At 44.2% G+C, this 115,343-nt stretch carries 118 protein-coding genes, 1 other RNA gene and 3 other annotated features (2 of these 122 cut by a window edge); of the genes, 17 read left to right on the top strand and 102 right to left on the bottom strand.

What is annotated here, in order from left to right; translation table 11 throughout:
• The 7 genes in view from rsfS to ACQCT5_RS08390 are tightly spaced (at most 25 nt apart) and all read right to left on the bottom strand, a layout consistent with a single transcriptional unit that may run on beyond the window.
• Positions 1-115: the beginning of a ribosome silencing factor gene (gene rsfS / locus ACQCT5_RS08420; RefSeq protein ID WP_204415961.1), read on the bottom strand. It extends 236 nt beyond the left edge of the window; the window shows 115 of its 351 coding nt (coding positions 1-115); it begins with the start codon at positions 113-115; its stop codon lies beyond the left edge, outside the window.
• On the bottom strand, positions 115-693 hold the full coding sequence (gene yqeK / locus ACQCT5_RS08415; RefSeq protein WP_499640860.1) for a bis(5'-nucleosyl)-tetraphosphatase (symmetrical) YqeK: 579 nt from the start codon (positions 691-693) through the stop codon (positions 115-117). Before yqeK ends, rsfS begins: the two co-directional genes overlap by 1 nt.
• Positions 686-1,252 carry a nicotinate-nucleotide adenylyltransferase gene (locus tag ACQCT5_RS08410; protein ID WP_499641176.1) on the bottom strand — a complete coding sequence of 189 codons (567 nt, stop codon included), beginning with the start codon at positions 1,250-1,252 and terminating at the stop codon, positions 686-688. The genes yqeK and ACQCT5_RS08410 overlap by 8 nt, the downstream gene beginning before the upstream one ends.
• A gap of 18 nt (positions 1,253-1,270) precedes the next feature.
• Positions 1,271-1,570, bottom strand: coding sequence for a ribosome assembly RNA-binding protein YhbY (yhbY, locus tag ACQCT5_RS08405; protein WP_499640858.1), 300 nt, complete (start codon positions 1,568-1,570; stop codon positions 1,271-1,273).
• Positions 1,564-2,400, bottom strand: a complete 837-nt coding sequence (gene aroE / locus ACQCT5_RS08400) for a shikimate dehydrogenase (RefSeq protein WP_499640856.1) — start codon at positions 2,398-2,400, stop codon at positions 1,564-1,566. The genes yhbY and aroE overlap by 7 nt, the downstream gene beginning before the upstream one ends.
• Before the next feature lie 25 nt (positions 2,401-2,425).
• Complete coding sequence (gene yqeH, locus ACQCT5_RS08395) at positions 2,426-3,529, bottom strand: ribosome biogenesis GTPase YqeH (RefSeq protein WP_499640854.1); 1,104 nt, start codon at positions 3,527-3,529, stop codon at positions 2,426-2,428.
• Positions 3,530-3,534: 5 nt separating this feature from the next.
• On the bottom strand, positions 3,535-4,053 hold the full coding sequence (locus tag ACQCT5_RS08390) for a YqeG family HAD IIIA-type phosphatase (RefSeq protein WP_417900819.1): 519 nt from the start codon (positions 4,051-4,053) through the stop codon (positions 3,535-3,537).
• A gap of 467 nt (positions 4,054-4,520) precedes the next feature.
• Here ACQCT5_RS08390 and ACQCT5_RS08385 point away from each other — a divergent pair, with 467 nt between their 5' ends.
• On the top strand, positions 4,521-4,661 hold the full coding sequence (locus tag ACQCT5_RS08385; RefSeq protein ID WP_499640852.1) for a sporulation histidine kinase inhibitor Sda: 141 nt from the start codon (positions 4,521-4,523) through the stop codon (positions 4,659-4,661).
• 125 nt (positions 4,662-4,786) lie between these two features.
• Here the strand turns inward: ACQCT5_RS08385 and ACQCT5_RS08380 are convergent, their stop codons facing one another.
• A complete protein-coding gene (locus ACQCT5_RS08380; RefSeq protein WP_499640850.1) occupies positions 4,787-5,569 on the bottom strand; it encodes a phosphatidylserine decarboxylase in 783 nt (260 codons plus the stop codon).
• A 328-nt stretch (positions 5,570-5,897) separates the two neighbouring features.
• On the opposite strand from ACQCT5_RS08380, the gene ACQCT5_RS08375 reads away from it, so the two are divergent.
• The 3 genes from ACQCT5_RS08375 to ACQCT5_RS08365 all read left to right on the top strand — a co-directional run bounded on the left by ACQCT5_RS08375 (position 5,898) and on the right by ACQCT5_RS08365 (position 7,495).
• Positions 5,898-6,050 carry a hypothetical protein gene (locus ACQCT5_RS08375; protein ID WP_499640848.1) on the top strand — a complete coding sequence of 51 codons (153 nt, stop codon included), beginning with the start codon at positions 5,898-5,900 and terminating at the stop codon, positions 6,048-6,050.
• Between the two features lie 39 nt (positions 6,051-6,089).
• Positions 6,090-6,473, top strand: coding sequence for a VOC family protein (locus tag ACQCT5_RS08370; protein ID WP_499640846.1), 384 nt, complete (start codon positions 6,090-6,092; stop codon positions 6,471-6,473).
• A 77-nt stretch (positions 6,474-6,550) separates the two neighbouring features.
• The gene (locus ACQCT5_RS08365; protein ID WP_499640844.1) at positions 6,551-7,495 is read left to right on the top strand and encodes a sigma-70 family RNA polymerase sigma factor; all 945 of its coding nucleotides are present in this window, start codon (positions 6,551-6,553) and stop codon (positions 7,493-7,495) included.
• A 41-nt stretch (positions 7,496-7,536) separates the two neighbouring features.
• Here ACQCT5_RS08365 and ACQCT5_RS08360 read toward each other — a convergent pair whose 3' ends face one another.
• The 3 genes from ACQCT5_RS08360 to ACQCT5_RS08350 all read right to left on the bottom strand — a co-directional run bounded on the left by ACQCT5_RS08360 (position 7,537) and on the right by ACQCT5_RS08350 (position 11,062).
• Positions 7,537-9,312: a M3 family oligoendopeptidase gene (locus ACQCT5_RS08360; RefSeq protein WP_499640842.1), complete on the bottom strand. Its 1,776-nt coding sequence runs from the start codon at positions 9,310-9,312 to the stop codon at positions 7,537-7,539.
• Between the two features lie 533 nt (positions 9,313-9,845).
• Entirely contained in the window at positions 9,846-10,559 is a 714-nt protein-coding gene (sigK, locus tag ACQCT5_RS08355) for an RNA polymerase sporulation sigma factor SigK (protein WP_224838429.1), read from the bottom strand.
• A 266-nt stretch (positions 10,560-10,825) separates the two neighbouring features.
• On the bottom strand, positions 10,826-11,062 hold the full coding sequence (locus tag ACQCT5_RS08350; protein ID WP_204415978.1) for a hypothetical protein: 237 nt from the start codon (positions 11,060-11,062) through the stop codon (positions 10,826-10,828).
• A 352-nt stretch (positions 11,063-11,414) separates the two neighbouring features.
• Between ACQCT5_RS08350 and ACQCT5_RS08345 the strand changes: the two genes are divergently transcribed.
• Positions 11,415-12,311, top strand: a complete 897-nt coding sequence (locus ACQCT5_RS08345) for a helix-turn-helix domain-containing protein (protein ID WP_499640839.1) — start codon at positions 11,415-11,417, stop codon at positions 12,309-12,311.
• 38 nt (positions 12,312-12,349) lie between these two features.
• Here the strand turns inward: ACQCT5_RS08345 and ACQCT5_RS08340 are convergent, their stop codons facing one another.
• From ACQCT5_RS08340 to ACQCT5_RS08325, 4 genes are all read right to left on the bottom strand, one after another.
• Positions 12,350-13,876, bottom strand: coding sequence for an ABC transporter permease/substrate-binding protein (locus ACQCT5_RS08340; RefSeq protein WP_499640836.1), 1,527 nt, complete (start codon positions 13,874-13,876; stop codon positions 12,350-12,352).
• Complete coding sequence (locus ACQCT5_RS08335; protein WP_499640834.1) at positions 13,873-14,829, bottom strand: ABC transporter ATP-binding protein; 957 nt, start codon at positions 14,827-14,829, stop codon at positions 13,873-13,875. Before ACQCT5_RS08335 ends, ACQCT5_RS08340 begins: the two co-directional genes overlap by 4 nt.
• Before the next feature lie 360 nt (positions 14,830-15,189).
• Positions 15,190-15,330 carry a YrzI family small protein gene (locus ACQCT5_RS08330; protein ID WP_386640339.1) on the bottom strand — a complete coding sequence of 47 codons (141 nt, stop codon included), beginning with the start codon at positions 15,328-15,330 and terminating at the stop codon, positions 15,190-15,192.
• A gap of 558 nt (positions 15,331-15,888) precedes the next feature.
• On the bottom strand, positions 15,889-16,125 hold the full coding sequence (locus ACQCT5_RS08325; RefSeq protein WP_499640832.1) for a YrhC family protein: 237 nt from the start codon (positions 16,123-16,125) through the stop codon (positions 15,889-15,891).
• Positions 16,126-16,373: 248 nt separating this feature from the next.
• Here ACQCT5_RS08325 and ACQCT5_RS08320 point away from each other — a divergent pair, with 248 nt between their 5' ends.
• Complete coding sequence (locus ACQCT5_RS08320) at positions 16,374-16,586, top strand: hypothetical protein (protein WP_499640830.1); 213 nt, start codon at positions 16,374-16,376, stop codon at positions 16,584-16,586.
• A gap of 51 nt (positions 16,587-16,637) precedes the next feature.
• Here the strand turns inward: ACQCT5_RS08320 and ACQCT5_RS08315 are convergent, their stop codons facing one another.
• The 5 genes from ACQCT5_RS08315 to ACQCT5_RS08295 form a co-directional block, all read right to left on the bottom strand.
• Positions 16,638-18,176 (bottom strand): carboxypeptidase M32, encoded by a 1,539-nt coding sequence (locus ACQCT5_RS08315; RefSeq protein ID WP_499640828.1) that lies wholly within the window; start codon positions 18,174-18,176, stop codon positions 16,638-16,640.
• Between the two features lie 133 nt (positions 18,177-18,309).
• Entirely contained in the window at positions 18,310-19,446 is a 1,137-nt protein-coding gene (locus ACQCT5_RS08310; RefSeq protein WP_499640826.1) for a bifunctional cystathionine gamma-lyase/homocysteine desulfhydrase, read from the bottom strand.
• A gap of 1 nt (position 19,447) precedes the next feature.
• On the bottom strand, positions 19,448-20,371 hold the full coding sequence (locus ACQCT5_RS08305; RefSeq protein ID WP_499640824.1) for a PLP-dependent cysteine synthase family protein: 924 nt from the start codon (positions 20,369-20,371) through the stop codon (positions 19,448-19,450).
• 28 nt (positions 20,372-20,399) lie between these two features.
• Positions 20,400-21,101, bottom strand: a complete 702-nt coding sequence (gene mtnN / locus ACQCT5_RS08300; RefSeq protein ID WP_499641173.1) for a 5'-methylthioadenosine/S-adenosylhomocysteine nucleosidase — start codon at positions 21,099-21,101, stop codon at positions 20,400-20,402.
• 93 nt (positions 21,102-21,194) lie between these two features.
• On the bottom strand, positions 21,195-21,836 hold the full coding sequence (locus ACQCT5_RS08295; RefSeq protein WP_499640822.1) for a class I SAM-dependent DNA methyltransferase: 642 nt from the start codon (positions 21,834-21,836) through the stop codon (positions 21,195-21,197).
• Positions 21,837-22,005: 169 nt separating this feature from the next.
• On the opposite strand from ACQCT5_RS08295, the gene ACQCT5_RS08290 reads away from it, so the two are divergent.
• Positions 22,006-22,215 (top strand): DUF2536 family protein, encoded by a 210-nt coding sequence (locus ACQCT5_RS08290; RefSeq protein ID WP_499640820.1) that lies wholly within the window; start codon positions 22,006-22,008, stop codon positions 22,213-22,215.
• A gap of 38 nt (positions 22,216-22,253) precedes the next feature.
• Here ACQCT5_RS08290 and ACQCT5_RS08285 read toward each other — a convergent pair whose 3' ends face one another.
• From ACQCT5_RS08285 to mltG, 9 genes are all read right to left on the bottom strand, one after another.
• A complete protein-coding gene (locus tag ACQCT5_RS08285; protein WP_499640818.1) occupies positions 22,254-23,231 on the bottom strand; it encodes a nuclease-related domain-containing protein in 978 nt (325 codons plus the stop codon).
• A gap of 322 nt (positions 23,232-23,553) precedes the next feature.
• Positions 23,554-24,276 carry a YrrS family protein gene (locus ACQCT5_RS08280; RefSeq protein ID WP_499640816.1) on the bottom strand — a complete coding sequence of 241 codons (723 nt, stop codon included), beginning with the start codon at positions 24,274-24,276 and terminating at the stop codon, positions 23,554-23,556.
• A 94-nt stretch (positions 24,277-24,370) separates the two neighbouring features.
• Positions 24,371-26,164, bottom strand: coding sequence for a peptidoglycan D,D-transpeptidase FtsI family protein (locus ACQCT5_RS08275; RefSeq protein ID WP_499640814.1), 1,794 nt, complete (start codon positions 26,162-26,164; stop codon positions 24,371-24,373).
• A 60-nt stretch (positions 26,165-26,224) separates the two neighbouring features.
• The gene (greA, locus tag ACQCT5_RS08270) at positions 26,225-26,698 is read right to left on the bottom strand and encodes a transcription elongation factor GreA (RefSeq protein WP_499640812.1); all 474 of its coding nucleotides are present in this window, start codon (positions 26,696-26,698) and stop codon (positions 26,225-26,227) included.
• A gap of 132 nt (positions 26,699-26,830) precedes the next feature.
• A complete protein-coding gene (gene udk, locus ACQCT5_RS08265) occupies positions 26,831-27,466 on the bottom strand; it encodes a uridine kinase (RefSeq protein ID WP_499640810.1) in 636 nt (211 codons plus the stop codon).
• 4 nt (positions 27,467-27,470) lie between these two features.
• Positions 27,471-28,742, bottom strand: coding sequence for a peptidase U32 family protein (locus tag ACQCT5_RS08260; RefSeq protein ID WP_499640808.1), 1,272 nt, complete (start codon positions 28,740-28,742; stop codon positions 27,471-27,473).
• Between the two features lie 213 nt (positions 28,743-28,955).
• A complete protein-coding gene (locus ACQCT5_RS08255; RefSeq protein ID WP_499640806.1) occupies positions 28,956-29,882 on the bottom strand; it encodes a peptidase U32 family protein in 927 nt (308 codons plus the stop codon).
• A complete protein-coding gene (locus tag ACQCT5_RS08250; RefSeq protein ID WP_499641171.1) occupies positions 29,879-30,583 on the bottom strand; it encodes an O-methyltransferase in 705 nt (234 codons plus the stop codon). The genes ACQCT5_RS08255 and ACQCT5_RS08250 overlap by 4 nt, the downstream gene beginning before the upstream one ends.
• Positions 30,584-30,729: 146 nt before the next feature.
• Complete coding sequence (gene mltG, locus ACQCT5_RS08245) at positions 30,730-31,854, bottom strand: endolytic transglycosylase MltG (protein WP_499640804.1); 1,125 nt, start codon at positions 31,852-31,854, stop codon at positions 30,730-30,732.
• A gap of 314 nt (positions 31,855-32,168) precedes the next feature.
• On the opposite strand from mltG, the gene ACQCT5_RS08240 reads away from it, so the two are divergent.
• Positions 32,169-32,621, top strand: a complete 453-nt coding sequence (locus ACQCT5_RS08240; RefSeq protein ID WP_499640802.1) for an Rrf2 family transcriptional regulator — start codon at positions 32,169-32,171, stop codon at positions 32,619-32,621.
• A 54-nt stretch (positions 32,622-32,675) separates the two neighbouring features.
• Here ACQCT5_RS08240 and ACQCT5_RS08235 read toward each other — a convergent pair whose 3' ends face one another.
• The 18 genes from ACQCT5_RS08235 to ACQCT5_RS08150 form a co-directional block, all read right to left on the bottom strand.
• Entirely contained in the window at positions 32,676-32,960 is a 285-nt protein-coding gene (locus ACQCT5_RS08235; protein ID WP_499640800.1) for a DUF1292 domain-containing protein, read from the bottom strand.
• Positions 32,961-32,976: 16 nt separating this feature from the next.
• Positions 32,977-33,393 carry a Holliday junction resolvase RuvX gene (gene ruvX, locus ACQCT5_RS08230; RefSeq protein ID WP_499640798.1) on the bottom strand — a complete coding sequence of 139 codons (417 nt, stop codon included), beginning with the start codon at positions 33,391-33,393 and terminating at the stop codon, positions 32,977-32,979.
• A gap of 3 nt (positions 33,394-33,396) precedes the next feature.
• Positions 33,397-33,663: an IreB family regulatory phosphoprotein gene (locus ACQCT5_RS08225; protein ID WP_499640796.1), complete on the bottom strand. Its 267-nt coding sequence runs from the start codon at positions 33,661-33,663 to the stop codon at positions 33,397-33,399.
• Positions 33,664-33,739: 76 nt separating this feature from the next.
• Positions 33,740-36,373, bottom strand: coding sequence for an alanine--tRNA ligase (gene alaS, locus ACQCT5_RS08220; RefSeq protein ID WP_499640794.1), 2,634 nt, complete (start codon positions 36,371-36,373; stop codon positions 33,740-33,742).
• Positions 36,374-36,427: 54 nt separating this feature from the next.
• Positions 36,428-36,640: a binding site (T-box leader), on the bottom strand.
• 42 nt (positions 36,641-36,682) lie between these two features.
• Positions 36,683-37,741, bottom strand: a complete 1,059-nt coding sequence (locus ACQCT5_RS08215; RefSeq protein ID WP_499640792.1) for an AI-2E family transporter — start codon at positions 37,739-37,741, stop codon at positions 36,683-36,685.
• Between the two features lie 57 nt (positions 37,742-37,798).
• Positions 37,799-39,151 (bottom strand): aspartate aminotransferase family protein, encoded by a 1,353-nt coding sequence (locus tag ACQCT5_RS08210; RefSeq protein ID WP_499641169.1) that lies wholly within the window; start codon positions 39,149-39,151, stop codon positions 37,799-37,801.
• A 68-nt stretch (positions 39,152-39,219) separates the two neighbouring features.
• Positions 39,220-40,686 (bottom strand): CoA-acylating methylmalonate-semialdehyde dehydrogenase, encoded by a 1,467-nt coding sequence (locus ACQCT5_RS08205; protein ID WP_499640790.1) that lies wholly within the window; start codon positions 40,684-40,686, stop codon positions 39,220-39,222.
• A 456-nt stretch (positions 40,687-41,142) separates the two neighbouring features.
• Positions 41,143-42,756 carry a PucR family transcriptional regulator gene (locus ACQCT5_RS08200; RefSeq protein WP_499640788.1) on the bottom strand — a complete coding sequence of 538 codons (1,614 nt, stop codon included), beginning with the start codon at positions 42,754-42,756 and terminating at the stop codon, positions 41,143-41,145.
• A 129-nt stretch (positions 42,757-42,885) separates the two neighbouring features.
• The gene (locus tag ACQCT5_RS08195; RefSeq protein WP_204416023.1) at positions 42,886-43,119 is read right to left on the bottom strand and encodes a hypothetical protein; all 234 of its coding nucleotides are present in this window, start codon (positions 43,117-43,119) and stop codon (positions 42,886-42,888) included.
• A gap of 71 nt (positions 43,120-43,190) precedes the next feature.
• Positions 43,191-43,415: a hypothetical protein gene (locus ACQCT5_RS08190; protein ID WP_499640785.1), complete on the bottom strand. Its 225-nt coding sequence runs from the start codon at positions 43,413-43,415 to the stop codon at positions 43,191-43,193.
• 15 nt (positions 43,416-43,430) lie between these two features.
• Positions 43,431-44,897 (bottom strand): NCS1 family transporter, encoded by a 1,467-nt coding sequence (locus tag ACQCT5_RS08185; protein ID WP_499640783.1) that lies wholly within the window; start codon positions 44,895-44,897, stop codon positions 43,431-43,433.
• Between the two features lie 131 nt (positions 44,898-45,028).
• Positions 45,029-46,453, bottom strand: a complete 1,425-nt coding sequence (hydA, locus tag ACQCT5_RS08180) for a dihydropyrimidinase (RefSeq protein WP_499640780.1) — start codon at positions 46,451-46,453, stop codon at positions 45,029-45,031.
• Between the two features lie 16 nt (positions 46,454-46,469).
• Positions 46,470-47,756 (bottom strand): NAD-dependent dihydropyrimidine dehydrogenase subunit PreA, encoded by a 1,287-nt coding sequence (gene preA / locus ACQCT5_RS08175; protein WP_499640778.1) that lies wholly within the window; start codon positions 47,754-47,756, stop codon positions 46,470-46,472.
• A 33-nt stretch (positions 47,757-47,789) separates the two neighbouring features.
• Positions 47,790-49,109 carry an NAD(P)-dependent oxidoreductase gene (locus tag ACQCT5_RS08170; RefSeq protein WP_499641167.1) on the bottom strand — a complete coding sequence of 440 codons (1,320 nt, stop codon included), beginning with the start codon at positions 49,107-49,109 and terminating at the stop codon, positions 47,790-47,792.
• 172 nt (positions 49,110-49,281) lie between these two features.
• Complete coding sequence (locus ACQCT5_RS08165; protein ID WP_386640416.1) at positions 49,282-50,172, bottom strand: nitrilase-related carbon-nitrogen hydrolase; 891 nt, start codon at positions 50,170-50,172, stop codon at positions 49,282-49,284.
• Positions 50,173-50,578: 406 nt separating this feature from the next.
• Complete coding sequence (locus tag ACQCT5_RS08160; RefSeq protein WP_386640419.1) at positions 50,579-50,734, bottom strand: YrzQ family protein; 156 nt, start codon at positions 50,732-50,734, stop codon at positions 50,579-50,581.
• A gap of 22 nt (positions 50,735-50,756) precedes the next feature.
• Entirely contained in the window at positions 50,757-50,954 is a 198-nt protein-coding gene (locus tag ACQCT5_RS08155; RefSeq protein ID WP_204416035.1) for a YrzR-like zinc ribbon domain, read from the bottom strand.
• A 13-nt stretch (positions 50,955-50,967) separates the two neighbouring features.
• Positions 50,968-51,441, bottom strand: coding sequence for a PRC-barrel domain-containing protein (locus tag ACQCT5_RS08150; RefSeq protein WP_499640775.1), 474 nt, complete (start codon positions 51,439-51,441; stop codon positions 50,968-50,970).
• 186 nt (positions 51,442-51,627) lie between these two features.
• On the opposite strand from ACQCT5_RS08150, the gene ACQCT5_RS08145 reads away from it, so the two are divergent.
• Positions 51,628-52,185 carry a hypothetical protein gene (locus tag ACQCT5_RS08145; protein WP_499640773.1) on the top strand — a complete coding sequence of 186 codons (558 nt, stop codon included), beginning with the start codon at positions 51,628-51,630 and terminating at the stop codon, positions 52,183-52,185.
• A gap of 48 nt (positions 52,186-52,233) precedes the next feature.
• Here the strand turns inward: ACQCT5_RS08145 and recD2 are convergent, their stop codons facing one another.
• The 6 genes from recD2 to ACQCT5_RS08115 form a co-directional block, all read right to left on the bottom strand.
• Entirely contained in the window at positions 52,234-54,636 is a 2,403-nt protein-coding gene (gene recD2 / locus ACQCT5_RS08140; protein WP_499640771.1) for an SF1B family DNA helicase RecD2, read from the bottom strand.
• A gap of 18 nt (positions 54,637-54,654) precedes the next feature.
• On the bottom strand, positions 54,655-55,308 hold the full coding sequence (locus ACQCT5_RS08135; protein ID WP_499640769.1) for a tetratricopeptide repeat protein: 654 nt from the start codon (positions 55,306-55,308) through the stop codon (positions 54,655-54,657).
• A 90-nt stretch (positions 55,309-55,398) separates the two neighbouring features.
• Positions 55,399-56,514, bottom strand: a complete 1,116-nt coding sequence (gene mnmA, locus ACQCT5_RS08130) for a tRNA 2-thiouridine(34) synthase MnmA (protein WP_499640768.1) — start codon at positions 56,512-56,514, stop codon at positions 55,399-55,401.
• Positions 56,515-56,749: 235 nt separating this feature from the next.
• Entirely contained in the window at positions 56,750-57,898 is a 1,149-nt protein-coding gene (locus ACQCT5_RS08125) for a cysteine desulfurase family protein (protein ID WP_499640766.1), read from the bottom strand.
• A gap of 35 nt (positions 57,899-57,933) precedes the next feature.
• The gene (cymR, locus tag ACQCT5_RS08120; protein ID WP_204416044.1) at positions 57,934-58,350 is read right to left on the bottom strand and encodes a cysteine metabolism transcriptional regulator CymR; all 417 of its coding nucleotides are present in this window, start codon (positions 58,348-58,350) and stop codon (positions 57,934-57,936) included.
• Between the two features lie 32 nt (positions 58,351-58,382).
• Positions 58,383-59,057 carry a YczE/YyaS/YitT family protein gene (locus tag ACQCT5_RS08115; protein WP_499640763.1) on the bottom strand — a complete coding sequence of 225 codons (675 nt, stop codon included), beginning with the start codon at positions 59,055-59,057 and terminating at the stop codon, positions 58,383-58,385.
• A 314-nt stretch (positions 59,058-59,371) separates the two neighbouring features.
• On the opposite strand from ACQCT5_RS08115, the gene ACQCT5_RS08110 reads away from it, so the two are divergent.
• Positions 59,372-60,643, top strand: a complete 1,272-nt coding sequence (locus ACQCT5_RS08110; RefSeq protein WP_499640761.1) for a replication-associated recombination protein A — start codon at positions 59,372-59,374, stop codon at positions 60,641-60,643.
• 40 nt (positions 60,644-60,683) lie between these two features.
• Here ACQCT5_RS08110 and ACQCT5_RS08105 read toward each other — a convergent pair whose 3' ends face one another.
• Positions 60,684-61,031 (bottom strand): VOC family protein, encoded by a 348-nt coding sequence (locus ACQCT5_RS08105; protein ID WP_499640759.1) that lies wholly within the window; start codon positions 61,029-61,031, stop codon positions 60,684-60,686.
• A 196-nt stretch (positions 61,032-61,227) separates the two neighbouring features.
• Between ACQCT5_RS08105 and ACQCT5_RS08100 the strand changes: the two genes are divergently transcribed.
• A complete protein-coding gene (locus ACQCT5_RS08100) occupies positions 61,228-61,905 on the top strand; it encodes an RsfA family transcriptional regulator (RefSeq protein WP_499640757.1) in 678 nt (225 codons plus the stop codon).
• 58 nt (positions 61,906-61,963) lie between these two features.
• Here ACQCT5_RS08100 and ACQCT5_RS08095 read toward each other — a convergent pair whose 3' ends face one another.
• Positions 61,964-62,731: a tRNA threonylcarbamoyladenosine dehydratase gene (locus ACQCT5_RS08095; RefSeq protein WP_499640755.1), complete on the bottom strand. Its 768-nt coding sequence runs from the start codon at positions 62,729-62,731 to the stop codon at positions 61,964-61,966.
• A 214-nt stretch (positions 62,732-62,945) separates the two neighbouring features.
• On the opposite strand from ACQCT5_RS08095, the gene ACQCT5_RS08090 reads away from it, so the two are divergent.
• Complete coding sequence (locus ACQCT5_RS08090; protein WP_499640753.1) at positions 62,946-63,296, top strand: sunset domain-containing protein; 351 nt, start codon at positions 62,946-62,948, stop codon at positions 63,294-63,296.
• A 105-nt stretch (positions 63,297-63,401) separates the two neighbouring features.
• Here ACQCT5_RS08090 and ssrS read toward each other — a convergent pair.
• The 4 genes from ssrS to ACQCT5_RS08070 form a co-directional block, all read right to left on the bottom strand.
• Positions 63,402-63,591: non-coding RNA, 6S RNA (gene ssrS, locus ACQCT5_RS08085), on the bottom strand.
• Positions 63,592-63,656: 65 nt separating this feature from the next.
• Positions 63,657-65,429, bottom strand: a complete 1,773-nt coding sequence (gene aspS, locus ACQCT5_RS08080; RefSeq protein ID WP_499641165.1) for an aspartate--tRNA ligase — start codon at positions 65,427-65,429, stop codon at positions 63,657-63,659.
• A gap of 3 nt (positions 65,430-65,432) precedes the next feature.
• Positions 65,433-66,713: a histidine--tRNA ligase gene (hisS, locus tag ACQCT5_RS08075; RefSeq protein ID WP_499640751.1), complete on the bottom strand. Its 1,281-nt coding sequence runs from the start codon at positions 66,711-66,713 to the stop codon at positions 65,433-65,435.
• Positions 66,714-66,994: 281 nt separating this feature from the next.
• Positions 66,995-67,260: a binding site (T-box leader), on the bottom strand.
• A gap of 119 nt (positions 67,261-67,379) precedes the next feature.
• On the bottom strand, positions 67,380-67,556 hold the full coding sequence (locus ACQCT5_RS08070) for an RNA polymerase subunit sigma-70 (RefSeq protein ID WP_386640457.1): 177 nt from the start codon (positions 67,554-67,556) through the stop codon (positions 67,380-67,382).
• 134 nt (positions 67,557-67,690) lie between these two features.
• Between ACQCT5_RS08070 and ACQCT5_RS08065 the strand changes: the two genes are divergently transcribed.
• Positions 67,691-69,460, top strand: a complete 1,770-nt coding sequence (locus ACQCT5_RS08065; protein ID WP_499640749.1) for an N-acetylmuramoyl-L-alanine amidase family protein — start codon at positions 67,691-67,693, stop codon at positions 69,458-69,460.
• Between the two features lie 127 nt (positions 69,461-69,587).
• Here ACQCT5_RS08065 and dtd read toward each other — a convergent pair whose 3' ends face one another.
• From dtd to ACQCT5_RS08025, 8 genes are all read right to left on the bottom strand, one after another.
• The gene (gene dtd / locus ACQCT5_RS08060; protein WP_499640747.1) at positions 69,588-70,028 is read right to left on the bottom strand and encodes a D-aminoacyl-tRNA deacylase; all 441 of its coding nucleotides are present in this window, start codon (positions 70,026-70,028) and stop codon (positions 69,588-69,590) included.
• A 16-nt stretch (positions 70,029-70,044) separates the two neighbouring features.
• Positions 70,045-72,243, bottom strand: coding sequence for a RelA/SpoT family protein (locus ACQCT5_RS08055; RefSeq protein WP_499640745.1), 2,199 nt, complete (start codon positions 72,241-72,243; stop codon positions 70,045-70,047).
• Between the two features lie 333 nt (positions 72,244-72,576).
• Complete coding sequence (locus ACQCT5_RS08050; protein WP_499640743.1) at positions 72,577-73,089, bottom strand: adenine phosphoribosyltransferase; 513 nt, start codon at positions 73,087-73,089, stop codon at positions 72,577-72,579.
• Positions 73,090-73,103: 14 nt separating this feature from the next.
• Positions 73,104-75,449 (bottom strand): single-stranded-DNA-specific exonuclease RecJ, encoded by a 2,346-nt coding sequence (recJ, locus tag ACQCT5_RS08045; protein ID WP_499640741.1) that lies wholly within the window; start codon positions 75,447-75,449, stop codon positions 73,104-73,106.
• 424 nt (positions 75,450-75,873) lie between these two features.
• On the bottom strand, positions 75,874-76,173 hold the full coding sequence (locus ACQCT5_RS08040; protein ID WP_499640739.1) for a LapA family protein: 300 nt from the start codon (positions 76,171-76,173) through the stop codon (positions 75,874-75,876).
• 28 nt (positions 76,174-76,201) lie between these two features.
• Complete coding sequence (locus ACQCT5_RS08035; RefSeq protein ID WP_499640737.1) at positions 76,202-77,095, bottom strand: cation diffusion facilitator family transporter; 894 nt, start codon at positions 77,093-77,095, stop codon at positions 76,202-76,204.
• Positions 77,096-77,207: 112 nt separating this feature from the next.
• Positions 77,208-79,460, bottom strand: a complete 2,253-nt coding sequence (gene secDF, locus ACQCT5_RS08030; RefSeq protein WP_499640735.1) for a protein translocase subunit SecDF — start codon at positions 79,458-79,460, stop codon at positions 77,208-77,210.
• A 200-nt stretch (positions 79,461-79,660) separates the two neighbouring features.
• On the bottom strand, positions 79,661-79,942 hold the full coding sequence (locus ACQCT5_RS08025) for a post-transcriptional regulator (RefSeq protein ID WP_499640733.1): 282 nt from the start codon (positions 79,940-79,942) through the stop codon (positions 79,661-79,663).
• A gap of 156 nt (positions 79,943-80,098) precedes the next feature.
• On the opposite strand from ACQCT5_RS08025, the gene spoVB reads away from it, so the two are divergent.
• Complete coding sequence (gene spoVB / locus ACQCT5_RS08020) at positions 80,099-81,655, top strand: stage V sporulation protein B (protein WP_499640731.1); 1,557 nt, start codon at positions 80,099-80,101, stop codon at positions 81,653-81,655.
• A 32-nt stretch (positions 81,656-81,687) separates the two neighbouring features.
• Here the strand turns inward: spoVB and ACQCT5_RS08015 are convergent, their stop codons facing one another.
• On the bottom strand, positions 81,688-82,344 hold the full coding sequence (locus tag ACQCT5_RS08015) for a DUF421 domain-containing protein (RefSeq protein WP_499640729.1): 657 nt from the start codon (positions 82,342-82,344) through the stop codon (positions 81,688-81,690).
• A gap of 125 nt (positions 82,345-82,469) precedes the next feature.
• The gene (locus tag ACQCT5_RS08010; protein WP_499640727.1) at positions 82,470-83,750 is read right to left on the bottom strand and encodes an ArsB/NhaD family transporter; all 1,281 of its coding nucleotides are present in this window, start codon (positions 83,748-83,750) and stop codon (positions 82,470-82,472) included.
• 142 nt (positions 83,751-83,892) lie between these two features.
• On the opposite strand from ACQCT5_RS08010, the gene ACQCT5_RS08005 reads away from it, so the two are divergent.
• Positions 83,893-84,282 (top strand): TIGR04086 family membrane protein, encoded by a 390-nt coding sequence (locus ACQCT5_RS08005; RefSeq protein WP_499640725.1) that lies wholly within the window; start codon positions 83,893-83,895, stop codon positions 84,280-84,282.
• A gap of 100 nt (positions 84,283-84,382) precedes the next feature.
• Here ACQCT5_RS08005 and yajC read toward each other — a convergent pair whose 3' ends face one another.
• The 14 genes from yajC to nadB all read right to left on the bottom strand — a co-directional run bounded on the left by yajC (position 84,383) and on the right by nadB (position 98,086).
• A complete protein-coding gene (gene yajC, locus ACQCT5_RS08000; protein WP_386640496.1) occupies positions 84,383-84,646 on the bottom strand; it encodes a preprotein translocase subunit YajC in 264 nt (87 codons plus the stop codon).
• 42 nt (positions 84,647-84,688) lie between these two features.
• The gene (gene tgt, locus ACQCT5_RS07995; RefSeq protein ID WP_204416078.1) at positions 84,689-85,828 is read right to left on the bottom strand and encodes a tRNA guanosine(34) transglycosylase Tgt; all 1,140 of its coding nucleotides are present in this window, start codon (positions 85,826-85,828) and stop codon (positions 84,689-84,691) included.
• Positions 85,829-86,036: 208 nt separating this feature from the next.
• A complete protein-coding gene (gene queA, locus ACQCT5_RS07990) occupies positions 86,037-87,065 on the bottom strand; it encodes a tRNA preQ1(34) S-adenosylmethionine ribosyltransferase-isomerase QueA (protein ID WP_499640722.1) in 1,029 nt (342 codons plus the stop codon).
• Positions 87,066-87,102: 37 nt separating this feature from the next.
• Complete coding sequence (locus ACQCT5_RS07985) at positions 87,103-87,303, bottom strand: DUF2905 domain-containing protein (protein ID WP_499641163.1); 201 nt, start codon at positions 87,301-87,303, stop codon at positions 87,103-87,105.
• The gene (ruvB, locus tag ACQCT5_RS07980; RefSeq protein ID WP_499641161.1) at positions 87,300-88,301 is read right to left on the bottom strand and encodes a Holliday junction branch migration DNA helicase RuvB; all 1,002 of its coding nucleotides are present in this window, start codon (positions 88,299-88,301) and stop codon (positions 87,300-87,302) included. The genes ACQCT5_RS07985 and ruvB overlap by 4 nt, the downstream gene beginning before the upstream one ends.
• Before the next feature lie 18 nt (positions 88,302-88,319).
• The gene (ruvA, locus tag ACQCT5_RS07975; protein WP_499640720.1) at positions 88,320-88,934 is read right to left on the bottom strand and encodes a Holliday junction branch migration protein RuvA; all 615 of its coding nucleotides are present in this window, start codon (positions 88,932-88,934) and stop codon (positions 88,320-88,322) included.
• A gap of 137 nt (positions 88,935-89,071) precedes the next feature.
• Positions 89,072-89,638, bottom strand: coding sequence for a BofC C-terminal domain-containing protein (locus ACQCT5_RS07970; protein ID WP_499640718.1), 567 nt, complete (start codon positions 89,636-89,638; stop codon positions 89,072-89,074).
• 726 nt (positions 89,639-90,364) lie between these two features.
• Positions 90,365-91,108, bottom strand: a complete 744-nt coding sequence (locus ACQCT5_RS07965) for a YhcN/YlaJ family sporulation lipoprotein (protein ID WP_499640716.1) — start codon at positions 91,106-91,108, stop codon at positions 90,365-90,367.
• Between the two features lie 97 nt (positions 91,109-91,205).
• A complete protein-coding gene (nadE, locus tag ACQCT5_RS07960; RefSeq protein WP_499640714.1) occupies positions 91,206-91,946 on the bottom strand; it encodes an NAD(+) synthase in 741 nt (246 codons plus the stop codon).
• A gap of 32 nt (positions 91,947-91,978) precedes the next feature.
• The gene (locus ACQCT5_RS07955) at positions 91,979-92,989 is read right to left on the bottom strand and encodes a hypothetical protein (RefSeq protein ID WP_499640712.1); all 1,011 of its coding nucleotides are present in this window, start codon (positions 92,987-92,989) and stop codon (positions 91,979-91,981) included.
• Positions 92,943-94,349 carry a SafA/ExsA family spore coat assembly protein gene (gene safA, locus ACQCT5_RS07950; protein WP_499640710.1) on the bottom strand — a complete coding sequence of 469 codons (1,407 nt, stop codon included), beginning with the start codon at positions 94,347-94,349 and terminating at the stop codon, positions 92,943-92,945. Before safA ends, ACQCT5_RS07955 begins: the two co-directional genes overlap by 47 nt.
• A gap of 149 nt (positions 94,350-94,498) precedes the next feature.
• The gene (nadA, locus tag ACQCT5_RS07945; RefSeq protein WP_499640708.1) at positions 94,499-95,602 is read right to left on the bottom strand and encodes a quinolinate synthase NadA; all 1,104 of its coding nucleotides are present in this window, start codon (positions 95,600-95,602) and stop codon (positions 94,499-94,501) included.
• Positions 95,603-95,669: 67 nt separating this feature from the next.
• Positions 95,670-96,509 carry a carboxylating nicotinate-nucleotide diphosphorylase gene (gene nadC, locus ACQCT5_RS07940; protein ID WP_499640706.1) on the bottom strand — a complete coding sequence of 280 codons (840 nt, stop codon included), beginning with the start codon at positions 96,507-96,509 and terminating at the stop codon, positions 95,670-95,672.
• A gap of 14 nt (positions 96,510-96,523) precedes the next feature.
• A complete protein-coding gene (gene nadB, locus ACQCT5_RS07935) occupies positions 96,524-98,086 on the bottom strand; it encodes an L-aspartate oxidase (protein ID WP_499640704.1) in 1,563 nt (520 codons plus the stop codon).
• A 149-nt stretch (positions 98,087-98,235) separates the two neighbouring features.
• Between nadB and ACQCT5_RS07930 the strand changes: the two genes are divergently transcribed.
• Entirely contained in the window at positions 98,236-99,369 is a 1,134-nt protein-coding gene (locus tag ACQCT5_RS07930) for an IscS subfamily cysteine desulfurase (RefSeq protein ID WP_499640702.1), read from the top strand.
• A gap of 16 nt (positions 99,370-99,385) precedes the next feature.
• A complete protein-coding gene (locus ACQCT5_RS07925; RefSeq protein WP_499641160.1) occupies positions 99,386-99,922 on the top strand; it encodes a transcription repressor NadR in 537 nt (178 codons plus the stop codon).
• Between the two features lie 52 nt (positions 99,923-99,974).
• On the opposite strand, the gene pheA is transcribed toward ACQCT5_RS07925, so the two are convergent.
• The 19 genes from pheA to ACQCT5_RS07830 all read right to left on the bottom strand — a co-directional run.
• On the bottom strand, positions 99,975-100,838 hold the full coding sequence (gene pheA, locus ACQCT5_RS07920; protein ID WP_499640700.1) for a prephenate dehydratase: 864 nt from the start codon (positions 100,836-100,838) through the stop codon (positions 99,975-99,977).
• Positions 100,839-101,106: 268 nt separating this feature from the next.
• Positions 101,107-101,550 (bottom strand): transcriptional regulator ThrR, encoded by a 444-nt coding sequence (locus tag ACQCT5_RS07915; protein WP_204416106.1) that lies wholly within the window; start codon positions 101,548-101,550, stop codon positions 101,107-101,109.
• Between the two features lie 79 nt (positions 101,551-101,629).
• Positions 101,630-102,913, bottom strand: a complete 1,284-nt coding sequence (obgE, locus tag ACQCT5_RS07910; protein WP_499640698.1) for a GTPase ObgE — start codon at positions 102,911-102,913, stop codon at positions 101,630-101,632.
• A gap of 131 nt (positions 102,914-103,044) precedes the next feature.
• Complete coding sequence (locus ACQCT5_RS07905) at positions 103,045-103,584, bottom strand: Spo0B C-terminal domain-containing protein (RefSeq protein ID WP_499640696.1); 540 nt, start codon at positions 103,582-103,584, stop codon at positions 103,045-103,047.
• A 233-nt stretch (positions 103,585-103,817) separates the two neighbouring features.
• Positions 103,818-104,108, bottom strand: coding sequence for a 50S ribosomal protein L27 (gene rpmA / locus ACQCT5_RS07900; protein WP_204416109.1), 291 nt, complete (start codon positions 104,106-104,108; stop codon positions 103,818-103,820).
• A gap of 12 nt (positions 104,109-104,120) precedes the next feature.
• Positions 104,121-104,447 (bottom strand): ribosomal-processing cysteine protease Prp, encoded by a 327-nt coding sequence (locus tag ACQCT5_RS07895; RefSeq protein WP_499640693.1) that lies wholly within the window; start codon positions 104,445-104,447, stop codon positions 104,121-104,123.
• 15 nt (positions 104,448-104,462) lie between these two features.
• On the bottom strand, positions 104,463-104,771 hold the full coding sequence (gene rplU / locus ACQCT5_RS07890; RefSeq protein ID WP_204416111.1) for a 50S ribosomal protein L21: 309 nt from the start codon (positions 104,769-104,771) through the stop codon (positions 104,463-104,465).
• 15 nt (positions 104,772-104,786) lie between these two features.
• Positions 104,787-104,875, bottom strand: a sequence feature (ribosomal protein L21 leader region).
• Positions 104,876-104,922: 47 nt separating this feature from the next.
• Positions 104,923-106,380, bottom strand: a complete 1,458-nt coding sequence (locus ACQCT5_RS07885; RefSeq protein ID WP_499640690.1) for an Rne/Rng family ribonuclease — start codon at positions 106,378-106,380, stop codon at positions 104,923-104,925.
• Between the two features lie 24 nt (positions 106,381-106,404).
• Positions 106,405-107,274: a M50 family metallopeptidase gene (locus tag ACQCT5_RS07880; protein WP_499640688.1), complete on the bottom strand. Its 870-nt coding sequence runs from the start codon at positions 107,272-107,274 to the stop codon at positions 106,405-106,407.
• Entirely contained in the window at positions 107,267-108,040 is a 774-nt protein-coding gene (locus tag ACQCT5_RS07875) for a peptidoglycan DD-metalloendopeptidase family protein (RefSeq protein WP_499640686.1), read from the bottom strand. Before ACQCT5_RS07875 ends, ACQCT5_RS07880 begins: the two co-directional genes overlap by 8 nt.
• A 132-nt stretch (positions 108,041-108,172) precedes the next feature.
• Positions 108,173-109,153, bottom strand: a complete 981-nt coding sequence (locus tag ACQCT5_RS07870; protein WP_499640685.1) for a glycerophosphodiester phosphodiesterase family protein — start codon at positions 109,151-109,153, stop codon at positions 108,173-108,175.
• A 126-nt stretch (positions 109,154-109,279) separates the two neighbouring features.
• Positions 109,280-110,077: a septum site-determining protein MinD gene (minD, locus tag ACQCT5_RS07865; RefSeq protein ID WP_499640683.1), complete on the bottom strand. Its 798-nt coding sequence runs from the start codon at positions 110,075-110,077 to the stop codon at positions 109,280-109,282.
• A gap of 3 nt (positions 110,078-110,080) precedes the next feature.
• A complete protein-coding gene (gene minC / locus ACQCT5_RS07860) occupies positions 110,081-110,800 on the bottom strand; it encodes a septum site-determining protein MinC (RefSeq protein WP_499640681.1) in 720 nt (239 codons plus the stop codon).
• A gap of 97 nt (positions 110,801-110,897) precedes the next feature.
• The gene (mreD, locus tag ACQCT5_RS07855; RefSeq protein WP_499640679.1) at positions 110,898-111,419 is read right to left on the bottom strand and encodes a rod shape-determining protein MreD; all 522 of its coding nucleotides are present in this window, start codon (positions 111,417-111,419) and stop codon (positions 110,898-110,900) included.
• Entirely contained in the window at positions 111,416-112,318 is a 903-nt protein-coding gene (gene mreC, locus ACQCT5_RS07850; RefSeq protein ID WP_499640677.1) for a rod shape-determining protein MreC, read from the bottom strand. Before mreC ends, mreD begins: the two co-directional genes overlap by 4 nt.
• 17 nt (positions 112,319-112,335) lie before the next feature.
• On the bottom strand, positions 112,336-113,352 hold the full coding sequence (locus tag ACQCT5_RS07845) for a rod shape-determining protein (RefSeq protein ID WP_499640675.1): 1,017 nt from the start codon (positions 113,350-113,352) through the stop codon (positions 112,336-112,338).
• A gap of 191 nt (positions 113,353-113,543) precedes the next feature.
• Positions 113,544-114,239, bottom strand: a complete 696-nt coding sequence (radC, locus tag ACQCT5_RS07840) for a RadC family protein (RefSeq protein WP_499640673.1) — start codon at positions 114,237-114,239, stop codon at positions 113,544-113,546.
• Between the two features lie 55 nt (positions 114,240-114,294).
• Entirely contained in the window at positions 114,295-114,852 is a 558-nt protein-coding gene (locus ACQCT5_RS07835) for a Maf family protein (RefSeq protein WP_499640672.1), read from the bottom strand.
• A 176-nt stretch (positions 114,853-115,028) separates the two neighbouring features.
• Positions 115,029-115,343: the final stretch of a hypothetical protein gene (locus ACQCT5_RS07830; protein WP_499640670.1), read on the bottom strand. 819 nt of this gene lie beyond the right edge of the window; 315 of the gene's 1,134 nt are visible here — the last part of the coding sequence; its start codon lies off the right edge, out of view; the stop codon is at positions 115,029-115,031.

Here is a 115,343-nt window from a genome sequence, read left to right as displayed (position 1 = left end):
AAATCAAGAAATAATCCGAAACAAGGGAAATCCCCTTCATATTCAATGCTACCAATTCTTCTGCTCTTTTATCATCTGCCGCTTGTGCAGCAAGTTGTAATAATTCTTTTGACATTAACTTAACTTCCTTCCTTTTACTTTCATAGTCATATCATTATAAGCGTGAAATGTATCCGGGTATACAGGCTGATTCCGCTTCAACAGATAGGAGATCGTATTTTTCATCGCTTGTATCATTGCTATATCAAGGCTTACTTTGGCAGTTTCCCGTACCTCTTCCACTCCTGGAAAGTCACGGCCAGGCTCAATATAATCCGCTACATAGAGGACTTTATCAAGCGTAGTCATATTTATTTTTCCAGATGTATGGCATTTTATTGCCTCTAAAACATCTTTATCTGTTATGCCCACTTCTTTTTCCACCAAAAAGGCACCAACTGGAGCGTGCCAAAGTTCATCATGGTGTAGAAGGAGATCCTGCGGCATATTTTGCTCAAGGATGATATTCCGCATTTCTTCCTTATCACGAAACTTGGCATAGTCATGGAAAATCGCCGCAAGCTCCGCCTTATTTTCGTCCACACCATATTTTTTTGCTAGCTCGATGCTTGTATCCATCACGCCGATGGTATGGATATAGCGGCGTTCCGTTAGTTTTTCCCGTACAATTCTCAGCGCCTTGTCCCTATTCATATAGCTTTTTCTCCTCTATAATTCGTCGGACCTGCTCCGGCACCAAATAGTGGGAGGACCTGCCCTCCTTGACACGCTGTCTGATTAGCGTAGAGGAAACCTCAAACTGCGGTGTTTCCACTTCGATGACAGGAAAGGCGGTTTCAATGGAATAGCCCGGCCTTTTTACACCTACGAATTTCACCAGCTTAACCAGTTCCTTTATTTTATGCCATTTTGGCAGGTATTCCACCATATCGGCTCCAATGATGAAATGAAAATCAATTGTCGGATGTTTTTCTTTCAACAATAAAATGGTGTCATAAGTATAGGATGGTCCCTCTCTCTCCAGTTCAATCGTTTGCAACAGAAAAGTGGGCCTATCATCAATTGCAGCCTTTATCATTTCGATACGATGCTCGGTGCTTGTGATGGAATCCGACTGTTTATGCGGGGGGATATGGTTAGGCATGAACCACACTTCATTCAAGCTTAAACAATGCTGTACATCATTTGCTATTAAAAGATGACCAAGATGGGGAGGATCAAAGGTGCCTCCCATAATGCCTACTTTTTTCACCATATTCCCTCCCATATATTATCTGGATTTTGGCAACTCAATCTGTTTGTTTTCTCTGGACTCCTTGTAGAGGACAACAGTATTACCGATTACCTGAACAAGCTCTGCCTTTGTTCCTTCTACAAGCTCACTCGCTACTGTATTTCTGTCGTCATCACAGTTTTGGAGAATGCTTACCTTTAATAGCTCTCTTACTTCAAGGGCTTCTGAGATTTGTTTGGTCATATTTTCATTTACTCCACCTTTTCCTACTTGGAAAATTGGATCAAGATGATGTGCTGCAGCACGTAAAAATCTTTTTTGTTTACCTGTTAACATGATGTTCCTCCTAGTCGTTCTGTTACTAATGTTTCCATCCTCTCCACATCCGGTACATTTCCTGTCCAGTGCTGAAAGGCTAGAGCAGCTTGATACACAAACATTTGCACACCGTTTTGGACAACTGCTCCTTTTAATCGTGCTTCCTTTAAAAGTTTCGTTTCTAAAGGATTATAAATAATGTCACTAACCACTGCATTATCTTTCATTGTCGTAAGTGCAATCGGCGTTTCCTCCACATGAGGATGCATTCCTACAGATGTGGTCTGGACAATGACATCATACATCGGAAGACTCCGGACAGCTTCTTCCATCTTTACAGCGCGGCATCTGTCATGGAAGGAAAATTCCTGGATTAGACTGATCGCTTTGCTTGGAGTGCGGTTCAATATATCCGCCGTGACCCCGGGCTCCTGAACAAGTGAATAAATAATAGCCCTTGCCGCGCCACCCGCACCGATGATGAGGATTCGCTTACCATTAGTTGGCGTTACTCTCTTTAACGCTTCCACGAACCCCGGGCCATCCGTGTTATACCCTTTCAATATCCCGTTCCTATGGACTACCGTATTGACAGCCCCTATCCTCAGGGCATGTCCGTCCACTTCGTCAAGCATTGGAATAATGGCTTCCTTATGTGGAATCGTCACATTGAAGCCGGATACTCCGAGGGCTTTCATCCCTCTTACTGCATCTTCGAGGTCATTTGGTTCCACATGGAAGGCATGATAATTCGCATCCATTCCAAGATGAAGAAATGCATCATTATGAATAAGTGGAGACATGGTTTGCTGTATCGGACAGCCTATCACCCCGTAAAGCTTCTTCATCAGGACCACCCCCAACCGCTTCGAATTATATTAATGACTTCCTTATCATTACACCAACACCTTTTGGTACATGTGCAACAACCTTGATTCCCGCTTCTTTGATCGTGATCCAGCCAAGACCGGAGAATACGATATCCGTTTTCTCTTCTTTAATGGTGAATTCATGGGGAATGAGTTCCGGGAAGTTTTCAGCATAATCATCCCCAGGGGGCTGCAATAGTTCGCCAAGATGCTCTTTATACATATTGTCTGCATTTGCAAGCTTCGTCCGATGAATGTAGAGAGCGTTGGAAAAATAACAGGTGAAGGAATTACGTCCACCCTTCACATAATCGAATCTGGCCAAACCACCAAAGAATAATGTCTGCTCTTCGTTTAATTGAAAGACCATTGGCTTGATTTCTTTTTTCGGAGAAATGACCTTGAGATCTTTTTTGTCCACATAATGAGCCATCTGGTGACGGTTGATGATGCCTGGCGTGTCATAAAGGGAGGCGCCATTATCCAGCGGAATATCAATCAGATCCAAAGTCGTACCCGGGAACTGGGAGGTCGTAATGACATCCTCCTCTCCGGAGAACTCGCGGATGATACGGTTGATGAACGTGGACTTACCGACGTTCGTACATCCAACTACATAAACATCCTTACCGTTACGGTATTCGTCCATTGCTGCTGCAAGCTCCTTGACTCCAGTCCCTTTATCCGCACTGATCAAAAATACATCTTCAGGCTTCAATCCCAATTCCTTGGCAGCCAGCTTCATCCAGTTGATCACTTTGTTTGGCTTGACCGATTTTGGAAGAAGGTCCACTTTATTTCCGACAAGCAGAATCTTATTGTTTCCTACAAACCGGTGCAATCCAGGCAGCCAGCTTCCATCAAAATCAAATATGTCCACGATTTTCACTACGAGACCTTCCGATTGACCGATGGAATGAAGAATTTTTATAAAATCATCATCTGTCAAGGATACATCCTGAATTTCGTTATAGTTCTTCAATCTGAAGCAACGCTGACAAATGATTGTCTCTTTGTTCAATGAAGATGCTGGAGCATAGCCCAATCCTTCTTTATCCTCGGTTTGGATGTCCACTCCACAACCTACACATACTACTTGTTCTTCCATATTCCTTAATCCTCCCAAGAAATCATGCCTCTTCGCTTCATCCATGATAATATTCTACGCTCGACCTGTCGGTTGAACTTGGTGACAAAACCATCCGATTTGGCTACCGGCACCACAAGGATGGTATGCAGCCCAAGACGGTTCCCCCCTAGTACATCTGTCAGAAGTTGGTCACCAACAACAACCACTTCCTCCGCCCTGATATTCATCTCGCGCAAGGCACGTTTGAAGGCCCTTCTGAATGGTTTTCGCGCTTCATAGATGTAAGGGATCCCTAATGGATCTGAAAATAACTTCACTCGTTTTAGCTTATTATTGGAAACGATGGTGACAAGGATTCCTGCAGCCTGCATTTCCTTGAACCATTCAATCAAAGCCGGCGTCGCTTCTGGTCTGTCCCATTCCACCAAGGTATTATCAAGGTCTGTAATGATACCTTTGATGCCTTTTTCCTTTAATGTTGCTGGCTTAATTTCGAACACACTTTTTACATGTTCAGCCGGCAGAAAATATTTTAGCACGATGCTCACCCTCTATATATTTCTAAATTCGTATACAATTTTCATGAAGCCGCTTTTCCGAAACAAAATTATACTTTACCATCTTACCCAAATTCCTTCAATGTTCCAAGTAAATTGTCGATAATAGTAGTGTTTACTAATGATTCAAGAGTTAAAAATAAACGGAAAATAAAAATTTTTCGACAAATTACAGTTGCATTCAACACTTGTGGATAACCTTATCTACATTATACAACCCAGCAGATAACGTTTAATGGTAATTATAAACAGATTACCCACAAGTTATCCACCTTTTCCTGTGGATAACAGAACGGTTGTTCTAAAAAATATTACGTGGTAGAGTAATGATACAAACTAGTTAAACTAATCAATATATGACCTTACCGGATGATATAGAACAGAATTTCACACATTTGGAGTCGACTATACATAAAGACCACACTAGGAGGTGTAGGGCAGAGGCCAACCTGATGAGAAAACTTTCTGATGAACTTTTACTTGAATCCTATTACAAAGCAAAGGAACTAAAATTGAGCACGGATTTTATCCAACTGATCGAGCTTGAAATTCAACGCCGCTCCTTAAATTATAAAATAAAGGCAACATCCTAAAAGAGCCAGATTATGGCTCTTTTTTCATGCCCAAATACTCCAAATAAAAGAAAAGCTAGAGTTTGTGGACACTAGCTTTTGTCTGTGTTCTTCCCAATCTAACGTGTCGCAAAAGATATCCGCTACTAGCTGAGCCACTTCCCTATTCTTTGACCGACCTTCACTTCCTGTTTTTCCTTAATGGAAGGATCTATCATAAACGAATCCTTTTCAAACAGGAGGATGACAGTAGATCCAAAGGAGAAATAGGCCATTTCCTCACCCTTTGTGAGTTTACTTGATTCATGTGTAAGCTCAATACTGTTCACAAACATGGCGCCAACCTTCACTACCGTAACATGCTTATTGTTATGCTTCATTTCGGTAAGGCGGCGATAATTCTTGGCAAGCGGCTCTTTGCCATATTTCAGCCCAAGCTGGTTAACAGGATAGGATTTCCCGCCCAAAGTCCATTGCTTGGTAACCTCGCCTGTGAGCGGGCTATGAATTTTATGATAATGACTGGGACTTAAATACAGCACCATGTATGTTCCGCCCATATATTTCGGCGCGAGCATCTCATCAGAAAGCATTTCTTCTATTGAATAGTCAATACCCTTTGCTGTCATTTGTAAATCATTTGTAATGGCACCCATCTTCTCCACTACCGCATCAACCGGACTGACAACAGAATCTGCAGCTACATCAATCGGCCGTACACTCGGTTTCAGGCTGCGGATAAAAAATTGCTGCAGCGTTGGAAACGTAGAGATATCATCCTTCATCTCATCCAGATTTATTTTATAGACATTGGCAAAGGACTGGATAAACCGTTTGCTCATTTTAGATGAAGCGAAGCGTTTCACAGCCATGGAAGAGTACTTATGATTCGTCAGCTCTATCGATAGCCTGTACAAGTTTTTTAACAATTTATTTCCCTCCAACAGAATCTTTTTGATGAAGCATATATAAAAACATCAAATGTTTGTCGTCATTACACTGTTTCCTGGCAAATCGCCAGACTCCATGAGTGATATTATAACATTTGGCGCAGGTCCTGCACTATTTATTTATAAAGTTGTGTTAAACACCACTGTTGATTTCCGCACAAGTCTCCGCTTTCCGCGGGCGGGTAGGAAGCCTCCTCGGCATCGCCTGCGGGGTCTCCCTGACTCCGCTTCTCCCGCAGGACAAGGAAGGCTCCGGCAGCGATACATCGCACGAAGAAAATGCTTGCATTTTCGAGGAGTCTCCGACTTGTACTACAATCAACAGCTGGAGACGGTATATCAACAGTGTCTTTATCAAGCCCTAAATGAAATAGTGGTGGATTGTACGTGGTATCGGAAATTATCGTTGGAAATCCACTCCAAATATATGGAGGTATTCTCTCAGTTATCTAGAAAATAAATTAATGGGATAATTCTTATTTGAAAGGCGGAATCGATAATGAAGATGATTGAAAGCCCGATTAAGAACAGGATACATACCATATTTGTTCATGTGGGGGATCTAAGACGCTCTGTTAAATGGTACTGCGACCTTTTGGGTCAGGATTATGATGAAAGCATGGTAGTCGAACCTGTATATAACCTTCCCATGAATGACTATACCGGTCTCACTCTTGACTCCGGACCATCAGATTTAGAAAAAGCTATAGTACCTTCTCCACACCCTCTTTTCAATTTCCATACGGAGGACATCCAAAGATCTTATAGCTTTGTCAGGGAGATGGGCTATGAAATTTGTTCTCCAATTATTGATTTTGACGAGTTCTCTTTCTTTCATATCAAAGATCCTGATGGAAATATAGTTATGGTGTGCACAGGATAAATAAATACAGGTATAGCGTCTAATTTCCCCGCGTCCAATCGTTATATCATTTGAATAGGACAGGAGGAGGAAAAAAGATGACTAAGAAATCTGCTATAGATCAGCAACTGATTCATGATATTCGAAAAGTAAGAGAGGATTTTGACAAGGCGGTTTCGGAGTTTACTAGTGACTTATGGAATTATTGCCGTTATTTGACGGGGTCACCTTGGGATGGGGAAGACCTTTTTCAAGACACGATGCTAAAAGCCATGGGGCTGCTTTCCCATCGTTGGAGTGAAATCACTGACCGAAAAAACTATCTTTTCCGGATTGCCACAAACACGTGGTTTGATCATTGCAGAAGGGAAAAACGGATGGTTGGGTCGTTGGATGAAAAGACCAGTCCGGGAGACGGGATAGAATTGATTGATCATCTAATGTTGGAGGACGCGCTCCATTTGATAGAATCACATTTACCACCTAAGCAAGTGGCAACACTACTGTTGTTTGACGTTTTTCAGTTTACCGCAGAGGAAGTTTCCGGAATGGTCAAGAGCACCACAGGCGGCGTCTTCGCTTCGGTACAGCGCGCAAGGAAGAAGCTGGCAACCATTGATATCGGAAAGAAACTGGAACCCTCTGCAAAACGTGCAAACGATAAAATCATTCAAGCATACTTGGCGGCATTCAACAATGGAGACTTTGAAGAGATGCTCTCCTTGTTCAGTGAGCAGGCAGAGAATGAAGCATATCTTGGATTCCAGGAGTTTTCAAAGGACGAAATGCGAAAAGGCTCGCTTCGATTCGGTTTGCCGGGTTATTCTGCTCGGGAAGTCATTCTTTGGGAAAGACCTGTCATTATTGTTCTAAGCACTGGCAGCCATGGTACAGAACTGCATGACATTCAATTGCAAGAAGTGGAGAATAATACCATCGTCAGCCACCGAAGCTATTTTTTCCGGAAAGAATTTATCCTCGCGGCTGCTAAGGAACTTGGTTTGAAGCCACAGCTGCAAAAGCCTCCAGTTGATTGGAGTTAAAAAAAAGCAGCCGCGCATCATTTTGCGTGGCTGCCTATACTTTATTTATTCGTCAATTCCAGAAACTCCTCTACATCCTCCAGGGATTTTTTCACTGCTTTTTCCCAGAAATCACGTTGAGTCAAGTCCACGCCAAGATGTTTCATGGCAAGATCCTCTACGGTCATGGATGCAGTATCCTTCAATAAGGAGATGTATTTATCTTCATAGTTTGTTCCCTCTTCCAGCGCTTGGCTGTAGATTCCCAATGAGAAAAGGTAGCCGAACGTGTACGGGAAGTTATAGAACGGAACTTGCGTGATAAAGAAATGCATTTTTGAAGCCCAGAACGTAGAATCATATTCATCCAACGCTCCACAATATGCTTCTTTTTGCGCTTCTACCATTAGTTCGTTCAGCTTCTCCACACTGACAAGCCCGTTCTTGCGCTCCTCATAGAATCTTGTTTCGAAAAGGAAGCGTGCATGAATGTTCATATAGAACGCAACACTGCGCTGGATTTTATCTTCCAGTAAAGAGATCTTTTCTTGTTCATCCTTTGCATACTTGACAGCCGCATCAGCCACGATCATTTCAGCGAAAGTGGAGGCAGTTTCCGCCACATTGCTTGCATAAAAGCGGTTCAATGTCGGTACTCCGTGCATGGCATGCTGATGGAAAGCATGGCCAAGTTCATGAGCAAGTGTACTGACATTGGAAAGCGTACCGGAATAGGTCATGAAAATACGGGACTGTGCAGATACCGGGAAGCTTGTGCAGAAACCGCCCGGGCGCTTTCCTGCGCGGTCTTCCGCTTCGATCCAGCGATCTTCAAATGCTTTTTTCGTAAACTCTGTCAGTTCAGGACCAAACTTGGAAAATTGCTCGATGATGAAATCTGCGCCCTCCTGATAGGACAGTTTGGTTTCTTCTGCCGTCAGGGGAGCGGAAACATCATACATGCTCAACTTCTCCAGTCCAAGCAATTCAGCCTTACGGTTCAGATATTTAGTAAGTGTCCCTTTATGGTCTGTAATTACCTGCCACATTGTATCTAACGTTTCCTGCTTCATCCGGTTGTTATCAAGCGGCTCCTTCAGTACGGAATCCCATCCTCTTTGCTCATATACCTGCAGACGGAAGCCAGCCAAATGATTCAATGCTGCTGCAATCGTATCCGCTTGGTTTTCCCAAGCCTCTTTCCACGCTTTTGCCACCTCTTTACGGACTTCACGGCTGCCATCGGAAAATCTGTTGTGCGCCTGACCGACCGAAAGCTCTTTGACCTCTCCATTCTCTTTCACTTTCACTTTGATGGTTCCGACAAGGGAGTTGTACAACTTGCCCCATGCATGGTATCCATCTACAGCAAGTGAGGTAACCAGCTTTTCCTGATCTGCGGACAGTTTATCATTCGCTCTTCGTCTGCGTTCATTCAGCACATATTCCAATACCTTGAATTCTTCCTTTTCCAAAAGAGAATTCCAAGTCTCTTCGTCAATGGTGACCAGCTTATCATCCAAAGCACCAAGAAGAACCTGCAGTTTTGCATGAATTTGGGCAACCTGCCCCTGCAGTTGTGCTGCACCCTTATCCGTCACATCCGCAGCAAGCAGACAGTTGACGAATGCAGAAGACTGGACAACCTTTTTCACGACAGTTTCATAGTCTCCTAGCACCTTTTCAAGTTCTTCCACATCAAATGCAGCGATATGTTTTTCGAACGCTTTTAGGTCCTCTTTGATTTCTGATAGGTATGTATGAAAGCTTTCTGAACCGCTTCCGCCATTGAAGAATACATCAAGGTCCCATGTTTCTTGAAATGTTTTTGTTGTCATAGTAGTTGAATCCCCCTTTTTGTTTCATAGGATTAATTATACCGTAAAAATTATAATATTTCCATAATTCCAAACCATTAGACTTACAAAATATTCGATTGGCGAAATTTTATGTGATAGGGAGGCACGAAAAAGCTTATGCCTAAAAAGCATAAGCTTATCTGACAAGATAATTTCTATAATAGTGGCCCCCACCCAGTAACAGGAGGATAAACAGCACCACTACAATGCCATACAGCCAGCCTCCGAAAAAACCATATGGTCTATATGGGGGATAAGGGCATGGCGGCGGACACGGCGGAGGGCAACATGGTCCATAAGGGTACATACCATAACACCTCCTTCAAGGAATAGGTATCTATACCACTAAGATATGCAAATCCCAAAAAAGAGACAGGGCAAAAGCGGAGAAAAATCCAACTTTCTAAACTTTTGTCACAAAACCATGTCAGGAATATTAAATTTTGATGAGGGGCCAGACCCCGGCAGGAATAACAGAAAACCTTGGACACTAAGATGTCCAAGGTTTTCTGTTATTGTTTTTTCTTTTCTTTTTCGGCCCGGTAGAATTCGTGGAACATTTTCATGAGGGCGCGCTTTTCGATGCGGGATACGTAGCTTCTTGATATGCCGAGCTCTTTGGCGATTTCCCGCTGCGTTTTTTCATCCTTGAGATCCAGTCCAAATCGACCGACAATCACTTCCCGCTCCCGGTCGTCCAGTACATCGATGTATTCCTTGATCTTTTCGAGTTCCATATTCAACTGGATGGTATCAATCACATCCTCGGATTCCGATTTAAGGACATCAATGAGGCTGATCTCATTCCCCTCTTTATCCTGACCGATCGGATCGTGCAGGGAAACATCCTTTTTCGTTTTTTTCAAAGCTCTCAAATGCATCAAAATTTCGTTCTCAATACAACGAGCCGCATAGGTCGCGAGCTTCGTCCCTTTTCCGGAGTGGAAGCTCTCAATGGCTTTAATCAGTCCGATGGTTCCTATGGAGATAAGGTCCTCGGAATCTTCGCCAGTATTTTCGAATTTTTTCACTATATGTGCCACGAGACGCAAATTATGTTCAATCAACATGTTTCTTGCATGTTCATTGCCCTCTGCCATGAGCTTTAAGTATTTTGCTTCGTCCGCTGATGATAATGGTTGTGGAAATGCATTGTTTTTGACATAGGAAACTAGAAAGATAAGTTCTTTGATTAAGTACCCTACCGATGCTAATATACTTGACACACTTTCACCTCCATAAGAATCGTTAGGCAAGAGCCTAGTAGTAATTCTTATGTCAGAAGTGGTCTAACTGTGCAAGTACACCTGAAAATAAATAAATGAAACTCTCTTGTCCAGACAAATCCTTTTGTTGAATAAAGAGAAATTAATTTTATTCTACCAATTCCTTCGAATAATGGTACAATTTGAATAAGAACGGATGTTCATTAAATAAAGGCTAATCTCCTTTATAACAATAAAAAAAATCTTCCTATTATAATAGGAAGACGTTAGTACTGAATATAAGGTAGCTTTTTAAGCTTGGAAGGAATCGTTCCTCTGCCGACTTTTATGACGCTGTACTCTTGAAACAGGGTTTCAAACCACTTAGAAACTTCAGCATATGTTTTATTTTTGTAATCCACAAGCTGGGCAACCCGGTACCGATTACGTTCCTTTTGCTCACGATCCACAACGATAAACCAGAAGCATGTCAGCTCAAAAGTGCTAGTACTTGTCATTGACATAGTAAGAACTCTCCTTTAGCTAGAAATTAATGTCTTGTTGGTAGTTCAGTTGGTGTATAATTATCAGTTGCACTTACTGAAGAACCGAATACGTTAGCACCGAAAAGAGTGATGGAAACAACTAGGACCGTAACAAAGAATTTTTTCATTTAAATTCTACCTCCAAAGTTTTTTTGTTTGAAATTTTTCTAACATTTAATAAACTATCTATAATAGGAATAATACACTATATTTAATAGTTGCATATTTTTGATTATAGGCGATTAGAGCCACATAGCATACAGTTTTCTAAGAAATACTCCATTTCTCGTGAAAATTATAATTATAGGAATATTTTAAAGGGGGGACAAACATGGATTTCTCTTTAATCGGGAAGGAAATAAAGGTTTTGAGGTCTGCATTGAACTTGTCACAGGCAGAACTTAGTGAAGGTATATGTACCCAGTCGCAAATCAGCAAGATAGAGAAAGGCGAGGTTTTCCCTCTAGCAAATACACTATACTACATCTCTGAAAGACTTGGAGTAGATATCAACTACTTTTACGACCTGGCAGCCAATCCAAGGCTATCCTATGTGAAAGAGGTTTTTACAGAAGTCCGCGAACTGCTGAACAAGTGCAAATATGAAGAAGTTTATAAAATTGTCGAGGCAGAAAAAAAGAATAATCTTTTTATTAATAATAGAAAATACGCCCAATTCCTGATCTGGAATGAAGGAATCTGCATCTATCATCTTCACCAGAATAAAAATGGCGCGCTCCGTCTCCTTCATGAAGCTTTGGATATGACGAAAATGACCTCCAAGCTCTTAGGGGAAAGAGAAATTGAAATTATTAATAGTGTAGCCATTATATATTTTGAAGTCGGAGAATACAATAATTCTTTGGAAACATTTAATAATGGACTTAACCATTATAAAAAGATTCCTTATATCCATGATTGTACCATAAAAACGAAGCTTCTTTATAATAAGGCAAAAGCACTAACCCGACTCAATAGAATAGTTGAATCGAATGATACTTGCATGGAAGCCATCAAATGGTGCGTGAAGCACGATAGCATGTATCTACTGGGAGATATTTATTACCATATCGGCTATAACTTTAGTCTGATTGACGAAAATAAAAATGCAATCGATAATCTGGAGCGATCAATTGAAATTTTCAATCTACAGGATAACAAGATCTTTGTAGCCCATATAAAAAACAAAATCAAAGAACTGAGAACAAAAGACATAATAAAAAACTAGGCAGAGTACCTAACTCTCTGCCTAGTTTTCATTTACAATCATTCTTTTCCCAATAACCCCTTGCTCATCAAAAATTCCTTTGCCACCTCATAGCTTGTCTTCCCTTCAACGCTGACCTGATAATTCATGTTACGCATCTCTTCATCATTAATCTGGTTGGCAAGCTTGTTTAAAATCCCTTCCAGTTCAGGGTGTTCATCCAAGGTTTCCTTCCTTAGTAGAGCTGCCCCCTGGTATGGCGGAAACAAGTTTTTATCATCCTCGAGAACACGTAGATTGTATTGTTTAATTTCGGCGTCCGTCGAGTAGGCATCTACCAGATTGACATCCCCGGTTTCAATGGCTCGATAGCGTAGTTTAGGCTCCATTGTTGTCAGGTTTGGTAGAGTCAGGTCATAGACATCCTGTATCCCCACATAGCCGTCTTCCCGATCGGTGAATTCTAGGGTGAATCCAGCTTTTATCTCATTTTTTGCTCCATTCAGATCAGAGATTGCCGTTATTTCATTTTCTGCTGCAAAATCCTCTGGAATGGCAAGTGCATACGTATTATTAAAGCCCATCGGCTCGAGATAGACTAGGTTATCCTGCTCAAGCAGCCCTTCCTTCGCCTGCTCAAACACCTCCCTCTGATCAAGGCTGACCGGTTCCTCTTCAAGGAGTGTTACGATTACAGTACCGGAATACTCCGGATAGATATCGATCTCCTCATTTTTCAATGCTCGATAGACAAAAGTTGTTTTCCCCAGAGAAGGACGAAGCTCCACTGTTAAATCCGTCTCCTCTTCAATCAGAAGCTTGTACATATTGATGATAATATCAGGTTCTGCACCAATTTTTCCGCTTAACACCAGATCTGCCTCTGTTGCACGCATCACGGCAAATGGGGAAAGAAAAAGGAGAATGACGATTAAACCGATAATCAGTGCCTTTTTTCCGGCTCCTTTACGTGCTGCGGTCTCGATCGCCCTCAATACAAGATCAAATAGAATAGCAAGCAGCGCAGCAGGTATTGCACCTAAAAGTATCAGGGCATTGTCGTTACGGTCGATACCCAGAAGGATCAGACTACCCAGTCCACCTGCCCCGATCAGCGCCACTATTGTTGCCGTTCCTATAATAAGTACCATGGCTGTTCTGATCCCCGCCATGATCACCGGAAGCGCCAGTGGCAATTCCACTTTAAAAAGCCTCTTTAACGAAGTCATCCCCATGGCTCTTGCCGCTTCATTCAGTGAGGGATCGACTTCTTTTATTCCCGTATAGGTATTCCGTAAAATTGGAAGGAGTGCATATAAAAATAATGCAATAACCGCCGGGACAAACCCGATTCCCACCAAGGGGATCAAAAGTCCCAACAAGGCCAGTGACGGTATGGTCTGTAGTACTGCCGTTACACCTATAATAGACTCGGCTATCCTTTCTTTTCTCGTGAGATAGATACCAAGAGGAACGGAGATGACAACCGCAATGGCAAGTGCGATGACGGATATTTGAATATGTTCAAGCAAAGCCGTCCAAAGCTGATCTCCCCTTGCTTCATACAAATCCTGAAGGAACGTCATGCTACAGTCCCTCCTTCCAGATTACGTTTATAGATGAACTGGAGTACATTTTGCCTCGTCAGTATACCAATCGTCCCGCTTGCCCCTGTCACCGTGACTGCTTCATGAACTTGCAGCAATTCAAGTGCGTCCGCAAGGGTGGCTTGCCCATCGATGGCAACGGCGGATTCGATGCCTTCCACCCATGTTATTTCTTGGACTACATCCTCCAGCATAAGATGAAAAACATTTTGCTTCCTTCCGATGAATGATTTTACAAAATCGTTCTTCGGATGCTTTAAAAATTCTTCAGGTGTCCCCACCTGCACCATCTCGCCGTCCTTCATTAGACAGATACGATCTCCCAGGGTCAGGGCCTCATTCATATCGTGCGTGACAAAAACAATCGTTTTCTGTATCTTTTCCTTCAGCTTGAGAACATCCTGCTGCAGCTGCTCTCTGCTCAACGGATCGAGCGCACTGAAAGGTTCATCCATCAAAATGATCGGCGGGTCTGCCGCAAGCGCTCTTGCAACCCCTACACGCTGCTGTTGCCCACCTGAAAGTTCAGAAGGCTTTCTTTTTTTATAGACGGTTGGATCCAGCCCGACAAGCTCTAGCAGTTCATCCACACGCTTATTGATGTCTTCCTTCTTCCAGGCTTTCAGCTCGGGTACGATGGCAATATTTTCTTCAATCGTCATATGAGGAAATAGTGCAATCTGCTGCAGCACATAACCGATGTTCCAGCGCAGTTCATGAATATTATGTTCGTTGATGCTTTTTCCGTCTATAAGTATGTCGCCATCTGATACGTTATGCAGGCGGTTGATCATCTTCAGCGTCGTGGTTTTTCCACATCCGCTTGGACCAATCAACACAAAAAATTCTCCTTTATGTATATCCAATGAAAAATCCTGGACTGCTGTAGTCCCATCCTCATAGGTTTTCGTTACTTCCCTAAAGGTTATCAATCTTCGCACTCCCTGTTCCTATTGGTCTTTTCCTTACCCTACTTCTAGTCTCTCTCAAAAGTACAAACTATACATACCCTTCTTGCAATAGTTTAAACACAATTTTGCAATTCATAGGAAAGGAATGCAAAAAAAGAGACTGGCACACCCTTTTTAGGGGGAGGCACCAGTCTCTTTATATTTTTCCCTTCCGTTTCATTCTCGTGACAAAGCGGAAGGGCAATAACGTCAGTTTTAAAAACATACTCAGACTCCTCTCACTATTAACTAGGTGAAGTCTTCCTCCACGCTTTTCCATGTTAGACCTGATTGCATTTGTTTCATCTTCAACCTCTCCTTTCTAAATTTTTATAAGTAGTATTAGTAAAATCGCACATCGCTGTACATACGGTCCTTCAGGCTGTTAAGCGTTTCAACAACTCTTTCTTCATGTAATCGTTCTTCGATGGACTGTTCTCTTTTCTTCACTGTAATTGTTACAAATAGTAAATGTAGGGTCATGGTGTATCACCTCCTTTTTATTTTTGGCTCCGTTAATACCGCTGTTGATTTCCGCACTAGACTTCGCTTTCCGCGGGGCTTGCGAGAGCCTCCTCGGCGTTGCCTGCGGGGTCTCCTCTAACCGCTATCTCCCGCAGGAGTCTTCGTCTATTGCTCCAATCAACAGCTAGCGAACCATAAGAATTAACACATTCCTTCACATAGCCTTCTTTTAAGCACACAAAAAACCACAGGGGGATTCCTGCGGGCATTTTTAGGCATATGAAGACATAAAAAGCCGCAGGGAATCTATTCTCCTGCGGCTGGATCAGTTAACGGAATGTTAAAATTTAAGCGTGCGAATGCTTTGCTCCAGATAGGTCGAATAGACATAACGTATTCAATTGTGATTTGTTGTTCCACTTTTTCATCATCATTGTGTTCGACCTCCTTTGCATAATTTTACTTACAGAGGTAAGTATATCCAATTACCTTGCATTTGTAAACACCATTTTTATAAAAATTTGAAAATAAATAATAAACGCAAAAAAAACCTCCCGAAAAGGGAGGTTCGCCTGCTTATTCATCTTGTTCCTGTTCCTGCAGAAGTTTTTTCAATTTTCTCGTTTTCAGCACAAAAAATACAGATCCACCGAGAAACAATACTGTCGCTCCCATCATGCTGTAGATCTGAAGGGCTTCTTTACCGGCATGCTGAAAAGCTACACCTATATATAAAAACACACTTACTGTCGTTAAGATCATTGCATATCTTGTGTAATCCTTGATTTTCAATTGAAGCTCTTTATTATTCATATGTCATCACCTCATACGTACTACTTTAACATAGATTAGTAGGATCACGCCCTTGTAAATTTCTCCAAATTCAAGCAACCCCGGCCGTTCTCCCTAGTCTTTACTACCTTTATTTATGAAAGAAATACCCTATCTATTCTTTAAATCTAGTGATTTTTCCTCATTCTTCTTTTTTTCCTTCTCAGAATGTAGAAAAAGGTCGATTTTCTGTATAATAGGCAATAAGTTTCCAAAAGGAGGTCGGCCATATGAAACGTCTACTACTATGCAGTTGCACCTTCATCCTGCTTTCCGCCTGCTCTACTGAAAGTAATACCACCGAAGAAGTCATTGTGGTAAACCAGCCTAATCCGAGCAACCAACAGAAGAACCAATCCACTAATGAAAGCTCTCTCTACATCAAGGATCACAAAGAGAATGACGATAAAAAAGAAGAAAAGAATGATGATGAGTCTAAATAAGATGAGGAATAAAAAAGAGGAGCCGGCTCTAAGCAGCAGGCTCCTTTCCTATTATGACAACTGATAGATCTCGGAATACTTTTCTTCCAAGTATTGAATGAGGTATTTTGCATCCAGCTCTTCTCCCGTAACTTTGACAATCAGCTCGTTCGGAGAGTAGAGTTTACCGTGTTGATGGATGTTCTCCTTTAACCATTCACGAATGGCCATGAATTCCCCTTGCTCGATCTTGTCATAGAAATCTGGCATTTCCTTCAGGAACGTATAAAGGATTTGTGCTGCGTACAGGTTACCTAATGAGTAGGACGGGAAGTATCCGAAGCCACCAAAGGACCAGTGGATATCCTGCAGCACACCAAGCGTATCAGTAGGTGGTGTAATCCCAAGGTAATCTTCAATCTTCTGATTCCACACTTTCGGCAGGTCCTTGACTTCGATCTCTCCGCCAAACAGCGCTTTTTCAATTTCGTATCTGATCATGATATGCAGATTATAGGTTAATTCATCCGCTTCCACCCGGATTAATGATGCATCCACACGGTTGGTTGCACGGTAGAAGTCTTCAAGTGAAACATCGTTCAGCTGATTCGGGAAATGATTTTGCAGATCTTTATAGAAATAGGTCCAGAACTCTTTCGAGCGTCCTACCATGTTCTCAAGAAAGCGTGATTGGGACTCATGAATACCGAATGAAGTTCCACGTCGAATCACCGTACCCTCGTATTCCGCGTTAACACCTTGCTCATACATGCCATGTCCTGCCTCATGGATCGTACCAAAAATGGCAGAACGTACATTATTCTTCTGATAGCGAGTTGTAATACGAACATCCCCTGTATTCACACTCTGTGCAAAAGGATGGACCGTCTCGTCAAGGCGCCCGCCGTCCATGTCAAAGCCGATCAGCGGCAATAGATAGGCATTGAACTTCTTCTGAGCTTCCACATCATAATCAGCCGCAAAGATATCCTCACGTGGCTGCGCTTCTGAAGCTTTAATCCTATTCAAAAGCTCAACACTCTTCTCACGAAGCTCCTTGAATAATGGATCCAGCTTTTCCACTGTCAAGCCTGGCTCATATTCATTTAATAGTGCGTTGTATGGATGACCTTCGTAGCCATAGTACTCTGCAAACTTCTTCTTGAATGCAAGCACCTTTTCCAGCACTGGTGCAAAGGAAGCGAAATCATTATTCTCTCGTGCTTCTTCCCACACCTGGTTTGCATTGTTCACCAGGATTACATATTCCTGGTACTCATCAGCTGGAATGGTTTTGGACTTTTCATAGTTTTTCTTACGCTCTTTTACACAAGCTTGTGTCACTTCATCCAATTGAGCCCAAACATCCTCAGCTGTCAGGAATTCCAATACTTCGCCCATTTCCTCAGAGATGGAAAGCTTGAAGGATTCAGTAGAAAGTGTTCCAATTGCTTTTGCAAAAAGGGCACGTCCCTTTTTTGGTGCTTTCGTTTTTGAATCCCAGCCTAGAAGACCGAGTACATCGCTATAATGACAAAGCTTTTCATCGAGCTTTTTGAACTGCTCCACCTTCAGTTGAACCTTTTCCTCTAAAACAGGTACAGTTGACATATTACTCCCCCTAATTGATTATTAAGAAAATTATGTACATTCTCACTTATTATAACAGATTTGTTTCGGATAGCGAATAAAAAATTCGGACAAAAAAAACTCCAAAAGCACAAGGCTTCAGGAGGTTTACTCGTTAATATTCAATTGCTTGTTTCAAGTCCGCAATCAGATCATCCACATCTTCAATACCAACGGAGATGCGCACCAATCCATCCGTAATACCAAGTTCTGCACGACGGTCAGCCGGAATGGATGCATGCGTCATACGAGCAGGCACGGAAATCAGACTTTCAACCGCACCTAAGCTTTCAGCAAGCGTGAAGTATTTTATTTTCGCCAATAGTTGATCCGCTTTTTCTGCACTTCCGATATCAAATGATACCATACCGCCGAATCCGCCAGCCTGCTGCTTGGCAATGTCATGGTTCGGATGGTCATCAAGTCCTGGATAGTAAACTTTTCCTACTAACGGATGACTCTCAAGGAAGTCCACGATGCGGCGCGTATTCTTCTCTGTTGCTTCCATACGCAAGCCAAGTGTCTTGATTCCACGCATCAGTAGCCAGGAATCCTGCGGCCCAAGCACTCCACCTGTAGAGTTCTGTACAAAGTGAAGTTCCACGGCAAGCTTTTCGGAATTCACGACAACTAGCCCTGCCACTACATCACTGTGTCCGCCGATATACTTTGTCGCACTGTGCAACACAATGTCAGCTCCAAGATTGATCGGATTCTGCCAATAAGGCGTACTGAAAGTATTGTCCACAATCGTTAAAAGGTTATGTCTCTTAGCAAGCAGACTCGCTTTTTGGATATCCGTGATTTTCAGAAGCGGATTCGTTGGCGTCTCAATGAAAATAGCTTTAGTATTTTCCTGGATCGCCGCTTCGATGGTTTCCATTTTGCTTGTATCTACAAAGGTCGACTCTATTCCCACACGGTTCAATACCTTTGTCATGACGCGGTAGGTTCCACCGTAAACATCATCTGTCAGTACAACGTGATCGCCGCTGTTGAACAGCATCATCACAGCCGTAATCGCAGCCATACCAGATCCGAAAGCAAAACCTGCTTTTCCGTTCTCCAGGTCCTTGATCAGCTCCTCCAATGCAAAGCGGGTAGGGTTTCCAGTTCTCGAATATTCGTACCCTTTGAACACACCAACACTTTCTTGCTTGTATGTGCTCACTTGATAGATAGGTGTTGAAACAGCCCCTGTATGCGGGTCACCAAAAATTCCGCCATGTATAAGCTTTGTTTTCTTATTCAAGTCAAATTCCTCCTTCATAAATCTTCTTGCTTAAGTACCGCTCGCTGCTGTCAGCAAAAATTATGACGATATTTGTACCGGATTTCGCTAACTTCGCTTCTTCCAATGCAGCATGAAGCGCTGCACCTGACGAACTTCCCACTAACAGCCCCTCTTTTACCGCTAGCTCCTTCACACGATCAAAGGCATCTACATCCAAAATCGTATGAATCCCATCAAAATACGTTTCATCCATATATCCAGGCAAGAATTCCATACCGATTCCTTCCGTCTTATGCGGACCGGATTCGCCACCATTCAGGATCGATCCCTCCGGTTCCACAATCACCGTTTTCACAGCAGGATTCTTTTCTTTTAAAAATTTTGCGGTACCCATAAAGGTACCTCCTGTCCCGGCACCTGCCACAAAAACATCGACCTTGCCAGCCAACTGCTCCCAAAGCTCAGGACCAAGCGTCTTGTAATAGGTGTCAGGATTGGCAGGATTTCCGAACTGCTGAGGACAATAGGAATTGGGAATCTGCTCATTCAATTCCTTCGCTTTTGCAATGGCGCCCTTCATTCCAAGCTCTGTCGGAGTGTTGATCACTTCCGCTCCAAGCGCCCTCATCAGGTCCTGCTTTTCCATGCTGAACTTTTCAGGAACACAGACCTTCACTTTAAAACTGGTCCCTACAGCCGCAAGAGCCAATCCGATTCCTGTATTCCCGGCGGTAGGTTCAATGATCGTACCGCCTTCCTTCAGCTTCCCCTTTTTAACCGCATCATCAATCAATTCTATTCCAAGCCGATCCTTGATGCTTCCTCCTGGATTGTAGAACTCCAATTTGGCAAAAAGACGGACACCCTCCGGCAATGAGAAGCTGGTAAGTTCAACCACCGGGGTGTTCCCAATTAGTTCTTGCACATTTTTATAGACGTTCATATAAGTTTTCCCCTTCACGTAATGCTGATTATGCTTTTTTCAGCTCGTTCAGCATATTCTCAATCAGCATGGATGAATGCAGCGCAGCTTTGCTCAAAAACTGGTCAAAGCTGATATTGGATTCTTTACCTGCAATATCAGATAATGCACGAATGACCACAAACGGAACCTTAAATGAATGACATACCTGTGCAATCGCAGCTGCTTCCATTTCCGCAGCCTGCAAGTCAGGCATCTTTTCACGTACTGCCTCTACTCTGACTGGATCGTTCATAAAAGAATCCCCAGTTGCAATCAGGCCTTCCACTACCTGCATACCTGACACATGAACCGCTGCAGACTTCGCCACCTCAATCAGCTTGGCATCCGCTTCAAACGCAGCCGGCAGACCCGGAACCTGACCATATTCATATCCGAATGCTGTCACGTCCACGTCATGATGACGAACCTCTGTGGAGATTACAACATCACCTACGTTCAGTTGTGGCGAAAAACCTCCAGCGGATCCTGTATTGATGACAATTTCAGGTTGAAATCTTTCCAGTAGCAATGCCGTACTTAAAGCAGCATTCACTTTACCGATTCCAGATTTGGAAAGCACAACGTCTACCGCATTCAATGTCCCGCTGTAGTACTCACAACCCGCCACCGTCGTTGTTTCCATTCCTTCTATTTTTTCACGCATGATGGTTACTTCTTCTTCCATTGCTCCGATGATTGCCACTTTCATTGCTGTTTCCCTCTTTTCATAGAAATTAGCCATTTCCGAGCCGTCTGCACCTACTTCTATGAAAAGAAAGAAGCTGTCGCCGGTCGTCCATTGCTATTGCTTGATTGCTTCCATTACCCAGACAAAATGGTTAAAACGCTGAAACTCCACAGTAAATCCGTGTTTATTGAAGATTTCCTGCAACACTTCCACCGTTGTATAATACTCTGATTTCAAATCTTTCGCCAAGTTTAAAAACTCATGCTTTTCTGCCTGATCAATCGTTGCATTGTAAGCGTCCTTATTTTCGAACACTGTATCAGCAAATACTATTTTACCACCTTTATCAAGTAAGTTTCCATAGTGCTGTACCGCTTCTTCTTTTTCAACATCTGTAAGATGATGAAATGCATAAGTGCTGACAATTGACTGAATCTTCTCAGGTGGAGCAGGGAAGTTCAAAAAGTCCCCATCCTGGAGTTTTATACCAGCCGGCAGCTTCTCAGCAGCCTTTTCACGCATCGTCTCTGACGGTTCCACTCCATATACGGTGAAGCCTTTATTTAGAAGTGCATTCGTCAAGTTTCCAGTCCCTACACCGAATTCCAGGACCGGACCTATCGCTTTGGAAGCTACATCCTCCAAAATATCCTCATACCCTCTGAAAACCTCTGCATATTCCTTATCCGTTCCACTGACCGTTGCATCATAATAACTTGCCCAATCATTAAACAACTCAACAAATTCTCTACCCATGATCTCATCACTCCGCATAAATTTATATATTATATAATTCCTATAAGTATAGTATGAATTAAAAAAATTACTGTTCTTAATCTAACATATTTCCCTATTTTCATCAACGGAATTGTTTGGTACGATGGGAGGACAAAACAGTTATTTTACATAAGGTGGATGATATATCATGAATTTGGAATTTAAACTGATTGAAGATAAAGTGGAGTTTTTTGAAGCGCTTGACATCAAGGAATTGGAAAAAAAGATCAATGAAAAGATCGATCAGAACCGAGCTATCATGCTTGGCGTCCATTCTGTATCACATCAAATGCATGTGGATGGGGATGGCAGGCGTTTTTATAGTGCCGTTGTGCATTTTCGTATGGTCGGGAAGTAAATGGGAGCTGTTTGTTTGGGCATTGCAGGATGGGATGCTTAGATGAGCAGCTTGTTGTTTTTTATTAGGAGGTATCTTCTGTTTCTTGTCGTCCCCGAAATCGGGAAATTCTGAGAGGAAAGTATCTTCGCAGCCACAGAGCGGGAGTTCAGTTGAAGAAAAGACCTTAATTCCTTGTTGGAGATTGTATCACCCATTAAAAGAGCATAGTCATGGATTGCATGTAAATGTGCTGTAGCACTGGAAAATTGACATTGCGTGCAGAACCAGTATTTACGTGCTTTTTTCATAGGGATCCTTTTACAAGAAGGACACTGAACACCTTTTTCGATCTCAAAAGGTTCAATTTTCAGTTGGATTAATGGTGAGGTTGATAGGGGTGTATCTTGTTTTAGGATAAGTTTAGACAGTCTTTTTAAATCTTTGTCCGTGAAGACCTTGCCTGAGTACTTTTTTTCAAATGAGCTTGTCAAGTTGGGGATATTAGAATGTCTGGAAACTTTCTCATACACATATTTATCTGCGTTAATCAATCTGGCATGATTATTCGCGATTATTACTTGATATTCTATTGGCATTGTCGGGAAGTTATGTTTGGAAAGCCAATCATGTAATTGCGCCCTCTGTCTCTTCGCCTGTGTTATTGGGCATTCCATTCTATCCACTTTGTTTTCATAGGACCGGATCAATTGGTTTTGCTTATAGGAGAACTCCAAATCGCCGATAATGTTTTTAATTTCGAGAATCAAATAGTACCATGGAGTGACCAACAGCGTGTCGATTTGAAAAAATCTACCTAATGAATCTTTCAACCGTATACCATTAAAAATATGATATTCATTCATTGATAAAAAGCTTAAATAATAATCAACTGCCACTTCCCCACGATATCCTGCCTGATGTTTCAGAAATTCACTTGATGCCAATCGATATTTAGGATTATTCTCAGATAGACGAGCCATCATTCTCTCTAATTTTAATAGATACAATGATTTTTCGCGTTTTTTATATATCATACATTCCCTCCTTTTCTGGTTACCAATAATTTCGACAAGCATAGACAAATTCCTCCCTATTTAGATTCGATTTTTTTGGAATGCTGATATGAATTATTTTGTTATCGGTCCAAAATGTAACTTTATCGATCCGTTTTGATGGGTTATCGAGCGGAAACAGGGACTAAACGGTCCAAAATCAATAGTTTACGATCCAAAACACCATATTAAAGGTCCAATTACCTTTTTATACCAAAAAATACTTTATAAATGACCTATTTCACAAACCAAAAAAACAGACCCACCCATATCAGGCAGATCTGCTCTTTCAAACATATTCAACTTACAACGACTTTACCTGTTCCACTTTCGTCGGCTTCCATCCTTTGCCGGTTACCCATTCCAGGTAGACCTTGAAGTTTTCGCCTGAGGCTTTGTTTTTGATGGATGCGACGGAGTGGTGTTCACTACCGCCGTTCCCTAAAAAGTATAGGGTATAGTCGCCACTTGCAAGGCCTGTTGCTGCAGAGACGGCTTTAAGCTTTTCATCCCAGTCCACATGACCTTCCTGATAAACAGATGTGTGCGGTTCTGATTGGGATGTTCCGACAGGCCCCCAGCCAGGGTTTGTCATCGTTTTGATGACATTCGGATCATCGGAGTTCTCAGAAACCTCTGTTTCACTATCTTCATTTTCCTTATTTTCATCTGAGTCTTCTTCAGACTCTTCTTCGTCTGCTGGTTTTTCATCTTCTGCCGGTTTTTCTTCGTCTTCAGGCTTGGAATCGGATTCCTCTTCATTCTCTACTGCTGCATCCTCTTCCTCTTCAGAAGTGGATTTTTCTTCTCCCTCAGCAGCCTTTTCATCATTCTTCTCAGCAGTATCATTCAGTTCTTGTTCGTTTGTGCTTACCTGCTTGTCGTCAGATTTTCCAAAGAACAACTGAGTGCCCAGGAAGATAATGAAAATGAATACAAGACCAATCAGCACATTTAATACGAGATTGCTTTTTTTGCGCTTTGTCGTTCGGCCATAACGTGAGCCATCTCTATGATTTAAAGACAATCCAAGTCCCTCCTATGCAAAGCAGTTATTAGTATAATTACAATAGTTAATTGTAACACCATTGGGCCTGCTTGCACAGTGAAAAGGATTGGCATTATCTTTCTAGCATTTCCCAGTCGTGTATGCCTTTGACGACATCATAGTAGACACTTGATACATTGTTTTCGTATACCACATCAAGTTCCACCACAACCATTGCATACTTTGGATTTTGAAAAGGGAAGTATCCTGCAAACCAACGATTCAGGAGTTCATCGCCGCTTTCCAACTTCTTGCCTGTTTGCGCAGTACCGCTTTTGCCGGCAACTTCGTATGGAAGATCCCGAAAACGCCAGCCTGTCCCTTTTTCATTCACAACCACTTCCCTAAGTAAGTGCTGCAGCTGCATGACGGTGTATTTGGAAAGCCGCTCCTCCTGATCCATGTCCTGATCAGGAAAGGAATAGAGTGTGGCACCATTTTTATAGACAATATCACTGACCAGCATCACTTCTTCTGCCCGGCCGCCTCTAGCGATGGTTGCCATCATGTTGGCTACAGCAAGGGGTGTGACACGGACTTCCTTCTGTCCGATGGAGGTTTGGGCGACTGCCAGACTCACATTCTTGTCTTTTTCGTCATGCCACACCACACCCTTCTCTTCGGCCGGAATCTGTAAGAAGCTATCGAAATGGAACACATCACCGCTCCATCCAACTTTGGAGGACAGTCCGAGCATTTTGGCGTAGGCATCGATGGAATCGGGATTTCCCTCCACCAACTGCTTCCCAATCTCGCCAAATGTATGGTTACAGCTTGAAGCAAAGCTGTCCTCAAAATTCAACACACCTTTTCGCTCTTTCTCTTCCACTAAAAGCTTGCCTTGGATATCCAAATCGCAGTTAAAGGTGGACTGGTCATTCACGATGTTCTCCTCAATAGCCCCTGCAGCAATGACAGTTTTAAAAACTGAACCTGGAAAATGGCGTTCGAGCATCACATTTTTCGCACCTTCATCATCGAAAGGGGCACCGGGATTTAAGGCTGGCCGTGAAGCCATGGCAAGGATTTCATTCTTTTCAATGTCCAATAGGACGAGCCCGCCTTTTTTCACCTGATGGTCATTCAGGATCCGTTCCGCCATCTGCTGAAGGTCCTTGTCTAACGTTGTTTTGACGGAAACAGGGTGATATGGGTTCGATGGTCCCGTATAACGGACATCTATTCCAAACAGCGGTCCACCGAAACGATCCACATGGTACAAAAGCTTCGTTTCCCCTTCTGGTAACAGAAACTCATCAAATGCGTGTTCCAGTCCTGTAATACCGATTGGCGTCGTCGGAGAGTAATTCTCTTTCGCCACTTTCTCCTTATACCGCTTCAAAAATTCATCCTCATTTTCTCCCGTCATCCCGATCACCTGCTGCGCGACCTGGTCCTCCAGCTTGAACTGGCGATATAGCGCGACAACTCCTGGATAGTCTAGGTCATTGATTTTTTTCATCTGCTCCTCGTCTAGCTTGATGGGACCTTGGAATTCAGATACGACAACTGGCTTTTCCGCTCCTTCCAATAGTCTATCAAGGCCCGATACTGACATCCCAAGAATGGAGGCGAGCTCCTCCTTCGGCCAATCCAGCCCATTTAAAAACGGAAAAAGAATCAGGCTTGGATAGTAGTCATGGGTGAGGGGATTGCCGTGACGGTCAATGAACCGGCCTCGCCCTTCATCTATGATCATGGATTGTGTGCGCTGTTTGACGCTTGCCTCTATCAGATTGATCCGGGAGTCGGAGAATGATTCCGTGCTGACCAGCTGTATCTGTACAAGCCTCCCGACAAGTCCTATAAAAATCAGTATAATTGCAATTCCGAGCTTTCCTATTCGCCCTCTGATTAAACGTTGCATATAAAAACACCTCGTCAACAGTTTGGACGAGGTGTTCATTATTTAACCTTATACAGGTTATTATTTTATCGTTACGATTTTCACGTTCATTTCTCCGCCTGGAGTTTGGATCGCTACTTCGTCCCCGACTCTTTTGCCCATAAGTGAGCTTCCCATTGGAGATTCGTTGGAGATGTTTCCTTCGAAAGGATCTGCTTCTGCACTACCTACGATGGTGTAAGTTTCTTCATCACCATTAGGGAGCTCCTTGAATGTCACTGTTTTACCCAGGGCGACTGCATCAGTATGTTTGTCTTCCTGGATGATTTTTGCATTACGGACCATTTGCTCTAAAAGTGTGATACGACCTTCCACAAATGCTTGCTCTTCTTTTGCGGAATCATACTCGGAGTTCTCGGATAGGTCTCCGAAGCTGCGCGCGATCTTGATGCGCTCTACCACTTCTTTGCGTCGTACGCTTTTCAGATTATCGAGTTCCTGCTCAAGCTTCTCTTTCCCTGCTTGAGTCATTGGATATATTTTCTCTTTTGCCATGACTAATCACTCCTTCTAGTAATTGCATTCCCCAATTCCTTTTATGTAAATGTGGAAAAAGATGTACCCATCAAATGGAATACATCGACGTTCTATCCACAATTGGAAAATTCTCTAACTTCTCATATGTTATTACAAAATGTCCTTTTGTTCAAGAATTGTTTGAATTTTTGTTACCATTAAATCGATGGCAACATGATTTTGGCCGCCTTCAGGGATGATAATGTCGGCATATCGCTTCGTCGGTTCAATGAATTGATTATGCATCGGGCGCACAACGGTCACATACTGCTCAATGACCGAATCAATCGTGCGTCCTCTCTCCTTTATGTCCCGGAGCATTCGGCGGATGATGCGGATATCGGCATCCGTATCCACAAAAAGCTTGATATCCATTAAGTTACGCAAACGCTCGTCTTCTAATACCAAAATTCCTTCTACAATGATAACTTCCTTCGGCTCGACCTCGACCACCTGGGAGGATCTTGTGTGAAGGGTATAATCATAGACCGGCTTGTTGACTGAATCGTAGCTTAATAAACTCTGTATATGCTGAATCAGCAGATCATTATCAAACGCAAGCGGGTGATCGTAGTTCGTTTTTAATCGTTCTTCAAAAGCTACATCAGCCTGATCCTTGTAATAGTAATCCTGTTCGAGCATTAAGATTGATTTCTCTGTAAAATGATCAAATATTGCTTTAGTAACACTCGTCTTACCCGAGCCTGATCCACCAGCTACACCGATCACGATTGGTCTTTTACCCATCCTGTTACTGCCCCTTTCGCATCATGTTGTTTGGATAGATCGGCTTTTCGACTTTGAATTTCACAATTTGCAATGGATGGCGTGCAGCATCGAGCTCCCTACCGTCCTCGTCCCAAATCTTCTCTATCTTTTGTTTGAAGTTTTCAATTTCAGGTCCAAAGAATTCCACTTCTTCCCCTGGCTTGAAAAAGTTTCGTTGCTGCAAGGTAACCATCTGTGTAACTGCATCATAATCAAGCACTAATCCTACGAAATCAAAGGTTGTCTTCTTGCTATGGTTACCAAACATCTGCTCCTTATACCCGGGCACGCCTTCAAAAAATGCTGTAGCCGTTTCACGGTTCGCACACTTATCGAGCTCTTCTAGCCATTCTGGTTGAATCACAAAGTTTTCAGGATCCGCACAGTATGCATCAATGACTTTGCGGTATACACTTACTACTGTTGCAACGTAATGGATGGATTTCATACGGCCTTCGATTTTCAAGCTGTCAATGCCAAGCTCGATCATCTTTGGAATCGATTCAATTAGCTTCAGATCTTTTGGACTCATGGCAAATGCTGCATCATTTTCCGCAAAAAGTGCCTGTTCCTTACCATCATTCAATTCATATAGGTCATAGTCCCAACGACAGGACTGACAGCAGCCCCCACGGTTGGAGTCACGCGCGGTCATATGGTTACTTAGCGTACAGCGACCCGAATAGGCGATACACATCGCACCATGTATGAAAGACTCGATCTCGATGTCCACCTTTTCTTTCATTTCACGGATTTCCTCTGCACTTGTTTCACGTGCAAGTACGACACGCTCCAGCCCCTCTTCCTTCCAGAACTGGACTGCCTTCCAGTTTGACAAGGATTGCTGCGTACTTAAATGCACCTCAAGCTTAGGTGCCACACGACGGCAGGTTTCAATGATCAATGGGTCTGCAACGATGATTCCGTGAACCCCTGCGTTCTCCAGACCGATTAAATACTCATCCAGTCCATCAATATTTTCATTGTGTGCGAAAATATTGGTTGTTACATAGATTCTAGCGCCATATTTTTCTGCGAATTGAACACCTTCCGCCATCTCTTCGTGTGAAAAGTTACCTGCATTGGAACGCAGGCCGTATTCCTGGCCACCGATAAACACTGCATCTGCGCCATAATGCACTGCAATTTTAAGCTTTTCCAGATTGCCGGCAGGAGCAAGAAGCTCAGGCTTTCTCACAATCACACGTTTGCCGTCTACGATTTTTGAAATCTTATCATTCACATAAGTTGTCATCCTGTTGCCTCCTTTTCTGCTTAATGGCTGTTTTCGCATGAATAGTTGCTTTTGACGTATCCAACTTAAACACGTAATATTATTCACTTTCGTGCTCTTTTCCCGTGTAGTAGATTATTTTCTCTTTGAATTATATGGTGGATAAGTGCTGTAAAAAATCCAAAAGCCGATTTTTCACGGACATAAGCAACAAACTTTACGAAAAGAGCCTTCTTAATAAACCGTCTCTTTAAAGAAAAAGCCTGTATCTAATGGACGATGTTCCTGCTGTTGTTCTTCCAGCTCGGCAAGAAGTTCCTCTTTTACATTTTCATATTCTTCACGGTCATCCACACAAAGATCGATTGCCTTGCGGTAGCGCTTTGTCGCCTCCACGATATACTCCGGAGTCTGCAATACACCATCAATCTTGAAGCTATCAACCTCGGCATCAATCATTTCTTCAAGCTCATCGATGATGCACATGTCATTCGGACTCATGATGTGCGTGCCATTTTCATCTTCAAAAATAGGATACTTATTGTTTCGTTCATTATCATGCAGGATCATCGCTTTATCTTGCGCCTTTTCAACTTCCATGGATTTCCCTTGGTATTCGAAATAGTGGCCGATCAGCGAACGTTTTGATTGGAACATACAGGTCATACCATGCACCTGTACTTCTATTTCCACTTCAGCATTCTCCTTCATTTCTACAATGGCATCCATATTTAGTTCCCTTGCCAACACTGCCCGTTTTGCACCTTTTCGGCCCCAGTAGTTGCAGGTGTAGTAGTTGGTTGCAGTCGTTTCGGTGTTCCAGTGCAGCTTCAAGGACGGTGCTGCTTCCCTTGCAGCCATCAGTACAGCCGGGTCACCAAAAATGACAGCATCTGCTTTTGCTTGCTCAAGGAAGGATAAATAGTCGGATAACTCGTCCACCTTTTCATTATGAAAAAGTGCGTTCATCGCCACATAAACCTTTTTGTTCTGTGCATGAGCCAGTTCAATGGCCAGAGCAACCTGGGAACGGTCAAACTCTCCTGCAAGTCGCAGACCATATCGTTGTTCACCGATGACGAAAGCATCCGCTCCCGCTTCCAGTAGGTCACGCATGTTCTCAATGTCTTTTGGAGTTACTAACAGTTCAGGTTTTTTCATCGTTTTTCACCTCTTCGTTTACTAATGGCAATTCCGTCTCCAACAGGCAGAATCGATGTCACATAGTCGGGATGATTCATCAGCCATTTATTGAAATGATCAATTTTTTTCACCAGATTCCTAATGCGCTTCGGCTCGACCGTATCATACGCTTCTGCAACCAGACCTTTAAATAAAACATTGTCTGTAATGATGACCCCGTTTTCGGCTAACAGAGGCTCATACATCGTAAAGAACTTCTCATACTGGCCTTTGGCAGCATCAATAAAAATGAAGTCATACGGACCTTCTTTTTCGATAAGTTCAAAAACTTCCAGTGCGTCCCCGAAAACAAGCTGAATGTTTTCTGTAAGACCTGTTTCTTTTATATGTTCCTCTGCTTGCTTGTATCTGACTTCATCTCGTTCAATGGTTACAACCTTTGCGTCTGGCAGGGCTGTGGCCATTCGAATGGAGGAATATCCAATTGCTGCCCCTATTTCTAGAATTCTTTTTGGGCTTGAGAGTCTCAGAAGCTGCAATAATGTTTCCATACCTACCAAATCCATAATCGGAACATTCTCTTTTTCTGCTAGCTTTTCCATTTTTGTAATGGCTTCATCTCTAGGTGGGATAAGTGAATCCAGATAGGAGACAATTTTATCATGATTAATTCCCAAGTGTGGTCCTCCCTTCACTTGATCATATATAGTCAATAGCATTTCTGACACAAGAAAATAGAGTTCACCCCTGTTTGAGGAACTCTTGTGTGTGAGAAAGCTTCTTCTTTTAAACAACTCGATATATTTTATCATAAAAATAATGGGAATGCGAATTAATTTCGCATTCCCATCACTTTCATATACAGTTAGTTATTCGTGATATATTTGGCTTTATCGATGTTATGTTCTTCCAATGTTTCATTGAACAGCACTTCGCCATCAGGTGTTGCCAGGAAGTAGAAGAACTCGGATTCGGCCGGCTTCAATGCGGCATCAATGGATGAGGCACCTGCATTGGCAATCGGTCCAGGTGGCATCCCTGTATTCAGATAAGTGTTATAAGGTGAATCCACTTCCAAATGTTCATATAGGGTCCGATCCTTATGCTCCCCAAGGGCATATAGGACGGTGGGATCCGTTTGAAGAGCCATATCGATCTCCAGACGATTGTAGAACACACTGGCAATAAATTCACGATCTTTCTGATTGGTTGCCTCCGCTTCAATCATGCTTGCCATTGTAAGCAGCTGATGCGGTGTATATTCCTTTTGACGCATAAGATCTTGATATTCAGCGACCACTTCGACTGTTTTTTGCAGCATCGTTTCAATGATCTCCTCTACAGTCGGATCTTCCACATAAAATGGATAGGTAGCCGGGAACAAGTACCCTTCCAGAGGATACTTCACTTCCTCGTTCAAGACTTCCTCGGTCAGGATGGATGGATACTTATCGATCATCTTCTGAACAAACTCAGGATCATTGACGACCTCAAGGAATTCCACTTCTTCAATATTTGTTCTACTTGCAAGGATCGTGGCAATCTGGGTAAGCTGTCGTCCTTCCGGAATGGTAACTTGGAAAACAACCTCCTGCATGACCCTGCCCTGTTTCAACTGACCGATAATTTCATCCAGGGACATGGCTGGACTGAAGGCGTACTCGCCAGCCTGGAATCCTGATTCACTTTTAAATTTTACATAATAGCGAAAAATCTTCGCGTTATGAACAATTCCATTTTCTTCCAGGATTTTCCCGATGGTTGTCGGGGAGGACCCGATTGGTATTTCTATTTGCTTTGTTTCTTTATTTTGTTCATCAACTGGTTTCAAGGCATTTTTTATGTAAAAATATCCGCCGCCAATTACACCGGTTAGGACTAGCATTAGAATGACAAATACGGTAAATACGATGCGGCGAACAATTTTCGCCTCATGGTGCTTCTCTTTTAACTTCTCTTCGATATAGTCTTTACTCTTTTTCTCAGACAAAAAAAGACCCCCTCTCGCACAATTATTAATTATACAACAATTTCATTTAAATTTTGACAAAAATATTTATTCTTTTGGATTTCCGACACTTTTATCGTGCATATTTACCTATTTCATTCGACGGAAACTAGGTCTTTAGAGACAGAAATGCTATTTTTTTTATAGGAGAATCACCTTTAGATTACTGGCAGTCTTCATCCTCTTATCGTTTACTGCACCATTCGCTTTCATACAACAGAGCCCAGCTTTGGGATATACGTTTAACTTTTTATGATAACAGAAAATTTGTGGTAAAATGAAGGTGGAGGGAGATTATGAAATTAACCATGTATACCGACTACTCCTTGCGAGTATTAATATATTTAGCGAGTGTGCCATCTCCGGAAAAACTCGTCCAAATCAAGGATATTGCGGATTCCTACGGCATTTCCAAAAACCATTTGATGAAAGTCATTTTCCATCTGGGGAAATTAGGATACATAGAAACGATCAGGGGCCGAAACGGAGGCCTGAAGCTTGCTACGTCCCCAAAAAGCATCAAAATTGGGGATGTGGTGAGAAATACAGAAGAGGACTTTCATATAGTGGAATGCTTTCAGGAACAGCAAACCTGCATATTGTCACCTGCCTGCAAACTTAAGGGTGCCCTTCATCAGGCCACCCTGGCATTCTTGTCGGTACTGGATCAATATAGTCTAGAGGATCTTGCTTCAAATAAGGAACAGCTGTCCTCCTTGTTATTTGAGCGTCCAGAACCATCCACGTAAAAAAGAGCAAGCCCGGATATCCGGTGCTTGCTCTTTTTAGGTGGTGAGTACGGATTATTCCTCGTCCTCAGCCATGAATGTATTTAGCATTTCTTCAATCATATCCCACTCTTCATCCGTTTCAACCGGTTGAAGTTCGCCTTCTTGGTTTTCTTCGTTTGGCACGAAGCTTGAAGCGTGGATTTCGATATCGTCCTCATCGTCATTTTCCGCTCCAACTGGATAGTAAAGCACGTAAGACTTTCCGAATTCCTCTGATTCAAAAGTAAATAATACCTCACAAAGCTGTTCGTTGCCGTCTTCGTCTACTACTGTAATTTGCTTTTCACCGTGTTCCATTCTATTCACCTCAGGTTTATTGTTGGCTATCCAGGTATCCTTGCAGAATCACTACTGCAGCCATTTTGTCTATTACTTGTTTTCTTTTTTTTCTACTTACGTCAGCAGAGAGCAGTATCCTCTCTGCTGCTACAGTAGAAAGCCTTTCGTCCCAGTAGATGACAGGGAGTCCGGTTTTTGCAGTCAGCATGTCACCATAATGCCGGCTTGCTTCCCCTCGAGGGCCAATGGAACCGTTCATGTTCTTCGGAAGCCCAATGACCACTTTTTCAGGCTTGTATTCAGCAATTATCTGCTTCAACCGCTTAAAGCCGAGGTTCTTTACCGCTTCATCAATTTTTATCGTTTCCAATCCTTGAGCAGTCCATCCCATTTCATCACTGATGGCAACTCCTACCGTTTTGGAACCTACGTCTAAGCCTAAAATGCGCATTTACTACTCCTTGCGATGCTGGTTTAGATAAGACTTCACTAACTCTTCGATTAGCTCGTCCCTCTCAATTTTCCGTATTAATGATCTTGCATCCTTGTGACGTGGAATGTAAGCAGGGTCACCAGAAAGAAGGTAGCCGACAATTTGGTTGATCGGGTTGTACCCTTTCTCTTGTAATGCATCATGTACTGTCGTTAATACTTCATTTACATTTGCTTCCATTGTGTCATCCTGGAAGTTGAACTTCATAGTTTTGTCAAAGGAGCTCATGGTATGCACCTCTCTTTTAGACTTCTTTAATCTGCTTGAAATTGTTACCTTTATTGTACACCAATTTTCTACAATGTTAAACGGATTTTATACATTCTTCCACAGATTGTAGCGCATGGTCGACTTGTTCCGGGTTTTTTCCCCCAGCTTGAGCCATATCAGGACGGCCGCCACCGCCTCCGCCGCAACGGGTAGCCACTTCTTTTACGATTTTCCCGGCATGGTGGCCTTTTTCAATTAAGTCTTTAGTTACACCAGCAGAAATGTTCACTTTTCCATCCTGTACACTTGCAAGTACTATGATAGCAGAACCAAGCTTGGTTTTTAAGTCATCCACCATTGTACGGAGATTGTTCATATCCGTTCCTGCCACTTTACTTACTAGCATGGTCACTCCGTTTACTTGCTTCACTTTGTCAGAAAGACTGGATGCTTCAATGTTTCCAAGCTTAGCAGCAAGGGATTGGTTTTCTCTTTGAAGCTCCTTCATATCAGAAAGAAGGACGTCGATTCTGCTTCCCACTTCTTGAGGCTTCGTTTTCAGTTTGGCCGCAGCATCCTTTAATAGCTGTACCTGATCATTCAATAGACGGTACGCTCCTTCACCTGTCACTGCCTCCATACGGCGTGTTCCTGCACCGATACCGGATTCAGAGACGATTTTGAATAGGCCGATCACAGAGGTGTTCTGTACATGGCATCCACCACAAAGCTCAAGGCTGTAGTCATCCACCTGCACCACACGTACGATGTCCCCATATTTCTCGCCGAATAATGCCATTGCTCCCATCGCTTTTGCTTCTGTAATGGATTTGTTTTCAATGACAACATCCAGATTCGCCCAGATTTTTTCGTTGACGATTCCTTCAATTTTTTCGATTTCCTCCTGCGTTACCTGTCCGAAGTGGGAGAAGTCGAATCGCAGTCGATCTGCCGTTACTTGAGATCCTGCCTGATTGACATGAGTACCCAAAACATCCTTCAGAGCCTGATGCAGGATATGTGTAGCTGTATGGTTTTTGATGATTTGCGCACGGTTGGATGCATGAACTTCCGCTTTTACAGTCTGCTCCCTGTACAGTACACCTTCTTCAACAAGGATAGTGTGTAGGTTCTGGCCGTTTGGAGCTTTTTGAACATCCTTTACAAAGCCTCTTCCACTTTCTCCGGCAATATAACCGTGATCCGCGACCTGTCCACCGCTTTCTGCATAGAACGGCGTTTCTGAAAGGATGATCTGCACTTCATCACCAGCTTCAGCAGAGTCAACAAGCTCCCCATTTTTAACGATAACGGAAATGGTGGATGTAATGGATAACTGATCGTACCCAACAAACGTACTTTGAGAGCGGATTTCACCTAGTACTCCTGATTGAACCTGCATGGAATCCACATCCTGGCGAGCAGAACGGGCACGTTCACGCTGCATTTCCATTTCCTTTTCAAAGCCTGCATGATCCAAGGTCATTCCCTGTTCTTCTACATACTCTTCTGTCAGTTCCACCGGGAATCCGTACGTATCATAAAGACGGAATGCATCTGCTCCGGAAATGACGTTAATGCCTTCTTCCTTCGCCTTTGCAATAACTGTGGAAAGAATAGCAAGACCATCATTCAATGTTTCATGAAAACGCTCTTCCTCCGTCTTGATCACTCGTTGGATAAATTCCTTCTTTTCTTTTACTTCCGGGTAGAAGTCGACCATGATTTCTGCCACAACAGGTACAAGGTCATGCATGAATGGACGGTTGATTCCAAGCTGTTTTGCATAGCGGACCGCTCTTCTTAATAGACGGCGTAATACATAGCCGCGACCCTCATTGGATGGAAGGGCTCCGTCTCCTACAGCGAAAGTTACAGTACGGACATGATCAGCGATTACTTTGAATGCCACATCTTTATCATTCTCGATTCCGTATTTCTCACCTGATACGCTTTCTGTTGCCTGGATGATCGGGATGAACAGGTCAGTATCGAAGTTTGTCGGTACGTCCTGAATAACAGAAACCATACGCTCCAAGCCCATACCTGTATCAATGTTTTTCTTCGGCAGTGGCGTGTAGGTGCCATCAGGATTATGGTTGAACTCGGAGAATACAAGATTCCATATTTCCAGATAACGCTCATTTTCCCCACCAGGATAAAGCTCAGGGTCGTTCTCGTCATTTCCGTAGGATTCCCCGCGGTCATAGAAGATCTCTGTGTTCGGACCACTTGGACCTTCCCCGATATCCCAGAAGTTCCCCTCAAGACGGATGATTCTCTCTGCTGGAATCTCGATTACTTCATTCCAATATCGGTATGCTTCCTCGTCCTCCGGATGGATGGTCACAGAAAGCTTTTCAGGGTCAAAGCCGATCCATTCCTTGCTTGTAAGGAACTCCCATGCCCAGTCGATTGCTTCTTTTTTGAAGTATTCTCCAATGGAAAAGTTCCCTAGCATTTCAAAGAATGTGTGATGGCGAGCTGTTTTCCCTACATTTTCAATATCGTTTGTACGGATTGATTTTTGCGCGTTGCATATGCGTGGGTTTTGCGGAATCACTCTTCCGTCAAAATACTTTTTAAGTGTTGCCACCCCGCTGTTGATCCATAAAAGGGAAGGATCTTCATGGGGAACAAGTGATGCACTTGGCTCTACAGAGTGTCCTTTTTCTTTAAAGAAATCTAAAAACATTTGTCTGACTTGCGCAGAAGTTAAGTGTTTCATTTCGATATATCCTCCTTTTTCTTTTGAAAAAAAACAAAAAACTCCCGTCCCCAAAACAGGGACGAGAGTGTATTCTCGCGGTACCACCCTGATTATGACAGGACTGGCCCATCATCTCTCAGATGCTTTAACGGTGCAAACCGGCAGGATTTTACCCCGCACTCCGGATTAGCTTTCTGCAACTCTTCTTCCTGGAATTCTTTCAGCCTGGGGAATTCCTCTCTACTAGGAAGGGCTTTAGCATACTCTATCCTTCTTTGAATTAAAATATGTAGATGTAAAGATTATATGCAACCTTCTCCCTGTTTGTCAATGCTTGATAAAATGACTGCTGATATGAGTGATGGTCACTTTTAAAACAGCAAAAATAGGAACAGCCAAAATCAATCCGACAACACCGGCAATTTCACCGCCGATCAAAAGGGCAAGGATGATCAGAACAGGGTGGATATGCAGGCTCTTCCCCACTATCAGCGGGGAAAGGATATTACCTTCTATGAACTGCAATCCGAAGATAATGATAATGACAAGGAACACCATCTTCACTGATATGGTAGCAGCGATAATGATAGCTGGAAATGCACCGATCACCGGTCCAAAGTAGGGGATGATATTGGTTATCCCGATAATCACACCAAGAACCAAGGGATATCGCATGCCGGTAAGCCACAGACTGACCGTTGCAAATAGGCCTATTATGATACATACAGTCAATTGGCCCCTGATATAGCTGCCAAGTGATTGGTCGACGTCATGAAGAAAGGCCATTCCTGGTTTCCGCCATTTTCTTGGAGTCAGATACCAGACAGTCTTTTTCACCTGGTCATAATCCTTTAGAAGGTAGAAAACGATGAACGGGATGACAATGAGTATAAAAAAAGAATTCAGTAGCCCCTTTAATCCCGCAATCACTTTAACTAGGAGGCTGGAGAGCATAGCTTCAAATTCCGAAAATGTTTGATCCACCTTTTCGTGAATACCGTCAGGCCAACTGGATGTACTGGTGTGGATCTGCTTGATCCAGTCGCTGTATGTCTGCGTTAGCCTAGGGAAGTTTTCGGACAGCTCCCATAATTGATCAATGATGACCGGGATGCCTTTGTACCCTAGCAACCCGATTCCGCCGAAAAACAACAGGTAAATGATCAGGATGGCAACCGGCCTCGGCAAGCCTCGGTTATGCGTATATTCGACCACCGGATGCAGCAGATATGTAATAAAAACACTGATAAAGAATGGAATGCTTACAGTCAGAATGATTCGTAGTATCGGAGTCCAGAACGGGCTAAGCTTCATCCAAACATACAAAATGATCATAACGAGTAGAAGTGTACCTAGGCGTAAAAGCCATTTCCACTGATTGTTCAAGCGAAACGCCTCCTACTCGTTATTGTCTATTAAGTTTTCAATTATTATGCAGTCGTTTTAATCAAGAGCCAGAATAGATTCCGAGACTGTCTTAATAATAAAATGCAGATCCTCATCCTCAATGGAAAGAGGTGGCGCCAAAGTCAGGACATTATTGTAGCCTGCAACAGTCGCACCGTTCTTTCCGATGATGAGACCTTTTTGTTTGCAGTTTGCAATGACACAATTGATCTTATCGAGGGAGATCGGTTCTTTCGTGTCTCGATTGGAAACCAGTTCAATTCCTACAAGCAGACCCTTCCCTCGTACATCTCCAACAAACGGGTGGGTAGAGAGTCTGGATTTCAGCTCACCAAGCAGGACTTTCCCTTTTTCAGCTGAGCGTTCAATCAATTTCTCGTTTTCCATGATCTCCAGATTCTTCAGTGCAAGAGCGCAGGATGCAGGACTTCCCCCAAAGGTATTTACATGACGGAAATAGTCGTATTCCTCCGACCCTTTGAACTTCTCGTAGATTTCCTTTTTGACGGCTGTTGCGGATAATGGAAGGTACGCACTTGTTATCCCCTTTGCCATGGTGATGATATCCGGTTTCACGTCATAGTTCATGAAGCCGAATGGCTTGCCTGTCCGGCCAAAACCGCAGATCACTTCATCCACAATGAGAAGGGCACCATGTTTTTTGCAAACCTCACTGACAGCTTTCATGTAGCCATCAGGTGGCGTCAGGATCCCCCCACCCGTAATGATCGGCTCCATAATCATGGCGGCAATCGTCTCACTCAGTTCCCATGTCATAGCCTGGTCGACATCCTTTACACTCCTGAGCTGCATCGGAACTGATGATACCGGCTCCTCCATGCGATAGGTGTCAGGTGGCGGAACGTGGACAAATCCGGGTGCAAGCGGTTCGTATTTGTATTTTCTCTGTGCCTGCCCTGTGGCCGCAAGGGAACCCAACGTATTACCATGATAGGACCTGTACCTAGACACAATTTTATAGCGGCTGTGGTCGCCGCATTGCAGATGATACTGCCTTGCAATCTTGAAGGCGGTCTCGTTCGCTTCCGAACCACTATTTGAGAAGAAAATAACATATTCATCATTGAGCCATTCATTCAGTTTCTCAGCTAGCCTGATGGCTGAAACGTGACTCTGTGTCAAAGGGAAGTAGGCAAGCTCCTTCAACTGCTCGTAAGCCGCTTCAGCAAGCTCGGTTCGGCCGTATCCAACATTTACACACCATAGGCCCGACATGCCGTCCAGATACCTTTTCCCATCCACATCCGTCACCCATGCACCCTTCGCCTCTTTCACCACCATCGTCCCCTGTGGACTATAAGGCTTCATGGAATGCCATACATATCGCTCATCTCTAGCCTGCAAATCCTGATCATGCGCCTGATCCATCCGAACCAAAGCAACCACACCTTTCTGAAGGGGCCTGACCCCTTTTTACATTTATTGGTTCCTCACCTTTAAAAGTCGAATCTGGAAGTAATCATTTTTTTGCGAGTATAGAAGTTCAGCCCATCTTTTCCGTTGACATGAAGGTCGCCATAGAAGGAATCTTTCCATCCGGAAAATGGGAAGAACGCCATTGTTGCAGGAACCCCGACATTGACCCCGATCATTCCGGCATCTGCCTCTTCCCTGAATTGTCGCACAGCCTTTGCATCCTTTGTATAGATAGTGGCTCCGTTGCCAAAACGGGACTTTTCTATGTGTGCAAGAGCCTCATCAAGATCAGTAGCTCGCAGCAAACTCAGTACTGGGGCAAAGATTTCCTCTTTTGCAATCGTCATGTCAGGTGATACATGATCAAAAATGGTAGGTCCCAGATAGTTTCCTTCTGTCAGATTTTCCATCTCCTTTCTGCCATCTCGCAAAAGGGTAGCACCTTCTGCCACTCCCTGTTTAATGTAGCCGATCACTTTTTCCCTGTGACTATCGCGAATAACCGGAGTTAACAACACTTCCTCATCCATCCCATTTCCGATCGATAAAGCATCCGCCTTCACTCTCAACTCCTCGACAAACTTATCATTTTCACCCACCACGACAACCGCACTGCAGGCCATGCATCGCTGTCCTGCACTACCGAATGCTGATGTTAATATATGCTGTGCTGCCTTTTCGATATCACAATCTGGCATGACCACATGGTGATTTTTTGCTCCCGATAGTGCCTGAACCCGCTTCCCGTTTGCCGCTGATCTTTCATACACATATTTTGCAACCGGCTGCGATCCTACAAATGAAATGGCTTTCACATCCTCATGATCAAGCAGCCCATTGACCACATCATGAGCCCCATGGACAATATTCAACACCCCATCCGGTGCACCGGCCTGGGTGAACAGCTCCACTAAACGATTAGCCAGTAGCGGCGTCCTTTCAGAAGGTTTCAGTACAAAAGTATTCCCGCAGGCAATGGCAAGAGGGAACATCCACAAAGGTACCATCATCGGGAAATTGAATGGTGTAATCCCTCCGACCACTCCCAGCGGATAACGATACATGCTAGAATCTATTTCTTCAGCGATATTTGCCAGAGTTTCCCCCATCATCAAGGTTGGCGTTCCTGAGGCAAATTCAACACACTCCAAGCCCCGCTGCACTTCTCCATATGCCTCTTTATAGGCCTTTCCGTTCTCTGAAACAATCAGCTTGGCGAGCTCTTCGTGACGTTCCGTTAAGAGGTGATGGTATTCATACATAATGCGTGCCCGTTTCGGAACAGGGACATTCCTCCAGGTTTGATAAGCGGCTTTGGCAGCATTGACTGCTTCCTCTACATCCTCTTTTGTCGAGATTGGTACCTTTGCCAGACATTCCTTCGTTGCCGGGTTCTCGACATCAAAGGTTTCCAAGCCTCTGGAGTCCACCCACTTCCCGTTAATGTAATTTTGTAGTACGATTGTATCCTTTGACGTTGTTGTCATTAAACAACCTCCCGTTTTTTGAATTTTTAGAACTTATGCCTATTATCTGATAAAATTGCAGGGCTTTCATTAGACAAAGTGTAAAACTTATTGAAGGATTGTTTCCACATTTTGAATACAGTGGAGATGTCTTGAGCAAAGGTAATTGGGAAAGCTTTATAACTAGTGTGATGACGGGTTTGGGATGCGAAAGTGGGTTGAAAAGCTTTTCACGGGGATCCGGTAGTCGAAAAGCTCATCATCGACGGTATGACGAGCTTTTCAGTGGGATTCTTGGGGCAAAAAGCTCGTCATCGATGGCATGACGAGCTTTTCAGTGGGATTCGTGGTCTAATAAGCTCTTCATTGACGGTATGACGAGCTTTTCAAAAGTATTCAACATGCTAAAAGCTCTTCATTCAAAGAATAAAGAGCTCAACCAATTAATTGTTATACAAAAGCCTCTCTACTTAACCCTTACAGATTCAAGGTCGATCTATTTGCATCTTCAAAATAATCATTCGTCGAGTTAAGATACTCATACACCATGATCATGAATTCGATAACCAGCCTCTTCTCCGCAAGCATGAAGTCCTCGCCAAGCAGGGTCTCCAATTTTTGAATCCGATGGTATAGGGTTTGCCGCACAATAAACAGCTGGTTGGCCGTCTCCTTTTTCGAACCATTGCACGAAAGATAGACCTTCAGCGTTTCGAGCAGCTTACCATTGTGTTTCTGATCATGAACAATAACCGGTTCAAGATACTCCATCACGAACTCCCTCAGATCCTGCTGCTTTTGCATATAGGAAATGAGCCGATAGATATGTAAGTCTTCAAAAAAGGAGGAATTCACACCTTGAAGGAGCTGCTCCTGTATTTTCATCGCTTCCCAGGCGGTCCAATAACTCTTGGACATCTGTTCAAGTCCATGAACATACTTTCCAACACTCAATCTGAGAAACGTCCTTCCATTCTTATCACATTGCTTGGAGATCAGGTTGGATATCCCCTCCTTCACCCGCTCCTTCCATCTACCCGGATCTCTGCGATTAAGGATGATGACAGTGAGGGTATTTTTCATTTCCGTAACAAATACCGAGAATCCCTGCTGCTCAAATATGGAACGGAACAACAGTGTTAAATAGGTTTTATCTAGAGTAGGAGAGTCCTGGCCATTCTTTTTGCATAGGAGAACCACGCCGTTTTTCACAAAAATGGAGTCATGCCGCGACAAGAACTCTCTGATGGATTCGAGGGATTGGCCGCCATCCAACCAGCTTCGAAGCCACTCGCTTTCTTCCAGTCTTCTTTTTTCCTCCACATATAGACCTCGCAACAGATGCTGTGCAAGTGCTGTTACCGTTCTGTCGAGCATGAGCAGATCAAATTCACTTAATGGACGATTCTTGGAATAGAGGTGAATCATCCCATATTGCTTGTCCAATACTTGTATCGGCTGCTGTAAATGGAGATTTTCATCGTTATTGCTATTGGAAAGAGCTGTTATTAGTTCTTTACGTTTATGAATTGGAACACTTGGTATAAAATATATATCCTGATTCTCTTTTTCATAGATAATCTGGGTGCCAATATGTTCATGGAGGTAGGAAAGAATTTCTTCTTCATGGGAGATTGTGAGAAGTTTTTTATTAAGGCTTTGGGCATACATTTCTAGCTCTGATATCTTTTTGTACTGCTGATTGATCAGGATGGAATGAATATCCTGCGTTATCTCGACAAAGGACACCTCTTCATGAAAAAGAATGAGAGGAAAGTGGTGCTCATCTGCAAGGGCTATGATATCCGCTGGAATTGTCGAGGTGTACCTGCCCTTTTCAATACAAAGTCCTGCTGCATGGCAGTTGATCAATTGTTGCACAAAAGAATGGAAGGCGACCGGATTGTCACCAAAGGATACCCCTGTAGAGAGGATCAGCTCCTGGCCATTCAGCAGGTTTTCAATGGTTGTGATTTCCACCACATGTACCCATTTGACTAAACGATTCATACCTTTTTCTCCTGCAATTACCTCTGCCTTCTCAAAATGCGTTCGCTGCATTATTTCCTGTAAGGATAGCATGCCTTTCATACATTCACCTCAATTTTATTGCTTACTTCCATTATAACGCATTCTTTTGACTTAATTGAGTAAATATTCTGACATAAACAAACAAAAGGTGACAGATACCCTGATTCAGGTTACCGTCACCTTTTTTCATCAATTATTTATTGGAAAATTCAGCTGGATCTCCTTGACCATTTCCTGAAATTCACCTTCGTCATTGAAATCACTGGAATCCCAGTTTTCCAGAATCCAATTGACAAGCTCTTCAGGCGAATTGAAAAACTCTCCACTGGAATCGGCCTTGCGGATCGTGAAACGGTTATTATCCTCATCAATCGTCACTTCACAAGGATAGGCACTTTCTTTACACTTCAATTGATATTCCATTACTGAACGCTCCTTTCACGATGCAGTTTACAAGATTTTATTCCTTGTTCCGAATATCTATGAGGGTTTTTCTACTTTTCTTTTTGCAGCTGGCGAATCAAAAGGGATGCGAAGTATTTTCTGGAGTCTGCATGTTTAATGTGTAAAGTTTCTTCCTGTTTATCGGTGCCCGCCCTTTTCTCCAGGAGCAGAAAAGCACCCTCCAAGTTCTCTTCGACATTTTTTATTCTGAATCCTTTATCCATAAAGTAATCGATTTTATCCCGTTCAGCCAAGAATTGCTGATAATCACTCATATTCTTCCTCCTTCATCAACTGGAAAGCTCTTTTGGCTCCTCCACTTCATCCTCACCTTCTGAAATAACCCAATCTCTTCCCACTGTGATCCCAAGATATTTTTCATCATCCGGATCGATAATTTCCGCCTGCTGGTACACATTGAAGTACCAATACTTTGCAAGTACATAATAGACCGCGGCACCGACAACGAAGCCAACAATAAAAGAATAGTTGGTCAAGAAATAGGCCGCTGTCCCCCCTACAATCCAGGCAATGAAACCTGCCATATTCACACCATGGAAATACCTGAATTGACCGTTCTCTTCATAGAGGTCATGTACATTCACTCTTCGTTTTCTTAGAAGATAGTAATCAGCAAATAATATCCCAACGATGGCAGACAAAACTCCACCTACGATCAATAAAAGTGGAATTAAAATGTCAAATAGACTCCAAGGCTGGACTACACTCCCCACAATTCCAGCGATAAATACACCAGCCCAGAACGGAACTTTCGGGCCTCCAACATTGGAGAAGATTGTGGCGGCAGGAATAACATTTGCAGAGGCATTGGTTGACCACTGAGCGAAGATGATCATCAACAAAAGCACACCAAGCACGATACCAGAAGCTGCTTCCTGCAAGGCTACCACCGGATCATAATTTGAAACTGCGATATAGGCCACTCCCCCGATGATAACCATAAACGTCTGGGTCAATGGCAGAGCAATGACGCTTCCGACAATACTGGACTTATTTCTCTTAAACCAGCTTCGTTCATATTTCGGTGCCTTAATGAATCTTGAAATGGATGGAATGTCCGCTGCAAGCGTTGCCCAGAAACCCATATTACTGAATATGACGATCAGGAATGCCGTCACTGCGGCTCCACCGGTTACAGGACTTTCAATCCATGTCCATACATCTCTTCCCTGTTCAAGTGCACGATCGGATAAAGTGGTGTACATCCAGGCTGAGATGATGATGATGATCGGAGCAGCCAAATCTGCAAATCGTTCAACAGCCTTTATCCCAAGGGCTGTATTGATCAATTGTACTGCTGCAAAAATTAGATAACAGACAAACCAATTATCAAAATTGAAAAGCGTATCAAGGATGGCGTTCATGGCTGTAGCCCCGAAGAAAGTATTTATCCCAAACCAAAAGGAAGCTGTCAGCCCGCGAATAATGGAAGGAATATGAGTGCCAAGAGTTCCAAATGGGGCACGCATATAAACCGGAAAGCTCAGTCCATGCTCTATCCCGATATCACCGGTGATGGTCATAAAGAGTCCTATTCCGACGCTTCCTATTATGGTGGCAAGTATCACCCAGCCAAGCGACAGATTTTGAACCCCGGCTCCTCCGATTGCAAATGCAGCCAATACAACTGCCATTCCCACCCACATCACCGCAAACCCAAGTGTCCCTATTTTCCTGCCATCATGTGAAATAGGCAGTAGATCCGGAGATTTTAAATAACTAGACTTTTTTTTCATTAACATAGCACCCCTCAAATTTAATCCAAATCATAGATCAAAAGAGCGTCTAACAACAATTGCCTGACCAATAAAGTGATGTAGGTCAAGCAATCGGAAGGTCATCTGCATTTGATTGTAGGGTAAGTGGGTCAGATAGAGAGCGTCTCGTTCTGCTTCAAATTTTTTATTGTTCCATATTTTTCCCGTTTGATATATTGTCCACTGCCAGCCTTGCCAACAAATTGCCTGTCGCGAACGACAAATTCCCCTCGTACCATGACGGAGACTGGTTCTCCTGTAATCTTCATTCCTTCAAAAGCATTATAATCGACCGCCATGTGGTGGGTTGCTGCCGAAATGACACGCTCCTTATTCGGATCGAATAATACGAGGTCAGCGTCTGCTCCGACTGCGATGGTCCCTTTTTTCGGAAACATCCCAAAAAGCTTTGCCACTCGGGTAGAAACGATGTCCACAAACTGATGGATGGTGATTCTGCCTTTCTTTACGCCTTCAGAGAATAGGACGCTCACTCTGTCCTCAATCATCGGTCCCCCATTTGGAATCTTCGTAAAGTCCCCTTTACCAAGACTTTTTTGTCCGTTAAAATCAAATGAACACTGATCGGAACCAAGCGTCTGCAGCTGACCGCTTTTCAGGGCATTCCAGAGTACGTTCTGGTGCCATTTTTCACGCAATGGCGGGGACCACACGTATTTGGCACCTTCAAAATCAGGCAATTCCAAATGGCTTTGATCCAGCGCCAAATATTGAGGGCAGGTCTCCCCCCAGATATCCACGCCTTTGTTTCTTGCCTCTGCAATCTTTTCCACTGCTTCCGCACAGGAAACATGCACCACATACAGCTGGGATTTTGCAAGGGAGGTAAGCTGGGCAGCTCTCCCAGTCGCTTCCCCCTCCACTTCCGGAGGTCTGGTCAACGCATGATAGACAGGATCAGTGTTTCCATTCTTTAATGCTTCTTTCGTCAAGTAGTCAATGACATCCCCATTTTCCGCATGTACCATCACAAGTGCTCCTAAATCCTTGGCCGCTACCAGCGTACGGAATAACGTTTCGTCATCAGCCTGAAATACATTTTTGTAGGCCATGAAAACCTTAAAGGAGGTGATCCCCTCTTCCTGTATCACAGATGGAAGCTCTGCAAGCACACTTTCATTGATTTCCCCTATCATTAAATGAAAACTGTAATCAATGACCGACTTATCCTTTGACTTGTTGTGCCAGGTCCCGATAGCATCTTTCAATGGTTTCCCTTTTTCAGTGAGGCAGAAATCAATGATCGATGTCGTCCCTCCAAATGCAGCTGCCATGGTACCCGATTCAAAATCATCCTTTGTAACCGTTCCACCGAATGGCATATCCAAATGAGTATGCGGATCGATGGCTCCCGGAAACACGAAACAACCTTTTGCATCAATCACTTCCGCATCACCAGCTGACAAATTGTGACCGATTGCTGAAATGGTTTCCCCTTCGATTAAAATATCCGCTTCATACCTATCACTCGCTGTTATTATGACACCGTTCTTGATCAGTTTTTTCCTTGCCATATTCAATCAATCCCCCTTATTTAACCGTGTCCACTTCTATTTGCTTTAACAAACCTAACGCAGACTGCCTATCATTCCATGTCATTGGTGGCTGTTCGTGTGGCAGCTCTACCATCGTGATCGCATCTTCCACCGGACAGACGATCGAGCAGAGGTTACAGCCGACACAATCCTCTTCCCGGACCTGTAAATAAGGCTTCCCATTCGAGTCCCTCAACATATCAATGCATTGGTGGGAGGTGTCCTCACAGGCGATATGACACTTGTTACAGTTGATACAGGTGTCCTGATTGATCCGGGCCACTATTTTATAATTCAGATCGAGGTTGCCCCAATCCGAATACTTCGGAACCGATTTCCCAACAAGCTCCATCACCGACTGAATTCCCTTTGAATCCAAATAATGAGAGAGTCCTTCTATCATATCCTCCACAATCCGGAAACCGTGGTGCATGGCAGCAGTGCACACCTGTACTCCAGTTGCCCCCATCAACATGAATTCAACCGCATTCTGCCAATCGGATACTCCTCCCATCCCTGAAATAGGTACATTTATCCGAGGGTTTCTCGCACATTCCCCAACCATATTCAGCGCAATAGGCTTAACCGCCGGACCACAATATCCTCCATGGGCCCCTTTTCCTGCAACATGGGGAATTGTGTTCCAGCTGTCCAGGTCGACTCCTGCGAGACTGTTGATGGTATTGATCATACTGACTGCATCTGCGCCACCTCTGACAGCAGCTTCCGCCGTTACGGTGATATCCGTTATATTTGGGGTAAGCTTCACGATTACCGGTGTTTGTGCAGCTTCCTTCGCCCAGTATGTCTGCTTCTCCACCAGCTCGGGTACCTGCCCTGAAGCGGAACCCATCCCCCGTTCTGCCATTCCATGCGGACAGCCGAAATTGAGTTCCAGTCCGTCCACACCTACCGCTTCCACCTTTTTGACGATTTCATGCCATTTTTCCTGTTTGGGCTCCACCATCAATGAGGCGATCAGTGCGCGGTCTGGAAATCTTTTTTTCGTTTCTGCAATCTCCTTCAGATTCACCTCAAGAGGGCGATCCGTTATCAGTTCGATATTATTGAATCCTGCCACCCGTTGTCCGTTAAAGCTTACGGCTGCAAAACGGGAAGACACATTGATAATGGGGTCGCCAAGGGTTTTCCAAACCGCTCCACCCCATCCCGCTTCAAATGCCCTCTGCACCTGATACCCTGAATTTGTAGGCGGTGCGGATGCCAACCAGAAAGGATTCGGTGATTTAATGCCTGCAAAATTAATCGATAAATCTGCCAAACTGTTCCCCCCTCACTAGGTTTGATAACTCTATTAGGCTGTCTCTATTGCTTGCTTCACTAAGCTTTCATATACGGCATAGGCCGTCTGCTTGCCTTGCTGGGCAGCCGTCACCACCATTGCTTCCCCCTGGCCTTTTCCGAAAATAACATCGCCACAGGCAAATACTTTCCTGTTAGAAGTCCTATGGGTGTGAGGATCTATCTTTACGACTCCTCCATCGTGTTCCAAACCAAACTCATCAATCAGCGATGTATACCTTGTCTGTCCAATCGCCTTGATCACTGCGTCCACTTCAAGCAGAAATTCCGAGCCCTCCACTTTCACAGGTCTTCTGCGTCCGTCTTCACCAGGTGAACTGAGCGCCATTTTGACGCACTCAATATGTGTTACCGCCCCCTCTTCATTTCCAATAATTCTTTTCGGGGCAGTCAGCCATCTGAATTCCACACCATCCTGCTTGGCAAATTCATATTCAAAATCGTAGGCTGTCATTTCTTCCTGCGTTCTGCGGTAAAGTATTTTCACATTATCAGCACCCAGCCTGACCGAACAGGTTGCACCATCTATCGCAGTATTACCTGCACCAATCACGACAACATTCTTTCCCTTGAATTGATTGCCAATGGCTTTTGTTTTTGTTTCTTTTACAAAATCTATCGCGTCATAGACCCCTGAAAGATTTTCTCCTTCAATTCCAAGCATCGGAACACTCGCCATACCGATAGCAAGGATTACGCCATCATAGTGTTCAAGAATTTCCTCCACTTCGATATCCACACCCACTCTTGTATTGGTCCGGATTTCCACATCCAGGCTTTTCACCTGATCCACTTCCCAATATGAAACGCTCTTTGGCAGGCGGAATGAAACGATTCCATAAGTATTCAGTCCGCCAGCTTCCGCCTCCGCTTCAAAAATGGTCACTTCAAATCCCAGTAGGGCAAGCTCCCTTGCAGCGGACAGACCTGCAGGACCACCGCCGACAACCGCTATTTTTTTGCCATTCGGTGTGCCCTTTTGAAAAAGAGTCTGTTCATTTTTGATTGCCCAATCTGTGGCATACCGCTGCAGATCTCCAATGATGATCGGCTTTGTATGATGATTCAGCACACATGCACCTTCACATAATTCCTCAGTCGGGCAAACTCTCGAGCAGCTTGCTCCAACAGGATTGGCGGACATGATGGTTTTGGCGGAGCCTTTAAGATTTCCTGAAGCAATCTTCTTAATGAAAGAAGGGATATCAATGCTGGTCGGACAGGCGACAATACACGGAGCATCATAGCAATACAAGCATCGATTCGCTTCTTCAAGGGCTTCTCGGTCTGTCAGTCCCGGCTTCACTTCCATGAAGTTTAAAGATAAATTATCGGAGTCAATCCTTTTGACAGTTTTCAATCGAACATCTCCTTTCTTTTTCGAACATCGTAAAAAAGAGATCACTCTTTTTCATGTGTCCCCTTCATTCAGATGAAGGAATCAGGTTCACAATTGTTACGAAAGAGTCATCCCTTTATTGCCCTTACGGCAAAAGCGCTGTCATTTCTTCATAGGTTTCCGGTCTTCTGTCACGGTAGAACTGCCACACATCTCTCACTTCACGGATAAGTTTTTTGTTCATCTCCCCGATAATGACCTCATCCTGATCTCGGCTCCCGATTGAAACAAAGGAACCACGTGGGTCAACAAGATAGGACTGTCCATAGAATTCTCCCATTTTCCATGGCCCCTCCACTCCGACCCGGTTGATGGCACCGACATAATAGCCGTTTGCCACAGCGTGTGCAGGCTGTTCGAGTTTCCATAGATATTCGGAAAGACCTGCAACCGTTGCAGAAGGATTGAAAACGATTTCCGCTCCTTTTAAACCTAAGAGGCGAGCACCCTCCGGGAAATGGCGGTCATAGCATATGTAGACGCCGACCTTCGCATAGGCGGTATCAAAAATCGGATATCCGAGATTGCCTGGTTTAAAATAAAACTTTTCCCAAAAACCATGTCCCTGGTCTCCAACACCAACTTGAGGGATATGTTGCTTGCGGTATTTGCCAAGATAGCTTCCATCGGCATCGATTACAGCCGCCGTGTTATAATAGGTGGCTATGCCTTCGCGTTCATAGATAGGAAGGACAATGACCACTCCCAGCTCCTTAGCCAGGTCCTGAAACAACCTGGTTGTCGGTCCATGGGGGATTTCCTCTGCCGCTTCATACCATTTCGGGTTTTGTTCACTACAAAAATAAGGACCATAAAAAATCTCCTGTAAGCAGATTATTTGCGCCCCTTTTTCCTTTGCTTCTCTTACTAATTTAATGTGCTTCTCAATGGCTGCCTTTTTATGAACCTCCACCGGTTCCGTGCCGTCCACATCATTGGAAGCTTGAATCAAGCCAATCATCACTTTGTCGGACATCCCATTACCCCCTTCGATGAATGCAACTAGCTAATACCTTGTTTAAATTTTTAGAATTGTTTGAACTTTATGTATATTGTACTTCCTAACTTGTCTTTTTTCACTATACATAATGTTAAATGATGAAGAGGTGAGACTGTCCAATGTGTAAAATGAAGGAGAGATCTTTCACATTAAAAAACCGCCCTGCCATTAGCAGGACGGGTTTCACCATATATTTTCGGCTTCATTAAACACCGCTGTTGATTTCCGCACTAGGCTACGCTTTCCGCGGGGCGTTTTTGGAGCCTCCTCGGCTTCGCCTGTGGGGTCTCCACTAAACGCTACCTCCCGCCGGAGTCTTCGCCTATTGCTCCAATCAACAGCTAGATACAAATAATCAACTATTATTTAAATGAGCCTGTACTCAAGAAAACATCCGCTTTGCGCGTTTTCTCATTTTTTTCATATTGCGTTTGGAAGTCATATCCCCAAGGAAGTTCTGTACATCATTGTTTTTACTTAGACGGCTAGCTGCTGCCCCCAAGCCTATCATTAACAAAGAAGACATTGCTCTGTTCATGCGACTCACTCCCAACTATTAGTTACATGCTGATTTGTCGATCGTCTTCATGAAACAAATCATCCAATGAACTTAGGGTTCCATCCTCTTCTACTTGATGAGTATGGACCACACCTTTGGAGACAGAAAGCTCAATAAAACAGCCCCAGCAATAGAATTGGTTCACACCAATTTTTCCGATATCTTTACTTTTGCAATTAGGACAACAAAGAACCACCATCGAACACCTCTCGTTAGGTTGATACAGAAACGACGACGGTATCTTTTCCAATGATAAGATCAAGAGGGTGCTGAATGATTTTCTTGCCCTCTGCAATATCTGCGAAAAAGCCGTCCGTTACCTCATATCCTACGATTGTGCCCGTTTCTTCCTCAAAATATACATCATCCAGTAGCCCAAGTTTGTTCCCTTCCCGTGTAAGGAAAGACTTCCCTTTGATACCATGGCCGTGAAGAAAAAACACCTCTCCATCCTCTTTTGTAACGGAGGAAAGATCATGTGCTTCCACCATGACACCGTCGTCTCCAAAGGACTTGATATACTCGAATGGAAGAAATTTTTTGCGATGGAATACTCCTTTTCCATCGATAAGCAGTCCTTTTACCTGTCCTGGTTCCACCAAGCAAAAGTCAGTAATCCGACCGATCTTATTACCTGATGCCGCATCATATATTAGCATCCCAACCACTCGAGAAAATGTTCTCAAAGATACCCACCTCTTTTCGAACATTAATAGGTTTCGTCTCGGAGAACAATGTCATACAGCGAAAGGTTTTCCATTTATAAATTGAAAGGTATCCAAAAACAGGCTGTTCAATTCCACTTTTGAACAAGCAGTATTTGGAAAATCGAATAGGATATATTGAATCTTCAGGAAAGGAGGTGAATCTTTATGAAAAAATGTTTTTACTACTTCAAAAGTGACCAAAATCATATGGAAGCAGCAAAAAATGACTCCTTTTTTAAACACGCCAAAAAAAACGATGAGAAGCACGATTGCAAGTCAGACAAAAAGAAGGATGCAAAACTGGTAGGATTTGCCTACGATGTAGCAGACCCTATCATTAATCTTCCCCTACCTAATAATTTCAGACTGAATCCTCAGCCTTCCACTGTAGCTGCAGCAACTCTCGACTGTGTAAAAAAAGGCGACGCAATATGGCTTAATGCTCTATTTCATGTAAACAACAACTCTGGCACTCCTGTCGATCTGGTTACAAGAATCTACCGTGGATCCATTGCTCCTTCCAACATCATTTACCAAAGTATCGTGGAGATCGATTCTGAAGGCAATGATGATGCCACCTATGCAGTTGCTCAGTTTGTGGATGTACTCCCTAATGACGAAGAAAATGTAACTTATTTCCTTACGGCACAATTGAGAATACCAGGCGGAGCTCTATTTGTATACGGTCCGATTACTTTCACTGTTGCTCAAATCAAGCAATAACTTATCTATACAAAAAATGGGCTAGTCCAATTGGGGACTAGCCTTTGCTTATTCTTCATCCATGAAATCATATGGAGTCACATTTTTCATTCCGATATTGGCATCCTTCCAAAATGGGATCTCCTTCAAAATGGCCTCATCCACCTCTTCTTCAAGTTTTTCCTGGACTGATTTGACCTGTAACCTTTCTTTTAGGGAAGTCTGCCTTGCTTGTTCATCGGCCCGTTGTACCCCGATCCTTAATGCTTCTTCTTCCCCGCATAAAATCAGGAAGCGCTTTGAACGTGTTACTGCAGTGTAAAGCAAGTTTCTGCGCAGCATTCGGTAGTAGCTTTTTACAACAGGAAGCACCACAATGGGAAACTCACTTCCTTGGGACTTATGTATGGAACAGCAGTATGCATGCGTAATCTGACCGAGGTCCTGTTTGGTATAGGTTACTTCATTTCCTTCGAATGATACGATCACCATGTCCTGCTTTTCCGTATTCTCTTTAGCATAGAAGATGGAAACAACTTCACCTATATCCCCGTTGAATACATTACTCTCAGGCTGGTTGACGAGCTGCAGCACTTTGTCACCTGTCCGATAGACGACATTTCCGAAGGCAAGTTCACGACGTCCATCACTTTTCGGGTTGAACAGCTCCTGGAGCATTTCATTCAGCTTATCTATCCCCGCATTTCCCCGATACATCGGCGCTAGCACCTGGATATCCCGCGCGTTGTAACCCTTGCTCTGGGCATTAGCACAAACCTTCTTGACCACGTCCATTATCTGGGCTTGCCCGCATTTGATAAAGGACCGATCTTTCTTGGCCACCGCTATATCCGCCGGCACCACACCATCCTTCATGCTATGCGCCAGTTCAATGATGGAGCTTCCATCCGCTTGCCTATAGATATCCGTCAACTTCACTGTTGGAATGGCTTGGGAGGACAATAGGTCTTTTAATACTTGTCCCGGACCAACAGAAGGCAGCTGATCTTCATCCCCTACCAGCACCACTTGAATATCTGCCGGCAGTGATTTGAACAATTGGTTTGCAAGCCATATGTCCACCATGGATACCTCATCGACAATCAGCAGCTTACCCGGGATCGGATTTTCTTCATCATGCTGGAAGCCTTCGGAGCCGTTCCACCCAAGCAGCCTGTGTATGGTAAGAGAAGGCAGGCCGGTCGCTTCACTCATCCTTTTTGCCGCACGGCCTGTTGGTGCCACCAGCATGATAGGAAACGGATCTTCCTTGGAATAGTCGTTTGGTTCCAGAGAACATCCATGAAGGTCTGCATACAGCTCCACAATCCCTTTAATGACAGTTGTTTTCCCAGTTCCGGGTCCTCCTGTCAGAAGGAGCATCGGTGTCATCAATGCCTGCTGGATTGCCTCTTTCTGTGAAGGGGCATATTGCACCTTCAACCGGTCCTCCAATTCACCCAGAGCCAATAAAAATTCGGACTCAGGGAACTGATCGGCATACTGGGTTTGCTCCATCACTCTGTTGATATTAGTGACAAGCCCCTGTTCTGAAAAGTATAGGCTTGGAAGATAGACTCGTCCCTCTTCCGACTTCAGTTTGCCCTCTTCCGTCAGCTGCAGAATTTCCCGAGAAATGTCAGAATCTACAACCAATCCTTGCTGCTTCTCGTTTAAAAGCTTCCATACAGCCTCTACCAGCTGATTTTCCGAAACAAAGCAATGCCCCTCCGACATGGAATGCTGCTCAAGCATGTACAAACAGCCTGCCCTGATCCGGTCAGGGTGGCTGCCGGAAATACCGAAGTGGCTGCCTAGCTCATCCGCCCTTGCAAATCCGATACCTTCCACATCCTCGACAAGCTGATAGGGGTTCTTTTGAAGGATACTGATCGTTTCATCCTTATAGGTCTGATAGATCTTCATGGACAGCTGCGGACCGAACCCAAATTGTGAGAGGGCGATCATGACTTGTTCGAGTCCCTGATGCTCCATCAGCGAGTCATAGAGAAGCTTTGCTTTATCACCGGGAAGTTTTGGGATTGAATCAAGGACAGAGGGATTCTCCAAAATCTTGGAGATCGCATTCTCCCCAAGTGCATCCGCAATCTTTTCTGCCGTCTTTTTGCCGATACCTGAAAATAGATCGCTGGATAGATACTGTACAATGCCTTGACGTGTTTGCGGGATATCTTTTCGGAAGTGTTCAACATGGAACTGAAGTCCAAAACGGGGATGCTCTTTCATTGTACCGAAAAATATGTAGGTTTCATCCTCGTGGATCCGAGGGAAATACCCTGTTACGACCGCTTCCTTTTCCTCATATGGAATATTCGTCTCTGTCACTCTGATCCGGACAACGGAATACATATTGGATTCGTTGTGGAAAATGGTGACGAGATGAGATCCTTTTATGAATTTTTCATGTTCCTCGAACAAGTCGAGAGAGGATTGCTGCTTCTGGTCCTTCATGGGATTTCCCTCCGTCCCTTAATTTTCGGTCAAAATCTTTTTAGCGTGTGCTGCCAGCATATGGTCTGCCTGAACATCCAATGCCTTGTCAAGCATCTCGATCGCCTTATCCCTGTTTTCCTGATAAGCATATGCCACACCAAGGTTATAGTAGGCATCTGCATGATCTTCATCACTATCCACTACCAGTTCAAACTCAGTTGTCGCTTCCTTGATCAACCCTTGGCCTGCAAGGCATAGCCCATATTGGAATCTTGCTTCCGTATCCTCAGGCTTCAGTTCGACAGCTCTCTGGAAATATGGGAGTGCAAGTTTCGGCTGCTCGAACTGCAGCAATGTCATACCAAGCATGAAATAAATGTCGCTGTCATTGACACCCTTTTTCATCGCAAGCTCGAAATGATCCTTCGCCTCATGCCATTTTTCCAGCTGATAGTAGACATTACCTAGACCATAATGTGCTGTTCCCATGCTTTCATCCTTGGATAAGGCCCTTTCAAAGAACTTCATCGCTTTTTCCAGTTCTCCCACTGCGCTTAGCACATTTCCAAAGTTGACATACGCCACTGCGTTTTCCGGATTCTGTTCTATCTCTTCCGAAAATGCAGCCAGCGCCTCTTCATATTTTCCTTCTTGCAAATATTGAATTCCCAATGCATTATTGTCTTTCATCTATGATTGCACCTCTTTATCGCTAATTTACTTCAATAAGTATAACACAGGAAAAACCTCCACTCCCATTAAGAAGTAGAGGTTTTCTTTTTATCCTACATACCATAATTTTTCATTGTTTTTAAAAACATGGTCGATCGTACCGCCACCCAAGCATTCGTCCCCATTATAGAAAACGACCGCTTGACCTGGTGTGATGGCACGGATCGGCTCGTCGAAGATCACCTTCACTCGGTTATCTTCAAGATGCTCGATGCGTACCTTGTTATCCTGTTGGCGATAACGGAATTTTGCCGTACATGAAAGCCCATCTTCAGGCGGAGTATCAGATACCCAGCTGACATCCGCAGCAATGATGGAATCGGAATAAAGAAGCTCGTTATCAAAGCCCTGACCTACATACAGGACATTCTTTTCGAGATCCTTACCGATGACAAACCATGGATCACCGCTTCCGCCGATGCCGAGGCCATGACGCTGGCCGATGGTATAATACATCAATCCATCATGCTTGCCCATCACTTTCCCATCCATCGTGAGCATATTGCCTGGCTGAGCAGGAAGGTAGCCGCTCAGGAACTCCTTGAAGTTGCGTTCCCCGATAAAACAGATTCCCGTACTGTCTTTCTTCGTAGCAGTAGCAAGCTCTGCACGCTTTGCAATTTCACGCACTTCTGATTTTTGTATGTTTCCTATCGGGAACATGACTTTTGAAAGTTGTTCCTGACCAAGCTGGTTCAGGAAGTAGGTTTGGTCTTTGTTCTCATCAAGTCCACGCAGCATTTTGTACTCGCCGTCACGGAACTCCACTTGTGCATAGTGGCCTGTTGCCAAATAATCCGCTCCAAGGTCGATTGCATGCTCAAGGAATGCCTTGAACTTGATTTCCTTGTTGCACATGACATCAGGATTTGGTGTGCGTCCTGCTTTATACTCATCCAAGAAATACTGGAATACTTTGTCCCAATATTGCTTTTCGAAATTTACCGCGTAATAAGGGATACCGATCTGGTTGCAGACGCGGATTACATCGTTGTAATCCTCTGTTGCTGTACATACTCCAAATTCATCGGTGTCGTCCCAGTTTTTCATGAAAATACCGATTACATCGTAGCCTTGTTCTTTTAGAAGAAGTGCTGCTACAGAGGAATCCACTCCACCAGACATTCCTATTACTACACGGGTATCCTTTGGTGCTTTATTCAATTTGATCACCCCGTATTTATTTTTTGCTATTGTTTATTAACTCTTATTGTAAAGAGTATCGTTTTTTAAAAAATTTACCTTTTATGCTCCGCTGATGATTTCCGCAATAGGCTGCGCTTTCCGCGGGGCGTTTTGTGGAGCCTCCTCGGCTTTCGCCTGCGGGGTCTTCGCCTATTGCTCCAATCATCAGCTAGCAAGCTCAAAAAAATACACTAGTCTAGCTTTTTCGAATAATTTACTTGTTTCTATTTAATCTTTTTACCACTTTTGCCGTTTCTTCGGCTGCGTAGACTATATCTTCTTTTGTATTGCCTAAGCCGAAGCTGAAGCGGATGGAGGAGGCAATGCGATCTGAGTCTTTTCCGAACATCGCGACAAGGACGTGTGACGGGTCGATCGAGCCTGCAGTACAGGCGGAGCCGCTGGAAACCGCTACACCTGAGAGGTCCAGGTTCACAAGCAGGGATTCCACATTTGTTCCTGGAAAATAAACATTCATCACATGAGGCAATGACTGTTCAACCGTTCCGTTCATTTCAAACGGCACTTCTTCCCTCTCCCAAATTTCCTTCATCACTTGCTTAAACTCCAAATACTGGACCGCTTTCTGATCACCCTGCTCCATGCAAAGTTCAATGGCAGTCTTAAGGCCGACAATTCCGGCCACATTCTCCGTACCCGCACGTCTTTTACGTTCCTGCTCCCCTCCATAGGTCAATGGAGCGAAGCTTGTACCGTTTCTGGCGTATAAAAACCCGACGCCCTTGGGACCATTGATTTTATGGCTGGACATGGATAGAAAATCAATTCCCAGCTCATTTACATCTATTGAATAAAGTCCGAACGCTTGAACGGCATCGGTATGAAAGTATGCCTGATGATCCTTCAATAATTCCCCGATCTCTTTCATCGGCTGAATAGTGCCCACTTCATTGTTTCCAAACATGATGGTAACAAGGATGGTTTCATCTGTTAAAGCTTCCGAAACATCCTGGATATTCACCAGCCCGTGTTCATCCACCGGGAGATAGGTTACCTGAAAGCCCTCTTTTTCGAGCTGTTCACAAGTATGCAGCACTGCATGATGCTCGATGGAGGTAGTAATGATATGATTGCCTTTATTTTTGTTGGCACGTGCTACACCAATAATCGCAAGGTTATCCGCTTCCGTTCCACCGCTCGTAAAAATGATTTCATTTTCCTTCGCACCGATGCTTTTAGCGGCAATGTTCCTCGCTTCATCCACATAATGCCTTGTTTTTCGGCCAAACTGATGAATACTAGACGGATTGCCGAATTCCTCTTTCATTACCGGAAGCATACTATCAATAACAGCCGGATGCATGGGAGAGGTTGCTGCATGATCTAAATAGACTCTTTTCAATGAGCACGCCTCCTTTCTTTATATAATGCTGTCCTTTAAATGTAAAACATATAAGCTTCCTGGTCTCCACCGGAATAGTTTGCCAGGTCGTCAAGTGTCGTGTTATCCAGAACGTCTTTTACTGCGTCTCGAATTCGGATCCAAAGCTCACGCTTGGCAGGCTCCTCGTCCTCTAGTACTTCCACGGGGCTGATTGGTCCTTCAAGAACCCGAATGATGTCACCTGCCGTAATTTTCTCCGGCTCATCCGCTAAAATATAGCCGCCGTATGCTCCACGGATACTTTTCACAAGACCTGCATTTCTTAGTGGTGCAATCAATTGCTCCAGATAGTGCTCGGATAGGTCGTGTGTTTGGGCGATTGTCTTTAACGACAACGGGCCTTCCCCCACATTTTTTGCAAGCTCGATCATAATGGTCAATCCATAACGTCCTTTTGTTGAAATCTTCATTCCCAACACCCCTATTCATACTTTCCAATACCTTATAATTGCATCGTCAGATTATTATCTCGTTTGTGCTGTATTTTATAAAGAATATTATCTGCAGTTTTCTGGCATGAAGGAAGTGTCCATCCCACAATCGGACCGATCGTGAAGCTGAAAAGAATCGTCCCGATAAACACAGGACCTCCTAGGAGCCACCCTACACATAATACTATTAATTCCATCGCTAATCTAATATGTTGCACTTTCCAACCAGTCTTTTCCGTCAATGCGATCATCAGACTATCCCTTGGACCGGCTCCGCAACGGGAAGAAATATAAACCCCTATACCAATACCGATCACCAATACACCCAGAATCAGCATGAAAATCTGCCCGAAAAATGAATGAGGTGTCTTTAAGTACGGGATAAACAGATACATATCAATGAATATTCCAACCATCAGCATATTCAGAAAAGCACCGACGGAAGGGAGCCTTTTTACTATCAAAGAAGAAATGGCCAAAATAAAAAAGCCTACAATTATGGACCATGTACCGATCGTTAAACCAACCTGGTAAAAGAGACCGATATGAAAAACATCCCATGGTGCACTGCCAAGGTCCGCCCTGATCATCAGCACGATCCCAAATGACATAATCAACAAACCAATAAAATAAATGGACCATTTCGCCAAAAATAAGCTTCTGGCTATACTCCGCTCACCTTGCATATATTCGCTACCCTTCTGTTAGAGGATGTTCAAAAAGTCCGGTAAAAATCAGCTTCAAATTTCTTCGTCAGCTTGCCTCTCCGCTCCGCAACATTACAAACCATACGCTACGGTGGTCGAGACTTCGCTTCCTCGAACTTCTTTGCTCTTTTTATCCTCCTTTTTGAACACGTATTATTATGTTTACTTATTTGCCGATAAAATCTATCCCATTATAGCACAGAATGTGAGGTTTTACATTTCTAACCATGACTTTAATTGTGGTAGAGTGGGTAATAGACAAAGATGCTATAGCAAGCAGGAAGGTGTTTTTTATGAGCAGCAAACCATTGGCCTTTCGTATGAGGCCGAGAACGATAGAAGAGATGGTCGGTCAGGAACATTTGGTTGGGGAAGGCAAAATCATTCAGAGAATGGTAAAGGCTAGACACCTCTCCTCGATGATTCTTTATGGTCCACCAGGAATAGGAAAGACATCGATTGCAACTGCCATTGCGGGCAGCACACAATATGCGTTTCGAACGTTGAACGCAGTCATCCATAACAAAAAGGATATGGAAATTGTTGCAGAGGAAGCGAAAATGTCAGGCAAGGTCATCTTGATTTTGGACGAGGTTCACCGCTTGGACAAAGCGAAGCAGGACTTTCTTTTGCCACATCTGGAGAACGGCAGAATCGTACTGATCGGAGCGACGACAAGTAATCCCTATCATGCCATCAATCCTGCCATCAGAAGCAGATGCCAGATTTTCGAATTGCATCCGTTATCTGTGGAGGAAATTAAGGATGTATTGAAACAGGCATTGAACGATAGAGAACGTGGATTAGGCGAATATAAGGTCAATGTTAGCAGTGATGCTATGAAGCACTTATCGAATGGCTGCGGCGGTGATGTGCGCTCAGCATTGAATGCTCTCGAGCTTGCAGTCTTGTCTTCTACCCCAGATGAAGATGGCATAATCAACGTAAATCTGCAGTCCGCAGAAGAATGCTTACAAAAAAAGAGCTTCTATCATGATAAGGACGGCGATGGGCATTATGATGTGCTTTCCGCCTTCCAAAAATCGATCCGCGGCAGCGATGTGGACGCTGCGCTTCACTATTTGGGAAGATTGATTGAAGCCGGCGATCTTGTTAGTATCGCAAGACGGTTACTGGTAATAGCCTATGAAGATATCAGCCTTGCCAATCCGCAGGCAGGTGCAAGGACGCTCGCAGCGATTGAAGCTGCTGAAAGACTGGGGTTCCCGGAAGCTAGAATCCCTCTGGCGAATGCAGTCATCGAGCTTTGCCTGTCGCCGAAATCCAATTCCGCCTATAAAGCATTGGATGAGGCACTTTCAGATATCCGAAAAGGTCTTGTCGGAGAGGTGCCCGCCCACCTGAAGGACGCACATTACAAAGGTGCAGCCAAATTGGGCCGCGGTGTGGATTACCTTTACCCCCATGATTACCCTGGAGGCTGGGTGGCACAGCAATATCTGCCTGATAAACTGAAGAACAAATCGTACTACAAACCCAAGGAAACAAGTAAATTTGAAGCGGCTCTCGCGCAAATCTACGAAAAGACGAAAAAAAGAAAATAAAAGAAATGGCTTGCCCGACTATGCGGCAAGCCATTTCTTTTTACTTTTGCTCAATCAATCCGATATCAATCCCAGTCGGCTCTTTCAGGTAGGCAAGATAGAACGTATCAAACTCCATCTTCTCCCTGACAACTTCGGCCCCTTTTACCTTAGCAATGGCCAATGTTTCATCAATCGAATCCACTTCAATCCTAATCCTCGTTCCTTGTGGATGATCTTCCGGTCCTTTCCCAATCCCACCACTCATCAAATTTGCACCCTTGCCAGTCACTACCGGCCAATATTCATAATTCGGCTCACCTATCTCCCAACCGAATACATCCTCAAAAAACTTTGTCGTTAACTCAGGTTCCCTGCTACTGATCTCAAATCCTACCACTCTGTTCATTTCATAGCCCTCCCAATATTTCTATATTTTATTATTTCTCCCGAAAAGGACATTCTCCTTTATTTTTATCCCTTTGATAATCCTTACCCAATCTATACGGAAGTTGCACATTTCCCACAACTGCATAAGGGCGTATATTATCCCAACCTTTTGTCCATGATGGTAAAAAAACGTCCGTTTTAAAGGAGTGTCTAAAATGAAAGTTCGACAGGATGCATGGTCCCATGAGGATGATCTATTATTGGCAGAAACCGTATTGAGATACATAAGAGATGGGGGTACACAGTTAGCAGCTTTTGAAGAGGTGGGAGATAAACTGAACCGCACTTCTGCAGCCTGCGGGTTCAGGTGGAATGCAGAGGTCCGCAAAAAATACGAGCCAGCAGTAGCGATTGCCAAAAAGCAGCGCAAGGAACGCAAACGGGCATTGGATAAATTGAAAAAGATGGATTCCACAGAAACTAAAAAAGTGATAAAAGCAAAGCCGCCATTGGAAATGGAATGGCTCCCTGCTCCAAGCAGCCCCACAACACAATGGAGTATTCCCAGTTCTCTTCAATCACAGCTCCAGGAGGAAGAGGAGTCCGATGTATACCAACCACTTCCAGTAAAACAAAATAGCATTACTTTAGATGACTGCATCGATTTCATGCAAAACCTGAAGCGGGAACAGCAAACCGGCCAAGGCTCCCTTCTTGAACAAGAGCGATTGAAAAACGAAAATCACCTGTTGAAAAGAAGGATTTCATCGTTGGAGGACGAGCTACAGAAACTCGAAGAAAAGCAAAGCGTAATCAATGGTGATTATGAAATGCTCGTACAGATCATGGATCGCGCAAAGAAGATGACTGCACTGCAGAATGAAGTAATGTAAGCCAAACAAAAAAGGATGACAGATGAGCATCATGGCTCTTCTGTCATCCTTTTCTTTTTTATTGCTTCCCGCCTACTCGCTGGATGTGAATATCTTTCAAAAGATCATTGATGACATAACCACCAAGAATCAGTCCTGCCACAGAAGGAACAAATGCATTGGAGGAAGGTGGCATTTTCGCCTTCCGAATTTGCGCCTGGTCATTACCGACGGTCTTTCTTACCTCTTCACGGATGATAATCGGGCTTTCGTCGGAGAATACCACTTTTATACCCTTTTGGATTCCCTCTTTTCTGAGTCTTGTACGAATTACTTTTGCAATTGGATCTGTGTGTGTCTTGGAAATGTCCGCCATTTTAAAACGTGTCGGATCCGTCTTATTTGCCGCTCCCATACTGGAAACAATCGGAATTTTACGCTTCAAGCACTCTTTCATCAGATGGATCTTATATGAAATCGTATCGGAAGCATCAATCACATAGTCCAGACCATAGCTGAAAAACTCTTCATATGTTTCGTCTGTATAAAACATTTTTAACGCGATGACTTCACACTCGGGATTGATATCCGCAATCCGCGCCTTCATCAGGTCCGCTTTCGGTTGTCCGACTGTGGAAACCAATGCATGGATCTGTCGGTTTACATTTGTGATGTCGACTACATCCTTATCAACTAGAATAAGTCGTCCCACTCCTGACCGGGCAAGGGCTTCTGCGGAAAATGAGCCGACTCCCCCGATTCCCAATACTGCAACCGTGCTGTTTTTCAGTGTTTCCAAACCTTCTTTACCTATGGCAAGTTCATTTCTTGAAAATTGGTGTAGCATATCTATCAACTCCATTTATATCTTGTAGAGGATGCACTTATAACTTCACTTTTCGGCTTTTTTAGAATTGTACCCGAAATCGAATATAACATACTTTAGGCGAATTGCAAGTAGTCATATAGGAATTTCTTTTATGACGAAAAAGGTTTAAATGACTTATAATAGAGGGAATAGTAACCTGATAATTATTTTTATTGAAGGCGGGGAGTCTGTGATGAAAAAATTGTTTAAGGCCTTATCATTCTTCTTAGTGATCAGCAGTGGGATATTGACATTATTCAAGATGAACAAATCCAATAAAGAAATTATTGCAAAGGAAACAACAACCTTTCAAGTTAAACAGACCTTATCTGCAATAGCGGCGACGCTGGAACAAACAAAATTGGAAGAGAAAACTTCCGTTACAGATGAAGATGCTCCGTTGATAAAAGGGAACAAAAATGGCCGCGGCGAATACATCTACCATATGCCTGGCGGAGTTTTCTATAATAGGACAACACCTGTTGAATGGTTTCACACAGAAGCCGAAGCGCAGGAAAAAGGATATCGCAAATCAGCGAGATGAATAAAGGCAGTGACAAGGAACGCCCTGGTTGTGGGATTGTTCCTATTTTTTTACAAAAAAACCGACACCCCGTTACCAGGATGTCGGTATTGGATCCGTATGTAGGCAAGTCCCAATCGTGCCGTCGTTTGATGCCTTCGTTTTGAACCCGCTCACAGCAGGTGGGTGCTCTGTTTCATGCATTTGTACGTCCTCTACGAGGGAGGCATGTACGCAGCGACGAAAACTCTGAGCTCCCGTATAATCTATTGTTCGGTCAAAACAATAGGTTATACGACGAACACATCAGGACTTGCGACTTCTTGAAAGTATCATAACACACGCATTTTTTGTTTGCAAGAGTTCACCGTATGGGAAAATCTACTCTTTTTTGACAGCCAGCGACAAATGTAATTCGTCCAATTGCCCACCTGCAACAGGACTTGGTGCTTGTGTCAGGATATCGCTCGCACTAGCCGTTTTAGGGAAAGCTATGGTATCGCGAAGGTTCGTTCTGCCAGCAAGAAGCATCACCAAACGGTCAAGGCCTAGGGCAATTCCGCCATGTGGAGGCGTGCCATATTCGAATGCTTCAAGCAGGAATCCGAACTGCTCTGTCGCTTCCTCTTGACTGAAACCGAGCACTTCAAACATCTTCTCCTGAATGTCGCGTTCGTAGATACGAAGGGATCCGCCACCAAGCTCATAGCCGTTGAGGACAAGGTCATACGCTTGTGCCCGTACAGCGCCTGGATTGGAATCAAGCAGTGCAAGATCTTCACGGACAGGCATCGTAAATGGATGATGTGCGGCAAAATAGCGCCCCGCTTCCTCATCATACTCGAGAAGCGGCCAATCCGTTACCCAAAGGAAGTTGAATTTGCTTTCATCGATCAAGCCGAGTTCTTTTCCAAGCTTCATGCGAAGTGCCCCAAGTGCATCCGCTACGACAGATTTCTTGTCAGCTACGAATAACAGCAAGTCACTTTCTGTAGCACCAAGCGTCTGAATGAAGCTCGCTTGCTCCTCTTCATTAAAGAACTTCGCTATAGGTCCTTTTAACCCATCCGCTTCAACTTTCAACCACGCCAGTCCTTTAGCACCATATACGGAAACAAATTCGGTCAGTGCATCAATGTCTTTTCGGGAGTAGTTTCCGGCCTTACCTTTTACATTAATTGCTTTTACTTGTCCTCCGTTAGCCACGGCAGCACTGAACACTTTGAATCCGCATTCTGCCACTTGCTCGGACAAGTCCACAAGCTCCATCTCAAAGCGGGTATCAGGCTTGTCGGAACCGTATCTGTTCATCGCATCCTGGTACGTGATACGAGGGAAGCTTTCCGGTACATCCACGCCCTTCGTATTTTTCATGACCATTCGCATCATAGCTTCCATCATGCCGATGATCTCTTCCTGGGAAAGGAATGAGGTTTCAATGTCGACTTGTGTGAACTCTGGCTGTCTGTCGGCACGAAGGTCCTCATCACGGAAGCAGCGGGCAATCTGGTAGTAGCGCTCCACACCGGAAACCATCAATAGCTGCTTGAAGATCTGCGGCGATTGCGGCAATGCATAGAATTCGCCAGGATGAACACGGCTTGGCACTAGATAATCGCGTGCACCTTCAGGCGTGCTTTTTGTCAGGATTGGCGTTTCCACTTCCATGAACTGCTGGTCGTTCAAAAATTCGCGAATCGATCTCGTTACGTCATGGCGCATTTTCAACGTGTCGAACATGACCGGTCGGCGTAGATCCAAGTAACGGTATTTCAAGCGGATATCTTCATTAACTTCCGTTTTGTTGTCAATAACGAAAGGCGGAGTTTTCGCTGCATTCAATACTTCAATCGCTTCTGCGTGAACTTCGATGGCACCTGTTTTCAAGTTGGGATTTACTGTCGCTGCGTCACGGGCAACCACTTTCCCTTTGATGTAAAGTACATATTCATTACGTACATTCTCTGCTGTTTGAAGTGCTTCAGCGGAAACATCCGGGTTGAATACGATCTGCACCAACCCCGTGCGGTCGCGAAGGTCAAGGAAAATAAGTCCTCCCAGGTCACGTCGCTTCTGCACCCAGCCTTTCAGTTCAATTACTTCACCAATGGATGTTTCGGGTACTTCTCCACAAAAATAGGTTCTCGCTTGCATCATTTATCTCTCCCCGCTTTTCTTTTCCGTTAGGTATGTGACCACACCTTCATAGGCTACTTCCTGCTGTTCACCTGTTTCCATTTCTTTAATGGAAACAACACCCTTTGCAAGTTCATCTTCACCGAACACAATTGTGTACTTGGATTTTAAACGATCGGCTGCTTTGAACTGGGCTTTCAGCTTTTTATCCTGATAGTCCTTTTCAGCCACAATTCCCGCTTTTCTTAAATCAAACAAAAGTTTTACCGCTGTTTCCTTTGCCTTTTCACCCAAAGCGACCACATAGCAGTCTATCGCTTCTTCAATCGGGAAATCCACCTTTTCCGCTTCCATTGCTGAAATCAGGCGTTCAATGCTTAGTGCAAAACCGATTCCCGGCGTTTCCGGTCCGCCTATCTCCTGGACCAGACCGTTGTATCTGCCTCCCCCACATAGAGTGGTAATGGCGCCGAAGCCTTCGGAGGTGCTCATGATTTCAAAGGCTGTGTGGTAGTAATAATCAAGTCCACGTACAAGTTTTGGATCAATTTCATATTGGATGCCGAGCGCAGATAGGTAAGCTACCACTTTATCAAAATAGGCCTTCGACTCTTCGTTCAAATAGTCAAGAATGGATGGAGCCGTTGCCATCAATTCGTGGTCACGGTCCTTTTTGCAATCCAGAATGCGAAGTGGATTCTTTTCCAAACGGCCTTGGCAATCTCCACAGAACTCGTCGATGCGAGGCTGGAAGTGCTGGATCAGGGCATCACGGTGTGCTTGACGGCTTTCTTTGTCTCCGAGACTGTTGATGACCACTTTTAGATTTTTAAGTCCTAAACTCGTGTAGAGTTCCACTGCCAAAGCAATCACTTCCGCATCGATGGAAGGATCATTGCTGCCTAATGCCTCTACTCCGAACTGGACAAATTGACGGAAACGCCCAGCCTGCGGTCTTTCATAGCGGAACATCGGACCAACATAGTAAAGCTTTGTCGGCTGATTCGGCGAACCGAACATTTTGTTTTCCACATAAGAGCGGACTGTGGATGCCGTTCCCTCAGGACGCAGGGTAAGACTTCTGCCTCCACGATCCTCGAATGTGTACATTTCCTTCTGAACCACATCAGTTGTTTCCCCTACTCCACGAAGGAACAGCTCCGTGCTTTCAAAAATCGGAGTACGAATCTCCTTATAATTATAAAGCTGGCAAATCTCCTTCGCCTTCGCTTCAATATACTGCCACTTTTCCACCGTACCAGGCAAAATATCCTGCGTACCACGCGGTATCTGAATCGTCATCGTCGGTTCCTCCTTTTATTTCCAAATGGGGTCAGACCCCTTTTTATAAGGCTCTTCGTATAGTTTGTTGCTAATATTCGTAAAAAATCGGCTTTTGGATTTTTTACAGTATTTATCCCCGTATTATTCAAAAAGAAAATAAATCTTTACAACGGGAAAAGAGCACGAAAGCCAGTAATATTACGTGTATAAGTTAAATACATAAAAGCAAACAATAATGCATGCGAAAATAGCCTTTAATCAATACAAAAAACTCCCGCCCCTTGCTTAACAATCGTTAAACAAGGGACGGGAGTTGAATTCCCGTGGTGCCACCCTAATTGAAGCAACGTTCATCCAAAAACGATGAATGCATGCCTCCACTCAAAGCAGTTAACGCCTGCAACGTTCTTCTCCTAATAGAGGGGTGAAAACCACCGTGCTTTTTCAGAGAGAATCCTAAGGAGTGTTCGTTCATTAAGTCATCATGGGGAAATGCTTTCAGCCCAGGGCATTTCTTCTCTTTCCATGTGTATTCTCAACTACTGTTCTCCGTCATTGGAACATTATATTATGTAAAAACCTAGTCTTACACACCAGCTGCTTATCCCAAGCAAGCTTTTATTTATAAAAGTGTAAGTTTGATACTTGCTAGTATATATAGATTCAAAAGCAGTTGTCAAGGATTTATTGAAATCGATTCAGGTGTTTTTTCAATGCCTTCACATCACGTACAGTAATCCCAAACTCAGAAGCGAGCTCCACATAGGTGGAATCCTTCTCTTTTTCTATAAAGTCGTGAAAGCTTACACCAAATACATCTCTGCTTCCATAAGCATGGTTGTTCTTCTCACTAAATTTCATCGATGTTCGCCCCTTTTTCATAAACACTGACTACTAGTCTCCCCGTTTTCCGAAAAAAATTTCACTAAAAGGAGGATTTTTTATTCTTGATGCAGAAATAAGTTGGTTATCCTTTAGAATAGGAGGCTATACTCTTGCTTCAAAAATTACATATTTCAATTATCGGACTCTTACTTTTTTCTACTATTTTCACCACCGTCCAACTCCCTTCCGCCAATGCTGATGGGACAATTGAGGTGGCTACGGATGTCCTGAATGTACGGGAAAAGCCGGATGCCAATTCTCTCATCATTTCAAAAGTAATGCGGGGGGAGACTTATCCTGTCGTTGATACAAAAGGTGAATGGGTAAAAATCCAGGTTAATTCGAGCAAATCGGGCTGGGTCGCTTCCTACCTTGTGACCGACAACCAGCAATCATCTTCACCTGCAAGAAATTCTGAATCGAGCGATGTGGTTCAGGTGTTAACCGATGACCTTCGAGTCCGCTCAGGTCCCGGCACAAGCTTTAACGTGGTCGGTTTTATCCAAAGCTCTGATTCTGTAAGCTTTGTGGATCAGAATGAGAACTGGGTGAAAATCCGCACAAACGGATTGGAAGGCTGGGTATCCAGTGAATTTGTAAGTATCCAGACGAAAAAGAAGAAAAAAGAAACAACAGACGAGGAAAATCAAAGGGATGCAAACATTTCTCAGACCGCAACTGTTACGACTGATGGACTGAACATCCGCAGCCAGCCATCCACTCAAAGCAAAGTAATCGGTACCCTGGCTACCGGAACGGTCGTAAACGTGTTAACCCAAGAATCCGACTGGCTGCAGATCTCCTATGACGGGGAAACCGGATGGATTCATTCAGATTATGCAAATATACATAATGGCAGCACAGAAACCCCTTCCAAGAAAAAAGGAAGCTCCAGTGCCACCATCTCTGTTTCCGGGTTAAATGTTCGGAGCGAGCCGAATCTAAACGGAAAGATTTTAGATCAAATCTCCCAAGGTACCGATGTCAAGATCATCAGTGAACGAAATAACTGGTGTGAAATCGAATACGCAAACGGGAATACAGGCTGGGTGGCCGGATGGTTTCTGGAGAAAAAATCCCTATCTGTCAATCCTGGCAATCTTACAGGAGAAGGAAGCATCATCATTCTCGATAACGGAACGAATATCAGAAGTGAACCAAGTACAACCGCAAAAGTCGTCTACCGGGCAAATGAGGGTGAAACATTCCCTATTAAAGGATTAGAAAACGATTGGTACCAAATCGAACTAGCAGATGGCACAATTGCGTATGTAGCGGGCTGGATCGTTACAACAAAGGGCCAGGCACCTACCATCACAAGAGCAGGCTCTGAACAGTATCTGCGGAATAAAGTAATCGTCATTGACCCTGGACATGGCGGAAAAGATGTTGGTGCCATTGGCGTGCAGGGAACCTATGAGAAAGATTTGAATCTCAGAACCTCCAGACTTCTCCAGGGCAAGTTGAAAGCGGCAGGAGCCATAGTCTATCTTACAAGGCAAAACGATTCCTTTGTAAGTTTGCCAGCAAGGGCACGAACAGCGAATCATCATGGGGCTGATGTATTCATCAGTGTACATTATGACAGTATTGACGATTCAAGTGTTACTGGTACCACCACCTTCTATTATGCTGGAGCAGATGAACAACTGGCTAACAGCGTCCATCAATCTCTGGTCCAGCTAACGAATTTACGGGATCGTAGTGTAAGACAGGAAAGCTATTTGGTACTTAGAGAAAACCGTCATCCAGCTTTATTGCTAGAGATAGGTTATATCAGCAATCGTGGTGAAGAAATGACCATTTTATCAAGCGACTTCCAGGAAAGAGCAGCAACCGGGATATATCAGGGATTAGCCCAGTATTTCCGGGATAGATAGTTTTAAGACAAGCGTTATGCCGGATTAAGGCAATAGCGCTTGTCTTTTTTGTATGTGATGAAATTGGGGATAAAACAAAATGCCAGCTACCACTCATTTCTGAGCAGCAGCCGGCATAAATTCCAACTTATTTACTTTCCACTATCAATGTCACTGGACCATCATTGATGAAATCCACATCCATCATCGCACCAAACTCGCCGGTTTCAACCACTACACCCTTTTCACGAAGCTTTTCGTTAAATGCTTCATAAACCTCAGTTGCATGATCTGGCTTTGCGGCATTCATAAAGTTTGGACGTCTCCCTTTGCGGCAATCACCGTACAGGGTGAACTGTGAGACAGAAAGGATCTCCCCACCTACGTCCAACAGGGAAAGATTCATCTTTTCGTTTTCATCTTCAAAAATTCGGAGGTTCACGATTTTGTCTGCCACATATGCAGCATCCTCTGCCGTATCTTCGTGGGTCACGCCGACAAGCAGCATCAACCCTTTGTCAATGCGGCCCACCACGTTTCCCTCTACTCGGACCTCAGCCCGTTTCGCACGTTGCAATACTACTCTCATACCGAAAAACCCTCACTTACTGCATTATTCTACGTACCGCATAAATATCTGGAATCTGCTTGATACGCTCCACAACCTTTTGCAGGTGGCTGATGTTATGGATGGCAATGGCCATATGAATGCTTGCCATTTTATTGCGATCCGATTTGCCTGAAACGGCGTTGATATCCGTTTTTGTTTCATTGACCGCCTGCAACACCTCATTCAGGAGGCCTCTGCGATCATACCCTGTGATTTCTATTTCCACATTGTACTCGCGGTTTTCTTTCATGTCGCCTTCCCACTCCACATCGATTATACGATCGTTCGTTCCTTCCGCAACAACGTTTGCACAATCTGCGCGATGGACCGATACCCCGCGTCCACGAGTGATGAAGCCGACGATTTCGTCGCCAGGAACCGGATTACAGCATTTGGACAAGCGCACCAGTAGGCTGTCTATCCCTTGCACCACGACTCCAGCATCCTTTTTCTTCTTAGCTGGTACCGTCTTTTTCTTCTCTGCATTTTCCGTTATATCTGTGATCTGCTGTTCCTGATCACGTTTGCGGCGCTGTTTTTCTGTCAGTCGGTTGGCTACCTGCAGGGCGGTGATCCCGTTATAGCCGACAGCCGCAAACATATCCTCTTCATTCATAAAGTTGAACTTTTCAGCAACTCTGCTAATGTTCTCTGATTGAAGGATCTCCTTTAAATCAAAGTCCATATTCTTAATTTCTTTTTCGACCAGATCGCGTCCCTTTTCGACATTCTCTTCGCGGCGCTGCTTTTTGAAGAACTGACGGATCCTGTTCTTCGCCTGGGAAGTTTGCGCAAGCTTCAGCCAATCCTGGCTAGGACCATATGAATGCTTGGAGGTCAGTATTTCGATGATGTCACCAGTCTTTAATTTATAATCAAGGGTGACCATCTTTCCGTTCACTTTTGCACCAATCGTTTTGTTCCCGATCTCCGAGTGTATCCGATAGGAAAAATCGATTGGAACCGATCCCGATGGAAGCTCAATAACATCACCCTTTGGTGTAAAGACAAATACCATGTCAGAGAAAAGGTCGATTTTCAGAGATTCCATAAATTCCTCGGCATTGGTCGCATCATTCTGCCACTCCAGGATCTCGCGGAACCATGTAAGCTTTTCTTCTAAAGTGGAACGTTCATCTGCCACCTTATCCTCTTTATACGCCCAGTGCGCAGCGATCCCGTACTCTGCGATCTGATGCATTTCGGATGTGCGGATCTGCACTTCAAGCGGATCCCCTTTTGGACCGATGACGGTCGTATGAAGAGACTGGTACATATTCGGTTTAGGCATGGCAATATAATCCTTGAAGCGGCCAGGCATCGGCTTCCAGCATGTGTGAATGATTCCAAGAACGGCATAGCAATCCTTGATGCTGTTCACGATGATGCGCACGGCCAATAGGTCGTATATTTCACTGAACTGCTTGTTTTGCATGGCCATTTTGCGGTAGATGCTGTATATATGCTTCGGTCGACCTGAGAGATCCGCTTCAATTTCCACTTCTTCGAGGCGGTCTGTCACTTCTCCCATGACTTCCTTGATATACAGCTCACGCTCGGCACGCTTGCGTTTCATCAGATTGACGATACGGTAGTATTGCTGGGGGTTGAGGTAGCGCAAGGCAGTGTCCTCAAGCTCCCATTTTATTTTCGAAATCCCCAGACGGTGTGCAAGCGGAGCGAAAATCTCCAGCGTTTCATTGGAAATCCTGCGCTGCTTCTCCTGCGGAAGATGCTTTAAGGTCCGCATGTTATGAAGCCGGTCTGCAAGCTTAATGAGAATCACGCGGATATCCTGTGCCATGGCGACGAACATTTTCCGGTGATTTTCCGCCTGCTGCTCTTCCTGGGATTTGTATTTGATTTTACCTAGCTTGGTTACGCCGTCCACCAGCATGGCAACCTCTGCATTGAATGCTTCCTTTATCTCATCCAATGTGATGGCGGTATCTTCGACAACATCATGAAGAAACCCAGCCGCAATGGTAGATGGATCTAAGTCAAGGTCGACAAGGATGCCTGCGACCTGTATCGGATGGATAATATAAGGCTCACCTGATTTACGATACTGTTCTGCATGAGCATTTTTAGCAAACTCATAAGCCTTTTCTAAAAATACGATGTCCTCGCTCTTTAAATAGCGCCTCGCATTATCTATCACCTGGTCTGCAGTTAACACTTGCTCATTTGCCATATTTCTACTCACCTTTTTGACTTTCTCTTATTTGTATGAAGTATTTGAAAACTTGTTCCGTTCCAAGTCTTATTCATTATAGACAGATTACTGCAATGTTTATAAATAAAAATATATTGTAATTATTATCATGAAATTTCAAGTAGATGTAAAGGGCTTATGCAGCAAAAATAAAGATTTGTCGACAGATTTTTTAGGAATCCCTGTAAAATTTATACTTTTCCTGTGAAAAATTTAACAAATCGATGATCTTGCACGTCGGAAGAAATAATGGAAGGGGAAAAATATGAAAAAAACTAGAGCAAGGATGAGTTGCTCTAGTCCGTATAAATATTAGTATTTCATCAATGTTAAGATATCAAAGTCATTTAGCTTGCTGCGTCCGTCTAAGTAGGACAGTTCGATCAGGAACGCAATACCGGCTACCACTCCGCCCAGCTCTTGAACTAGCTTGATGGTCGCTTCGATTGTTCCTCCTGTTGCAAGCAGATCGTCCGTGATCAGTACACGCTGACCTGGTTTGATTGCATCCTTGTGAATGGTCAGAACATCTTTACCGTATTCAAGGCCATATTCCACTCGCGCGACTTCACGAGGCAATTTTCCTTCTTTACGTACCGGAGCAAAACCAACTCCCAAAGAATATGCAACCGGACACCCGATAATAAATCCACGAGCTTCTGGTCCAACAACAAGGTCAATTTGCTTTTCACGAGCATATTCAACAATCTGGTCTGTTGCATAACGGTATGCGTCACCATTGTCCATTAATGTCGTAATGTCCTTAAATTGAATACCTGGTTTTGGCCAATCAGGAACAATCGTAATATATTTCTTTAAATCCATCTTCTTTTTTCCTCCTATGAATGAACAGTGCACTGTTTGGTTAGATGCTGATCAAACCACGCTTTTAATTGTTTATATGAAGAGTATAAAAACAAGTTTTCAAGCATCACTTGCTGCTGCTTTTTGCGATATGTCGGAGACTCTTCAAAATCCCGTTTTTCCGCCGCATTGTTCAATGCGATAAAGCCCTTGTCTATTGTAACAAATTCTAGTTCAAAAAACACCTGTGACATGAAATCTATTGTTTCTTTTGACCAGCCTCGATGTTTCGCGATTTCTTCGGCGTACCTGTTCAAATCAAACGGACCTTTTTTGGAAAGGAAGCCGTAGTACCACTTAAAGTGGTCCCTTGTCGGGATGGTGGAAAAATAATGATTTTCCTTTTGATAAAAAGAAGCGTAGATGCGGGATGGTGAAGAGTTTCGCAATAGGCTGGCAAGTGTTTCCTCTCCGCTTGGAATATCCAGCAGCACGATGTATTTATCCTCTACATCGATTTCTGTTCCTGGCTTAACATGTGTAAGATAAGGAAGATGTTCCTCTCCTAATTTCACTTCTTCCAATGTTGCAGTATTAAAGAACAGTATTTGTAGATTCTTCTTATCTATTCCTTGCAGGGTTTGATTCAGCTGCTTCGCTGAACGAATATCAAACAGTTGCCACTCTGCAATTCTAAGGTCCTTTACAAAAAGCTGGGGCTTTCGGAAATTATTCCACTCATTGATGGCAAGTTCCCCCAAAACATCTAGGGACGCAATGGGTGACACATGGTGATAGGTTTCCCCAAATCCGAACCCGACACAATCTAGCACGCTTCCTTCCTTCTCGATGACAAGCTTCAGATGATTGCTCTTGTTGCCTATCTGGCGAATCTGCTGCGGCAATGCACCTTTCACCAATACTTTCGGCTTCGGATTTGCCACACCGTATGGGGCAAGCTTCTCCAACTGCTCGATTGATTCCAGTGTTATTTCGTTCAGCTCACATTCAATATCCACTTCTGTAATCGGGGTGAAATCTTCCTCCGACAAAATGGTATCTGCAATGGTCTTCATTCGATCACGGAGCTCGTCCACATTTTCCAATTTCAAGGTCATACCAGCTGCCATCGGATGTCCGCCAAAGTGCGGGAGAATATCCCTGCAAGTGGAAAGGTTTTCAAACAGGTCAAACCCTGGTATGGAACGCGCAGAACCTTTTGCAAGACCCTTTTCCTCATCAAGGCTCAGCACGATGGTTGGTCGATAGAAACGGTCCACCAGTCTTGAGGCCACAATACCGATGACGCCAGCATTCCAGTTATGTCCTGTTACGATCAGAAATGAATTCTCATCAGGAGGGTACATTTCCTCAACCTGATTGATTGCTTCTTCGGTAATTTGTGTGACAATCTGCTGTCTTTCTTTATTGTAAGCTTCCATTTCCTCGGCTAGCGCTTTTGCTTCTTGGGCATCTTCCGTCATTAAAAGGTGTACGGCTGGGTCTGCATTGTCGAGGCGTCCCACTGCATTGATCCTCGGTCCGATGGAGAACCCGATTGTCTCTTCTGTAATGGTATGGAGTTCCACCCCGCATTTTTGCAGCAAGGCCTTTAATCCGACTCTTTTGGTCTGCTGCATCTTTTTGATCCCTTTGGAAGCCAGTAGTCTGTTTTCATCCACTAAAGGTACAAGGTCAGCAATCGTTCCTATAGCCGCCACTTCCAGAAGATGCTCCGGATTCTTCCCTAAAAGCGCATGGGCCACTTTATAGGCGACGCCAACTCCAGCAAGGTCTTTGAATGGATATGGGCACGTTTCTTTCTTAGGATGGATGATGGCATATGCATCCGGTAGAACGGGTCCAGGCTCGTGGTGGTCGGTAATGATCAGGTCGACGCCCAGATCCCTCGCCACATCCGCTTCATGCAGAGCGGAAATTCCGGTATCGACTGTGATGATGATGGAATATCCACTTTCCTTGGCTTGCCTGAATGCAGTTTCATTTGGTCCATAACCTTCTGTAAAACGGTTGGGAATATAGAAATCCACCTTCGCTCCTTTTTCTCTGAGAGCTGTAACCATCACAGTGGTACTGCTTACTCCATCGGCATCATAATCACCAAATACCAATATCTTTTCTTCATTCTGTATTGCCGTTTCTATTCTCTGAACGACCTTTTCCATGTCTTCCAACAGGAATGGGTCATGAAATTCTTGGGTCTCTGTATTCAAAAAACTTTTTGCGGTCTCGTAATCATCCAGTCCCCTGTTTACGAGGAGGGAAGCAATAAGAGGCGCCACTTTCAGGCTTTCCGCCAATTTCCGTACCTGCTCTTGGTCAGGCTTATTTACATTCCAACGTGATTTAGAAGCTAGCAAACGAATTCCTCCCTTAGCTTAACTTATTATACTAGAGAGAGGGTCTCCCTTCAATTGGAAAAAGTGAGTTAATCACTTTAGGGAGCATGGTTTTTCTTTGTTTGAGGCGGGTTTTAAAATTATGAAGTTTTTGACATCTAATTTATACTTCGTCACTTTTAAACACCGCTGTTGATTTCCGCACTAGGCTGCGCTTTCCGCGGGGCGTTTTGTGGAGCCTCCTCGGCTTTGCCTGCGGGGTCTCCCCTAAACGCTTCCTCCCGCAGGAGTCTTCGCCTATTGCTCCAATCAACAACAGCTAGATTCTTAAAAAATGAACACTCGACATTAAAAAGGATCCTATTTTAAAAGATTTACGCAAAAAAAAATGCAGCCCAACTATATTGGACTGCCCTACACTGAAATTGTTATAAGCTTATCTACCTCAAATTGTACCTTTCTTTTCTTCATTTTCATTTGGCACTTTCACATTTTCAGAAGAAGGTTTTTCCATATGCCTGGACTTCGCTTGCATTTTCCGCTTCAGCTTGATTACCTGATACACGCCGATGGAACCGGCAATGACGATTCCCATCAATGCGGAGAATAAAATGACCAATACGAGGGGCCATTCCGCTGTACCAAATAAATAGTCAACTTCCACCGGGGCTACATTCAGTACCGCAAAGATCGCCACTATGATGGTAAAGATAAATCCGGCCAATAGATACCACTGACTTTTCATATTTCACTCCTCCTTCAAATCCTGTGATTCAAGATTCCGAATATGGATTGATATGGACAAACACATCCTGGACTTCACGGTTTTCAAGCAGCTTCGCCTTTACGTCTTTCCCTATCTTATGCCCTTCTTCCACTGTTATGTAAGGGTCAACAGATATTTTCAGGTCCACAATGACATAATGTCCGTGTTCCCTGGCATGCAATGCATCAATCTTCAGGACACCAGGAACGGAAGTCACCACTACTCTGAACTCCTCTGTGTCTTCCTCATGCATGACATGATCCATCGTATTATGGATCGACTCTGAACCCAGCTGCCATGATATCTTGATAATCAAAGCCGCTACAAAAAGTCCTGCTACCGGATCGAGATAGACCAACCAATCCACTCCGATATAACTACCGAAAATCGCTCCTCCAATTCCTATGAGCGCTGCAATGGAAGAGAACACATCAGACCTGTGTTCATATGCATTGACAATAATGGCGTCACTCTTTATTTTCTTTCCCAAATTATACTTATAGCGAAACATCACTTCTTTTACGACAATGGAAATGATCACGACATACACTGCTAGCATCTTTGGTGCATCGATAGGTTCAAAGAATGCTACGAAGGAGGATTTCCCTATTTCGAAGCCAACAATCAGTAAAAGGACAGCAACAATAATGGCTGCGATATTTTCCGCCTTGCCGTGGCCGTAAGGATGATCTTCATCCGGTGGCTGTTTGGCAGCCTTCAATCCTATGTATACAGCTAAGGAGCCTGCTACATCTGAAGCGGAATGGACTGCATCCGCTACAAGTGCGCGGCTATTTGCAACGACTCCGGCCCATCCTTTCAGAATGGCAAGTACAATGTTCCCCACGACACCTACCAACGCAGCAAATTCAGCTTTTTTAAAGCGCTCATTATGGTCCAAGACGCACACCTCTCTTTTTTATGCTTCTTCTATTGTACCCGAAACTTCCGCTATATTTTACTATATATAAAAAATGCCGCAGAAATTGCTTCTGCGACATTCTTTCATAAGCTTATACTTCCGGCTCCGCTTCCTCAAGCTGGACCTTTTTCGGTTTGGACAATTGTTTATGTTTCCAGATCAGCCATAGCTGTGCCGCTATGAACAAGGAAGAATACGTACCTGCAATTAGTCCCACCAGCAAGGCAATGGAGAAGCCTGTAATGGATTCACTTCCGAAGATCAACAGACCGATTACTGCAAAGACGACCGTAATGACTGTATTGATGGAACGGACCAACGTTTGCTGCAAGCTTTTATTGACAATCTCGGCCAAATCTTCGTAAGTTTTAATTCGTTTTTTCTTCTTCATATTCTCTCTGATCCGGTCAAAAGTAACAATCGTATCATTGATGGAATACCCGACAATGGTCAGGACTGCAGCAATGATCGTGATATCCACTTCCAAACGTACAAGACTGAAGAATGCGACCATGAAAAATGCATCATGGAAAAGTGCCACGATAGCGGCAAGGGCAAACAGCCATTCAAACCTGATGGTGACATAGATGATGATTCCGATCGCAGCAATCAGTACCGCAAAAAATGCATTTCGTGCAAGTTCCTGACCTACTGTAGGAGAGACCGTGCTGACATTCGGCTCTGAACCATATTTATCTGCAATGGAAGTTTTTATCTCGGCCACTTCCGCTTGCGTGAAGCTGTCCAAATATCTTGCAACAGCTATTTCATTATTATTTCCTGCCAATACGACATCTTTAGGTTCATATCCAAGTGAAGTCAATTCCTCGGTCACTTCTTTTGCGGAAAGACTGGAATCGGCCATTATTTCCACACGTGTCCCACTTGCAAAGTCAATTCCCAGATTCAGGCGGAATACCGCAAGTAGAATGATACCTACGACAATCATCGTTCCGGAGAAAATGAAGAACTTTTTGCTGTGTTTCACAAAATCCCAATTCTCATAACGGTTTGGCGGTTCTGTATGTTCATCTGTCATATTGATATCCAGAACGTCGGCCTTCTTCACTCCAAATAAGTGAGGCTTCTTGTTCAGCGCTCTACTGGAAACCCACAATCCAAGAAGAAGACGGGTTCCAAAAACTGCTGTAAGGAAACTTAACAGGATACTCACAATAAGCATGGTTGCGAACCCTTGTACAGAACTAGTACCGTATACGAACATTACAGCCGCTGCAAGCAGGGTAGTGATATTCGCATCCATAATAGTGGAAAGGGAGTTGCGGTTACCTGCCCTGAATGCGGACATAGGTGTTTTACCAAGCTTCAGTTCTTCTTTAATACGTTCATACGTAATAATGTTGGCATCTACTGCCATACCGACACCCAATATGAGTGCTGCGATACCAGGAAGGGTAAGTACCCCATTCATCAGATCAAACACTAACAAGATCAAGAAGATATATACACTTAACGTGATAATTGCCACGAATCCAGGAAGACGATAGACAAAAAGCATGAAAAGGAATATGATGCTGATCCCGATTGCTCCTGCCAATACCGTTTTCTGAAGGGCAGCTTCACCGAACTTCGCCCCGACGGATGTGGAATATACTTCTTCCAATTCGACCGGGAGGGAACCTGCGTTCAATAGTTCAGCCAATTCTTTTGCGGATTCGACCGAGAAGTTTCCACCTTGAATTTGCACTTCAGTGGTATTGAAAACTTCATCCACTCCAGCAGCAGAAAGGAATTTAGGGTTAGGCTTCTGTGACTCCGCTTCATAGGAGTCTACACCTTCCTCGAAATCAAGCCAGATGACCATCAGGTTCTGTCCTGGCCCCATTTCAACCACTTGACGTGTTACATCCGCAAACTGATCTGCAGACTTCAGTTTTAATGCTACACTCGGGCGGTTGTTGGAATCAAAGGATTGCGTTGCTCCATTCTCGGCAAGTGCCGACCCATTCATCAGTTCTTTATCATTTATGTCGCGGAAAGATAATTTAGCTTCCGTAGAGAGGAGCTCCCTTGCTTTCGTCTGATCGTCTACACCCGCAAGCTGCACACGGATGCGATCATCACCCTCAATCTGAATATTAGGTTCACTTACCCCTAATACGTTTACACGCTTATTCAATGCGCTTACCGTGCTGACGAGCGTCTCCCGGTCTAAAGCCGCATCCTTATTGATAGGTTTTACTTCATACAGGATCTCAAATCCACCCTGCAAGTCAAGACCGAGCTTGATATCATTTGCGATAGGCTTTGTAAATACTCCCATGACACTTCCTAATAGAATGAGAAGTAAAAAGAAAGCCACTATCCGTCCTCTTTTAACCACTATAAATCCTCCTTCTGCTTTTACCACTGGTGAGTGTTATTTATTACTACGGACACTTGGCATTAAACTTGGACTTTTTCCATGTTTATGTATGTATAGAAAAGTGCAATAGTCGCTCTATTCAAAAAAGCCAATATTTTGCCATCATGTACCATTATGAGTTAACTCTTTTCTACTGTCAATTCTTGTTGAAACTGGTTTTAATCCTTTTGTTCCTGAAAAAAGTTAGGCGCTTTATACGCTTCAATCGTGATATAGCTCATGTAATCGGTAATGGAAAGCCCATACACATCATTAACAAGCTGATGCAGCAATTTAGTCTCCGGGCGCTTCCAAGTTTTACGTGTCAGGCATTCCCATAATTCATCCTCGGTCACTTTATCATAGCCAAACAGCTGGAATTCCTCCAGCTTGCTTTGCAGAACAGGTGTCAAGTCGCTTCGGAAAAGATCATAAGCATGATAATTCGTCTCTTTCATCATTCAAGGTACCTCCATTTTATTTTCTACATAGAAATGTACAAGTACGTCATGCCTCTCCCTTTAAAAAGCGACCAATTCCTTGTCATGCTTGGCCTATGTACAAGCATATAGATAATTGTATACGATATGACGTTAATTGAGAAGGCAGGTTATAGCATGACGAAGCAAACCTTTTTAAGGGGAACGCTGATCCTCATTGTAGCCGGATTCATCACCCGTATTCTGGGGTTCATCAATCGGATTGTGGTTGCCAGATTTATTGGCGAGGAAGGCGTAGGTCTTTATATGATGGCTGTTCCGACTCTCGTTCTTACAATTACCATTACACAGCTCGGATTGCCGGTTGCCATCTCCAAGCTTGTCGCCGAAGCGGAAGCACAGGGCAATCACCGCAAGATTAAGAAGATCCTGATCGTATCGCTTGCCACTACCGGTACTTTGAGCATCATCTTTACACCGGCCATGATTCTTCTGGCTCCTTATCTATCCACACATCTCTTCACAGATCCAAGAACGTATTATCCATTGCTTGCCATCGCGCCGGTTGTCCCGATCATTGCGATATCCTCCGTATTGCGGGGCTATTTCCAAGGCAGGCAGAATATGAAACCATCCGCCATCTCCCAGGTTATCGAACAGGTTGTCCGCATCTCGCTAGTTGCTGCATGTACAAAGGCACTGCTTCCATACGGGATCGAATATGCCGCAGCAGGTGCGATGCTTTCTGCCGTGGCAGGTGAGCTCATGTCCTTGCTTTACATGGTATTTGTCTTTAAAAACAAAAAGAGTTTTCGATTGCGCAAGAAATTTTTCAGCTATGTGGGAGAAGGGAAACAAACTTTCAACGATTTGATGCGAATTGCCATCCCGACAACCGGAAGCCGGATGATCGGTTCCATCGCATGGTTCTTTGAGCCTATTGTAGTGGCACAAAGTCTGGCAATTGCGGGGGTAGCAACCTCTCTTGCTACAAAGCAGTATGGAGAATTAGTAGGTTTTGCACTTCCGCTTCTCATGCTGCCATCCTTTATTACTTATTCCTTATCGACCGCCCTAGTTCCTGCCATAAGTGAGGCGGCAGCGAAAAAAAACTCGATTCTTATCGAACACCGCCTGCAGCAGGCACTCAGATTATCATTTGTCTCAGGTGGAATAGCCGTTGTACTGCTTTTTGTTTTTGCAGATCCCATCATGCTCTTCATGTACGGCAGCAGTAAAGCAGCAATATATATTAAAGTGATGGCTCCTTTTTTCCTGTTCTACTATTTCCAAGGACCACTTCAGGCAACCCTGCAGGCACTCGATCTGGCAAAGGCCGCGATGATCAATAGCTTTATAGGGGCTTTGGTGAAAACCGGCGTGATTTTCGTGCTTGCAAGCAAACCAAGCTTCGGAATCATGGGGGCAGCACTCGGAATCGTGATCGGCATGATGCTCGTTACGATGCTTCATATGGCTACCATCATGAAAGTCCTCTCCTACTCCCTGTACGTACGGGATTATGTAAAAAGCTTCATCACCATGGGTATATGCACCATCAGCGGAAAATGGATGCTCGATCATTGGATGCTCGATCTGACCTTCGGGAAACGAAGCTTACTATTCATTTTCCTAACCTGTCTGCTCTATATCGCCCTCCTGTTCCTATTCGGTCTTGTCAAACGGGAGGAACTTGCCCGGGTGCCGTTTTTGAAAAGGTGGATTGTGAAATAAAAAGACAGTGGCGATTTTTTCGCCACTGTCTTTTATTCGTCTATTAAATCAATAAAGAATACACCGTTGTTGTAGCTGCAATAGGAAATTTTTCTGAAATCTTTATAACCCAGATCTCGTAGTTGCTGACGTAGCCAAAGGTTGGTTTTCCCGATCTGCTTTAAATGTTCTTCCTGGATTGCGCCGTCCATGATCAAAGGCAGATTGAGCGTGCCCTCCTCTTTACTATCACTATCTTTGTTTTTTTCAAAGACAGAAAGCTTTCCGGACGCCTCCAAGATGGCAAACTCGACATCGGCCACGTTTTTCACATTCTTTTCCCGAAGCTGTACGAGTAGATCTTCAAAATTGTAGCGCTGTTTCCTCATCTCTTTTTCATCAATTTTTCCTTTGTTAATGATGACACTCGGCTTTCCATCAATCAGCTCTCTTATTCTCTGGCTTTTGAGCGATACGAATGCAAGGATGATCTGGATACCCATGAGGATCAACATCGGCAATAGCGCGACCATCAATTCGTCTTTCGGATTCTCAATGGCAACCACCGCCATCTCAGCAATCATGATAAAGACGACCAGATCGAGTACACTCAATTCCCCGATCTCCCGCTTCCCCATCACCCGGAAAATAAAGAGGATCACGATGTAAAGAAAAATGGTCCGCGCGATTATGATTACGTACTCCTCCATAGGGAATGATCGCCTCCTTTGCAACAAGCTCCAAAAAACATGTTAGGAGTAGTCTTTGCAAGAAAGGCATTATCATGTCAAACAGGATTTTCCAAGTAAGGATAACGCCTGTTTTCTCATGGAGCCTAAAAATAAATCAAATACCGAAAGTATATATAAACGGTGGAGATTATTAATGAGAAAATCACTACAGTTAATCCTATCTTCATAAAGGAAAGGAAACCAAGCGGGTGATTGGATTTTGCGGCTAGTCCTGCCACCACCAAATTCGAAGAGGAACCTAGCAAGGTGCCGTTTCCGCCCAAGCAGGCACCAAGCGCAAGCGACCACCATAACGGGTCCAGATTCGTCATCCCATAGTCCTCGAATTCGCTGATTACAGGAATCATTGCAGCAACAAAAGGAATGTTATCCACGAAACCAGAAAGAAGCCCGGTCAGCCAAAGAATCAAAAGGGCAGTCGTTTTGTAGTCCCCTTCTGTAGTAAAAATGATTCCCCTTGCCAGTTCATCAATGATACCCACTTCCTCCAGTCCTCCGACCAATAGAAATAGCCCCATGAAAAAGAACAAGGTTCCCCATTCCACCTCTTTGAATATCTCCTCCGGCTTATACACGTCATGCGTTAAAAACAGGAGCAACAGGGCACCTGCCATCGCCACGGTTGTCAGGTCAAGATGGAGGAAAGTGTGCAGCATAAATCCAGCGATGGTAATCACCAGAACGGAAAGGGACTTTACCAGCGTGAAGTTCCAATTAACCTCTGCTTTCAGAGACTGGAGATTTTGTTGAAACTCTGCGCTAACCCTCAATTTATTCCGATACAGCAAAATCAGCCCGCCCATGGTGGTCAAAAAAATGATGAAAACAATTGGAGCAAGATGCATCAGAAAAGCATTAAATGTCAAATGTTCCACAGCCTGCCCTATCATGATGTTCGGTGGATCGCCAATCAAAGTGGCTGTTCCCCCGATATTTGCAGAAAGTATCACCGCAACCAAATAAGGGATAGGCGGCAATCCAAGCAAAGTTGTCAAGGTTAGGATGATTGGAACCAGTAGAAGGACAATCGTCACATTCGCCAAAAATGCGGATCCGAATGCTGTAAGAACGGATACTGCTATTAAAAGAGGGACCCCCCTCCCATTGACCGCTTTTGCCAAAAGAATAGCGATGTATTCAAATATCCCGGTTTGACTGGTGATTGTCACAATGACCATCATGGAGAAAAGCAGCGCGATCGTGTTCCAATCCATATACGTCAAAAATGCGGTATCTGTGGTGAGGGCGCCGGCCATAAGCATGGCTACCCCTCCGATACAAGCTATAACGGCCCGGTCATATTTTTCTGTCATGATTACCACATACGTCAGGATAAAAATGATCAATGTCAGTATCGTAAGCATTGTTCTTCCACCCAGCCTCTCCGTTCTCTCCCCTTCTACATTGTATGACGCATGTCCCAGAAAATATTTGTATTCTATATTTTTCTACTGGTGAATATGCTTGTATTACTTACCATGTTGGACAAAGAGAGGAGAAAGAACAATGGAATCAAAAAGACTGGGACTCGCCATCATGTATGGCCTTATTACAATTTTTATATTCGCTATAGCAACAAGCCTGCTTTTTTCTTTATTGCTTCGTTTTACATCCCTCCAGGAATCTAGTGTAGCCTGGATCATTCTGACACTTTCCTTTTTGACCCTCTTTATAGGCGGCTTCGTATCCGGAGGCAAGGGCAGGGAAAAGGGCTGGATGCTTGGAGGTGCGACAGGAGGGGCATATTCGCTCATCATTTTTCTATTTCAATACCTGGGGAACGATTCGCTTTTTTCAATGAATCAGCTTTTCTTCCACCTGGGCTTTATCGCCGTTGCCATGCTGGGCGGTATTATTGGGGTGAACCTGAGCGGCGGGAAAATTTCCAATGCTTAATAGGCTCTTTTCTTAAAATTTGTTGTTTTACCGAAAACAGCCATAAAAAAAGAGCATGCATCACTCCATTTGATGGAATGAGCATGCTCTCTTTTTACTATTAGTCCTTGTTTACATCTCTGATCGCTTGACGATCGTATGTAAGACGAGATCCGTCACCTGTTTTCAGGACGATTTTGTCCTCATCCAGTGCATCCACGATTCCGTGCAACCCACCGATTGTAACAATTTTATCTCCCTTTTGCAGGTTTGTCTGCATTTCACGCACTTGCTTCTGACGCTTCTGCTGTGGACGAATTAAAAGGAAGTAGAAAATAGCGAACATTAGTAGTAAAGGCCAAATTACTCCAAGAATATCTTGCATTTATAGTCCTCCTTTCTTTATTTAAAGATTTAAGAAGAAGTTTTAGAAGTTTTTTGCATTCGGTTTATTGAATCCATATTTCTCGAAAAACTCTTCTTTGAAGTCCCCAAGGCGATCTTCACGGATCGCTTGTCGGACTTGCTCCATTAATTTTACCAGAAAATATAGGTTATGGTAAGTTGTAAGGCGAATTCCCAAAGTTTCGTCACATTTGATTAGGTGACGAATGTAAGCTCTGGAATAATTTGTGCAAGTATAGCAATCACACTCCGGATCTAGTGGCCCGAAATCACGTGCAAACTTTGCATTCTTCACAACGAGACGCCCTTCACTTGTCATTAATGTCCCATTACGTGCAATTCTAGTCGGTAGCACGCAGTCAAACATATCAATTCCACGCATTGCCCCATCAATTAGGGAATCCGGTGAACCAACCCCCATCAGGTAACGCGGTTTATCAGTAGGCAGCCAAGGCGTGGTAAATTCAAGTGTACGGTTCATGACATCCTTTGGCTCTCCAACCGAAAGTCCGCCAACTGCATAGCCAGGGAAGTCCATGGACACAAGATCCTGTGCACTTTGTTTACGCAAGTCTTCATACTCCCCACCTTGGACAATCCCGAATAATCCCTGATCCTGTGGACGCTGATGCGCTTTTAGACAGCGTTCTGCCCAACGGGATGTACGCTCCACCGATTTTTTCATATACTCATGTGTCGCAGGGAAAGGAGGACACTCATCGAATGCCATCATGATATCGGATCCAAGGTCGTTCTGGATCTGCATCGCTTTTTCAGGAGATAGGAAAAGCTTGTCCCCATTCATGTGATTGCGGAAATGAACGCCTTCCTCTTCAATTTTACGAAGATCGCTCAAACTGAATACCTGGAATCCGCCTGAGTCTGTCAAAATGGCACGGTCCCAGTTCATGAATTTATGAAGACCGCCCGCTTCCTTGACGATCTCATTTCCGGGACGAAGCCATAGATGATACGTATTACTCAAGATGATGCCGGCACCCATGGATTTAACATCCTCCGGTGACATCGTCTTTACTGTCGCCAAGGTACCTACCGGCATAAAGACCGGTGTTTCAAAAGATCCGTGTGGCGTGTGCACGATTCCTAGACGTGCTCCTGTCTGCTTACAAGTTTTGATTAGTTCATATCTGATTGCTGTCATTGGATTCTCCTTAGTACTCTTATAAAGGGTTTTCGCATACTTTGTTGCATTTGACGTATCTAACTTAACCACGTAAGATTCCTTGCTCTCGTGCTCTTTTCTCTTGTAACAATAGTTTTTTCTTTAAAGATAATGTTCCATTACTGTAGTAAAAAATCCAAAAGCCGATTTTTTACAGACATAAGCAACAAACTTTACGAAAAGAGCTTTATAAAATCAGCATCGCATCTCCAAAACTGAAAAAACGATACCTTTCGTTTACTGCTTCCTCGTAGGCTTTCATCACATGCTCGCGACCTGCCAGGGCACTGACCAGCATGATCAAGGTGGATTTCGGAAGATGGAAGTTTGTGATCATTCCATCAATCGCCATGAATTCATAGCCCGGATAGATGAAGATGTTCGTCCAGCCGCTCGCTTCCACAAATTCCCCATGATCACGTGCAATCGTCTCCAAGGTTCTTGTGGAGGTCGTTCCGACGGTTATGATCCTGCCGCCTTTTTCACGGACCTCATTCAACAGTCGTGCTGTACCTTCTGTTATCTGATAAAATTCCGCATGCATATCATGCTCTTCCACCGTATCTACACTGACCGGCCTGAATGTCCCAAGCCCAACATGCAGGGTAATGAATGCAGTATGCACCCCACGGTTGTTAAGCTCCTCCAACAATTCCTCCGTAAAATGAAGTCCTGCTGTCGGCGCTGCTGCTGAGCCCGTTTCCCTCGCAAAAACCGTCTGATAGCGGTCACGGTCCTCGAGCTGTTCCTTAATGTAAGGTGGCAGCGGCATTTCACCCAGACTGTCCAGCACTTCATAAAAGATTCCTTCATAACGGAATTCCAACTGACGGCCGCCATGGTCACTTTCACTCACACATACAGCGGTCAATCTGCCGTCACCAAAGGAGAGGACAGTACCAACCTTGACTCTTTTAGCCGGCTTGATAAGCGTTTCCCATGTGTCGCCCTCGATTTGCTTCAAAAGGAGCACTTCAATCTTGGCTCCGGTTTCGGCTTTTACCCCGAAAAGTCTTGCAGGCAATACTCTAGTATCATTCAAAACGAGGCAGTCCCCTGTCTTTACGTACTCCAAAATGGAGCGGAAGGACGCTTCATGCTTGATTGCGCCGGTTTCTTTGTTCAATACCATCAATCTTGATGCTTCCCTTTGTTCCAGAGGTGTTTGCGCAATAAGCTCCTCCGGCAAATGGAAATCAAATAAATCTATTTTCATACTTTCACCTTTTTTCTATGCAATTCAATGTTAGTCTTTACCTAAAACGTCCAATAAAATAAAAGACGAGACTCAGCACTATGCTGATGATAATGGAGGTGACAATCGGGAAAAAGAACGTGAAGTTCCCTTTTTTCACGTCGATATCTCCGGGGATCCTCCCGACGACCTGCCACAAAAATCCTACTAGCAACAGCACAGCACCAACGACCATCAGCATCTTTGGCAGTTCCATTATTCCTTTGGCACCTCCATGTTGAAGTGACGGTATACAAGATCCGTCACCACCCGGCCTCTCGGTGTTCGCTGGAGAAAACCGATCTGAAGAAGATAGGGTTCATACACATCTTCAATCGTGTGGGATTCTTCCCCTATGGTTGCGGCAATTGTGTCGACCCCGACCGGTCCGCCACGGAATTTTTCAATGATCCCCATAAGCAGCTTATGGTCGATATGATCCAAGCCAAGCCGGTCCACCTGCAGGCGATCCAATGCTTCTTTTGCCATGTAAGCATTTATCGTCGTTTTCCCCAATACCTGTGCAAAATCACGGACACGCCTTAATAGTCGGTTGGCGATACGTGGGGTTCCACGTGCCCTGCGGCTGATCTCGATCGCTGCATCCATCTCTAAGCCGATATCCAGGATCTTTGCGGTTCGCATACATATCTCGGTTAGCTGCTCTTCATTATAATATTCAAGGCGGCTTAGTACACCAAAACGGTCACGGAGCGGAGCGGTCAATAACCCGACCCTCGTCGTCGCCCCTACTAGTGTAAAAGGCGGCAGATCCAGGCGTACAGACCTTGAGCTTGGGCCTTTGCCAATAACAATATCAAGGCAATAGTCCTCCATCGCAGGATACAGGACTTCCTCGATCGAACGGTGAAGCCGGTGTATTTCATCAATGAATAGCACATCTCCAGGCTCAAGGGAGGAAAGGATGGCTGCAAGATCCCCAGGCCGCTCGATTGCCGGTCCTGAAGTTGTTCTCAAACTCACGCCCATTTCATTGGCGATGATCGCGGCAAGCGTCGTTTTCCCAAGTCCTGGCGGTCCGTAAAGAAGCACATGATCCAAGGTCTCCTGTCTCATCTTTGCCGCCTGAATGAACACTTCCAGATTCTCTTTGACTTTATCCTGTCCAATATACTGCTGCAATGTCTGGGGACGCAGGCTATATTCCAGCGACTGATCCTCCATGGTTGCGTCTTGTGACACCATGCGGTCATCCATCATTTATGATTCACCCCTCTACTTTAGGAGTAGCTGTAACGCTCTCTTAACATATTGATCTGTGGATAGTTCCTCTTTTTGAAGTGCAGGCATGATCTTTTTGATTTCCCGATCACCATACCCAAGGACCTGCAAGGCTTCCATCGCTTCTTCAAGGGCCACATTATTCGTACTTCCAGTAGCCGGCATATCGACTCCCGGTTGAAAAAGATCTGGAAATGCACTTGGAACCAAATCATTCAGTTTTCCTTTTAGATCAAGGATAATCTGCCTCGCCGTCTTTTTGCCGACACCAGGGAACTTGATCAGGAATTTCTCATCTTCATTTTCTATTGCGTGGACCACCTGTGCGGGCTGCCCGGATGCTAGTATTGCCAGCGCACCTTTTGGACCGATCCCTGTTACATTCAAAAGCTTCATAAACAAGTTCTTGTCTTCCCGTGTTTTAAAGCCGTATAAAGCAAGGATATCCTCTCTCACATGCTGGTATGTAAAGATTGTCACTTCTTTATCACTATCGACGGTATAGATGAACGGGTTTGGCGCGTTAACCTGATAGCCTACTCCCATCACTTCCACTACCACATATTCCGGTGATACATATTCCACAAAGCCTCTAATGAAATCTATCAATGGTACAAAACTCTCCTTTAAAATCATCTACTCTCCATTTTACCATAAAGTTAGGAAAAGCAGCATTGGATTATCGGAGAGGACCGGATTATCGTTCCGATCAACGGGAAAAACAGACTGGCAATTTGCCAGCCTGTTTATTGTTTTTGAGAAGAATATGGCTTAAATGTTTCAAGTACATGTACATATTCATCCTTGGAAACCACCCTGATTCCACCTTTTAACTTTTCATGCTGATGGCTTTCCAGTTTTCCTACATCGATCTGGAAAAAAGACTGAATGATCTTGGATGCCTCAGTCGGCTTTCCTTCATATATGGTAAGAACACCGTCATTGGAGATGCCGAAATAGCCGTTTGTCTTCAATAGGGGGGAAATGTCATCAATATACTGCTGAAACACGATCTGTTCTTCATTTAAGTCTATCACTTGCCAATTCTCATATTCAGCCCAAAAATCCTCCATCGCCCATACGGTTTCCTGCAACGTTTCTTCGCTCACTTCTCCATCTAGATATATGCGCTCAAGCACAACTTTTAGCGTCAAGGGTCCATTGATTTCATATACTTCCTCTAATACTTCTTCCTCCACAATCTCGTTTTCATCAGCAGCACCTTGGTAAGCGGAAAAGCTGTAAAGTGCTCCACATGTTGTGATAAATGCTGTAATCATCAGTAGCATATGCTTCGGAATGATGGGTTTCATCTTGGATATCCCCCTCACATTCTATAAGATTTCGTTCTGTAGGTTATTAAGCTAGTCTTGTCTTTTTTAGTTTGACCAGTTTTTGGGGATTTAGTCTTTTGGGATTGAAATGTTTTTTTGTGGGGGGAGAGGGTTTGGAGGTTTTTTGGGGGAGGGATGCTTAAGACCGGGGTCTGACCCTTGTTGTGGTGGGGGGTGATGGGCTTTGGAGCTTTTGTTGGGGAGGATGCTTAAGACCGGGGTCTGACCCTCGCAGGTTTATTGGTTTTTATGTTGCGAGGGGAGGATTTTCAGTGTTGGTTTTATTTTGGGACGGGGGGAGGGTCAGACCCCTTACTTTTTTTCGTTTTTTATTTTGTGTGGTTTTGCGAAGAGCCTTGGGGGCTCTTTGGCTGATTTTGTTTTTTGGGACTTATGGTTTGGTGGGGTGTTGTGGTGGACGGCTTTTGAGGCATTGTTGGGGAGGGATGCTTAAGACCGGGGTCTGACCCTTGCAGGTTTATTGGTTTTTATGTTGCGAGGGGAGGATTTTCAGTGTTGGTTTTATTTTGGGACGGGGGGAGGGTCAGACCCCTTACTGTTTTGGTAGTTTATGTTTTGTTGTTTTGGCGAAGAGCCTTGGGGGCTCTTTGGCTGATTTTGTTTTTTGGGGATTTACGCTTTTAAGGTTTTTTTATTTTTAAAACAAAATGGGGCAGACGGATGTCTGCCCGTCTGCCTGTTGGGTTAGCGGGTTGGGACCATGGTGTTGATTAGGTTTTTGATTTCGGAGTTGATGTCGTCGACTGGTCCTCCGCCACGCAGGTCGTTGTCTAGTTGTCGTACTGTGTTGAATGTTCCATCGTCCACTACGACGCGACAGTCTTTTCCATTAATTAGCGGTTTGACTGCTCGACGTACGTCTCTGGATAATTGCTGCTCGTTCACGTCGTTATTTGGTTCTACAGCAATCAGTATATCGTTCCCATAGGATATGGCACGTGCGTTTTCTACACCTTTCACCTTAGAAGCTCGGTCGGCAAGTTTTTCCGTAAGGCGTCCATTATAGTTGTTATAATAGGACGGATTTGCGATATTACGGACACCGTCTAGTTGTCCATGGTAATTTTTATCGCTGCGGCTGTAAAGACGCTCATGATCATACTGCTTCCCTCTGTTAGTTGCAGGAGAAGCTGTATTACGATTGTTGTTGTTGTCGTTGTTGCGACGCTCACCATATACGACTGCGCGATCCATGATCTCGTTGAGTGGACCGTCGTTATCGTCCATGATACGCGCATTACCTCGTTCTTCTTCTGTTGCAGGGCGGTTACGGTCATTGTTTACATTCGGGTTGTGCTCACTTGTGTAATACCCCATAGGACTTGTTTCTTCATAGTACCTGTTATCAGCAGCACTGTTTCCGCCGCATCCTGTAAGTCCCCCTAGCAGAAATGCTGCTGAAGTTACCGTTAAGACAGACTTCCTCAATGTAAAAACCCCCTAACCAGTCAGTTGAGTACATGGTGTACTCCCTCTTAGCTTGACTGATTAAGGGGTATTTTATTTTGTCAGTTCCCACCAACACCTAAAATTTTGGAGGAGCGTATGCCAGTTGACGTTTATGTTCTGTGCGTTTATGCATCGAATCAATAATCGCTTTGTCTTTTTCAGGAATTTGCTCGCCTTTGAGGTAGCTGTCGATCATGTTATAGGTGGTGCCCATTTCATTTTCATCAGTTTGCCCTTCCCAAAGACCTGCACTTGGCGGTTTGCTGATGATGGAATCCGGAACGCCAAGGACTTTTGCCATCTCACGAACCTCACCTTTTGTAAAATGAACCAGTGGCACCAAATCTACGCCGCCATCACCATACTTCGTAAAATAGCCTGTATGCCATTCAGCTGCATTATCTGTTCCGACCACCAAATAGCCATAGTTGTTGGCAACCGCATACAGCGTAGTCATTCTAAGGCGTGCACGTGTATTGGCATCACCCAGTCTTGCTGTCTCCTCTTTCCATTCCCCTTTTTCCTTCAACTGTTTTTCCATTTCGGAAAAAAGGACGGTATGCGTTTGGGACAGATCGATGGTGGTGTGGCTGATTCCGCAGCTTTCAATCACTTCCATCGCATACTCCTGATCTTTAGGGTCACTTTTGCATGGCATAATCACACCAAGGGAAGCATCAGGAAATGCCCTTTTGATGAGATGGGCAACAACAGCCGAGTCAATGCCTCCACTTACACCTACGATTGCACCGTTTAGTCCTGCATCTTTTACTTTTTCTTGGATCCATTGCACTAATTTAGAAATATTTTCTTCCATTGCGTAATCTTCCCTCCAAATGACAATATTCATTATTGTATCATGTTGTGAAAATTCGTCAAAAATTGTTTGCGCCGATTCCAGCTGCTGATAAAAAAGGAAAGGTTGGTATAGCTTTTGGGCATGGAGTGGTACTGCACCGTTTCTGAAAACTGGTTTCCCTCCCGAAGAATATCCATCGGAAAGGACAGGGCAATCCAAAACCATGGGTGCTTCAAATAATATTGAAATATTGAAATCCGGAAAAACTTTTTCTTATCCCATTTGATAAACGGCAGTATTCTGCTCGCGTATTGCACATCATCCCACTCCGCTTGACCGATGGAAATCAGATCGTAATCAATTAAATACGTTTTATTATCCGTACTTTTCACGAAATTATGACTTGCAACATCCCCATGAAGAACCACTTCATCCGATTTCCCCATCTTTAAATCGGCCATCTTTAATTGCTCCAGCGACGCTTTGCTATAGTATACAATTTCACTAATTTCAGTGGAATTAAACCATTGAGTTAATATTGGAAGATTTTGCTCGAATTTATCCAGACGCGCCTCCCATTTCATCAACAGATTCTCCCTCTTTAGAAACGAGCTTAGAACCGGGATAAGCTTAGCGGAATAGTGATGAAATGACTTCAGTACTTCCACTCCATCCAGTCTGTCCTCTTCCCTTAAAAAGGAAAAAGGCCGTTTAGGCGGAATACATCTCGTCATCGTCCAAACCAGCTGCCCTTCAAACATATAATGGAGCCCATTTGACAGCTCCATATACTCCAAACCCCTAAGAAATCCATTCTCTATGAGTAAACGATTCAATACGATACTGGATTGGACACTCTGAAAATCACTTATCCCCTTTAAGATGAATGTACCAGTGTCTGTTTGTACTTTAAATAGATTTTGCTTTATTTGCGAACAGGATTGAATCCCTTTATCCTGAAAAAGACGGAAGAAAAGACGATTTCGAGTGAAATCGTCTTTAAAAAAACTTTCTTCAAGCCTCATCATCAGATTCCGGACCGTCAAAGTCGGATTCAGCATTGCGGAAATCCTCTTCATTGGAAGGTCCATAGCCATAACCCTGCGGGCCGTAGTATCCAGGCATTGCCATCGGATATCCTGCTTGCGGTACACCATATCCAGGATACTGCATTCCGTAAGGTGCTTGCGGATATGCATAAGGAACCTGTGATCTGTATCCCATTCCTTGAGGGGATGGTCCGCAGCCGCAGTCACCATCATCTGAAACTCCTGCTACTTGCTGACCTTGGCCTCCACCTTGTGGAAACCCTCCCATCGGACCAAATCCTGAACCAGGTGCTACCGGAGAAACTGGATAGCACGGATATCCTCCGCCCCATGGACCTCCACCCCAAGGTCCCATCGGCATTCCTTGCTGCATCATTCCTGGCATCATCCCTTGACCCATCGGCATACCCTGCATTGGCATCATCCCTGGCATACCCTGCATTTCTGGCATTTGTCCGCCCATTTGATCTTGAACTCCCGCAACCTGGGAAGGATCCATCTGTTGCTGCCCCATTTGAGGCATTTGTCCCATCTGTTGAAGCTGCTGCATTTGACCCATATCCCAATCCGGTGACTCCTCCATCATTCCTTGCCCCATCGGCATACCATGCATTCCTGGCATCATTCCTGGCATACCTTGCATTCCTGGCATCATTCCTGGCATTCCTTGCCCCATCGGCATACCCATTCCAGGCATCATTCCTGGCATCATCCCATATCCTCCGTGATGTCCATGATGATACGGTGGGCAAGGTGGGCACAAACCTGAACCTGGCATAATAGGTGAGACAGGATAACAGAATTCGGGCTGCATCTGTGGAGCAGGGGCTGGCGGCGGTGATTCGACACCCATCACTTGCGGCTCAGGACTTTCCGGGCTTTCTTCCTTCGGAGCGACAGGCATTTTTGGCATTTTTGGCATCTCTGGCATCTTTGGCATTTTTGGCATTTGATTGATTGGAACATTGATATTGTAATTATTCACATCAATTTCCGGAAAATAAGGTTTCAATTGAGGCATTTTAGGAACATAAGGTGTTTTTGGAGCCTCTTTAATCTGCTCTTCCTTTACTGCCGGCTTTTTCGGCATTTCCTTGTAAGGATGCTGTGCCTTCGGTGCTTCTTTTACACCCATCGTTTTTGGGGCTTCTTTTACACCCATTGTTTTAGGCGCTTCTTTTGTCACTCCCAACACCTGGTTTTCTTTTTTTACGGCTACACCTGCCATTGGCACTTTTATTTTCATTCCGGGCATAATCATGTCAGGATTGCTTAACTGTGAATTCGCCTGTTTCAGCTGTTCGAAATTCACATTATATTTCTGGGCAATCTTCCACAATGTATCTCCTTTTTGTACGATATGGATTTTCAAGGGTTTTCCCTCCTTAGCAAAGTCTTTACAGTCTATGTGTCGAGTGGGCATTTTGCCACTATTCTTCACCTCAACTTATGCGACAAAAGGAAAATATATGATAAAAAAGAGGGACATCCAACTAAATAGTTTGGATGTCCCACATGATATTAAGCATTCTCCAGCATTTTTTCCAAAGCGAAAATAGCGTTCTCTGCCACAGTTTCTTCTACAGATATTCTATTTATAACTTCTCCGTCCTCAATGGATTCGAGCGCCCATAAAAGGTGTGGCAGGTCGATTCTGTTCATTGTCAGACATGGGCACATATTAGGGTTAAGGGATATTATCTCCTTGTCCTGATGCTCCTGGATGATCCTGTTTACAAGGTTCATTTCGGTTCCGATAGCCCATTTGCTTCCGGATGGCGCTTGATTGATCGTATCGATGATGTATTTTGTACTGCCGGCCAAGTCGCTAAGCTCCACCACTTCCCTCGTGCATTCCGGATGGACGATAATGGTCATATCCGGCTTTTCCTCTCTTAAAGTCCTGATATTTTCCACCGTAAACTTTTCATGGACAGAGCAATGCCCTTTCCAAAGAATCACTTTTACAGTGGAAGGATCTCCGGTAAATTCAAGTTCATCGGTTATCGGATTCCACACTGCCATTTCTTCAAGCGGTATTCCCAGATCAAAGGCCGTATTCCTTCCAAGATGCTGATCAGGCAAGAAGAGTATCCGCTCCTTTTTAGTGAATGCCCAGCTCACCATCTTATGTGCGTTCGAGGAAGTTACAGTAGCTCCGCCTCTTTCTCCACAGAACGCTTTAATTGCAGCCGTTGAATTGACGTAGGTCAGGGGAAGCATCGTATCCCCAAAAATCTGCTGAAGCTTTTCCCAAGCCCGCTCAGTCTGATGAATATCTGCCATATCCGCCATCGAACAGCCTGCCCGCATATCCGGCAGGACGACCACCTGATTCTCTTTTGTGAGTATATCAGCCGTTTCTGCCATGAAATGTACGCCGCAGAACACAATGTAGGATGCGGTCGTATTGGCTGCAGCCTGGGCCAACTGCAAGGAATCTCCGGTAGCATCCGCAAATTCAATCACTTCATCCTTCTGATAGTGATGACCGGGGATAAACAAGTCTGCTCCAAGCTTCCGTTTAATTTCAATTACCCGTTCTCTCATTTCATCTCTCGACATTTCCAGGTAGCGAGAGGGAAGCATCTTATTTTCTTTTTTCATCAAGTCCAAGATATTCATGTCAATCTTCCCCTTCTGTATTCGGCTGTTTTCGTGAAAACCTTTGTTATTTGGTCCGAAAAGAGCTTTATTTTTTCAATCCTACATTAAAGCTTATATCCAACGAGCGTGCGGAATGGGTGATAAACCCCAAAGATATATAATGAACGCCTGTGTTCCGATAGCCTGCCAGATTCCCAAGGGTGATACCCCCGGAGGCTTCTGTTACGATGCCGTCAGGGACGCATGGAATGAATTCCTGTATCTCTTGTGGTGTCCGATTATCAAACATGATGATATCCGCTCCTGCGCTAACCGCCTCCATGACTTGTTCCTTGGTTTCCGTTTCTACTTCCACCTTCACCATATGTCCTATTCTTTGACGTGCCCGTTGCACCGCCTCCGTAATGGAGCCTGCGAATTCTATATGATTATCCTTGATCATCACACCATCATAGAGACCGAAACGGTGATTGGAACCGCCTCCACAGACAACTGCATACTTTTCCAGCATTCTCAGTCCCGGCGTCGTTTTTCTTGTATCACAGATTTTAGTCGTTTCACTGTCAAGCATATCCACTGCCGTTCTGGTCAAGGTGGCGATCCCACTTAGCCGTTGCAGAAGATTCAGCACAACACGCTCCCCACTTAATAGAACCCGCATTTTGCCTTGAACAGTTGCAATTGTTTCGCCCTTTTCGACTCGTTCTCCATCTTTCTTATTCAGTGTGATGGAAGTCTCCGGATCCAGAAGCTTAAATGCTTCTATTAAGATGGATTCCCCTACAAAGATTCCGTTTTCCTTTGCGATGAAATTACCGGCACCCGTAGCATCATCGCCGAATAGAGCCTCTGAGGTCAGATCCCTGTCTCCAATATCTTCTTTAAAGAAATCACGCAACATATCCTGCAGTTTGAACTGATTCAATACTTTCCTCTCCTTTACACAAGCAGCTTTATTTTTTCCCGATGACATATCCTTTTTTGAAGCCAAGCCTCGCTTGCCTGAGGGAAATCAGAGCGGCAATGTGCCCCTCTGCTCTCCTCCCTTTTCAATGCAGCGGATGCAATCAGATGACTGATCTGCAGCATATAGACAAGTTCCATTTCTACCAGGGACAGATCCAATTCGAACCGATTAAGTTCCTGCCAATAAGGTTGATAGGCTTCAAGCCATCGCTTTAGCTCCTGCAGCCCTTCTGCATGCCGGACTATTCCTGCATGCTTCATCATCATTGCTTGCAGCTCGCTTTTGGCAGGGAGCTGTATATATGGTTTTGCGGCTTTTTCTTTAGTTAAAGTTTCCTCTTTCCATGCTTCCCGATAGTTTCCCAGTGGTTTACTTAGAAGGTGTTCTGCCAGTTTCTTTGAAAAAACAATGGCCTCCAACAGGGAGTTGCTGGCAAGCCTATTTGCACCGTGTACCCCGTTGCATGCAGCTTCGCCAACTGCATATAATCCTTTAAGCGACGTTTCGCCATTCAGATCGGTTTTGATTCCCCCCATGAAAAAATGGGCGCCAGGTACAACGGGAAGAAGTTTATTTTTCATAGAAATTCCTTGGTTGCGGCACATTTTCGAAATGGTAGGAAAACGCTCTTCAAAATTTATCACGTTCTCTATATTGAGATAGACCTTGCCTCCCCGGTCCAGTTCCTGGAAAATGGTTCGGGAAACAATGTCACGCGGTGCTAGATCCTCTTGGGGATGGATTCCCTGCATGATCCTTAACCCTTGATCGTTGACCAAATACGCACCTTCCCCACGAACCGCTTCGGATACCAAGCCGACCACTTTGTTGTTCACATGCAGCATGGTAGGATGAAACTGCATAAACTCCAGATCTGTAAGTATTGCACCTGCTTTGTAGGCCAGAGCCAGCGCCATGCCGTTCACACTTGGATCATTGGACGTATAGGAATAAAGGGCGCCTGCTCCACCTGTTGCAAAAACAATATGGGAAGCGTAATAGGATATTCGTTCTCCATAACGATTGACCGTTTTAATGCCACAGCAGCGATCATCTTCCGTCAGAACTTTAATGACGGTTTCCTGCTCCACGACCTGAACACAGTGTGAGATTTGGGAATGCAGCCATTGCATCATCCTTCTCCCAGTCTGATCTCCGCCAGCATGTAAAATTCTCCTCTGTGAATGCGCCCCTTCCATACCAAGCGAAAGCATGCCATGTTCATCTTTATCAAAATCCATTCCCGCTTCCATCAAATCTTGAAGCATACCAGGCCCAAGCTTCGTTAACAGCTCTACTGAATCTTTTTCATTATGATTGCATCCGGCAAGAATCGTATCGTGAAAATGCCCCTGCCATGTATCCGTATCAGCTATCGCACTGGCAACACCACCTTGTGCCAGAAAAGAATTATTTTCATATTTATTCGACTTTGTGAAAACCATCACATTCATATGCTTACTTAAGTACTTTGCTGTCAACAAAGCAGATAATCCGCTCCCGACAACAATGACATCACCATAGTTTGGAGACACAAAAAAACCCCCTGTATACATAAGTGTCTTGACACCTATATTTACATAAATTTAAACTAATGACAAGAAATATTTTTACGAGAGATCTAGACTGCAAGATTTACCAGTTTTTTTGCAGTTTTATCTCCTATTCCGAAGGGAGCTTACCTATGATTTATTTAGACTATGCTGCGACTACGCCAATGAGCGCTGAATCGCTGGAAGTATTCCAACACGTATCTCAAACCTACTTCGGCAACAGCAGCAGCTTACATGATATCGGCACCTCAAGTCAGCTGCTCCTGGAAACGTGCAGATCTGAAATGGCTGCCATGATCAACGGAAAAAAAGAAGGGATATATTTTACAAGCGGTGGCAGCGAGTCCAATTACCTCGCCATCCGGACCCTTTTAAAAGGAAACAAGGAAAAAGGGAACCATATCATTACCACACCAACGGAGCACTCTTCCATCTACCACCTTATCGGGCAGCTCGAAAAGGATGGCTATCATGTAACATTTCTGGATGTGGACCATAATGGATTAATATCGCTGCAGCAATTGAAGAAAGAGATCAGAGAGGAAACCTGCCTTGTCTCGATCCAGCATGCCAACTCCGAGACAGGAATCATCCAGCCATTGGAGGCTGTGGGAAAAATTCTTCAGGATAAGAATATCCTCTTTCATAGTGATACGGTACAAACTTTTGGTAAAATACCTATAGATGTAGAAAAGCTGCACCTCTCCAGCCTATCCATCTCTTCACATAAAGTTTATGGACCAAAGGGCGTAGGCGCACTGTATATCAACCCGTCAGTTTCCTGGCAGTCCCAATATGCCGGGGCGAGCCATGAACGTGGAATGCGACCTGGAACGGTGAACGTACCTGGTATCGCGGCCTTTACCGCAGCAGGACAATCGATGCACGCAAACATGAAAACCATCAGGGTAAAGCACGAAAAGCTGCGTGATGCTTTTATGGAAAGACTCAAACAGCACTGGCTTCCTGTTCACGTAGAAGCGGAACAAGCCAATTGCTTGCCACATATCATCGGACTTCGCTTAGAGGGCTTAGAAGGGCAGCATGTGATGCTCGAGTGCAATCGCAGGCAGATTGCGATTTCCACCGGAAGCGCATGCCAGATGGGCTCACAGAACCCTTCACGTACCATGCTTGCTACTGGAAAATCAGTCGAAGAAGCACGAGAATTCATTCGACTCTCTTTTGGTAAAGATACTTCGCTTAACGAAGTGGAAAAAGCAGTTGCGGCTTTAAAGGAAATTGTGGAGGAAACCAATGGCTAAGAAGGAGCGAAAACAAATGAATCAAGAGAAAAAAGTGCTCGGGGCTGAACGAAGAGAACTCCTCTTACACTGGCTGCAGACGGAAGACGAGCCGTTAACGGGCGGAGAACTTGCCAGCCGGACGAATGTGAGCCGTCAGGTGATTGTCCAGGATATCTCCCTTTTAAAGGCCAAAAATGAGCCCATACTTGCAACCAGTCAAGGCTATGTCTACTTAAAGCCGCCTGGGGAGCAACGAAAAAAAGAGCGAATCATCGTCTCTTTCCATCCGCCCGAGAAAACCGAGGAAGAACTATATATCATTGTAGATCACGGTGTAACGATTAAGGATGTGAAAATTGAGCATCCCGTCTATGGGGACCTTACCGCTTCCGTGATGGTAAGCACCCGCTCGGAAGTTGATGATTTCATAAAAAAAATCCATGAAACGAAAGCTGCGTATCTATCCCAACTGACAGATGGGACGCACCTGCATACCCTTGAAGCGGAATCGGAGGAAAAACTGGATGCTGCCTGCAGAGCGCTGAAAGAAGCCGGAATGCTGATTGAGTAAGCAACAAAAAGGAGCAGATTCCTATTTTCGATAGGAACCTGCTCCTTTTCACTTATTTCAACAAATAACTGTTGTAGCTTCCCAAGATCTTAACCGAACAGCCTAATGCCTCCAGCTCCCCAATTGCCCCGGGAAGGAGTACCTCGTCCATGCGCTGGTTGATATCAATAATGAAGAAGTAGTTGCCTAAGCCCGTTTTCATGGGACGTGATTCGATTTTCGAAAGATTCAGCTTTCTCCACGCAAAAGCGGACAGCACCTGATGCAGAGCACCAGATTGATCGCTTGGCAATGTCACCATGAGTGACGTTTTCTCACTTTCGACCTGATGTGTAGATTGATTGTCGGAAATCTTGGCTTCGTCCCTATGCAGGACAATAAACTTGGTATGGTTATTTTCATAATCATGGATGTTCTCCGTTAGCAAGGACAGCTTATACTCTTTTGCTGCCAAGCTATTGGCAATGCATGCTGAGCGTTTGGATAGTCTATGCTCCGAGATCAGCTTTGCCGCTGAAGCTGTGGAAGACGTCGTTTCATATACAGCATTCGGGTATTTCTTATGTAAAAATTTATGGCACTGTGCGATCGCATGGGAGTGCGAATAGATCACTTCAATCGGATCGTCGTTTCTCATATGATCAGGGTGCACCAGCAGATGTTGGCTGATCGGGACAATCAATTCTGCAACTATTGGCAGAGGACAATCATGAATCAAGTAATCGAGTGTGACGTTAACAGAGCCTTCTATTGCGTTTTCCAATGGTACAACTGCGTAATCCACTTCCCCCTTCAATACGGCATCCATACATGCAGGTATCGTGGCGTAAGCCTTTTTCTCACCCTGCGGAAAAAAACTAGTTACTGCCATATCTGTAAAAGTTGCCTTAGGTCCTAAATATCCGATTCTATCCATTATTGCGCCTCTCCTCTGCTAGTCTCTGTGTGTAATCTAAGCTTATGCTAAGATCCTATCTCGTAAAAAGGAATGTCTATGTTAAACACCCTGTTGATTTCCGTTCCAGGCGGCAGCGATCGCGGGCGGCCTCGGGAGCCTCAAGCCTTGCACTACAATTAACAGGGGCAAGTATAAATCATGTTGTCTTTAACTCTCACAAAAAGCAAAAACCTTTAAGAATAAGATTATTTTGATCTCGCATCCAGTCCCAACCATTCAAATAAAACTAAGCACCGGTCCCTAGTATCTCTACTTTATCTACAAATTCTAATCGCTTCAGCATGGAAAGTAAAGCATGTATGTCCCCTTTTAACCCGGACATATCGAGGGATAATGTGACATTGGCTTTTCCTTGAAGCGGAATGGTCTGGTGTATGGTCAGGACATTGCATCCCACGGAAGCTACTGTTGCCAGAAGCTCTGATAGGGCCCCTGTCTGGTCTTCCAAATGGAAAAACAGGGTCATGATTTTTTCTTTTACCATCGTATGAAAGGGAAAGACGGTATCACGATACTTATAAAAGGCACTGCGACTGAGATCTACACGCTGTACCGCCTCCGCAATGGAATCAGCCTTTCCCCTGGCAAGCATTTCTTTTACATCAAGGGCCTTTTTCATCGCTTCAGGCAGTACATCCTCCCGCACTAAATAAAACTTCTCCTCCAGCATCTACCATCTCTCCTTGTTCCATATGGATTTTCCTATGTAAAGAAAGAGGGGGTGCTTTCTCCCCCTCTAAAAAGTCACTCTATTCCACAAACTCAAATTCGTATTCAAGCAGGCGTACCAAGTCGCCGTCCTCGGCACCGCGTTCTCTTAGTGCTTCATCTACACCCATTCCTCGAAGCTGACGGGCAAAACGTTTGATCGACTCTTCATGGTTGAAGTTTGTCATCACAAACAGCTTTTCAATTTCAGCACCGGAAAGAACATAGGCACCATCCGGATCTCTTGTAATACGGAAGCCTTTTTCTTCTTTCTCATGCTTGTACACAACGCGCTGTTCTATTGCCTCTTCCTCATAAAGTGGGAATTCCGGCGCATGCTCCAACTCATCTGCCACTGCATATAAAAGATCGCGTAACCCGCTGCGCGTAAGAGCTGAAATCGGGAATACCTTCACATCATCGCCAAGCTTCTCCTTAAAGGCAGCAAGGTTCTCTTCTGAATCCGGCATATCCATTTTATTGGCAACAATAAGCTGCGCACGTTCAGTCAGGCGCATATTGTATTCCTTCAATTCCTCGTTGATTGTCAGATAATCCTCGTACGGATCACGACCTTCAAGACCGCCCATGTCGATCACATGGATGATGACCCTCGTACGTTCAATATGACGAAGGAATTGATGTCCAAGTCCCACCCCTTGGTGAGCACCTTCAATCAGTCCAGGAAGGTCGGCCATGACAAAGCTTCGGCCATCTTCCGTTTCCACCACTCCGAGGTTTGGAACGATGGTAGTAAAATGATATTCGGCGATTTTCGGTTTTGCTGCAGATACCACAGATAGTAGTGTTGATTTCCCTACACTTGGGAATCCAACAAGACCTACATCAGCAAGCACCTTCAGTTCAAGAACAACATAGCGCTCCTGACCTGGTTCACCGTTCTCGGCAACTTCAGGGGCAGGATTTCTAGGTGTTGCAAAGCGAGTGTTCCCACGACCGCCACGGCCGCCTTTTGCTACCACATATTGCTGGCCATGCTCAGTTAAATCAGCTAACGTTTCTTTTGTATCGTCATCCATGACCACTGTTCCAGGCGGAACCTTGACAATCATGCTTTCCGAGTTTCTGCCGTGCTGGTTTTTGGACATTCCGTGCTCTCCACGGTTTGCTTTAAAGTGACGCTTATAACGGAAATCCATCAGTGTGCGCAGTCCTTCTTCCACTTGAAGAATTACGTCTGCACCTTTTCCGCCATCTCCTCCAGCTGGTCCACCATCCGGTACGTATTTCTCACGACGGAACGCAACCATTCCGTTCCCGCCGTCTCCACCTTTTACATAAATCTTGACCTGATCGACAAACATTGATTCTCACTCCGATCTAAAAATGCAAAGCCATCTTTCGGCCTGCGATACATAATCATAATAAAACCCAATCATTATAAAAGAAAACTGTCCCCTGTGAGGATGTTTTCGTTGTTATTATTTTTATAGCTTTATTCACAGGTAAAGCGGATCTGCATCTCGCATCCCTGTGATGAGACGTGGCTTTCTTCAACCAAAAAACTGATTGGTTGGTTTTCTATCCAGGTGGATAATTTGTCTGTGCTTTCTATTATTCCACTTAATTCGAAAAAGAAACGAATTTCCTTTTCCTCTATATGCATGCTTAAGAACAAATGGTTTTCCGCCCTTTTATTCACAACCGTCTCAATAAGTGAGAATAAGGACGTAATCCATTTGTACAGGGATTCATCATAATCGGATAAATTTAACGCTCCATCCCCTATCACTTCATATTCCATGGAAAACAGGCGTGGCTCCCAATGGAAAGTGATAAGAAATTCTGCAAACAAAGACGCATGCAGGTTGGTTAAACCGGACTCATGATTGGACTCCAGGACAATTTCATCTATTAGATTGTTTACCCGGTCCCAACGCTCAAGCGACATATTCGCCTTAATCAGCTGCAGCCGATTCAGCCAATCATGCCGGGAATGGCGCAGAACCTCCAACGTGCCTCGTTTTTTCATCATTTTTCATACTCCCAGCAAAAATTCCAAATCTTTCTTATATGTATAAACTTATATGTATAAGATTATAGCATAAAAATTTCCTTGAGGGGCCAGACCCCGGTAGGAATTCGACAAAAGATGTAGAATTCAATATAGTTTGTTGGTCCATGATGAAGCTGCTATTTAGTTTTGGTGTACCCTCAATCGTAATAAAAAAACTCTAACCTAATGTCAGGCTAGAGTTTTTTCTGGGATTATGCTTCTTGAGCAACAGGATATACGCTAACTTGTTTGCGGTCACGGCCTAGACGCTCGAAACGAACGATTCCGTCAACCTTCGCGAATAACGTATCGTCTCCACCACGTCCAACGTTTAGTCCAGGGTAAATTTTAGTACCGCGTTGACGGTATAAAATTGAACCACCAGAAACTTGTTGACCGTCTGCACGCTTAGCGCCAAGACGCTTTGACTGTGAGTCACGACCGTTTTTAGTAGAACCTACTCCCTTTTTGGAAGCAAAGAACTGAAGATCTAATCTTAACATGTATTCCACCTCCTATTTAGAAATGGTTATATAATTTCCATAATCACGTTCAATCGTCTCTAAAGATACGACCATACTTTCCAGTAGCAGCTGTATTTTTTCTTTTGTCGATTCTTCCAGATCCTGGGGAATCGTACAGCGAAGAAATCCATCTGCCCCTTGCTCAATTTGTGGGGTAACAGACAAAAGTGATATAATGGAGTTTACTGCACCGAACGATACAGCGGAAACCCCCGCACACACGATATCCGACCCTTTTTTGGCAAAGTTGGCATGTCCAGTTATGGTAAACGAATCGATAGCATGTTGATCGTTTCGTTTAATTGTAACTTTAATCATCCAATCACCTTAAAATTATAGGTTGATAGCATCAACAGTAACTTTAGTGTAAGGTTGACGATGACCTTGTTTTTTACGGTAGTTTTTCTTAGCTTTGTATTTGAATACAGTAATCTTCTTCGCACGGCCTTGCTTTTCAACTTTAGCCGTAACAGTTGCTCCTGCTACTAGTGGGCTACCAACTTTAACATTGTCGCCACCAACGAAAAGAACTTTGTCGAAAGTTACAGTATCGCCTTCAGCTGCACCAAGTTTTTCGATGTAGATCGCTTGACCTGCTTCAACCTTGATTTGCTTACCACCTGTTTCAATAATTGCGTACATTCTCTTGCACCTCCTCAATAGACTCAGACTCGCCAGTGTCAGGTATATGTAACGAAAAACGCCCATATTTATCAGGAACCTGGACTGTGCGGTTGTAGCACGGGTGCTACAAACTAACAAAGAACATCTTAGCATACTTGAAAGCCTAATGTCAATAAGGTTCCAGCGATTTTAGACGATCTTTTGCATCGGATATGGAACCTGTAAAAACAATCTCATAACCCGGCTTGCCCGCTAACTTTACATAGTGTATTTCCACGCCAGTACGCTCTACCAGATCTGGCAGCTTATCCAAGATATTTTTAACGTCCTCTGTGAGTCGGACAATAATTGCCTCCACATCTGAGCGATAGTACTCAAGGAGCTTCCTCTCCAGTTGAAAGGCGATGGTCTCGGATGAATAAACCGTTCCTTTTCCAACACAGGGATCACACTTTTGCAGGAGCATCCCAGTCAAAGGCTCCCGGATTTTTTTCCGTGTCAGTTGCAGAAGATGCAGCTCGGTAAATCCGATGATCCGGACAACGGAACGGTCCTTTTTCACTTCGTTCCGGACTATCTTAAGCACCTGCTCCTTCTCTTCCACACTCGCCATATCAATGAAGTCGACGATGATAATGCCGCCGATTTCCCTTAAGCGCAGCTGCCTTGCCACTTCCTTTGCCGCTTCAAGATTGGTTTTCAGAACTGTCTCTTCCAACCCGGTCTTCCCGATATATTTTCCGGTATTGACGTCCACTACCGTCATCGCTTCCGTATGCTCAATAATGATGTAGCCGCCACTCGGGAGCCAAACGATTCGCTTTAACGCCTTTTCAAGCTCCTGATCGATCCCTCTTCGTGCAAAAATATCCTCTTTCCCATCGTAAAAGCGCACCGGATAGCCCTGCTTTTTCAAAAGCTGAAAGGTTGGAGCATCGTCAACTTCCACAAGCTTGATCTCACTTTTCGGAATATCCCTGAGCAATTTTGCCAGAAAATGATCCTCTTTTTGCAAGAGCCCGGGAACTTGGGAGGAAGGCATTTTTGCCTGCACATCCAAGAATTGCTCCTGAAGTGCCGCTAATTCCTCCTCCACCACAGACACAGGGGCATGTTCACCAGCAGATCGGAGTATCACTCCCTCTTCCTCGGTACACCAGCTGTAAAGATGCTCCCTCCATTGCTTACGGCTGTCCTCTTTCATCTTTTTGGAAATGGCCTTAAATTTTCCAAATGGCTGATAGACAATATGTACTCCCGGAAATTCAATAAGCCCCGTCAATTTTGGGCCTTTTGCTCCTTCGCCTTCTTTTGCCACCTGCACCAGGACCGCTTCTCCCTGATGGACGAAATGGGAGATGCCACGCTTTTCCTTTTCCGCCTTGGAAAGCGGAGATAATTGATAGGAACACAAATGGTCGCGGTGAAGATACCCGGGCTGCTTTTGTCCAATATCGACAAAGGCTGCCTGCATCCCGGGCAAAACATTCACAACGCGACCGATATAGATATTTCCTTCTGTATGTTCAGTAGTAGGCCTTTCAATAAGAAGCTCTACTATTTTGTCCTGCTCTTTCACGGCAACCCGCTTTTCCGTTGCACGAAGATTCATAATAAGCTCAGTCAATGGAATAGCCTCGACTTTCAATATTTAGTATGAATAAAGGATATCCCCAATATCGATTGTCGTCAACTTCTCCTTGAAATACGCATGCAAAAGCTCATTTTCATCCAGCGGCGTCTGCTTTTTATCGCCTTTCATTACAATGATATTATGCTTGCAGTCCCGCTTGAACCTTTGCAGGACCTGATGGATTTTTTCCGTTTCATCTACGACAATCGGTGTGATTTTCGAAACAGAATTCGTCTTTCCGTAATACCTCTCCAGCAAAAAGCGGATGAATACAAAATGCCGCTGCTTCCATTCCGAGAAAAGGGAGTAAAAAAGAAACAGGGAGATGATCCACATATTCAGATGCAGGGGATCGATCACCAGGTATATAAGGAAAAAAATGCTCAAAAAGACGAAAGAATATTGCAGGGTCCGCTCATGGGAGGTCGCAAAGGACGAGAATTTACTCAATGCGATGCTCATCAGCTTTCCACCGTCAAGCGGCCAGATCGGGAGAAGGTTGACCAGGAAAATCATCAGGTTGAACGAAAAGAACAGCTCCCACATTTCTGATGAAAGAACATTCGTTGTATAAAGAAGGTAGCCCCCTGCTGCGAGCCAAACATGCTGCAACGGCCCTGCTAGTGTAACAATCAGCTCCTCCTTCAAAGGGCGGTTACCATGCTCCTCCATTTCAGCCACCCCTCCAAAAGGAAGAACCAACACCTGCTTGATCCGCCATGAAAAGTAGGTGGCAGCCAGGCTATGACCCAATTCGTGCACCAATACAATAATGAAGAGGATGAGCAGTTCCCAGAAATTTGCCGTCAGGATGGCAAGGCCGATCATCAGCCAGAAAATCGGATGTATATGGATTTTTTGAAATAGCCTGAGCCATTTATTATTCAAATGATATCACCTGCATGGGATCGATAAAATCATTGCCTTTTTGAATCGCAAAATAGAACATTCCCTTCGAGCCATCCTCAAGTGTTGTCGTTCTGCCAATAACCTGTCCGGTTTTCACAAAATCGAACAACTTCACTTCCACTTCCCCAAGCTGCCCATACCATGTGTACGTGTCATCTTCATGCTGAATGATGACAGTTTTTCCTGTGTCATCCTTCTTTCCGACAAAAGTTACATGCCCTCCATCCATCGCCTCCACATCGGAATGTGCCATCGTCTCGACCATGACTCCTTGTCCATTAGCCTCAAAGCTTTCATACACTTTTCCGGAGGCTGGCATCACGAAATCCTCACTGCCCTGTATCTTTTCTGTGTCCTGAGGTATTGGCAACAACGCCAATGACTTGCCGAACTGCTCTTCATACCAGGAGGAGAAGGCGGTAAACTGAAAACTTTGCTTCATGGTACTTGTCACGAACTCCCGAGGCTTCTCAAGGGCAGCAGACTGATTCTGGAACATGATTCCCACAACCAGCACAAGTATGGCAGAGGCTAAAATCTTAAATAGAAAGAGCTCTTTATTGAAAAGCGGATGCTCCTTGTTTCCATCTGGACCACTCTCATAGGAGGTGTAGCTTGCATTTCCGTACTTTTCCTCATCCCGCAACACATATGAGGACACCTGTTTACGCTTGGTCTGCTGCGTTTGTCGTACCCTTTTTCTCTTCGCGGCTCTTCTTCTTATCTCATCCAACCGATCATTCATACAAACACCCTTCCCCCTATTATGTTTGTACCATTTTATGACTTGTCCTTGGGGGTTATGACGATTCCGCTCCAGAATCCCAATAAAAAAGAAGCAGGCGGGAACATATCCCTGCCTGCTTCATCAATTCTTCTAGTCCTTCATCGCCGGACCAAGCAGGTCGATCCTGTTGGTCCAGATATAGCCGGTAAATCGTTCCGGTACGCGTTCAAGGTCCTCGACTTTGTCAAAGCCTTCAGAGAAGCCACCATCGCCAGCAACAAGGATGACTCTTGTATTCACTTCTTCCATGCGCTTGTAGAATTTCCCTGTCCAGCCCCAGAGGAACGGACCGATTTTTTCAGGAATATGAAGCTGACCGTTTTCACAGGATTCAGGTACATAGCCTGTCCAGCCAATTGCAATGTATGGGTACAGACAGCTCTTCATCGTTGCTTTTGACATGACCCGCATCAACGGCATTTCTTCCTTCAAAGCCGCAATCGGGTTATCACCACCGTAGACACTGATATTCGAGCTGTTCCCAACAAAGTCATAATCCTTCAGATATTTTGCTAGGAGCCTCCCCTCTTCCGGATCGTCACTCTTAATGTGAATCAACAGTTCTTTATCCGGGAATGCCTGAAGTACTTCTCCAAGGGTCGGCATAAGGCCTTCACCTTTTCCACGGAACGGATAGGTTTTGCCATCGTCGGCTGTATAGCCGTATCCGATATCCAGCGCCCGGAGTTCTGCCATCGTGTGCTCTCTTGTCACGCCTGTCCCATCGGTGCGGCACTCCAAGGTCCAGTCATGAAAAACGGCAAACTCGCCATCGGTTGTAGGCTGTACATCAAGTTCCACGATATCCGCTCCTGCTTCAAAGGCAGCTCTCATCGACGGAATCGTATTCTCCAAAAACTCATGCTCCGGTTCAAATATCCGCTCAGCGGTACATGTATCATTTTGGATCCCCTCCATACTGAACGTCTGATGGACACCGCGATGCGCCAATAGCAGCGGCTCCTCTTCTACAGGTCCGGAGAAGATCGAGGTATTCGTAATAAAAAACAGGATGCCTAATAGGAAAAGTGCCAGCAATATATTCCTAAATACCTTTTTTCTTGCTTTCATGTAGTAGTACTGCTCCTTCCAAGCTCTCGTTTTAAGATATGTATATATTTTACACCAATCTTAGCAAAAACTTCCGCAAAACAAAAGAAACCGCCCCTTTCCGTTAGGGGCGGTTCCTCACCTGTATTAACGAACACCAAAGAATTTCTTGATTTTAAACATGACACCTTTATTTTCCTCTTCCAAGGATTGCAATGGAACAGACTCACCAAGAATACGGCGGGCGATATTACGATAAGCGATGGATGCTTTGCTTGTAGGATCCATGACAATCGGCTCCCCACTATTGGAAGCACGTATAACGCTGTCGTCATCTGCAACAATACCGATAATATCAATGGCAAGTATGGAGACGATCTCATCCACATCCAGCATTTCCCCGTTTTTCACCATATGGTTACGAATACGGTTGACTACTAATCTAGGTGGCTCGATTTCTTCTTTTTCCAAAAGGCCGATAATGCGGTCTGCATCACGTACCGAAGAAATTTCCGGTGTGGTGACAACGATTGCCCGATCTGCGCCAGCTATGGCATTTTGGAAGCCTTGCTCGATTCCTGCCGGGCAGTCGATGATAATGTAATCGTAGTCTTGCTTCAGTTCGTTTATAAGCTTTTTCATTTGTTCCGGCTTTACAGCTGTTTTATCACTTGTTTGTGCAGCTGGAAGGAGCTTCAGGCATTCAAAGCGTTTATCATTGATTAAGGCTTGATGTGTTTTGCAACGTCCTTCAATAACGTCAACTAAATCATAAATGATACGGTTTTCAAGTCCCATTACGACATCCAGATTTCTGAGTCCAATATCTGTATCTACTAAACATACACGTTTTCCTGCTAAGGCAAGAGCGGTTCCTATATTTGCAGAAGTTGTCGTTTTGCCGACTCCACCTTTACCAGACGTAATTACGATAGCCTCTCCCACTTATTACATTCTCCTTTCAAGCCTTGTTAACATTGGTCTTAGATGCGAAAGCAACTGTAAGCGATCTATAATAATTTGGTCATTCTTATCTATATAGGCGCATTCCATTTCATTGCTTCCCTCAAGCTGTTCGCTTAAGTCCGGGGCACGGTTTATCGTTTCAAAGATGGAAAGCAGCGACGGTCTCATGAGACTTGCAGCGATGACAGCCTCATTATTTCCCAAAAGACCAGCATATGCATTTCCACGCAGGGCTCCCAATACAAAGATATTGCCGCCCGCTTTCACCGTTCCACCCGGGTTCACATCACCAATCAAGAGAAGATCTCCTTTAACTTCCAGGACCTGTCCTGAGCGAATCATTCTTGCTACTGGGACAATTTCATTTTCTTCTTTCCACTGTATGGCCTGTTCTTTTGTAATGACATTACTTTCAATCTCTTCGACAATAAAATTCTTTTTACCGCGAATGACATTGCGTAATTTCTCTTGCTGCTTATTTGTTAAAAAACGATTCCCGACCTTTAGTCTTACACCAAGTAAAGGCGAATCATCCGGATTGCTATTCGACGCTAATTTTGCTTCTATTTCAGCTAAAAGCTCTTGAAACGAGCATGTATCATCGAGATGCAGAGTTAGGCCCTCTTTCGTGCCCTTAATGGTTACATACTGTTGTTTTTGTCTATTCACGACGTTCACCTCAACAAGTATATAATTCGACATAGCCCTTCTATTTCCTTTTTCCTATACGCATAAAAAATAAAAAAAGATTACTAGAATCAGTATGTAGAAGAAAAGCTGACTAAAATAGACAGCTTTCTTAGAGTTCATCCTTTTGTTCATATGCCAGCTTTTCCATGAACAGTTTCAATGGAAAGATGAAGATCAGCGTAAAAATGGCATTAAATATCATTGTCGGAACCAGTCGGCCGGCAAGGAAATTCTGATGAAGAATATCGGTAGTCCCGATTAGAGTATGAATGCTGTACACCAGATACTCCACTCCCGCAACAGCTAATGTGATCATAAAAAAAGCAATGAAAATATTAGCCTGCAACGCCTTCATCAGCTTCGATACAAAATAGGAGGCAACGGGATAAGCAAATAAATATATCCCCAACACTTCCGTATAGACAATATCATAAAGAAGTCCAAATACCATCCCGAAAATAATCCCGATATAGGAACCTGTATAGATCGTGCAAAGAATCAGGGTGATCAGCACATACCTGGGGACAATGACCCAATCAGCCTTTATATTCCCCAGAAAAAACATGTCAACCGTCATGCTTTCCAAAATAAACAAACAGAAAATAAGGGCTGGTAAGACATACTTCCTCACTCAGAATCCCCCTCTTCTGTTTCTTCTTCTTCAACAGACTCTTCCACCGGTTCTTGATCTCCGGATATTAACGTACGTTTCACGATCATCACTTGACTGATATCATAGAAATTTGCTGCCGGTTTTATGTAGGCCATCTGAGTTAGCCCATATTCATCCGGAACGACCTCTGTCACTTCGCCGATAATCAGGCCTTCCGGGAAGATTCCACCAAGACCAGAGGACAAGACGGTCTGTCCTTCTTTCACTTCCGCCTGATGAGGGATCCTTTTCAGCAAAAGTGCACCTTTTTCATCATCATAACCTTCAATCAATCCAAAGATGCTTTCATCTCCCTGGATATAGGCGGATATGCGGTTTTTCGGGTCAAGGGAGCTTAACAGCTGTACGGAGGAAGTAAAAGGATTCGCATGCTTCACCTTACCGATCAAGCCGCCAGCTGTAATAACAGCCATGTCCTTTTCCACACCGTCCTGTTTCCCTTTATTCAAAATGATCTGCTCGCGCCACTGATCCGGATTTCTACCGATAACCGTAGCAGGCAGTGGATCGTAATCCCTGAGCGAGTCCAGCTCACCGATCACTTCTCTTATTTCTGCGTTTTCCTGTTCAAGCTTGTGCGCTTTTGTTTCGAGCATTGCGTATTCTTCTAGTCTAGCACGCAAAAGTTTATTTTCCTCATACGTATTCTTCAAGTAGTCTACGTTCTCAAAGAAACCCGCAACATAATGTGCGGGCCGATAGAAGATGGATTGCACAAAGCCTGTCGAGTCTTTAACAAACTGTTCAGGCCAAGTCAATTGGTCCCGTTCTTTCAAGGAGAAACCAATCAATGCCACTAGAATAATTAAGCTCACCAACAAAATGATCAACCTCTTATTGAGGAAAAATTGCGGCATGACTTAACACCTTCTTTTTAGCGATAATCTCTTGATCTCTTCTTAAATTCGTCAATATAATCCAAAGCTTTACCTGTTCCGATTGCAACACAATCCAATGGATTTTCAGCAATGATAACCGGCATTTTCGTTTCATCACTGATTACTTTATCCAGGTTACGCAGCAACGCGCCTCCACCTGTCAAAACAATTCCGCGGTCCATGATATCTGCTGCAAGCTCAGGTGGCGTACGTTCCAAAGTCGCTTTAACAGAATCAACGATTGCGGTAACTGTATCTTTCAATGCTTCTTCCACTTCTTTGGCGGAAATTTCGACTGTTTTCGGAAGTCCAGTCAACAAGTCACGGCCGCGGATATCCATCGGTTCGATTAATTCCGAATCACCGGCAGATCCCACTTCAAGCTTCAGCGCTTCAGCCGTTCTTTCCCCAATCATGAGGTTGTAGTTTTTACGGATATAAGCAATGATGGCATCGTCCATTTCATCCCCTGCAACGCGTATGGACTGGCTTGTTACAATTCCCCCCAAGGAGATGATGGCAACTTCTGTTGTTCCGCCCCCGATATCCACTACCATGGAACCAGTAGGCTCCCATACAGGAAGATTGGCACCGATTGCCGCTGCAAATGGCTCTTCAATCGGATATGCATCGCGTGCACCAGCTTGACGAGTTGCATCAATAACCGCTCTCTCTTCAACAGCCGTGATTCCGGATGGAACACATACCATCACATACGGTTTACGTGAAAAAGCGCTCTTATTGCGCAACGCCTGCTTAATATAATATTTCATCATAATCGCAGTTGTTTCATAATCAGCGATTACTCCATCCTTCATCGGACGAAGCGCCACCACATTACCTGGTGTACGGCCGATCATATTTTTCGCATCGTTCCCTACAGCAACAATCTGCTTTGTGTCGGTTTGAAGTGCCACGACTGACGGCTCACGCACAACAATCCCTTTTCCTTTAATAAAAACTAGTGTATTGGCTGTTCCCAAGTCAATACCAAGATCTCTCGTTCCAAACATAAATGTGTATCTCCCTTTCTGAAACTAAATGCTGAATGGTGGTTAAAAGTGATAAAAGCGGACAGAATTGCCCTCATTTATTTTATTAACATGTGGATAATGTAGTTTTAAGAAGATAAAGCTTGGAAAGAAAAGTCCCTTCCAAACTCATGAGTAATATTATAGCGTAGGATACGAAAAAAGCATAGTACTTACACATAGCCTTTTTCTTTTAAACTGATAAATTTCTGATCGCCGATGATCAAATGGTCCAAAAGCTCTATTCCAATCAGTTTGCCGCATTCATTGAGCCTTTTTGTCACATCTATATCCTCTCGGCTTGGCGAAGGATCTCCTGAAGGATGATTGTGCAGGCAAATAAAGGAAGCAGCTGAACGACGAAAAGCTTCTTTGAACACTTCACGGGGATGTACGATGCTGGCATTCAGACTGCCAATGAAAATAGTCTGCTGATGGAGCACCTGATTCTTGGTGTTGAGGTATAAACAGACAAAATGCTCCTGCGTTAAAAAACGCATATCTTCCATTACATAATTAGCAGCGTCCTCCGGCGATCGAATCACATAGCGGTCTTCATACTGGAGCCGATGAATGCGCCGACCGAGCTCCACTGCAGCCATTATCTGTACTGCCTTGGCACTGCCGATCCCCTTGATGCTCATCATTTCATCAACGGAAGCATCCTTCAGCAGCCTCAATCCCTCGAAAGTGGTCAACAGGCGGTTCGCAAGCTGCAGGACGGATTCTTCCTTCGAACCTGTACGAAGCATAATCGCCAGCAGTTCATGATTGGAAAGGCTTTGCGGCCCATCCTGAATCAGTCGTTCCCGCGGGCGCTCGTCTTCCGGGAAGTCTCTAATCATTAATGATGTAGTTGGTGCTGTCATTCTTTTTACCCCCTTTGCTTTATTGATACTACAAGCATAAGGGCAACCTACTGCGCTAAAAGAAGCTCTTCAGTTCACGGACCGTTCTAGACAAAGGCAGCCCAACCACAGAAAAATAATCACCATGGATCTCTTTCACAAACAATGCTCCCACTTCCTGAATACCATAGCTTCCGGCCTTATCCATCGGTTCTCCTGAGCGGATGTAGTATTCAATTTCTTCATCCGTCAGCTCCCAAAACGTAACCGCCGTCTTTTCAAAGAATGACACATGCCTATTTCCACTGACAATCGCAACTCCGCTGATTACATAATGAGTATTGCCACTCAGCATCTTTAACATGTATGTTGCTTCGTCTACATCTTTGGGTTTTCCAAGAACCAGTCCGTCATGGACCACTATGGTATCTGCGCCGATAATGACAGACTCCCTATTCTTCCTGGCAACATCTTCAGCTTTCTGAAGAGCCAGGTTCATTGCAATTTCTTCTGGATTTAACATGGGGTCAAAGGTCTCTTCAACCGAGCTGACCTTCACTTCAAAGGAGAGTTTTACTTGTTGGAGGAGCTCCTTTCTTCTGGGGGATCCTGAGGCTAAAATTAGAGGCTTCATACTTTATCACCTTTTCCTGAAATTTTTCAAACAAGAGAGATACAGACCCATCGTATCACAAAAAACTGCCGTACAACAAACAAATACCACCCAAAATCAAAACATGCATTTCCACATAAAAAGAGGTTCCAAAAGAATATTTTGGTAACCTCTTAAGTGTAAAAAATATCCATTTTTCAGTACAGAAATGCTGTTGCTTCTAATACTTTCTGCTGTGCATTCCACAATTCCGAGGTGTCTTTGGAGGTTTGGTATTGCTGAATGTGCTGATACGCACCAACAAGCAGGTCTTTCCACTGTTTAGGGCCTTCTGTCATCTCTTCTGCTTTGACTGCCGAGATCTTTTCAAAGTGTCCGTTCATTTTTTCCACTGCAGCGCTATCAAGCGAACCTCCCTGAAGCAATAAGGAGGATGCTGCAGCCAAATCCTTATATAGCCCTTGTCCTTCCTGAAGGACTGTCGCATCCTGAGCGGTTAGGGAGTTGAAGGT

The organism is Sutcliffiella halmapala (genome assembly GCF_050107295.1).
Taxonomy (GTDB): domain Bacteria; phylum Bacillota; class Bacilli; order Bacillales; family Bacillaceae_I; genus Sutcliffiella_A; species Sutcliffiella_A halmapala_A.
This window is presented reverse-complemented; position numbering and strand designations above follow the sequence as displayed.

Excerpts from the sequence above, each read along its gene's own strand:
- yqeK (WP_499640860.1), bottom strand. The coding sequence starts at position 693 with ATGAATAGGGACAAGGCGCTGAGAATTGTACGGGAAAAACTAACGGAA.
- yhbY (WP_499640858.1), bottom strand. The coding sequence starts at position 1,570 with ATGTTAACAGGTAAACAAAAAAGATTTTTACGTGCTGCAGCACATCAT.
- aroE (WP_499640856.1), bottom strand. The coding sequence starts at position 2,400 with ATGAAGAAGCTTTACGGGGTGATAGGCTGTCCGATACAGCAAACCATG.
- yqeH (WP_499640854.1), bottom strand. The coding sequence starts at position 3,529 with ATGGAAGAACAAGTAGTATGTGTAGGTTGTGGAGTGGACATCCAAACC.
- ACQCT5_RS08385 (WP_499640852.1), top strand. The coding sequence starts at position 4,521 with ATGAGAAAACTTTCTGATGAACTTTTACTTGAATCCTATTACAAAGCA.
- ACQCT5_RS08370 (WP_499640846.1), top strand. The coding sequence starts at position 6,090 with ATGAAGATGATTGAAAGCCCGATTAAGAACAGGATACATACCATATTT.
- ACQCT5_RS08365 (WP_499640844.1), top strand. The coding sequence starts at position 6,551 with ATGACTAAGAAATCTGCTATAGATCAGCAACTGATTCATGATATTCGA.
- ACQCT5_RS08360 (WP_499640842.1), bottom strand. The coding sequence starts at position 9,312 with ATGACAACAAAAACATTTCAAGAAACATGGGACCTTGATGTATTCTTC.
- ACQCT5_RS08350 (WP_204415978.1), bottom strand. The coding sequence starts at position 11,062 with ATGTCAATGACAAGTACTAGCACTTTTGAGCTGACATGCTTCTGGTTT.
- ACQCT5_RS08345 (WP_499640839.1), top strand. The coding sequence starts at position 11,415 with ATGGATTTCTCTTTAATCGGGAAGGAAATAAAGGTTTTGAGGTCTGCA.
- ACQCT5_RS08340 (WP_499640836.1), bottom strand. The coding sequence starts at position 13,876 with ATGACGTTCCTTCAGGATTTGTATGAAGCAAGGGGAGATCAGCTTTGG.
- ACQCT5_RS08330 (WP_386640339.1), bottom strand. The coding sequence starts at position 15,330 with ATGACCCTACATTTACTATTTGTAACAATTACAGTGAAGAAAAGAGAA.
- ACQCT5_RS08325 (WP_499640832.1), bottom strand. The coding sequence starts at position 16,125 with ATGAATAATAAAGAGCTTCAATTGAAAATCAAGGATTACACAAGATAT.
- ACQCT5_RS08320 (WP_499640830.1), top strand. The coding sequence starts at position 16,374 with ATGAAACGTCTACTACTATGCAGTTGCACCTTCATCCTGCTTTCCGCC.
- ACQCT5_RS08315 (WP_499640828.1), bottom strand. The coding sequence starts at position 18,176 with ATGTCAACTGTACCTGTTTTAGAGGAAAAGGTTCAACTGAAGGTGGAG.
- ACQCT5_RS08305 (WP_499640824.1), bottom strand. The coding sequence starts at position 20,371 with ATGAACGTCTATAAAAATGTGCAAGAACTAATTGGGAACACCCCGGTG.
- mtnN (WP_499641173.1), bottom strand. The coding sequence starts at position 21,101 with ATGAAAGTGGCAATCATCGGAGCAATGGAAGAAGAAGTAACCATCATG.
- ACQCT5_RS08295 (WP_499640822.1), bottom strand. The coding sequence starts at position 21,836 with ATGGGTAGAGAATTTGTTGAGTTGTTTAATGATTGGGCAAGTTATTAT.
- ACQCT5_RS08290 (WP_499640820.1), top strand. The coding sequence starts at position 22,006 with ATGAATTTGGAATTTAAACTGATTGAAGATAAAGTGGAGTTTTTTGAA.
- ACQCT5_RS08285 (WP_499640818.1), bottom strand. The coding sequence starts at position 23,231 with ATGATATATAAAAAACGCGAAAAATCATTGTATCTATTAAAATTAGAG.
- ACQCT5_RS08275 (WP_499640814.1), bottom strand. The coding sequence starts at position 26,164 with ATGCAACGTTTAATCAGAGGGCGAATAGGAAAGCTCGGAATTGCAATT.
- greA (WP_499640812.1), bottom strand. The coding sequence starts at position 26,698 with ATGGCAAAAGAGAAAATATATCCAATGACTCAAGCAGGGAAAGAGAAG.
- udk (WP_499640810.1), bottom strand. The coding sequence starts at position 27,466 with ATGGGTAAAAGACCAATCGTGATCGGTGTAGCTGGTGGATCAGGCTCG.
- ACQCT5_RS08260 (WP_499640808.1), bottom strand. The coding sequence starts at position 28,742 with ATGACAACTTATGTGAATGATAAGATTTCAAAAATCGTAGACGGCAAA.
- ACQCT5_RS08255 (WP_499640806.1), bottom strand. The coding sequence starts at position 29,882 with ATGAAAAAACCTGAACTGTTAGTAACTCCAAAAGACATTGAGAACATG.
- ACQCT5_RS08250 (WP_499641171.1), bottom strand. The coding sequence starts at position 30,583 with ATGCTATTGACTATATATGATCAAGTGAAGGGAGGACCACACTTGGGA.
- ACQCT5_RS08240 (WP_499640802.1), top strand. The coding sequence starts at position 32,169 with ATGAAATTAACCATGTATACCGACTACTCCTTGCGAGTATTAATATAT.
- ACQCT5_RS08235 (WP_499640800.1), bottom strand. The coding sequence starts at position 32,960 with ATGGAACACGGTGAAAAGCAAATTACAGTAGTAGACGAAGACGGCAAC.
- ruvX (WP_499640798.1), bottom strand. The coding sequence starts at position 33,393 with ATGCGCATTTTAGGCTTAGACGTAGGTTCCAAAACGGTAGGAGTTGCC.
- ACQCT5_RS08225 (WP_499640796.1), bottom strand. The coding sequence starts at position 33,663 with ATGAGCTCCTTTGACAAAACTATGAAGTTCAACTTCCAGGATGACACA.
- alaS (WP_499640794.1), bottom strand. The coding sequence starts at position 36,373 with ATGAAACACTTAACTTCTGCGCAAGTCAGACAAATGTTTTTAGATTTC.
- ACQCT5_RS08210 (WP_499641169.1), bottom strand. The coding sequence starts at position 39,151 with ATGGATCAGGCGCATGATCAGGATTTGCAGGCTAGAGATGAGCGATAT.
- ACQCT5_RS08205 (WP_499640790.1), bottom strand. The coding sequence starts at position 40,686 with ATGACAACAACGTCAAAGGATACAATCGTACTACAAAATTACATTAAC.
- ACQCT5_RS08200 (WP_499640788.1), bottom strand. The coding sequence starts at position 42,756 with ATGAAAGGCATGCTATCCTTACAGGAAATAATGCAGCGAACGCATTTT.
- ACQCT5_RS08195 (WP_204416023.1), bottom strand. The coding sequence starts at position 43,119 with ATGGAATATCAATTGAAGTGTAAAGAAAGTGCCTATCCTTGTGAAGTG.
- ACQCT5_RS08190 (WP_499640785.1), bottom strand. The coding sequence starts at position 43,415 with ATGAGTGATTATCAGCAATTCTTGGCTGAACGGGATAAAATCGATTAC.
- ACQCT5_RS08185 (WP_499640783.1), bottom strand. The coding sequence starts at position 44,897 with ATGAAAAAAAAGTCTAGTTATTTAAAATCTCCGGATCTACTGCCTATT.
- hydA (WP_499640780.1), bottom strand. The coding sequence starts at position 46,453 with ATGGCAAGGAAAAAACTGATCAAGAACGGTGTCATAATAACAGCGAGT.
- ACQCT5_RS08170 (WP_499641167.1), bottom strand. The coding sequence starts at position 49,109 with ATGGAAGTGAAGCCGGGACTGACAGACCGAGAAGCCCTTGAAGAAGCG.
- ACQCT5_RS08165 (WP_386640416.1), bottom strand. The coding sequence starts at position 50,172 with ATGTCCGACAAAGTGATGATTGGCTTGATTCAAGCTTCCAATGATGTG.
- ACQCT5_RS08160 (WP_386640419.1), bottom strand. The coding sequence starts at position 50,734 with ATGAACAGAGCAATGTCTTCTTTGTTAATGATAGGCTTGGGGGCAGCA.
- ACQCT5_RS08155 (WP_204416035.1), bottom strand. The coding sequence starts at position 50,954 with ATGGTGGTTCTTTGTTGTCCTAATTGCAAAAGTAAAGATATCGGAAAA.
- ACQCT5_RS08145 (WP_499640773.1), top strand. The coding sequence starts at position 51,628 with ATGAAAAAATGTTTTTACTACTTCAAAAGTGACCAAAATCATATGGAA.
- recD2 (WP_499640771.1), bottom strand. The coding sequence starts at position 54,636 with ATGAAGGACCAGAAGCAGCAATCCTCTCTCGACTTGTTCGAGGAACAT.
- ACQCT5_RS08135 (WP_499640769.1), bottom strand. The coding sequence starts at position 55,308 with ATGAAAGACAATAATGCATTGGGAATTCAATATTTGCAAGAAGGAAAA.
- cymR (WP_204416044.1), bottom strand. The coding sequence starts at position 58,350 with ATGAAGATTTCAACAAAAGGACGTTATGGATTGACCATTATGATCGAG.
- ACQCT5_RS08115 (WP_499640763.1), bottom strand. The coding sequence starts at position 59,057 with ATGCAAGGTGAGCGGAGTATAGCCAGAAGCTTATTTTTGGCGAAATGG.
- ACQCT5_RS08110 (WP_499640761.1), top strand. The coding sequence starts at position 59,372 with ATGAGCAGCAAACCATTGGCCTTTCGTATGAGGCCGAGAACGATAGAA.
- ACQCT5_RS08105 (WP_499640759.1), bottom strand. The coding sequence starts at position 61,031 with ATGAACAGAGTGGTAGGATTTGAGATCAGTAGCAGGGAACCTGAGTTA.
- ACQCT5_RS08100 (WP_499640757.1), top strand. The coding sequence starts at position 61,228 with ATGAAAGTTCGACAGGATGCATGGTCCCATGAGGATGATCTATTATTG.
- ACQCT5_RS08095 (WP_499640755.1), bottom strand. The coding sequence starts at position 62,731 with ATGCTACACCAATTTTCAAGAAATGAACTTGCCATAGGTAAAGAAGGT.
- ACQCT5_RS08090 (WP_499640753.1), top strand. The coding sequence starts at position 62,946 with ATGAAAAAATTGTTTAAGGCCTTATCATTCTTCTTAGTGATCAGCAGT.
- aspS (WP_499641165.1), bottom strand. The coding sequence starts at position 65,429 with ATGCAAGCGAGAACCTATTTTTGTGGAGAAGTACCCGAAACATCCATT.
- hisS (WP_499640751.1), bottom strand. The coding sequence starts at position 66,713 with ATGACGATTCAGATACCGCGTGGTACGCAGGATATTTTGCCTGGTACG.
- ACQCT5_RS08070 (WP_386640457.1), bottom strand. The coding sequence starts at position 67,556 with ATGAAATTTAGTGAGAAGAACAACCATGCTTATGGAAGCAGAGATGTA.
- dtd (WP_499640747.1), bottom strand. The coding sequence starts at position 70,028 with ATGAGAGTAGTATTGCAACGTGCGAAACGGGCTGAGGTCCGAGTAGAG.
- ACQCT5_RS08055 (WP_499640745.1), bottom strand. The coding sequence starts at position 72,243 with ATGGCAAATGAGCAAGTGTTAACTGCAGACCAGGTGATAGATAATGCG.
- ACQCT5_RS08050 (WP_499640743.1), bottom strand. The coding sequence starts at position 73,089 with ATGGATTTAAAGAAATATATTACGATTGTTCCTGATTGGCCAAAACCA.
- ACQCT5_RS08040 (WP_499640739.1), bottom strand. The coding sequence starts at position 76,173 with ATGAAAAGTCAGTGGTATCTATTGGCCGGATTTATCTTTACCATCATA.
- ACQCT5_RS08025 (WP_499640733.1), bottom strand. The coding sequence starts at position 79,942 with ATGATGAAAGAGACGAATTATCATGCTTATGATCTTTTCCGAAGCGAC.
- spoVB (WP_499640731.1), top strand. The coding sequence starts at position 80,099 with ATGACGAAGCAAACCTTTTTAAGGGGAACGCTGATCCTCATTGTAGCC.
- ACQCT5_RS08015 (WP_499640729.1), bottom strand. The coding sequence starts at position 82,344 with ATGGAGGAGTACGTAATCATAATCGCGCGGACCATTTTTCTTTACATC.
- ACQCT5_RS08010 (WP_499640727.1), bottom strand. The coding sequence starts at position 83,750 with ATGCTTACGATACTGACATTGATCATTTTTATCCTGACGTATGTGGTA.
- ACQCT5_RS08005 (WP_499640725.1), top strand. The coding sequence starts at position 83,893 with ATGGAATCAAAAAGACTGGGACTCGCCATCATGTATGGCCTTATTACA.
- yajC (WP_386640496.1), bottom strand. The coding sequence starts at position 84,646 with ATGCAAGATATTCTTGGAGTAATTTGGCCTTTACTACTAATGTTCGCT.
- tgt (WP_204416078.1), bottom strand. The coding sequence starts at position 85,828 with ATGACAGCAATCAGATATGAACTAATCAAAACTTGTAAGCAGACAGGA.
- queA (WP_499640722.1), bottom strand. The coding sequence starts at position 87,065 with ATGAAAATAGATTTATTTGATTTCCATTTGCCGGAGGAGCTTATTGCG.
- ruvB (WP_499641161.1), bottom strand. The coding sequence starts at position 88,301 with ATGGATGACCGCATGGTGTCACAAGACGCAACCATGGAGGATCAGTCG.
- ACQCT5_RS07970 (WP_499640718.1), bottom strand. The coding sequence starts at position 89,638 with ATGAAACCCATCATTCCGAAGCATATGCTACTGATGATTACAGCATTT.
- nadE (WP_499640714.1), bottom strand. The coding sequence starts at position 91,946 with ATGGAAGAAAATATTTCTAAATTAGTGCAATGGATCCAAGAAAAAGTA.
- ACQCT5_RS07955 (WP_499640712.1), bottom strand. The coding sequence starts at position 92,989 with ATGCTGAATCCGACTTTGACGGTCCGGAATCTGATGATGAGGCTTGAA.
- nadA (WP_499640708.1), bottom strand. The coding sequence starts at position 95,602 with ATGAATATCTTGGACTTGATGAAAAAAGAAAATAAGATGCTTCCCTCT.
- ACQCT5_RS07930 (WP_499640702.1), top strand. The coding sequence starts at position 98,236 with ATGATTTATTTAGACTATGCTGCGACTACGCCAATGAGCGCTGAATCG.
- ACQCT5_RS07925 (WP_499641160.1), top strand. The coding sequence starts at position 99,386 with ATGAATCAAGAGAAAAAAGTGCTCGGGGCTGAACGAAGAGAACTCCTC.
- pheA (WP_499640700.1), bottom strand. The coding sequence starts at position 100,838 with ATGGATAGAATCGGATATTTAGGACCTAAGGCAACTTTTACAGATATG.
- ACQCT5_RS07915 (WP_204416106.1), bottom strand. The coding sequence starts at position 101,550 with ATGCTGGAGGAGAAGTTTTATTTAGTGCGGGAGGATGTACTGCCTGAA.
- obgE (WP_499640698.1), bottom strand. The coding sequence starts at position 102,913 with ATGTTTGTCGATCAGGTCAAGATTTATGTAAAAGGTGGAGACGGCGGG.
- ACQCT5_RS07905 (WP_499640696.1), bottom strand. The coding sequence starts at position 103,584 with ATGATGAAAAAACGAGGCACGTTGGAGGTTCTGCGCCATTCCCGGCAT.
- rpmA (WP_204416109.1), bottom strand. The coding sequence starts at position 104,108 with ATGTTAAGATTAGATCTTCAGTTCTTTGCTTCCAAAAAGGGAGTAGGT.
- ACQCT5_RS07895 (WP_499640693.1), bottom strand. The coding sequence starts at position 104,447 with ATGATTAAAGTTACAATTAAACGAAACGATCAACATGCTATCGATTCG.
- rplU (WP_204416111.1), bottom strand. The coding sequence starts at position 104,771 with ATGTACGCAATTATTGAAACAGGTGGTAAGCAAATCAAGGTTGAAGCA.
- ACQCT5_RS07875 (WP_499640686.1), bottom strand. The coding sequence starts at position 108,040 with ATGAATGATCGGTTGGATGAGATAAGAAGAAGAGCCGCGAAGAGAAAA.
- ACQCT5_RS07870 (WP_499640685.1), bottom strand. The coding sequence starts at position 109,153 with ATGAAAGCAAGAAAAAAGGTATTTAGGAATATATTGCTGGCACTTTTC.
- minC (WP_499640681.1), bottom strand. The coding sequence starts at position 110,800 with ATGTCGAATTATATACTTGTTGAGGTGAACGTCGTGAATAGACAAAAA.
- mreC (WP_499640677.1), bottom strand. The coding sequence starts at position 112,318 with ATGCCGCAATTTTTCCTCAATAAGAGGTTGATCATTTTGTTGGTGAGC.
- ACQCT5_RS07845 (WP_499640675.1), bottom strand. The coding sequence starts at position 113,352 with ATGTTTGGAACGAGAGATCTTGGTATTGACTTGGGAACAGCCAATACA.
- radC (WP_499640673.1), bottom strand. The coding sequence starts at position 114,239 with ATGACAGCACCAACTACATCATTAATGATTAGAGACTTCCCGGAAGAC.
- ACQCT5_RS07835 (WP_499640672.1), bottom strand. The coding sequence starts at position 114,852 with ATGAAGCCTCTAATTTTAGCCTCAGGATCCCCCAGAAGAAAGGAGCTC.